The organism is Methylobacterium sp. PvR107, assembly GCF_017833295.1.
Taxonomy (GTDB): Bacteria; Pseudomonadota; Alphaproteobacteria; order Rhizobiales; family Beijerinckiaceae; genus Methylobacterium.
In genome coordinates this window covers 3834986-3945412 of record NZ_JAFIBW010000001.1, presented here as the reverse complement: position 1 = coordinate 3945412, position 110427 = coordinate 3834986, and the positions used below count along the sequence as shown (strand labels likewise).

Below are 110427 nucleotides of genomic sequence, written 5' to 3'. Positions count from 1 at the left end.
GGTCCGGCCAGAGCCGGACCGGCCGGCTGCGCGGAGACGGCTTCGATCCCGTCCGAGACCGGAGCCTCGGGCACGGCCGTCGCGGGGTTCTGCGGCGCGAATTCGCCGGACTGCTCGCTCATGATGGTCTCCTCGAACAGGACTGAAGATGGGATGCTGCACTGCAGCATCAACCGCGCATCAGCGTTGCGGACCGAAGCCCGGCCCGGGCCAGCCTCGCGCGAATCGGCAACAGGTGCCGACGAAAACCTCGCGGGATCCCGGGCAAACTCGACATCGGCGCCCGGATACGACATGACAGCGGCGATGCTGTCATGCGCGATGCTGTCCTGCGCGGCGCCGGCTTGACGCGGCGCCGGGTCGTCCGCAGCTAACCCAAGGCAGCCCCGAAGTCCCGGCGAGGCGCGTCCCCGGACCGGTCTGGCAGCCATCAGGGCTCCCACGGCCCGCGAGACGCGCACGCGAAGGTCCACGATGGAAGTCATGGAAGCCACCCGTTCCGAAATCCCCGCCGACAACCCGCTGGCCGGTGGCGGACCGGAGGTCGCAGGTCCCGCCCCGCGCCACCGCACGGTCGGCGTCACGGTCGGCGAGGGCGACGGCGCGGTCACGGTCGGCGGCGGCGCCCCGATCGTCGTCCAGTCGATGACCAACACCGACACGGCCGATATCGACGCCACCGTGGCGCAGGTCGCCCAGCTCGCCCGGGTCGGCTCGGAGCTGGTCCGCATCACCGTCGATCGCGACGAGGCGGCCGCCGCAGTGCCGAAGATCCGCGAGCGCCTCGACCGGATCGGGGTCCACGTGCCGCTGGTGGGCGACTTCCACTACATCGGCCACAAGCTGCTCGCCGACCATCCGGCCTGCGCCGAGGCGCTGGCCAAGTACCGGATCAACCCCGGCAACGTCGGCTTCAAGGACAAGAAGGACACGCAGTTCTCGGCGATCATCGAGCAGGCGATCAAGCACAACAAGACCGTGCGGATCGGCGCCAACTGGGGCTCCCTCGACGGCGAGCTGCTCACCCACCTGATGGACGAGAACGCCAAGCTGCCGCGCCCGATCGATGCCCGCGCGGTGATGCGCGAGGCGATGGTCCGCTCGGCGATCGGCTCGGCGGACCGGGCCGTGGAGCTCGGCCTGCCGCAGAACAAGATCATCCTCTCGGCCAAGGTCTCGGCCGTTCAGGACCTTATTGCCGTCTACCGCGAGGTGGCGCGCCGCTCGGATTACGCGATCCATCTCGGCCTGACCGAGGCCGGCATGGGCTCGAAGGGCCTGGTCGCCGCCTCGGCCGCCATCGGTGTGCTCCTGCAGGAGGGGATCGGCGACACGATCCGCTATTCCCTTACCCCCGAACCCGGCGGCGACCGGAGCGTCGAGGTGAAGGCCAGCCAGGAACTCCTGCAGACGATGGGGTTCCGCACCTTCGTGCCGATGGTGGCGGCCTGCCCGGGCTGCGGCCGCACGACCTCGACGACGTTCCAGGAACTCGCCCGCGACATCCAGAACTGGATCGTCACGTCGATGCCGGAGTGGAAGAAGACCTATCCGGGCGTCGAGGGGCTGAACGTCGCCGTGATGGGCTGCATCGTGAACGGCCCGGGCGAATCGAAGCACGCCGATATCGGTATCTCGCTGCCCGGGACCGGCGAGACCCCGACCGCACCGGTCTTCATCGACGGCAAGAAGGCGATGACGCTGCGCGGCCCGACCCTGGCCAAGGATTTCGAGACGATCGTGATCGACTACATCCAGCGCCGATTCGGCCAGCAGGGCGGGACGCGAACCGCTGCCGAGTGAGGCGCGGGGCGGGTCTCCTTCGACCGGCGGAGGACCAGTCTCCCGCACCGTCATTCAGGGCGCCGCAGGTGAGCCCGGAAACCAGAACCGCTGGTGGTGCAAAGTCTGAGCGCGTCGGCGGCTCCGGATCCCGGGCTCCCCTCCGCGGCCCCGGGATGACGGGGCGGCGGCCAGGTCTGGGCCTGACGCGCCGAATTAATGTTTATAGCCCGGTCCCCGCGCCGAGACCCAGCCCCGCGCTCTTCGCAGATGCACACGGTTTCCGCCTGCCCGCGACCGTGGTAGCAACGCGCCACGATCCCGTGAAAGGTCGGCCCGGTGGCCGGCCCGCGCGGTTCGGCGGAGTCTTCGCGTTTTCTGCCCGGCCCCGATTGGCCCCTGAGCCGAACCGCGAAGCGCCGGCCACGCCCGAGCTTCCGACATCCGCATGAGCCAAACCTTCGCACCCGGCGTAGCAGCCCAGCCCGCGCCCGCAGCGCCCGACGCCGCGCGCGACCCAGGCCCGGCCTCGAACGGCGCCGACAGCCCGGCGCCGACGCAGGGGCCGGTGCCCTCCGGCTCGCTCGATGCCCCCGAAAAGGCCGAGACGCGCCACGGCCATGCCGGCTTCTGGACGCTGCTGGTCGGCTCCGTCGGGGTCGTCTACGGCGATATCGGCACGAGCCCGCTTTACGCGTTCCGCGAGGCTCTGGTCCCGGCCCGCACCGACGGCATCCTGCTGCCCGAGGAGGTGATCGGCACCGTCTCGCTGATCCTCTGGGCCCTCTTCATGATCGTGACGATCAAGTACGTCACGATCCTGCTGCGCATGGACAACAACGGCGAGGGCGGCATCCTTTCGCTGATGGCGCTGGCCCGCAAGGCGCTCGGCGGCTCGCGCATCGTGTTCATTCTGGGCCTGCTCGGCGCCTCGCTGTTCTACGGCGACGCGGTCATCACCCCGGCGATCTCTGTGCTCTCGGCCGTGGAGGGGCTGAAGCTCGTCACCCCGGCCCTGAACGACTACGTGCTGCCGATCACCGTGACGATCATCGTCGCGCTGTTCCTCGTGCAGAATCGCGGCACCGCCAAGGTCGCGGCCTTCTTCGGGCCAATGACCGTGGTGTGGTTCGTCGCCATGGCGCTCGCGGCCCTGCCGCATATCGGCCTGCACCCGGAGGTGTTCCGAGCGGTCAACCCCTGGTACGCGGTGCATTACCTGCTCGGCCACGGCAGCGGGGCGTTGGTAGCGCTGGGCGCGGTGTTCCTGGCGGTGACCGGCGCCGAAGCCCTGTTCGCCGATCTCGGGCATTTCGGCCGCAAGCCGATCCAGGTCGCCTGGGTCTGCCTCGTCTTCCCGGCCCTCGCCCTCAACTATCTCGGGCAAGCGGCCCTGGTGCTGGAGAAGCCCGACACGGCCGATCCGTTCTTCCAGCTGGTCCCGGTCTGGGGCCTGCTGCCGATGGTGGTGCTGGCCACGCTCGCCACCGTGGTGGCGAGCCAGGCGGTGATTACCGGCGCCTTCTCGCTGTCCCGGCAGGCGATCCAGCTCGGCCTGCTGCCGCGGCTTGAGATCCGCCACACCTCCGAATCGCATGCCGGCCAGATCTACCTGCCGCAGATCAACGGCTTGCTGATGATCGGCGTCGTGCTGCTGGCGGTGCTGTTCAAGACCTCCTCGTCGCTGGCCTCGGCCTACGGCATCGCGGTGACCGGCACGATGCTGCTCACCGCCTCCATGACCTTCCTGGTGATCTGGCGGATGTGGGGCTGGTCACCGGTGGCGGCCGCCGCGGTGATGCTGCCCTTCATCATCCTCGAATTCCTGTTCCTGCTCTCGAACCTGATCAAGGTGGTGGAGGGTGGCTACGTGCCGCTGCTGCTCGCCGGCGGCCTCATCATCCTGATGTGGACCTGGGTGCGCGGGGTCACGATCCTGTTCAACAAGACCCGCAAGACCGACGTGCCGCTCGTGGAGCTGGTGGGCATGCTGGAGAAGAGCCCTCCCCACCACGTCCGCGGCACCGCGGTGTTCCTGACGAGCGACCCCGAGATCGCCCCGGCGGCGCTCCTGCACAACCTCAAGCACAACAAGGTGCTGCACGAGAAGAACGTGATCCTCACCGTCGAGACGGTGGACACGCCGCGGTCCAACGAGGCCGACAAGGTCCGGATCGAGCCGGTGGGCCCGCATTTCTACAAGGTCGTGATGAAGTTCGGCTACATGGAGACGCCGAACATCCCGAAGACGCTGGTGCTGCTGCGCCGCCAGGGCTTCAAGTTCGACATCATGGCGACCTCGTTCTTCCTGTCCCGCCGCTCGATCCGGCCGGCGGCGCATTCGAACATGCCGCTCTGGCAGGACCGGATCTTCATCACGCTCGCCAAGAACGCCAACGACGCGACGGATTTCTTCCAGATCCCGACCGGGCGGGTGGTGGAGGTGGGGACGCAGGTGACGGTATAAAAAATGGATGCGGATTGAGTTGTCACGCTCGAATCAATTCTCAATACTGCAAACCATATCCTCTATTCCGACAGACTATTTATTGCCGATTTAAATGGTGAACACTCGTCTGGGAAAGCTGCCGTCCGCGTGCGATCGTGCATAGTCTTTTTTACTGCTTTTCTGACAAAAAGCCTATATCTGCTTGGGCCATTAGGAGGACGTAATGCGGACCGGCCCTGCTATCGACAGTGTCATTGCTGCATGGCGCGCAGAACTGGACCATCTTCAGTACGTCGTCGATAAACTCAGAATTGCGCTACAGATAAAGGAGTACGACCCCAATCAACCCCGCATTCCCGCTCATCAAACTGGCGCGGGGCGAGGGATAAAAGACGGAAACACTCAAGAAATAGATGTTACAAAAACTGATTTAAGCAACAACTCTACGCTGCGTCAAGGCACTAGAAGAATACGCAGACATGAGTCTGCGCGATTTGATTGTTTGCAAATTTACTAGCCTTCGGCCTTGCTATGCACAAGCAATGGCCCGCCCGGTCGCATGCGAGAACGGCCACCCAATCCCTCCATTGAATTTTTAATGGTGAGATCATCATTATTGCAGAGCGATCACTCTCAATCCAAGCTGGCACGGACACTAAGGAGTGCAAGATATCTATAAGCGCTCCGAAATTTTCCGAAGGCATGTGGATCTGCCGCTACACGATCGGGTGGCCAGATGCCGTACGCGATAGTTTTGGCGCCGGCGTGAATTCTGTGCAAGCTATTCATCTAACACTGCAGAAAATCGGCATTGAACTTTACGGCAGCGCTTATCACAAGGCTGGCATCTTAGTGTTCGAGAAGCCGGGCGATGGATACGGCTTTCCTATCCCGAAGAACGGCCGCTATCTCCTGGTTGGCGCGGATAAGACCTTCGAAGGGTGACGCCGGTAACGGTGTGGCGCCAACCGCTGATGTAGATCGACGCCGGGATTATCTACACGGCGCATCGAAGGCGAACCCGGATGCCGATCAACGTCAACAATCCCGAAGCCGACGCACGGACGCGCCGGCTCGCCGCCCTGGCAGCCGTCGGCATCGCCGAGGCGATCGAGCGCAGGCACCGGGGTGAGACGCCGCGGGAGATCGCGGCCCGGTTGCGCGCACAGCATGGGATCACGCTCGGCGACACCGCCCGGGAGCCTCTGTCGCGGGGGATCTACGATGCGATGCGGGAGAGCCCTTGCGCTCCGTGAATACTTGTGGAGACGGCCACGCACCGTCCCCTTTCCCGGAGAGGTGGCGCGAAGCGGGACCTGATCCGGGATCCAGCACGAGAACGCGCCGCGCAAGCGGCCGAAGTTGATCTGGAAGGACGCTGCGCGCTGTCTTGTGCTGGGTCCCGGGTCGCATTCCGCTGACCCGCCATGCGCCCGGGAAAGGGCTCCGCGCTTCATGAACCCATGCGGTGACGGACCCGGACGAAACGCCGTTACGCGATCAACCTCATGTGCGCCGCCGCACGCGCCATGTCCCAGGCGCGGCCGAGGCAGGATGACCAACCCCATCCCTGCGTTGCGCCCGGCCCGAGGACCGACTTAGAATAGTTATTCTTCTGAGCTTGAGCGTTGGCCCGGTCGCGACATGGCACCGGCCGACGTGAGCCGGCTAAGCCGGCATCGGCCCCCGGCCCGGCTCGGACCCGACTGAACGCCGCTCCGGCGCCGCCAGACAGGACGCATCGATGATCAAACTCACCGTGAACGGGGCTGCGCGCAGCTTCGACGGCGACCCCGACATGCCGCTGCTGTGGTACCTGCGGGACGAGCTCGGGCTCACCGGCACCAAGTTCGGCTGCGGCGTCTCGCTCTGCGGAGCCTGCACGATCCATCTCGGCGGCGCGGCGACCCGCGCCTGCATCACCCCGGTCTCGGCGGCCGCCGGCCAGGAGGTCGTCACCATCGAGGGGCTGTCGCCGGACGGCAACCACCCCGTGCAGGTGGCGTGGCGCGACCAGAACGTCGCCCAGTGCGGCTTCTGCCAGTGCGGCCAGATCATGCAGGCCGCGGCCCTCCTCAAGGACACGCCCAAGCCCACCGACCAGGACATCGACGACACGATGAGCGGCAACATCTGCCGCTGCGGCACCTACCCGCGCATCCGCACCGCGATCCATCAGGCCGCCGGCCAGACGGCACCCGCCAGCAAGGGAGAGCGCCTGTGATTCACGACGCCAAGCTCACCGCCGAGCTCGCCGCCGGCACCAAGCCGGCCCTCGACAATGTCAGCCGCCGCGGCATCCTCGGCGGCGCCGGCGCCCTGGTTCTGGCCCTCTCGCTGCGCCCGGCCCGGGCCGACGAGACCCAGACCGAGGAGCAGAAGCAGCAGAAATTCGGCGCCGACGGCATGCCGCATGGCTGGCGCGACGACCCGAAGGTCTTCGTCGCCATCGCGCCGGACGGCACCGTCACGGTGACCAACCACCGCTCCGACATGGGCCAGGGCATCCGCACCTCGGTGGCCTTCACGGTCGCCGACGAACTGGAGGCCGACTGGTCGAAGGTGAAGGTGGTCCAGGCCTGGGGCGACGAGACCCGCTTCGGCAACCAGGACACCGACGGCTCGCGCTCGACCCGCCACTTCTTCCAGCACTTCCGCCACGCGGGCGCCGCCGCGCGGCTGATGCTGATCCAGGCTGCTGCCAAGCAGTGGGGCGTGCCGGCCACGGAGGTGACGGCCGTCAACCACACGCTGACGCACGCCAAGTCGGGCCGGACCCTCGGCTACGGCGCGGTGGCCCAGGCGGCGGCCGAGCTGCCCGTCCCCACCGACGTGAAGCTGAAGGACCCGAAGGACTTCCGCTACATCGGCACCGGCAAGGTCGGGCTGATCGACAATTTCGACATCACCACCGGCAAGGCGATCTACGGCCTCGACACCAAGCTCGACGGGATGCTGTACGCGGTGGTCGCCCGCCCGGCCGTCTACGGCGGCAAGGTGAAGTCCTTCGACGACGCCGAGGCCAAGAAGGTCCCGGGCGTCGTGAAGATCTTCAAGATCGACGGCGGCGAGATCCCGTCCGAGTTCATGCCGCTCGGCGGCGTGGCGGTGGTCGCCAAGAATACCTGGGCGGCCCTGAAGGCGCGCGACGCGCTCAAGATCACCTGGGATGACGGCCCGAACGCCGGCTACGACACCGACGCGTTCCGCAAGGAGCTGGAGGCCGCAGCCCGCAAGCCCGGCAAGGTCGTGCGGACGCAGGGCGACGTCGACGGCGCCCTGGCCAAGGCCAAGACCAAGGTCCAGGCCGAGTACTTCGTGCCCCACCTCGCCCAGGCGCCGATGGAGCCCCCGGCGGCCGTGGCCCGCGTGAAGGACGGGTATTGCGAGGCCTGGGCCTGCGTCCAGGGTCCGCAGGCGGCCAACGACCGGCTGATGAAGGCGCTCAATCTGCCCGACGACAAGGTCAAGGTGAACGTCACGCTGCTCGGCGGCGGGTTCGGGCGAAAGTCCAAGCCCGACTACGTGGTCGAGGCGGCGCTGTGCTCCCAGGCGGTCGGCGGCGCGCCGGTGAAGCTCGCCTGGACCCGCGAGGACGACCTGCACCACGGCTTCTACCACACCATCTCGGTGGAGCACCTGGAGGCCGGCCTCGACGAGAAGGGCATGCCGGTGGCGTGGCTGCACCGCTCGGTGGCGCCGACGATCGGCTCGATCTTCGCGCCCGACCCGAAGCACGAGCTGCCGTTCGAGCTCGGGATGGGGCTGGTCAACACGCCGCTCAACATCCCGAACATGCGGCTGGAGAACCCCGAGGCCGCCGCCCATGTCCGCGTCGGCTGGTTCCGCTCGGTGTCGAACATCCCGCACGCCTTCGCGATCCAGTCCTTCGTGTCGGAGCTGGCGCACGCCGCCGGCCGCGAGCCGAAGGAGTACCTGCTCGAGCTCATCGGCCCCGATCGCAAGATCGACCCGACCGAGATCGGCGACGTCTGGAATTACGGTGAGGACCCGAAGCGCTACCCGATCGAGACCGGCCGCCTGCGCGGCGTGATCGAGGCGGCCGCCAAGGGCGCGGGCTGGGGTCGCGAGATGCCCAAGGGCACCGGCCTCGGCGTCGCCGGCCACTACAGCTTCGTCACCTACACGGCGGTGGCGGCCGAGGTGGAGGTCGACGACAAGGGTCAGGTGAAGGTGAAGGCGATCGACATCGCGGTCGATTGCGGGCCGCAGGTCAACCCGGAGCGCATCCGTTCGCAGATGGAGGGCGCGGTGGTCATGGGGATGGGGCTCGCCCTCACCTCCGAGATCACCTTCAAGCAGGGTCGGGCGGTGCAGAACAACTTCGACGGCTACGAGGTCCTCCGGATCGACGCCGCTCCGAAAATGGTCCGTGTGCACCTCGTGCCAAGCGGCAACTGGGACGGGCCGCTCGGCGGCGTCGGCGAGCCCGGCGTGCCGCCGGTGGCGCCGGCGATCGCCAACGCGATCTTCGCGGCCACCGGTCGCCGGGTCCGGCAATTGCCCATCCGCGATCAGCTGAGCGCCTGAACCGTCACCCGTCGCGAGACGTTGGGGCCGCGGGGGAACCCGCGGCCCCAAGTTTTTGGAAAGTACCCGATCCGATGATGCGTCCCGCCCTGACAGCCTGCCTGATCCTGACGGCGGCCCCCGCCCTCGCCTCACCGTGCGGCGACCGGATCGACAGCGTCTCGAAGCGCGTCCAGTCCGAGCTGACCCAATCGATCTCCGCCAATACCAGCGGCCAGGGCAACGCCGCCAAGCGCGGTGGCGAAGGCCTGACCGGCACGGAGGGGCAGCGGGCGAACGAATCTCCGGAGGCGCCGCCCGAGAAGTCGGCCCAGGCCGGCCAGGGGGCGGATGCCGCCCAGCAGGCGAAGGTCGCCCTGGAGGAGGCCCGCACGGCGGACTCGAAGGGCGACGCGCAGGGCTGCGAGGCGGCGCTCACCCGTTCCGAGCAGCAGCTGAAGAAGGCGCCATGAGGTCTCGGTAGCCGACCGGGTTTTTCCCTGCGGTAAGGGGCGTAGGCCCGATTTCTCGAGAGAGCCTGCACATCCGCACGTACCTGTTGGAGGAAGCGCGCGGTCGGCAACGTATCCCTCACCCCTCTGCGGGAGAGGGAAGGCGCGTGGCATATCTCCACCGTCTTCTTCGTGAGAGCTAGGACCAGAGCAGTCTCGCCTGCCGCGCAGAAAGTTCGGACACCGCGTCCAAGCCACGTCCACCGAGACGACCCGCGCGGTGGTGACGCTCTCGGACGCCGCGGCGGATCCCTGCCGAACCCGACCGCATCTTCGGCCTCGGCGCTCTCGGAAGGCCCGGCCCTGCGGCCGTCGCGCGTCCGGCAGGCCAGGTTTCGACGTCCTGCGAAACCGGCCTTTCGGGGGGGGGCCACCGCATGGCCCCGCCCGTCGCGCCGACGCGCCATGGATCATCCCGGCTGCGCGTCGGCGAAGTGTCGGTCGGGCGCGAAGCACGGCCCCTGTGAGGACAGCTCGGCTCCGGCGGCGGTGGCCCGCTCATCTCGGAGGCGGCCCGTCCTCCGGCCTCATCCCAGGGCCGGCGGCGGGGCAGCCGGGGACGGCGGCGGCCGCCCCGGAGGGAGGCTCAGGCGGCCGCGGCGGCGAGCGCGTGCGGGTTGCCGTTCAGGCCGGCGCAGAGATCGTCGATCTCGGCCAGGTCCAGCGCATCGCCGGCCCGGCCGGCGATGGTGTCGATCAGGTGATCCTGACGGGGGTCGAACGGATGCCCCTGCATCCGGTAGAACTGGTAATAGCGCAAAGCCGCCAGGACGGTGTCACGCTCGCGGTCGGTTACGGTGAAGTGCTGCATGGGTCGTAGCTTCCCCTTGTGGCTTCAACGAACGCTCGGGAGGGCCGCGACGCCGAGCCCAAGCTTGGCCATTGTAACCGGTGGGCAACTGTCCGAACAGTTCTTGACAGCTCGCACGGACGTGATTCGCAGGCGCCAGGGCCTTGCGGCGCGCCCGCAGCAGCCGATCCCTGGATCAAAAACCCAGTCTTCCCAGGCGCTTGCCGGCGTTTGGCTCGTTACAGACCAAGATCGGCCAGATAGCGCGGCAGCGCCTCGCTCGCCGGTCCGTAGCGCGCCGCGTCGAAGGCATCGGCGTTGTCCGACGGCTCCAAGTTGATTTCGCAGGTCGGGATGCCGAGGGCCCGGGCCTGCCGCACGTAACCTGCGGCCGGGTAGACCGCCCCCGACGTGCCCACCGCCACGAAAAGGTCGGCCTCGGCCAGCGCCGCCTCGATCGCGTCGAGGTGCATCGGCATCTCGCCGAACCAAACCACGTCCGGCCGCATCCGGCCCGGCGTGCCGCAGGCGGGGCAGCTGTCCGCCCGGGTCAGGTCGGTGCGCCACGGGGTGACCACACCGCAGGCGCAGCAGCGGGCCTTGAGCAGCTCGCCGTGCATATGGGTGACGGCGCGCGAGCCCGACCGCTCGTGCAGGTCGTCGACGTTCTGCGTGCACAGGAACAGCCGCCCGCCCTGCGCGGCGAGCCGGGCCTCGGCGCGCGCCAAGGCGACGTGGGCGGCGTTCGGCTCGGCCGCGACCACGCCGCGACGGCGATGGTCGTAGAAGTCGAGCACCGTACCGGGGTCGGCCGCGTAGGCCTCCGGGGTGGCGAGCTTCATCGGGTCGAACCGCGCCCAGATCCCGCCGCGGTCCCGGAACGTGCCGAGCCCGCTCTCGGCCGAGACGCCGGCCCCGGTCAGCACGAAGAGGGTCTTGGGACGTCCCGTCATAGGCTGCTCCTGCGCGCCGGAATTTGGCCGGATATGTCCGCTGGTTGGCGGCGCGGTTTCTTTTCCGCCACGTCTGGCCGGTGGATGCTGCAGCTCGCTTCACCGAGCGGGAGACACGAAATGTCCGATGTTGCGCTGCTGATCATCGATGTCCAGGAATCCTTCCGGCACCGCTCCTTCTGGAACGACGCCGATGTCCCGCCCTTCACCGAGCGCCTGCAGGCGCTCATCGACGGCGCCGCCGCGCGGCAGATCCCGATCCTGCAGGTCTTCCACACGGCCGAGAGCGGCCCGTTCTCCCGCGCCTCCGGCCATGTCCGCACCCTCGAGCCGGTCGTGATCGCGCCGACGGCCACCTTCCACAAGCGCCGGCACAGCGCCCTGGTCGAGACCGGCCTGTCGGACTGGCTGACGCGGCACGGCATCCGCCGGCTGATCGTGTCGGGCATCCGGACCGAGCAGTGCTGCGAGACCACGGCCCGCCACGCCTCCGACAGCGGATGGCAGGTCGACTACGTGACGGAGGCCACCCTGACCTTCGCGATGACCCATCCGGACGGCCGCCGCTTCAGCGCAGACGACATCAAGGCCCGCACCGAGCTCGTTCTGACCGACCGGTTCGCCCGGATCGCCTCGGTGGACCAGGCGCTGGCCGGCCCGGACCTGCCGGTCGCCGCATGAGCGAGGCAGGGCGGCGCATCGCGGTCCTCGTGGTCCTGCCGCCGCGCGCGCTGCTGCTCGACCTCGCCGGCCCGCTGGAGGTGCTGCGGATCGCCGGCACCGTCCAGGACCGCGTCGGCTTCGCGGTGGCCTACGCGGCACCGCGGGGGCTCACCCGCTGCTCGATCGGGCTCGACCTGGGTGGTGCCGGGCCGCTGCCGGAGACGGTGGCCGACGGGACGGTCGTGCTCCTTCCGGGCTCCGCGACGGGGGTGCTCGGCGGCGCGCCGGACTGGGCGGAGGATGCAACCGCCGAAGCCGAGATCGTCGCGTGGCTGCGCGGTGTGATCCGGCCGGGCCATAGCGTGGTGACCGTGTGTGAGGGCGCCCTGCTGGCGGCGCGGGCCGGGCTCCTCGACGGCTACGCCTGCACCACCCACCATGCCAGCTGCGACCGCCTGCGGACGGCGGCGCCCCGCGCCCAGGTCCGGGAGAACCGGCTGTTCGTGCAGGACCGCGACCGGCTCAGCAGCGCCGGAGTCACCGCCGGCATCGACTTGATGCTGCACCTCGTGGCCGAATGGGCCGGTCCGGCGACGGCGGTCGCCGTGGCCCGGACGCTCGTCGTGTATATGCGGCGCGGTCCCGACGATCCCCAGCTCTCGCCCTGGCTCGAAGGGCGCAGCCACCTGCATCCGGTGGTGCACCGGGCCCAGGATGCGATCACCGCCAATCCCGCCCGGGACTGGTCGCCGGCGCTCCTCGGCCGGGTCGCGGGGGCGAGCCCGCGCAACCTCGCGCGGCTGTTCCGGCTCCACGCCGGCATGACGGTGACGGATGCGGTCAACCGGTCCCGCGTCGCGCTAGCCCGGGACCTGATCGCGCAGAGCGATCTCGGCCTGGAGCAGGTCGCCGAGCGGGCCGGCTTCGGCTCCGCCCGGCACATGCGCCGCGTCTGGCGCCAGTTTCACGCGGCGGCACCGTCCGGACTCCGCGCTGCGGCGGCGCGCTAGATTCCGTCGCAGGCCTATGACCTCCTTCCCGTAGCGCGAATCGGCGCGGACCATGCATCCGTCCCCCGAGACGCGCCCGGCAGCGCGGAGGAATGAGCGGCATGCCCCAATTCGATCTCGCGATCCGCGGCGGCACCGTGGTCACGGCGGGCGACACCGTGCGAGCCGATATCGGCGTGCGCGGCGGCCGGATCGTCGCGGTGGCGGAGGGCATCGCCGACGCCGCCCGGGTGATCGACGCCTCCGGCCTGCTGGTCCTGCCCGGCGGCATCGACAGCCACGTCCACATCGCCCAGGATTCCGGCCCCGGCATCGTCATGGCCGACGACTTCGCCAGCGCCACCCGGGCGGCGGCGGCCGGCGGCAACACCTGCGTGATGCCCTTCGCGCTCCAGCCCCGGGGCGCGTCGCTGCGCGGGGCGGTCGACGCCTATCGGGCCAAGGCCGAGGGCCAGTGCCACGTCGACGTGGCGATCCACATGATCATCTCGGACCCGACCGAGGCGGTGCTCGGCCAAGAGCTGCCGGCTTTGGTCGCCGACGGCTATACCTCGTTCAAGGTCTTCATGACCTACGACGACCTCGTGTTGAACGACCGCCAGCTCCTCGACGTGTTCCACGTCGCGCGGCGGCAGGGCGCCCGGGTCATGGTCCACGCCGAGGGCTACGACGCGATCCGCTACCTCAGCGAGCGACTGGAGCGGGCGGGCGAGACCAGACCCTACGGCCACGCCCTGTCGCGGCCCGAGGTGGTCGAACGGGAGGCGGCCCACCGGGCGATCAGCCACGCCGAGCTGATCGACCTGCCGATCGTGATCGTCCACGTCTCGGGCCGCGAGGCCACCGAGCAGATCGCCTGGGGGCAGGCGCGGGGCCTGAAGATCCGGGCCGAGACCTGCCCGCAATACCTGACGCTGACGGCCGAGGACATGAAGGGGCTCGGCCAGGACGACCCCATGGCGGGGTCGAAATACGTCTGCTCGCCGCCGACGCGGGACGTCGAGAGCCAGGAGGCGGTCTGGTCGGGGATCCGGCGCGGGATCTTCGACGTGGTCTCGTCCGACCATTGCCCGTTCCGTTACGACGACCCGCAGGGCAAGCTGAACCCGCGCGGAAAAACCTCCTTCCGCTGGATCCCGAACGGCATCCCCGGCATCGAGACGCGGCTGCCGGTGTTCTTCTCCGAGGGCGTCTCGAAGGGGCGGATCAGCCTCAACCAGTTCGCCGCGCTGACCGCCACGAACCACGCGAAGCTGTACGGGCTGTATCCGCGCAAGGGCTCGATCGCCCCGGGCTTCGACGCCGACCTGACCCTATGGGATCCGAACAGGCGCGAGACCATCCGCCAGGAGATCCTCCACCACGGCTCCGACTACACCCCCTGGGAAGGCTTCGACGTCACCGGCTGGCCGGTGATGACCATCGCGGGGGGCGAGGTGATCGCCGAGGATGGGAAGGTCTTGTCCGAGCCGGGGCGCGGGCGCGTGCTCGACCGGGCGGTCGATCCGGCCGAGCGGCGGGATGCCTGACGGCCGCGCTGGCCCGCCGCTTGCCTGATCCCCGGGGGGAGCCTCACATGGATGTCGAGCTGATCGGCCTGACCAAGCGCTACGGCGCGGCCATTGCGGTCGACGGCATCGACCTGAAGGTGCCGTCCGGAGCCTATTGCTGCCTGCTCGGCCCCTCCGGCTGCGGCAAGACCACGACGCTCCGGATGATCGGCGGCCACGAGCGGGCCAGCGCGGGCGACGTGGTGATCGGCCCGAAGGCGGTGGGCGACGCGGCCCCGGTCGAGCGCGGCACCGCCATGATGTTCCAGAGCTACGCGCTGTTCCCGCATCTCGACGCGCGCGACAACGTCGCCTTCAGCCTCAAGATGCGCGGGATCGGCAAGGCGGAGCGCCGCACCAAGGCGATGGCCATGCTCGACCTCGTGCAGATGGGACACCTCGCCGGGCGCCTGCCGACCCAGCTCTCGGGCGGCCAGCAGCAGCGCGTGGCCCTCGCCCGCGCCCTCGTCACCGGCCCGAAGGTGCTGCTGCTCGACGAGCCGCTCTCCGCCCTCGACCCGTTCCTGCGGGTGCGGATGCGGGTCGAGCTGAAGCGGATCCAGACCGAGCTGGGGCTCACCTTCATCCACGTCACCCACAGCCAGGAGGAGGCGATGGCGCTCTCCGACCTCGTGGTGGTGATGAATGCCGGCCGGATCGAGCAGGCCGCCGACCCGCGCACCGTGTTCGAGCGCCCGGCCACCGCCTTCGTGGCCCGGTTCATCGGCGGCCACAACGTGATCCGGCTGCCCGAGGGGCTCGTCGCCGTGCGGGCCGACCGGATGCGCCTCGGCGCCGAGGCCGGTCCCGCCGCCCTGCCGGCCCGGGTGGTGGCGGTCGAGTACCAGGGCACCAGCGTCCATGTCGGCCTCGACGCCGACGGGCTGGAGCGCGCGCCCGAGAGCCCCGCCGCCCTCACGGCGATCCTCAGCGACGCGGATTTCGCGGCCCGCCCGCTCCACCCCGGCGACACGATCCCGGTCGGCTGGGACGCGGCCGCCGCCCACCGCCTCGACGCCTAACGGAGACGACCATGGACCTCCCCCAGAAGCCGAGCCGGCGCACGCTCCTGAAGGGGGCCGCGGCGCTGGCCGCGACGCCGGTGACCGGCTTCCCGGCCGTGCACGCCGCCGAGCCCGTGACCCTGCGCTACCTCGGCACCGCGGTGAACCAATCCGCCGACATCGCCCGGAAGGTGAAGGAGGATCTCGGCCTCACCATCGAGTACATACCGGTGGTCACCGACGAGGTGACCAAGCGGGCGGTCACCCAGCCGAACTCCTTCGACCTGATCGACACAGAATATTTCAGCCTCAAGAAGATCCTGCCCGCGGGCAACCTGCAGGGCATGGACGCCAAGCGGATCAAACTTGCCGACAAGATCTCTTCCGTTTTCACCAAGGGGGAAGTGGCGGGCAAGAAGATCGGCGACCAGGGCACCGCGCCCCGGAAGGTCTTCTACCTGGAAGGCCAGGACTCAAAGAAATTCGCCGGCGAACAGACCGGTTGGATCTCGCTGATCCCGACCGTCTACAACGCCGACACGCTGGGGATCCGGCCGGACCTGATCAAGATCCCGGTGACGAGCTGGAAGGAGCTGCTGAACCCGGCCTTCAAGGGCAAGGCCTCGATCCTCAACATCCCGTCGATCGGCATCATGGACGCCGCCATGGTGGTGGAGGCGACCGGCGACTACACCTACGGCGACAAGGGCAACATGACCAAGCCCGAGATCGACCGCACCATCAAGGTGCTGATCGAGGCCAAGCGCGCCGGGCAGTTCCGCGCCTTCTGGCAGGACTTCAACGAATCCGTGAACCTGATGGCCTCGGGCGAGACGGTGATCCAGTCGATGTGGTCGCCGGCGGTCACCAAGGTGCGGGCGCAGGGCGTGCCCTGCACCTACCAGCCGCTGAAGGAGGGCTACCGGGCCTGGGCCTCTGGCTTCGGCATCCCCAAGACCCTGAGCGGCCGGAAGCTCGACGCGGCCTACGATTTCATCAACTGGTTCCTGTCCGGCTGGGCCGGGGCCTACCTCAACCGGCAGGGCTACTACTCGGCCGTGCTGGAGACCGCCCAGGCGAACATGCAGCCCTACGAGTGGGCCTTCTGGATGGAGGGGAAGGCCGCCGAGAAGGACATCCTCGGCCCCGACGGCACCCTGATCGAGAAGGCCGGCGCCACCCGCGACGGCGGCTCCTTCGACGCGCGGATGGGCGCGGTCGCCTGCTGGAACGCCGTGATGGACGAGAACACCTACATGGTGCGCAAGTGGAACGAGTTCATCGCGGCGTGAGGGCGGTGGGCGCCGGCTCCCCCCTCCCCCGCAGAGGGCGGAGGGATGCGTCGGCTCGCATGGGGTCTATCCGATGACAGATCTCGCCTTGCCCGCCGCCGCGCCCGCGGCACAGACCGCAAGCCCGGCCGCGTCGCCCCGCCGCCGCCGCCGCGCCCTCGCCTACCTCCAGGCCGCCCCGCTGGCCCTCGTCTTCCTGGTCTTCCTGGTGGTGCCGCTGGTGCTCACCGGGATCGTCTCGCTCTGGGAGTACAACGAGTACGAGATCATCCCGGCGCTGACCCTGCAGAACTACGCCGACGTGTTCGACGGCTGCCTGTCGGCCGACCTCTGCACGACGGTGCGCACCTATCTCTCGACGGTGAAGTTCGTCGTGCTGACGCTGGCGATCACCCTGCCGCTGGGTTTCGCGATCGCCTACTTCCTGGCCTTCCACATCCGCTCCGGCACGGTGCGGATGGGCCTGTTCCTGCTCTGCACGATCCCGTTCTGGACCTCGAACGTGATCCGCATGATCTCGTGGATCCCGCTGCTCGGCCGCAACGGCCTCGTCAACGACACGCTCCGCACCCTCGGGCTGATCCGCGCGCCGATCGACGGACTGCTCTACTCCGACTTCGCGGTGGTCCTGGCCTTCGTGCACCTCGACACGGTGTTCATGATCGTGCCGATCTTCAACAGCCTCGCGCGCATCGACCGGCGGCTGATCGAGGCGGCGCGCGACGGCGGCGCGTCCGGCGCGCAGATCCTCTGGAACGTGATCCTGCCGCTGGCCAAGCCCGGCATCGCCATCGGGACGATCTTCGTGACGACGCTGGTGATGGGCGACTTCGTCACCGTGGGCGTCATGGGCGGCCAGCAGATCGCCAGCGTCGGCAAGGTGATCCAGGTGCAGATGTCCTACCTGCAATTCCCGGCCGCCGCCGCCAACGCCGTGGTGCTGCTCGCCGCCGTGCTGCTGATGATCCTGGGGCTCACCCGGATGATCGATCTCCGGCGGGAGCTGTAGCGATGGACCAGCCCCGCGGCCGCGCCTTCTACCTGCTGGCGGCCATCTTCGCCCTCTACGTCCTGTTCCTCTACGGGCCGACGCTGACGATCCTGGCGCTCAGCTTCCAGGGCCCGTCCGGCGGCCTGACCTTTCCGATGAACGGGGTCTCGACCCACTGGTTCGCCAAGCTGTGGGAAGGCGTCGGCGTGGTCGACATCTGGGCGGCGCTGCGGCGCTCCCTGGCCCTGGGCCTCGTGGTCATGGCGCTCACCGTGGGAATCGCGTTCTACGCCGGCCTCGCCTTCCGGAAGGGCTTTCGCGGGTCCGGCCTCGTCTTCGCCCTGGCGGTGTCCAGCCTGATCGTGCCCTCGATCGTGGTCTCGCTGGGCATCGGCCTGGAGTTCCGGCTCCTCGACGACGCCGTCAAGGCGCTCGCCGCCGCCACCGGCTGGGGGTTCCTGCAGGACCACGGCACGCTGATGGGCCTCTACACCTCGGCGCTGGGAGCCCATCTCACCTGGACGCTGCCCTTCGGCCTGCTGATCATGTTCGCGGTGTTCAACCGGTTCGACCCAGCCTATGAGGAGGCCGCCCGCGACCTCGGCGCCAGCGGCCCGCAGACGCTTCGGCACGTCGTGGTGCCGATCCTCGCGCCGGCCCTCGTCGGCGTCGCGCTGTTCGGCTTCACCCTGTCGTTCGACGAGCTCGCCCGCACCAGCCAGGCGATCGGCGGCCGCAACACCCTGCCGCTGGAGTTGCAGGGCCTCACCACAACGGTGACGACGCCGGAGATCTACGCGCTCGGCACGGTCACCACGGCGGTCTCGGCGCTGGTGATCGGGACGGCGCTCGGTCTGACCCTGTGGTTGCAGAAGCGCCGGGCGCGGCGGGCGCTGACCGGCCTGTGAGAGGATCTGGGCAGCCGGGCCGCGAGGCGGCCATCGCTCCTCGCCGCCGCATTGCCAATCCTTCCCCGCCCGTGTATGCGCACGGCGCGCCCCCGAGACACCCTTGGAGGCAGGGGCGCGCCGGGAAGGATGTGGCCGTCCGCCAGGGGCGGCCTTTTCGTTTTCCGGCTCCAGCATTCGTAAAGGATCACGCCATGAGCGCTGTGAAGACGCTTGAGGCCGTGGCACGCGACCGGGTCGGCAAGGGGGCCGCCCGGGCCGTTCGTCGCCAGGGCCAAGTTCCCGCCGTCGTCTACGGGGGCGGCCAGCCGCCGCAATCCATCGCGATCGACCTCATCCGCACCCGCACCCTGATCTACGCCGGCGGCTTCAAGACCACGCTGTTCGAGATCAACGCCGGCGGCGCGAAGGTCCGCGCGATCCCGCGCGACTTCCAGCTCGACCCGGTCAGCGGCGTGCCGCTGCACGTCGACTTCCTGCGCGTCGTCTCGGGTCAGACCGTCACGGTCGAGGTGCCGGTGCACTTCGTCAACGAGGACGCGGCCCCCGGCATCAAGAAGCTCGGTGGCACCCTCAACATCGTGGCCCACACGCTGAGCCTCGACGTCGCCCCCGACCAGATCCCGGACGCGATCGAGGTCGACCTGACCGGCCGCCAGATCGGCGACGTGATCCACGTCTCCGACCTCAAGATCCCGGCCGGCACCCATACCGGCGCGCCGACCGACCCGGTGGCCAACATCGTGCCGCCGACCGTGCTGGGCGCCGAGGTGGAGGCCGAGGAGGCCGCCATCGCCGAGGCGCAGTCGGCCGAGGCCGCCGAGGACAAGGCCGAAGAGGCCGCCGCCGAGGACGGCGAGAAGAAGGACGGCGAGGAGGCCTGAGCCTCGTCGCCACCTGTCACGCGAGGCGAGAGCCCCGGCCCTGCCGGGGCTCTCTTCGTTTCGGCTGGGGTCAGGGGTAGAGCCGCGCCCGGCTCCAGCTGTCGCCAGTCCGGGTGAACCGCACCCGGTCGTGCAGGCGGAAATCGCCGTTCTGCCAGAACTCGACGCTCACCGGCGCGATGCGGAAGCCGGTCCAGTGCGCCGGGCGCGGGATCGGCCCGTCCCCGTAGCGCTCCGACAAGGCCGCCACGGCGCTCATCAAGGTGTCGCGATCAGCGAGCGGGCGCGATTGCTGGCTGGCGATGGCGCCGAGCCGGCTCTCGCGGCGGCGGCTCTGGAAATATGCGTCCGCCTCCTCCGGCGTCACCGGTGCGACCGGGCCCCGGGCCCGCACCTGCCGACGCAGGCTCTTCCAGTGCAGCACCAGCGCGGCCTGGGGGTTCTCGGCCAGCTCCTCGCCCTTGGTGGACTGGGTGTTGGTGTAGAACACGAAGCCGCGCGCATCGAAGTCCTTCAGCAGCACCATGCGCACGTCCGGCAACCCGTCGGACCCGGCGGTGGCGAGCGCCATCGCGTTCGCATCCTCGGGCTCGGCGGCCTCGGCCTCCTTCATCCAGGCGGCGAACAGCGCGACGGGGTCTTCGCTCAGCGTGAAGTCCGCACGCTTCGGGTCATCGGTCCTTAACTGATCCACGCCAAGACTCCTGCCTGCCGCGTCCAGGGGCCTGAGGGGGCACCGACATCGGCATGTTCGGTCGAGCGGAAAGCCCGTCGTGAGTCAGGTGTAATGCGGCGATGCGCGTGTAAAGAGCCGAGCCGGCGGTCGCATATCGTCGCGTCCCTGTCGGTCCTGTCGTTGACGGTCGCGCTGTGCGGATGCAGCCAGCCGCTGCTCGTGTTCCGCGGTGAGGTCAGCGAGGCGCCGCGGGTGGTCGAGGAGCCCGTCGTCACCGGCAGCATCGAGAAGCGCCCCATGAGCTTCGGGGACGATCTCGTCGAGGAGGATTGGCGCCGCGCCCGCGCGGCCTTGGGGGTCGCGCTGGACCCGCAGGGCAATGGCCGTCCGGTGAAGTGGGACAATCCCGAGACCGGCCTGCACGGGACCGTCAATCCGACCGGACTGCCCTACGTCGCCGAGGACCTGATCTGCCGCAACTTCCTCGCCTCGGTTGTCGCGCCGGGCCGCAGCCGGTTCGTGCGCGGCACCGGCTGCAAGCCGTCGGGAGGACAGTGGACTCTCAAGCGCGTCCGGGCCGCGACGAAGACCGAGCGTTCCTGAGGACCTACGGACGGCGGGTCCTCACGGGAGGACCCGCCGCGATCCGGCGAAGCGCCTCAATACGGGTGGCCGTAATAGGGCCGCATGCGCAGGCGCGGCTGAGCGGCCGGCGGGGCGGCGTAGCGCGCCGCAGCCTCCGGATCGTAGGCGCGGATATACGGGTCGAGGGCGGGATCGCGGTAATTGCCGTTGTTGACCCCCGCCGAGCGGTCATTGCCGCTGAGCGCCGCGTAGGGCGAGAGCCCGCTGCCGCTGTCACCGCCGCCGCCTCCACCCCCGAAGGCGAAAGCCGCACCCGGGACGGCGACCAGGAGCATCGCCGCGAACGGCACCGCCAGCGTCTTGCGCATCATGACCTGTCTCCACATCACGTCTTCGGTAGCGAACGGCCAAGCCGAACGGCGAGTTCCCGGGCGGACACCGGCGACCGCGCGACACGCTATCACGGTGCTGTAACGGCGATTTACCAGAGCGGAGAAAACCCGACTCTTTTCCATGATGTCCGCAGAAATCCGTCCGCGTGGCAGGCTTCTACCGGTAGACAGTCAGCCTCTCTTGCTTGATCGTGCCGGCGAGCAACAGATTTCGAGCCTGCAGCGACCGTATCGGCGGTGTCGGCGGGCGCTTTCAGGATCCTGGACGCCGTGGACGTCGTTACGAAAACCGGTCTGTCGGGGGCGAGGCTTCACTGCTGATGGAGCGGACGATCGGCGGCACGGATCGGCCTTACGTCGGCGGCGGCCGGGCTCCGGCCCATCCGGAGACGCGGATCTCCGAGCCCTGTCCCATCGTCCGGACGGTCACCGTGCGGCTCAACCGCAGATCCCTGCGCGGCTGGCACATCCGCCTCCTCGACCAGCTCGGGCAGCGGCCCGACCGCCGGATCCGGATCGCCTGGAGCGCGGAGGCGGGCGGCCTTCCGCCGAATGCGGAGCTGCTGTTCCGGCTCGAGGCCGCGATCCACGGGTTGCCACGGCCGGGCCTGGCCACCGCGGCCGAGCCGGTCGCCCTGGCGTCCTACGAGGCCGGCCCCGAAGCGGGCGAGAGCGAGATCGTCCTCGATCTCTCGGAAATCCCTGCCGATCCGGCCTGCGCCGCGACATGGCGGCTCGATTTCGATGGCGTTCCGGGTGAGGCGGGCCTTCTCGCCGCCCTGTTCGGCGGGCGGGCGCCCGTGGCGGCCCTGCGCGGGCTGGACGGCGCGCCGGTGGCGGTCGGGCGTCTCGGCGCGGAATCACACACGGTCATGCTGGCGGCCTTCGAGGATTACCTCGCGCGGACCATCACGCTGATCGTGGCCGCCCTCGACGGCGCCCGCGTGACGCGGCTTCCAGACGGGAGCGAGGCGCCACTGCAGCCCGGGAACCCCTTCGACCTCGGCAGCCTCGGAGTCGGACGGCGCGCCGCCGAAGGGCTTGCCCGGCAGATCGCCCGCCGGCTCTACGCCCTCTGCTTCCACCGCCCGCAATGGCGGGTCGGTTGGCGGCGGCTCGCCGGCCCCGACCTCATCGATCTGCGCCATCATCCGGAGGGCGGCTGGATCGACCTGCCCGACGACGGGCGCCGCTTCTACGCCGATCCCTTCGCCATCGCCCGAAACGGGGACGTGACCCTGTTCGTCGAGGAGTTCGATTACCGCCGCGGCAAGGGGGTGATCTCGGCGGTGCGTTTCGCGGCCGACGGCCCGCAGGGGCGACCGGAGCCGGTCCTGGAACTCGAGACCCACCTCTCCTACCCGTTCGTGTTCGAGGCGGACGGGCAGGTCTGGATGATCCCGGAATCCCACGCCTCGGGGACGATCGACCTCTACCGGGCCACCGACTTCCCCCGCGGCTGGGTCCATGAGCGGGTTCTGGTGGACGGGGTCGTGGCGAGCGACGCGACCTTGCTGCAGCACGGCGGCCGCTGGTGGCTGTTCGCCACGGTCCGGGCCGGCGGGGGCAGCTACTCGGACACCCTGCATCTCTGGCACGCGCCGGATTTCCGCGGTCCCTGGATCCCGCACCGGCGCAACCCGGTGCTGATCGATGTCGGCTCGGCCCGCGCGGCCGGCGCAATCGTGGAACGGGACGGCGCCTTGATCCGGCCGGTCCAGGATTGCCGCGGCGGCTACGGCGCGGCCCTCGGCCTTGCCCGGATCCTGCGCCTCGACGAGGGCGGCTACGCGCAGCGGGTCGAAACGCGCCTCGAGCCCGGGGCCGCCTGGCCCGGCTCGCGGCTGCACATGCTGAGCGCGGCCGGCGGCTTCGAGTTCATCGACGGCTCGCGGCGGGCCCGCCCGCGCCTTCTGGTCTGATCGCGCGGCACGCGGAAACCCCGCGGGTGCCGAACGGCACCCGCGCATGGCTCGCATCGCGGCGCCGCGCGCGCTAAGCGGGTGCTCCACGCGCGCGAACCCTAGAAGAACCGCCAGGACGATCTTCATGGCGAGCCCCGTCGAACATGCGAGCTTCCTGCCGCCGGTCCTGACCTTCCTGTCGGCGGCCGTGATCGGCGTGCCGGTCTTCCGGCTGATCGGCCAGAGCGCCGTGCTCGGCTACCTCGTGGCCGGCGTGCTGATCGGGCCGTCCGGCCTGTCGCTGATCGCCGAGCCCGACACCGCCGCCAGCGTCGCCGAGATCGGCGTGGTGCTGCTGCTGTTCATCGTCGGCCTGGAACTGCACCTGTCGCAGCTCGTCTCGATGCGCCGCGACATCTTCGGGCTCGGCGCCGCGCAACTCGTGGTCTGCGCGCTGGTGCTGGGTGGTGCCGGCGTGCTGGCGGGCCTCGCTCTCGGCGCTGCCGCGGTGATCGGCCTCGCCCTCGCGCTCTCGGCTACTGCGGTGGCGCTGCAGCTGCTGGAGGAACGGGGCGACCTCGGCAGCGCCTATGGCGGACGCGCCTTCGCGGTGCTGCTGTTCCAGGATCTGTCGGTGGTGGGCATCCTGGCCCTGATGCCGCTGCTGGCCTCGGCGGGCGGAGCGACAGATGCGTCGTGGCTCGGCGAGGCGGCGATGTCCACCGGCAAGGCGCTCGCCGCGATCCTCACGGTGGTGCTGGTCGGCCGCTACGGCCTGAACCCGTTCTTCCGGCTGCTGGCCGCCAGCGGCGCCCGCGAGGTGATGACCGCCGCGGCTCTGCTGGTGGTGCTCGGCACGGCGCTGCTGATGGAGCAGGTCGGCCTGTCGATGGCCATGGGCGCGTTCCTCGCCGGCATCCTGCTCGCCGAGTCGAACTTTCGCCACCAGCTCGAGGCCGATATCGAGCCGTTCCGCGGCATGCTGCTCGGCCTGTTCTTCATGAGCGTCGGCATGTCGATCGACGGCGCCCTCGTGCGCGAGGTCTGGCCCGCCCTGTTCGGCGCGACGCTGGCGGCGATCCTCGTCAAGGTCGCCTTGGTGGCCGGCCTGTTCCGGCTGTTCGGCTCGGACACGCTCGGTGCGCTGCGCGGCGCCGCCGTCCTGGCGCCCGCGGGCGAGTTCGCCTTCGTGCTTCTGCCGCAGGCCGAGGAACTCGGGCTCACCGGCGCGAAGGCGACGCGCTTCGCGGTGGCGCTGGCCGCGCTGACCATGCTGATCGGGCCGATCGCCGCGAAGGGCCTCGACAAGCTGATCGAGCGGCGCAACGCGCGGACCACGCACGACATGGAGGAGCCCGCCTCCGAACTCGCCGAGAGCGGCGACGCCCGGGTGCTGGTGATCGGTTTCGGGCGGTTCGGGCAGGTGCTGACCCAGGTGCTGCTGGCCGAGGGCATCCCCGTCACGGTGATCGACAAGGACGTGGAGCAGTTGCGCGCCGCCACGCGCTTCGGCTTCCGCATCTATTACGGCGACGGCACGCGTCTCGACGTGCTCAGGGCCGCCGGGATCGGGCGGGTCGAGCTGGTCTGCATCTGCGCCGACGACCGCGAGGGCGCCCTCAAGATCGTCGACATCGTGCATGAGGAATTCTCCAGCGTGCGCACCTTCGTGCGCGCCTACGACCGCCTGCACGCCGTCGAGCTGATGAACCGGGACGTGGATTACCAGATCCGCGAGACCTCCGAATCCGCCCTCGCCTTCGGACGGGCGGCACTCGAGGGTCTCGGGCTGTCGCCGGAGGCGGCCGCGGCGCGGGCCGACGATGTGCGCAAGCGCGACATCGCCCGCCTTGTGCTGCAGCAGGCCGGCGCTCTGCCGGACGGTTCCAGCTGGATGCGCGGGGCTGCGGCCGGCCTCAAGCCCGAGCCGCTGACCGCCCCGGCGCGACCTGCGCGGGCGCTGAGCACCGAGACCCGCGACCTTGTGGGCAGCGATCGGCGCGAGGCAGCCGAGAGGGTGCTGGAGAAGCCCGCCCTCGCCCCGCAGGAGACCGACGGCGCGGACGTCGAGGGCGATCCCGACGCGGAGCTGGAGTCTGAAGGCAGCGCCCGGGATGCGTGACGGCGCGGATGTCTGACGGGTCCCCCGCCGCCGGGACGGGCCGCTTCGTCACGGGCTCGATCCTCCGGCACGTGATCGTGATGGCCGCGACCGGCTCGATCGGGCTGATGGCGATCTTCGTCGTCGACCTGCTGTCGCTGTTCTACGTCTCGCGGCTCGGCGATCCGAACCTGACGGCCGCGGTCGGCTTCGCCAGCATCGTCCAGTTCTTCGCCACGGCGGTGAATATCGGCCTGATGATCGCTGCCGGGGCCCTGGTCGGAAAGGCGGTCGGCGCCTGCGACCCGGTGGCGGCGCGCCGCTTCTCGACTTCCGCGCTGGCCCTCGGCAGCCTCGTCTCGGCCCTGATCGCCGTGCTGATCGCCGCGCTCGCCGACCCGCTTCTAGCCCTGATCGGCGCCCGTGGCGAAGCCCTGAGTGTGGCGCGCCTGTTCCTGCACATCACCTTGCCGTCGAACGTGCTGCTCGCAGCCGGCATGCTGTTTACCGGCCTCCTGCGCGCGGTCGGCGAGGCGCGGCAGGCGATGATGGTCACCCTGGCGGGTGCCGTGATCACGGCCTTCCTCGACCCGTTGCTGATCTTCGGGGCCGGCCTCGGCGTGGAGGGCGCGGCGATCACAGTCTGCGTGGCGCGCGCCACCTTCGTGGCGGTCGGCATCCGCGGCGTTGCCGGCCACGGGCTGCTGGGTCGGCCGCGCCTCGCCGACCTCCCGTCCGACGCCGCCGCCCTGTCGACCGTCGCGGGCCCGGCCATCCTCACCAATCTGGCGCCCTCGGTGGCGAGCGCGTTCCTGGCGCGCCTCTTTGCCGGCTACGGGGCCGATGCGGTCGCGGCCGCCTCGGTGATCGACCGCCTGACGCCGGTGGCCTTCGGCGGCCTGTTCGCGCTCTCGGGCGCGATCGGTCCGATCCTGGCCCAGAACTGGGGCGCGGGCCGGTTCGACCGGATGCGCGGTGTCCTGCGAGAGGCCGTCCGGGTGACGCTCGCCTACGTGACGGTGGTCTGGCTCGTCCTGGCATTCGCCCGCGGCTGGCTGGCGGCCCTGTTCGGCCTGCACGGTGTCGCGGCCGAGCTGTTCGGCTTCTTCTGCCTCGTCGGCGGCGCGATCTGGTTCTTCAACGGGCTTCTGTTCCTCGGCAACGCCGCCTTCAACAATCTCGGCTTTCCCCTCCGTTCGACGCTGCTGAATTGGGGGCGGGCGACGCTCGGCACCGTCCCTCCGGCGATGCTCGGCGCGTCGCTCTACGGCCCCCGGGGCGTGGTGGCCGGGATGGGCCTCGGCTCGCTGGTCTTCGGGGCGCTCGGCATCCTGCTGGCCCGCCGCACGGTCGATCGGCTGGAGGGGGGCGGCCCGCGCCGGCGCGAACTCGAAAGCGCGGCAGAGGCGTCCCAGCGGGCGGCGCAGCTGCCGCCGGGCCACGCCCATCCCGAGCCGTTGAGCTGAGGGCGCGGCGGCCGGACACAGGTTTCGCGGGTCAGAACTGGTATTTCCCTGCGCAAACGGTCACGATGCCCTGTCCCGGCCGGTCCGACCCGGGCAGGATCGAGGCCTCATGTTCAACCCGCTCGAGATGTTCCAGGCGCAGGGTGAAGCCGGGCTTCAGGCCATGGCCCAGCAATTCGGCCTGACGAACGAGCAGACGGCCCGCGCCTTCGAGGCGCTGATGCCAGCCCTGACGCTCGGCCTCCAGCGCAGCGTCGGCATGGACCCGACCAGCTTCACCCGGATGTTCGGCATGCCTGGGGCGGCCCGGCCCGCGGCCCCGCAAGGGCTCGACGCCCTCGGCCAGATGTTCGGTTCGGCCCAGCTCATGCAGGCGGTCCTGCGGCAGGCCTCGGCCACCAGCGGGGTCGGCGCCCAGGTTCTGCGCCAGATGCTGCCGATGATGGCGGGCGCCGTGGTGGCCAGCATCGTCCACGTGATGCTCAACCAGCCGCAGGCCGAACCCGCGCAGGCGCGGCCGAGCGCGCCGCCGCCGCCCGTGCCGTTCCCGTTCGGCCCGGCCTGGACCGAGATGGCCAAGGCCTTCCTGCCCGCGGCAGAGCCGGCGCCGGCGCCGAAGCCCGCTCCCAAGCCCCCGGAGGCGACCATGGGTGAGGCCGGCTCCGACATGATCCACCAGATGCTGCGCACCGGCGCCGAGGTCCAGGGCAACAACATCCGGGCGATGCAGGAGCTGTTCGAGACCTTCTGGCCGTCGACCGGCGCGGCGACGGGCGCGGCGCCCCAAGGCAGCAAGCCCACTTCCCCGCCCCCCGATCCGGGGGCGCCCAAACCCCGGCGCGGGCGGCCGTCCGGCGGGACCGGCTGACGAGGGCACGCGGGTTCAAGTTGCCGGGGACCCGATGGGTCCGGACCACATGTCCTGCCGCGAAGGCGATGCGACGATGACCGACCACCTGACCGCCTGGGCCAATTGCGCGGAGAGCCGCGCCGAGAATGGCGTCGCCAAGCGTGCCATTCCGGGCGCTGGCGCGAGCCTCGTGCGGGTTGTGGTGCCGGCGGGCGTCTCGGCGTCGCGTCACAGCCACGAGCACGAGCAGTTCGTGCAGGTCGTCTCCGGTTCGGGCCTCCTGGAGACCGAGCAGGGCCGCAAGCCGTTTTCAGCCGGCAGCGTGTTCCATTTCCCCGCCGGGGTATGGCATGCCGCCACGTTCGAGACCGAGACGGTGCTGATCGAGACGAACCTCGCCGCTTGAGGCAGAGGAAGGTTTTGACAGGCGCGGTTGCCCTGCCGGCGTCTTTCAGGCGGATCGGTTTCGGAAGGTCGCGTGATCCTGATTCAGGCCTGTCCAGCCCCGAGCCGCACTTCCAGATCCTCGATCCCCGGCACCGTATCGCGGGCGTACTGGACCGCCTGATCAGCGCTCAGCAGGCGGCCGTCCTCCGGATAGTAGGCGAGCCCTCGCACCACGTGCACGCAAGCGGCAATGGCCATCAGGGCGCCGATGGATTCCGAAATGGTGCCGAAGTTGAAGGCATAGGCACAGGACCACGAGCCGCCAAAGTCGATGTCCGGATAGAAGTCTCTCAGTTCTGAGAGTGAAATGTTCGAACACTCGAAGCCCGATTCCCGGCCACGCCGCGTCGCCGGCAGGTGTCCCGACAAAGCTGGTGGGATCTTATCCGAGCGCAATTGCAGATCGAGGCCGAGCGCATCGAGACCGGCCTGCCATTCCGACACGCTGGCGAGCGGCCGCCGACACAGTGCATACGCTTCCATGCTCATGCGATCACGACTCCGATGGTGACGGCGACAGAGACGCGGCTCTTGACGGACATGCCGCGCAACAGATGGATCTCGATCACGGGGACGGTGGCGTCGACACCTGCGCCAGCCCGCAGGGCCCGGATGCGACTTGGCGACAGTCCCTCGTCACCGGTCTTGATGTCCCAGATCGCCTTGATGGGAGCCGCACTGGTCCGGCCATCCCGGAGAAGGACATCCGTGCGAATGCTGCCCGACAGGCCGTGGCGGACGATGTCGCCGGCGGCGAAGCTCTGCTCGACACCGTGCCTGCCGATTCCGGGCAGATCCAGCGCGCGCAGTCGGGCCGCCAGGTTCGCGTGGATCCTAATCCCGTAGAGGAACCCCTCTCCCGGCTCCGTGCTCTCGACGACGTCCGTCAGAATATCGAGGATCTCATCCGTCTTACCGTCGATCCGAGGGTCACCCGTGCGATCCTTGCGAACGACGGTGAGCGAGCCGCCCTCTCCGCACCATCGACCATCGCAGCCTCGAGGCTGGTCCGGTCGGAATCCAGCCCTGCTATCCAGAAGTTCAAAAGCGACGAAAGCTAAGCTCAAGCGAAGTTCCGCAATGGAATACGCCAGGATCAAATCTGGATCATGACTTCGCATCGCGCATCGTTCGCTCGATTCGTTCATGTTTTATTCCATGAATCTTTTCCTTCTATCAAGCGATTGAGGGAACAACTAGGAAAACAGGCCCGACCGGGTCGAAGGGGGGATTACGGCCTGCGGCAAATTATTCTTTGTGCGCGCGCAAAATGCCTGTGCTTGGCCTGATCGCCCCGTGCGTGTAGGAATCCCACCTTCAAAGCCCGCCCGTGCACGCCGACGAAAGGCCGGGCATCGCCCCTACCAGAACAGAGGCAGACCATGAGCGCCGGTACCGCCGCCGACAAGCACTTCTCCAACAGCTTCTTCGCCGCCCCCCTCACGGAAGCCGATCCCGAGATCGCCGAGGCCGTGGCCAAGGAGCTCGGCCGCCAGCAGCACGAGATCGAGCTGATCGCCTCGGAGAACATCGTCTCCCGCGCCGTGCTGGAGGCGCAGGGCTCGGTGCTGACCAACAAGTACGCCGAGGGCTATCCGGGCCGGCGCTATTACGGCGGCTGCCAGTTCGTGGACATCGCCGAGGACCTCGCGATCGAGCGCGCCAAGCGCCTGTTCGATTGCGGCTTCGCCAACGTGCAGCCGAATTCCGGGTCCCAGGCCAACCAGGGCGTGTTCCTGGCGCTGATGCAGCCTGGCGACACCTTCCTGGGCCTCGACCTCGCGGCCGGCGGCCACCTGACGCACGGCGCTCCGCCGAACGTCTCGGGCAAGTGGTTCAAGCCGGTCTCCTACACGGTGCGCCGTGACGACCAGCGGATCGACATGGAGCAGGTCGCCCAGCTCGCGCAGGAGCACAAGCCGAAGGTGATCATCGCCGGCGGCTCGGGCTATCCGCGTCACTGGGACTTCGCCAAGTTCCGCGAGATCGCCGATTCGGTCGGCGCCTACTTCATGGTCGACGCCGCCCACTTCGCCGGGTTGATCGCGGCCGGCGTGCACCCGTCGCCGTTCCCGCACGCCCACGTGGTGACCACCACGACCCACAAGACCCTCCGCGGTCCCCGTGGTGGCATGATCCTGACGAACGACGAGGCGCTGGCCAAGAAGTTCAACTCGGCGATCTTCCCCGGTATCCAGGGCGGCCCGCTGATGCACGTCATCGCCGGCAAGGCCGTGGCCTTCGGCGAGGCGCTGAAGCCCGAGTTCAAGATCTACGCCCGCCAGGTGGTGGAGAACGCCAAGGCGCTCGCCGATACGCTCATGTCGGGCGGCTACGACATCACCTCGGGCGGCACCGACAACCACCTGATGCTGGTCGACCTGCAGCGGAAGGGCCTGACCGGCAAGGCGGCGGAAGCCGCGCTGTCGCGGGCCGACATCACCTGCAACAAGAACGGCGTGCCCTTCGACACGCAGAAGCCGACCATCACCTCAGGCATCCGGCTCGGCACCCCGGCCGGCACGTCGCGCGGCTTCGGCGTCGCCGAGTTCAAGCAGATCGGCGGGTTCATCGTCGAGGTGCTGGACGGTCTCGTCGCCAAGGGCGAGGCGGGTGACAGCGCGGTCGAGGCCGACGTCAAGCGCCGCGTCCATGCGCTGACGGACCGGTTCCCGATCTACGGCTGAAGCCCAAGCGGGGCTGACCTTCCGGCCCGCCCCCCGAGTGGATTAGGAAACGGCCGCGGACCCGACCGGTCCGCGGCCGTTTCCATGCCCGAGCGCGAAACCCATGCGGTGTCCTTATTGCGGCGGCTCCGAGACCCAGGTGAAGGACTCGCGGCCCTCCGAGGACGGCGCCGCGATCCGGCGCCGCCGGGTCTGTCCCGACTGCGCCGGCCGCTTCACCACCTTCGAGCGGGTGCAGCTGCGCGAGGTCGTGGTGCTCAAGCGCTCCGGCAAGCGCGTGCCCTTCGACCGGGACAAGCTCCAGCGCTCCATCGACGTGGCTTTGCGCAAGCGCGCCGTCGATCCCGATCGGATCGAGCGGCTGGTCAACGGCATCACCCGGCAGCTCGAGAGCGCGGGCGAGCCGGAGGTGACCTCCGAGGCGATCGGTGAGCTGGTGATGGCGGGGCTCAAGGGCCTCGACGATGTCGCCTACGTGCGCTTCGCCTCGGTCTACAAGAACTTCCGCGAGGCCAAGGACTTCGAGGACCTGCTCGGCACGCTGAGCGACGGCACCCCGGTGCCGGCGGGCGCGCCCGAACCGGAGGTCGAGCCGGAGCCAGAGACATCGGGACGCCGCCGCGCCGGACGCTCATGAGCGACGACACGCATTTCATGCGCCTCGCCCTGGCGCTGGGTCGGCGCGGGCTCGGGACCACTTGGCCGAACCCGTCGGTCGGCGCCGTCGTGGTCGAGCCCGGAACGGGGCGGATCCTGGGGACGGGGGCGACGGCACCCGGCGGGCGCCCGCACGGCGAGCCGCTGGCGCTCGCCGCCGCGGGCGACGCCGCCCGCGGTGCGACCCTCTACGTCACCCTGGAGCCCTGCTCGCATTACGGCCGCACGCCGCCCTGCACCGACGCGATCCTGGCCTCGGGGATCGCCCGGGTGGTCAGCGCGATCGAGGATCCGGACCCACGGGTGGCGGGCCGCGGCCACGCCCTGCTGCGGACCGGCGGCGTCACGGTCGAGACCGGGCTGCTGCGGGATGCGGCGGCGCGCGACCATGTCGGCCATATCACCCGGGTGACGCGCGGCCGGCCGGCCCTGCACCTGAAGCTCGCCCGGACCCGCGACGGCTTCTGCGCGGCCGCCGGTCCCGAGCGCCTGCGGATCACCGGGCCGGTGGCGGACGGGGCGGTCCATCTCTGGCGGGCGCATGCGGACGGGATCCTGATCGGCATCGGCACCGCCCGGGCCGACGACCCGTCGCTGACCGTACGACTGCCGGGGCTGGCGGCGCGCTCGCCCCTGCGGATCGTCCTCGACACGCATCTGCGGCTCTCCCCGGCCAGCGTGCTCGCCCGGACGGCCCGCGACACGCCGACCCTGGTGCTGACAACCCGCTCCGCCCCGGCCCATGCCAAGCGCGCCCTGGAGGCGCTGGGGGTCGAGGTCGCCACGGTGCCGGCGGACGCGACCGGCGGGATCGACCTGACGGCCGCCCTGGCGCATCTGGGCGAGCGCGGACTGACGCGCCTGTGCAGCGAGGGCGGCCCCCGCCTTGCGGACGCGCTGGCGCGGGCCGATCTGATCGAGGCCTGCACGCTTGTCACCGGACCGGTGGAACTCGGCGCAGCCGGCGGCCTTCCGGCACTGGGCCCGTTCCTGGCGGAGGCCTTGGCAGGCGATCGGTTCCGCGAGGCCGAGCGGCTCAGGCTCGGGCCGGATGCGGCCGTGACCTACGAACGCAACAGGACGTAAGCGATGTTCACGGGGTTGGTCAGCGCCATCGGCACGGTCGTCTCGGTCGCAGGCGAGGGCGACCTGCGCCGGATCGCGATCCGCGCATCCTACGACCCGGCGACGATCGCACTCGGTGCCTCGATCGCCTGCGCGGGCCCATGCCTCACGGCGGTCTCGGTGGAGCCGGAAGAGGGCGGCTGCGTCTTCGCGGTCGACGCCGCCGCCGAGACCCTGGCGCGCACCAGTGTGGGCTCCTGGGTCACGGGCACGCGGATCAACCTCGAACGCTCCCTGAGGATCGGCGACGAACTCGGCGGCCATCTGGTTACCGGCCATGTCGACGGCCTCGCCGAGATCGTGGCGCGCGAGAGCGTCACGGCGGATGCCTGGGGCGCCAGCGAGCGCTTCACCTTGCGGGCGCCGGCGGCTCTGGCGAAGTTCATCGCCGAGAAGGGCTCGGTCTGCCTGGACGGGACCTCGCTCACGGTGAATTCGGTCCAGGGCGACCTGTTCTCGGTGCTGCTGATCCCCCACACCCTTCAGGTCACCACCTGGGGCGAGCGGCGCGAAGGCGACCGGCTCAACCTGGAGGTCGATCTGATCGCCCGCTACGCGGCCCGGCTCAGCGAGGCGCGCGCCGGCTGATCGGACTCCCGTCTTTGCGAGCGAAGCGACGCAACCCAGGGCAGCGCAACATCGGCGAACGTGGCGCTGCTGGATCGCGTCGCTCCGCTCGCAAAGACGACGCGGGATACCGCCTCAGCGGGGCGGGATCGAGTAGGTCCCGGTGGCGTGGCAGACGAGGTCCGGGCTCGCGGCGGCTTTGATCAGCACCTCGCCCACGGCCAAGCGGCGCCCGAGCTTGAGCAACCGGCACTCCGCCACGAGATCCCCCGAGATGGGCTTGCGCAGGAAGTTGAAGCTCAGGCTCGTCGTCACGGCGAGCGCCACCGGGCCGATATTGGCGAGGATCGCCGCGTAGAGGGCGTAGTCGGCGAGTGCCATCATGGCCGGCCCCGATACGGTCGCGCCGGGCCGGAGGAAGCGCTCTTGGGCTTCGAGCCGCATCCGCGCCGAGAGCGGACCAACCGCCTCAAGATGGTAGGCGCGGCCGCCCGCCTGCATCTGCGGGAATTCGCGGTCGAGAAAGGCGATGGTCTCAGCGAGCGTGAGGATCGTGGCGGTCATGGCCCCTTGCAGCATGGGCGTTACCGTGAGGCAATCCGCGGCCCCATCCCTCCGTCTCCCTCGTCCTGAGATGTTCGGATCGGATCAGCCCTGCCGCGGCCCCGGTCAGAAAAAGATCGGCCGCGCGCTGGCGGTGATCTCGCCCAGCACCGTGCCGGTGGCCGGTTCGACCTCCTTGAGCACCACGTCGTAGCCCCAGAGGTCGGCGAGGTGCTGCAGGACCCGCTTGGCGTCGTCCTTCTGCAAGGTGATCTTGTTGATCGCCTTGTGGTGCAGGATCAGGCGCCGGTCGCCCTCCAGGTCCACGTCCACCACCTCGATGTCCGGGTCGAGCCACGCCACATCGTACTGGCGCGCGAAGGCACGGCGCAGCTTGCGGTAGCCGCGCTCGTCGTGGATCGCCTCGACCCGCAATTCCGGCTCCTCGGGATCGTCGACCACGTGGAACAGCCGCAGGTCGCGCATCAGCTTGGGCGACAGGAATTGCTGGATGAAGCTCTCGTCGCGGTAATTCTCCCAGCAGTCGCGCAGGACCGCCATGGCGTCGCCGGTTCCGGCGATGTCGGGGAACCACTCCCGGTCCTCGTCGCTCGGCTGCTCCACGATGCGGGCGATGTCCTGCATCATCGCGAAACCGATCGCGTAGGGGTTGTGGCCGCCGTAGGAGCGGTCGTCGTAGTTCGGCTGCCGGATGACATTGGTGTGCGACTGGAGGAACTCCAGATAGGCCGCCTCGGTGATTTGCCCGGATTCCGACAGGGCGTTCATGATCCGGTAGTGGCAATAGGTGGCGCAGCCCTCGTTCATCACCTTGGTCTGGCGCTGCGGGTAGAAATACTGGGCGACCAGGCGGACGATGCGCAGGATCTCCCGCTGCCAGGGGCGCAGACGCGGCGCGGCCTTCTCCAGGAAGTACAGGATGTTTTCCTGCGGCAGTTCGAGCAGCGCCTTGCGCCGCTCGGCGGCCACGTCCGGACGCGCCGTGCCGATCTTCTGCGGCAGGGTCCGCCAGAGGTCGTTGTAGATCTGCTCGCCGTGCTCGATCCGCTCGCGCTCGCGCCGCTGCTCGGAGGCGAGGTCGGGGCGCTTCTTGCGCGGGTAGCGGTGGACGCCCTGGCTCATCAGCGCGTGCGCGGCGTCGAGCACCTGCTCCACGGCCTGGTGGCCGTAGCGCTCCTCGCAGCGGCTGATGAAGCCCTTGGCGAAGTCGAGATAATCGAGGATGCCCTCGGCATCGGTCCACTGCCGGAACAGATAGTTGTTCTTGAAGAAGTGGTTGTGGCCGAAGGCGGCGTGCGCGATGACCAGCGTCTGCATGGTCGCCGTGTTCTCCTCCATCACGTAGGAGATGCACGGGTCGGAATTGATGACGATCTCGTAGGCCAGCCCCATCAGGCCGCGGCGGTAGCCGGCCTCGTGCTGGGCGAAATGCTTGCCGAACGACCAGTGCTTGTAGAACAGCGGCATGCCGATCGACGCGTAGGCGTCGAGCATCTGCTCGGCCGTGATGATCTCGATCTGGTTCGGGTACCAGGACAGGCCGAGCTGTGGCCCAGCCACGGCCTCGCAGGCGTCGTGGATGCGGCGGATCGTGTCGAAATCCCAGTCGTTGCCGGTGAAGAGGGGTTTTTGGGTGCCCGAAATGATCTGAGGCGTGCGTGCCTTGACGAGCGTCATGCGGCCTCCCGATCAACCAGAGCGTATCCCGTGTCCCCACGGGACGGGAATTCCCTCGCCCCGCAGAGGGGGGAGGAAGAGGCGGCGCGGGTCATCATCACCCCTCCGCCTCCGCCCGGGCATCCTTGCGCCCGAACAGCTCGCGGAAGACCGGGTAGATCTCCCGGCGGTGGTTGACCTTGCGCATGGCGATCGGGCCGCCGGCCTTGGCGATCGCCTCGTAGGTCCGCCACAAGGTGGTGCGGTGCTCCACGAAGCCGGCGCGCGGGCCGTTTTCGTCCCCGACCTCCAGATAGGCGAAGTGCTGGCAGGCCGGCAGAATGTGCGAGCGCAGCAGCTCTGTCGAGGTCGGCGCATCCGAGGAGACGTTGTCGCCATCCGAGGCCTGGGCCGCGTAGATGTTCCAGTCGTTGGGGTCGTAGCGCTCGGCGATGATGCGCTTCATCTCGACCAGCGCGGACGAAACCAGCGTGCCGCCAGTCTCGCGGGAGCCGAAGAACGTCTCCTCGTCCACCTCGGTCGCCCGATCGGTGTGGCGGATGAACACGATCTCGACGTGGCGGTAGCGCCGCGTCAGGAAGATGTGCAGCAGGATGTAGAACCGCTTGGCCAAGTCTTTCATGTGCTCGGTCATCGAGCCGGACACGTCCATCAGGCAGAACATCACGGCCTGAGCGATTGGCCGCGGATAGGGCTCGAACCGGCGAAACCGCAGGTCGATCGGATCGACATAGGGAATGCGCTTCGCGCGCTCGCGCAACTTCAGCAGCGCCTGCTCCAGCTCCGCCCGCTCAGGGTCGCTCTCCGGGAGCGCATCGAGCCGCGCCTCCAGGGCCGCGACCTCCTCGGGCTTCGGGCGCTTGAGGGCGATCCGCCGCGACATCGAGTTGCGTAGGGTCCGGGTGAGCGCAAGGTTCGCCGGCGAGCCGGTCACCGTGTAGCCCGCCCGGCGCAGTCCCTCGGTCTCGACGATGGCGAGGCGCCGCTTGGCGAGGTCCGGCAGTTCCAGATCCTCGAGGAACAGCTCCAGAAACTCCTCGCGGGTGAGCACGAAGCGGAATGCGTCCTCGCTGTTCTCGCCGCCCTCCCCGCCCTCGCCGGAGCCGCGACCGCCGCCGCCACCCGGCGGCCGCTCGATCGTGTCGCCCTCCACGTAGGTCTTGTTGCCGGGCAGGATGTGATCCTGCAGGCCGGTGCCGGGCTGGCGAGAGAAGCGCGGCTCGCGCACGCCGTCCGCCGGCACGCTGACGCGGCCGTCCTTGCCGAGATCCTTGATGTCCTTCTCGCGGGCGGATTCCCGCACGGCGCGCTGGGCCACGTCCTTCACACGGCGCAGGAAGCGCTGGCGGTTGGGGAGGCTCTTGCCGCCCGGGTTCAAACGTCGGTCGACGATGTGCATCCGCTGCGAAAACCCTCGTCCGCGTGTGCCGGCCGGGTCCGGACCCGTATCGTACCATGTTGCGTCCGGAGGAAGGGATCCCTCTTCCGCAACGGGCCTGAGATCCTCACCGGCCGGTCGTCCGAAACTGTGGCAGCGGAGGGTCGATTCTGGCCCGGCCGGATTGGACCCGGCCGGGCGCCCTACGCCTCAGCCGGCCTGCTTCACCCGCATGTACCATTCGACCAGGCGGCGGACCTGCCGCTCGGTATAGCCGCGCGCGACCATGCGATCGACGAATTCGCCGTGCTTCTTCTCGGTCTCGCCGTCCTTCTTGGAGCCGAAGGAGATCACCGGCAGCAGCTCCTCCACCTGGGAGAACATCCGCCGCTCGATCACCTCGCGCAGCTTCTCGTAACTGGTCCAGCTCGGGTTGCGGCCGCCGTGCTGGGCCCGGGAGCGCAGGGCGAACTTCACCACCTCGTTGCGGAAATCCTTCGGGTTGGCGATCCCGGCGGGCTTCTCGATCTTGGTCAGCTCCTGGTTCAGGAGCTCACGGTTCATGAGCTGGCCGGTCTCGGCGTCCTTGAAGTCCTGATCCTCGATCCAGGCATCGGCGTAGTCGATGTACCGGTCGAACAGGTTCTGCCCATAATCGTGGTACGATTCGAGGTAGGCCTTCTGGATCTCGTGGCCGATGAACTCCGCGTAGCGCGGGGCCAGCTCGGTCTTGATGAATTCCAGGTACTTCTTCTCGGTCTCGGGCGGGAGCTGCTCGCGGCGCAGCGACTGCTCCAGCACGTACATCAGGTGCACCGGGTCGGCCGAGACCTCGGTGGTGTCGTGGTTGAAGGTCGCGGCGAGCACCTTGAAGGCGAAGCGGGTCGAGATCCCGTCCATGCCCTCGTCGACGCCGGCCGTATCCTTGTATTCCTGCATCGAGCGGGCGCGGGGATCGACCTCGCGCAGGCTCTCGCCGTCATAGACCCGCATCTTCGAGAAGGCGTTGGAATTGGCGTGTTCCCGCAGGCGCGAGAGCACCGAGAATCGCGCCAGCATCTCCAGCGTGCCGGGCGCGCAGGCCGCGTCCGACAGTTCCGAGCCGGAGATCAGCTTCTCGTAGATGTGCTGCTCTTCGGTGACGCGCAGGCAATACGGGACCTTGATCACGTAGATCCGGTCGATGAAGGCCTCGTTGTTCTTGTTGGTCTTGAACGTCTGCCACTCGGCCTCGTTCGAGTGGGCCAGGATCACCCCGGTGAACGGGATCGCGCCGATATTCTCGGTGCCGACGTAATTGCCCTCCTGCGTCGCGGTGAGCAGCGGGTGCAGCATCTTGATCGGCGCCTTGAACATCTCGACGAACTCCAGGATGCCCTGGTTCGCCCGGTTCAGGCCGCCCGAATACGAGTAGGCGTCGGGATCCGCCTGCGACAACGTCTCCAGCCGGCGGATATCGACCTTGCCGACCAGCGAGGAGATGTCCTGGTTGTTCTCGTCGCCCGGCTCGGTCTTGGCGATGGCGATCTGGCGCAGGCGCGAGGGCCGGACCTTGATCACCTTGAAGCGCGAGATGTCGCCGTTGAACTCGTCGAGGCGCTTCAGCGCCCAGGGGCTCATCAGGCCGGTCAGCCGCCGGCGCGGGACGCCGTAGCGCTTCTGGATCTCCTCGCCCATCGTCTCGGGGTCGAACAGGCCCAGCGGGCTCTCGAAGACCGGCGAGACCTCGTCCCCAGCCTTGAGGACGTAGACGGGGTGAACCTCCATCAGGAGCTTCAGCCGCTCGGCCAGCGACGACTTACCGCCGCCGACAGGCCCGAGCAGGTAGAGGATCTGCTTGCGCTCCTCCAGGCCCTGCGCGGCATGGCGGAAGAACGAGACGATCCGCTCGATCGTCTCCTCCATGCCGTAGAACTCGCGGAAGGCCGGGTAGGTGCGGATCGTCCGGTTCATGAAGATCCGGCCGAGGCGCGAATCCTTGGATGTGTCCACAAATTCGGGTTCGCCGATCGCCGCCAGGATGCGCTCGGCGGCCGAGGCGTACATCAGGGGCTCGTCGCGACAGGCCTCGAGGTACTCGGAGAGCGTCATCTCCGTGTCGCGGCGGGCCTCGTACCCTCGGACGAAGCTCTGGAAAAGGTCGTTCGTCGCATGCATGGGCATTCGATAACCCTCTCAGACCGTGACAGCTTCATCCTGTCTCGGCTTGGATGCAACCGACAGGCCCGCTTTTGTCGCAGTGCGGCGAGCATGGCGCTCGGCATGTCGATTGCTTGCAACACCCACGGGTGCTGAGCGCGACGCGGACGAGTCTCCGCGCCGTCTCGCGCCGCGTGCTGGAAGCGGCAAAACAGGACCCGGCCCGCGAACCGCCGACTCGGCTCACAAATCAGTGCCCTCTTTCTTGGACTCGTCGCCCGATTTGGCGGCGGCTGCTCCGACCGTGATCTTCACGGTCTGCGTCTGGACTTGCCCGTCGGAGCTCTTCACCTCGAACGTCACTTCGTCGGACCCCGTGAACCCGCTGTTGGGCTGGTAGAACAGGGCCTGCACCGCCGCCTCCTTGTTGGGGCAGCGATAGCTCGCCGGCGTCTTCAGCTTGCCGACCTTGGTGATGATCGAGCCGTTCTTCGGCGGCCCGGAAACCTTGAACTCGGGCATCGGCCCAGGAGAACAATCCTTCTTGAGGTTGGGCGCGATCTCAAGCCGCACCGACTTGCCGGGCGCGACCGTCTTGGTTCGGTTCGCCGGGGACTGGGCCAGCGCCGGCCCGGCGAGGGCCAGACTGCCCACGAGGAGCGCAGCGAACGGACGAAGGGCGATCATGGCAGCGTCTCTCCGGTGCCGATCCGGGGCCTGTCTCCGGAAACGCCGCCCGGTGCCCCGTTCATCGGTCGAGACCATGTGGGGACGCCGCGCACGAGCGTCGAGGGCTATCCCGGCGGCTTAATTCTGCAGCGCCGCGGCGACGATCCCCGTGACCCGGGCGATCTGCGCGGCGTCGAGTTCCCCGGCCAGGGCGGTGGCGAGCCGCGCCTCGACCTGGGCGCGCTCGCCGGCATCCGCGATCGGCGTGGCGGGAATCTCGTCCTCGGCGAGACGGCACACGCGGCGGATCGCCTCCGCGGCCGAGAGCAGCTTCTCCCGATCGGTGGGTCCCATCTCCCAGAGCGGGTTGCGCAGGCGGCTGATCACGCGCTTCGCGTCGCGGTAGTGCCGGTCGACGTTGGTGGCGGCCTCGATCTGGCTGACGAGGAACATCAGCTCCAGGACTTCGGACGCCGCTTCCGGACAGGTGCGGACGATCCGCATGATGCGGGCCATCAGCTCTTGGCTGGGCGACAGCTTGGGTTTGGGCGCGGCCATGCGGGCGACAACGCGAGTTGTTGCCGAAAAGTTCGCCTGCCGCGTGTATGATCGGCTCCGAAGCGCCCAGGGGTCTCCGCAGTGTCGGTCAGGCTTCCGCGCCGGGCATCTCACGCAAGCCGTCGAGCAGGGCGCGGCAGACGCGCAGCTCCTCCAGGACGTCCGCGAGGGCGGCGCGGTCGGAGATCCCGATCGGCTCGTTCATGGCGGCCGCCTCGGCCTCGCCCTCCTGGAACAGGGGCTCGGCGGCCACGGCCTCGCCGCGACCCACCGCCTGGACGAAACGGATGCCGTTCTCCTTGATCACCCGCTGCGCCCCCGCGATGGTGTAGCGCCGCACGTGCAGGAGATGGCGGATGCCGGCAACGAGCTCGACATCCTGGGGCCGGTAGTAGCGCCGCCCCCCGGCCCGCTTCACGGGGCGGATCTGTCCGAAGCGGGTTTCCCAGAAACGCAGCACGTGCTGAGGCACGTCGAGTTCCTCGGCGACCTCGCTGATGGTGCGGAACGCGTGTGCGCTCTTCTCGCCGGTCCCGGCCGGCGGTTCGTCGGTCTGTTCGGCGAGGGCTGGCGGCATGGCGGTCTTACGGATCGGCTGGAGGCGGCACGATCTTGCCGGGTCGCGGAGCCGTACTCAAGCCTGACCGGCGCAGGAATCCCACTGCGTTCCGGGACAGCACCGCGTCCACGACCCGCCCTGCGCGGACCCGCTCCGCCTCAATCGTCGTCGTGCTGGTCCGCGCCGTTGAGGCCGTTGATCTTCGCCTTCAGGACGTTCGACGGCTTGAACACCATCACCTGGCGGGGCTCGATCGCGACTTCCACACCGGTCTTGGGATTGCGGCCGACGCGCTTGCCCTTGCTGCGCACCACGAAGGAGCCGAAGGAGGACAGCTTCACCGTCTCGCCGCTCGCCAGGCAGGTGCAGATCTCCGACAGCACGGTCTCGACGAGGGCGGCCGACTCGGTCCGGGACAGGCCCACCTGATGGTAGACGGCCTCGCTCAAGTCGGCGCGCGTCACCGTCTTGCCTGCCATGCCGTGTCCCCTCGCCCGCATCGCTCGCCCCATGGCGCATGGCGCAGCATCTATGGCCGCACCGAACGCTGAAGGCGTATCCCTATGATCCGGCACGCTAATCGGCGCTCCGCCCCCGGTCAACCGCACCGACACACCGAATTGTTTCGGTGTGTCTCCGGACGCGTCACCAGCGGATCAGCGCGGCCCCCCAGCTGAACCCGCCGCCGATCGCCTCGATCATCACCAGGTCACCCGCGCGGATGCGGCCGTCCCGGCGCGCCACGTCGAGGGCCAGCGGGATCGAGGCCGCCGAGGTGTTGCCGTGGCGGTCCACCGTCAGGACGATCTTCTCCCGCGCGATGGCGAGCTTGTCGGCCGAGGCCTCGATGATCCGGCGATTGGCCTGGTGAGGCACGAACCAGTCGAGGTCGTCCGCGGTGACGCCGGCCTGCGCGAAGGCCGCGACGATCACGTCGGTGACCTGCCCGACGGCGAACCGGAACACGTCGCGGCCCTCCATGCGCAGGCGCCCGGTGGTGCCGGTCGAGCCGGGTCCGCCATCGACGTAGAGCTTCTCGCGGTACCGCCCGTCCGAGCGCAGGCTGCTGCTGAGGACCCCGCGGCCATCCGCGTCCTCCCGCGCCTCCAGCACGATCGCCCCGGCCCCGTCGCCGAACAGGACGCAGGTGGTGCGGTCCTCCCAATCGACGATTCGCGAGAAGGTCTCGGCGCCGATCACCAGCGCCCGGCGGGCCGCCCCGGTCACCAGGAACTTGTCGGCGGTCGAGACCGCGAACACGAAGCCGGCGCAGACGGCCTGAAGATCGAAGGCGGCGCCCTGGTGGATGCCGAGCGCGGCCTGGATCTGGGTCGCGGTGGAGGGGAAGGTATGGTCCGGGGTCGAGGTCGCGCAGATGACGAGGTCGATGTCGGCCGCCGTCAGGCCGGCATCGTCGAGGGCGGCTTGGGCAGCCCGGGTGCCGAGCACCGAGGTCGTCTCGTCGGCCGCCGCGATGTGCCGCTGGCGGATGCCGGTCCGCTGGACGATCCACTCGTCCGACGTGTCCACCAGCTCGGCCAGGGCGGCGTTGGTCACGACGCGCGCGGGCAGGCACGATCCGGTTCCGACCACCACCGAGCGCAGGTCCGGGACGCGCCGATTCGGCTCGGGGTCTGTACGGAGGGTCGCCATCATTGTCCTTCCCGGGCAGCGCGGGTTCACACCCGTCAGGTGTGTCGCCGCAGGCGCCCGATTTCCATCCTGTCCGCCCAAGGGGCCTCTAAGGCCGGCACCGGCTGTTCAGGCCGGCACCGGCCCGTTCAGGCTGGCGCCAGGGCCGCCGTCTGGTCGAGTCTCTCGCGGATCGTGCGGATCATGTCGTGACGCGCCATGTCGTGCGCCAGATCGATGGCGGCCGCGAAGCCCTGCGCGTTCTCGGAGCCGTGGCTCTTGATGACGATGCCTTCCAGGCCGAGGAACACACCGCCATTGGCCCGGCTCGGGTTCATCTTGTCGCGGAGCGCCCGGAAGGCCTGCCTTGCGAAGAGGGCGCCGATCTTGGCCGCCAGCGTCCGCGTCATGGCCGCGCGCAGATAGCTGCCGATCTGCTTGGCCGTGCCCTCGGCGGTCTTGAGGGCGATGTTGCCCGTGAAGCCCTCGGTCACGACCACGTCGACCGTGCCCCGGCCGAGATCCGTGCCCTCGACGAAGCCGTGATAGCTGAGCCCGGGGCTCTCCATCTCGCGCAGGATCCGGGCGGCTTCCTTGACGGCCTCGTTGCCCTTCATCTCCTCGGTGCCGACGTTGAGCAGGCCGACAGTCGGCCGGTCGAGGTCGAACACGATGCGGGCCATGGCCGAGCCCATCACGGCCATCTCGACGAGGTGCTCGGCATCCGTGCCGATGGTGGCGCCGACATCCAGCACGACGCTCTCACCGCGCAGGGTCGGCCACAGGCACGCGATGGCAGGGCGCTCGATCCCCGACATGGTCTTCAGGCAGATCTTCGACATCGCCATCAGGGCGCCGGTGTTGCCGGCCGAGACGCAGGCATCCGCCTGACCGTCGCGCACAGCCTGGATCGCCTGCCACATGGACGACTTGCCCCGGCCCTGGCGCACCGCCTGACTCGGCTTGTCATCCATGGCCACGGACACCGTGGTATGGCGGATCTCGACGCAATCCTTGAGCCGGGGCTCCTTGGCGACCAGCGGCGCGATCACCGCCTCGTCGCCGAACATCAGGAAGGTGGTGCCGGGATGGCGCTCGCGGGCGAGGGCCGCGCCGGGCACGACCGTGGAGGGTCCGTGGTCGCCGCCCATGGCGTCGAGCGAGATGCACACGCGTTGAGACATGTCGTTCAGGCGGGTCGCGAAGTCTCGGCGGGAAAAGGGGCGGACAGGGACGAGATAGCCCTGTCGGGCGCGGCGGACCATAGCGATACCGAGCCCGCGGGCAAATGAATTCGGGCGGCACGCGCCGGCTCATCGCAAAGCGGAGGCTTGATCGCTCGGGGCGCGGGACTGCCAGGACGTGCGAAATATCCCCCGTCCTTCCGGGGCCGTGCAGCGGTCAGGCGATCGAAGCCGCGCGGTGCGCAGGCGTCGGCGCTCAGCCCTCGCCGTCGCGAAGCTTACGCAGCCCGGCCAGGGGTCCCGCGTCCTCGCCCACGACCACGGGCTCGAAGCTGATGCCGGGCTTGCGGGGATAGGCGTCCAGCCCCAGCGCCAGGAACTCCGCGGTGAGCGCGCCGAAATCGATGCGGCCGCCGACGAGCGGGTCGGGGATGTCGGCGTCCCCGGCATCGGTGCCGGCGAGCCGGTCGGTATCGGTGAACACGACCTCGACCGGCTCGCGCACCGGCGACTCGAACGGTTCGAGGCTGACGGTGCAGACCTGCGTGACCACGGCCTCCACGCGGCCCGTCACCGTGAGCCGGCTGGTCGACCCCGCGATCTCGAACCGCCCGACCAGGTCGCGGATGGCGGGGATCCCGAAATCGGCCGCGAGGGCCGCGCACTCGGCCGGGCTCGCCTCCACGATGGCGGTGCCGTGCCCCTGGGGCAGGCGCTCGACATTCACCCAGCGCGAGAGCGGGCCGCTGGCCTGGCTGCTGTCCCGGGTCATGCGCGGTGTCATGCTCTGTCCTCAATGGGCGCGAAAGGGGATGCGAAACCGTCCGGCGCCGGTAAGGGCGGCCCATCGCCGAGCAACCCGTCGAGGTCAACCGCCGCCAGGGCCGCGTCGACCGCCTGGACGTAGGCGGCGAGGCCCGTCCCGTCGCCCTCCCCGCCGAGCACGTTGCGGACGAGTGCCGCGCGCAGCGCCGCCGTGTCGCCCGCGTCGAGGGCGGCGTCGTAGCCCGTGGCCCGGCCGTAGAAGGCGGCGCCGAGCTTCTTCATCCGCTTGGACACGCCCATGTCGCCGACGCCCAGTTCGCGCAGGGACGCGTCGAGCTGGGTGAAGACCGAATTGACGAGATCCTGCGCCACCTCGGCGGCCGGCGCCGGCAGCCGGCCCAGCCGGCGCAGGACCAGGATCGCGTGGAGGCACAGGGCCTCGAACCGGCCCTCGACGGTGTCGGGGACGCCGAGGCGTGTGTAGAGGCCCGGCTGGCGCGCGGCCATGCTCAGGGCAAGGTGCAGCCCCTCGACGGCGCGGCGGCGCGCGTTCGCGCGGCGGAACAACCCGGCGATCATGGGCACCCCTGGGTGAAAAATCGGACGGCGCCGCACCCGGCACGGATGTCGGCTGCCTGTGGCCAAGCTTGCCTTGTCAAAGCCATAACCCCGCGGTACGGCAACCCACGCCCAGGGCGCAAGCGCCGTCGGAATCCCGTGCCGGCGGCCTCGGTTGCGTCCCGTCCGTCCACACGCTTTCTGGGGGCCCGATGCGGCGCCGTCTCGTCCAGTCCTTCGCGCGCCTCGCCCTGCTCGGCCTTGCGGGAGCCGGCCTGTCCGGCTGCATCGGCGAGGAGCTGCGCCACGGCTATCAGGTCGATCAGGCCGCACTCGCCACGATCAAGCCCGGCATGAGCCCCGAGCAGGTGCTGCAGATTCTCGGCACGCCGTCGACAGTCTCCACGGTGGGCAACAAGTCCTGGTACTACATCTCCCAGAACACCCGCCGGACGATCATGTTCATGGGCGAGCAGGTCGAGGACCAGAAGGTCACGGCGGTCTACTTCAGCCCCGGCTTCAAGGTCGAGCGCGTGGCGCTCTACGGCCTCCAGGACGGGCGGGTGTTCGACTTCATCGAGCGCACCACGCCGACGAGCGGCGCCGACCGGGCCTTCCTCAGCCAGCTGTTCCGCGGCCTGACCCGCTACGAGCCGTTCGGCAGCGGCAACGGCGCCAGCGTCGTGCCGGGCGCGAACCGCGGCCTGTGACCGGCGGCGCCCGCCGCGAGGCGGGCGATCTCCGCGGGTTCTGAAAACACGTATTCGGGTCCGAGCGCCGCGAGCGCCCGCGGATCGGTGTAGCCCCAGGCCACGGCGCCGAACGGGCAGCCGAGGGCTCGCGCCGCCTCCAGATCCCGGATCTCGTCACCGATGCAGAGCGCCCGGTCCGCCGCGATCCCGGTCCGCGCGAGCAGCGCCCTCAGCCGGCGCGCCTTGCCGAAGATCGAAGCGCCGCAGGCATAGGCGTCGATGCGGGCGGCGTTGTCCGGCCCGAGCACGCGGCGGACGGTCTCCAGGCGGTTCGACGACAGGATCGCCAGCGGCACGCCCGCCTCGGCGATCTCGGCGAGCATCGCCGTGACGCCGGGAAACAGCGCGATCCGCGCGGCGTCGCGCGCGGCCAGGGCATGCATGTGGCGGGCGATGAGCGGCAGCTTCCAGCGGGGGATGCCGAGATGGGCGACGATCGCACGGGCGCCCTGCCGCCGCAGCCCGTCGACCTCGTGCGCCTCGACGCGGCGGAAGCGGTAGCGGTCGGCCACGCCGTTCAGGACCGAGCAGAACCAGTCGAAGCTGTCGGCGAGGGTGCCGTCGAAATCGAGGACGATGAGGCCAGGCCCACGCGCGGGCTCCCGGGCCATCTCAGGTCCGCAGGTTCTCGATCGGGACGCTGAGGCGCAGCTGCAGCCCGCCCGGCGCCCAGTCGTGCTCCAGCACGCCGTCGAGCTGGCCGGCAACGCTGCGCTCGGCCAAGACCGTGCCGAAGCCCTTGCGGGACGGAGCGCCGACGACCGGGGGGCCGCCCGCCTCCTGCCATGTCAGCGTGTAGCGGTCCGCTTCGTGGCGCCCCATCAGCGAGACCCCGCCCTCATTGGTGGAGAGGCCGCCATACTTCATCGCGTTGGTCGCCTGCTCGTGCATGATCAGCGCGAGGGCGGTGGCGGTGCGCTCGCCGATCTCGGCATCGTCGCCGAAGATCGCCACCCGAGCCCGGCCGCCTTCCTCATAGGCGGCCATGATCAGGCGCATGAGCCCCAGGACCGTCTGGCCCGCCACCGCGGGGGCGCTGTCGGGGGAGTGCGGCCGGACATATTCGTGCGCCCGCGCCAGGGCGCCGAGTCGCTCCCGGAAGGCGGCCGCGAAAGGCTTGGCGGCCGGATCGCTGCGCGCGGTCAGCGCGGCCAGCCCGCCGACCACCGCGAAGATGTTCTTGATCCGGTGCGACAGCTCGCGGATCAGCAGGTCGCGGGCCTCCTCGGCGCGCTTGGCCTCGCGCAGGTCGCGGGTGACGGTGGCATAGCCGACCTCGGCCCCGGTCGGATCGCGCACGGGGAAGATGTTGTACAGGACCGCCACCGGCTCGACCGTTCCGAAGTGGCGGAAGGCCAGCTCGCCCTCCCAGAAGCCGTTCCGGCGGACCGCCGGCATCACGGTCTCGGCCAGCACGCGGCGGCTGTCGTCCGTGAAGAGATCCGGAATCCTGTGCCGGCGCGCGGCGGCGAGGTCGGGCAGGCCGACCAGGGCCAGGGCCGCCTCGTTGAGATGGGTGATCTCGCCCTCCAGGGTGCAGAGGCCGATGAAGTCCTTCGAGGTCTCCACGATGGCGGCGAGCTTGCGCGCCTCGGCTTCGGCACGCTTCAGGTCGTCGATGTCGGTGCAGGTCCCGAACCAGCGCTCGATCCGCCCCTCCGCGTCGCGGATCGGCATGGCGCGGCCCAGCGTCCAGCGGTAGTCGCCGCCGCGATGGCGCAGGCGGTACTCGATCTCATAGGGCTCGCCGGTCTCCAGCGAGTGGCGCCACCGGGTCCAGGCCCGCTCCTGATCCTCCGGATGGAACACGTCGTTCCAACCCTCGCCGTCGGTGGAGCCGTAGGGCACGCCGGTGAACTCGTACCAGCGGTCGTTGTAATAGTCGTGGAACCCGTCCGGCAGCGTGGTCCAGACCATCTGGGGCATCGCCGCGGTCATCACCCGGAAGCGACGCTCGCTCGCGGCGATCTCCGCCTCGCGGGCGGCGACCTGCGCCAGCGTCCGGCGGTGCTCCAGCAGGCTCGAGATCTGCCGCGCCAGCGCCAGCAGGGTCGCGGTCTGCTCCGAGTCGAGCCCGTCCGGCCGTGGGGCCCGGTCGAGCACGCACAGGGCGCCGAGCGGAATGCCGTGTTGGCCGCGGATCACCGCGCCTGCGTAGAATCGAAAGGCCGGCCCCCCGGTCACGAGCGGGTTCTCGGTGGTCCGCGGGTCGGCGGTCAGGTCCGGGATGATGAGGACGTCACCGGCCTCGATCGTGTGGGCGCAGACCGAGCAGTTGATCGGCAGCTCGCGCTTGCCGAGACCCACCTCCGACTTGAACCATTGCCGCTCCGCATCCACCAGGCTGACGAGGGCAACCGGCGCGCGGCAGACATAGGCGGCGACGCGCACGAGGTCGTCGTAGAGCGGCTCAGGCTCCGAATCGAGGATGGCGAGGTCGCGCAGCTCCGCGATCCGGGCCGCGGCGCTCCAGCGCCGGTCGGTCGGTTCGGAAGCCGCGAGCGCGTGAGGAGCCGGCACATCCATGATCCAGCTCCCCAAATAGGTGCGCGGACGGCGCCTGCCTAGGCACCGCCGCACATTGCCGCCACGCTTTTTGTGGGCGCGGCAGCGGATCGGGGCCGAAGGCGTCTCAGGCGGCGCGGGCCTCGCTCAGGGTCGGGTAGTCGACATAGCCCTCGGGGCCCTGGCTGTACCACGTCGCGGCGTTGTCCTTGTTGAGCGGCGCACCCTTGGCGATCCGCTCGACGAGGTCCGGATTGGCGATGTAGGTCCGACCGAACGCGATGGCGTCGGCCGCGCCGGCATCCAGCACCTTCTGGCCGCTGATCCCGTCGTAATCGGCGTTGAGGATCATCGGGTTGCGGAACACGCGCCGCATCGCCGGGGCGATCGGCGGATGGTCGGCCTTGCCGAAGGTGCCGTCCGGGCCCGGCTCGCGCATCTCCAGGAAGGCGATGCCGACATCGGCCAGCGCCTGCGCAGCGGCCACGAACAGCGGCTCGGGGTTCGAATCGTTGCAGCCCTGGATCGCGCCGTTCGGCGAGAGGCGCACGCCGGTGCGCTCGGGCCCTGCGACCTTGGCCACAACCTCGGTGACCTCGCGCAGAAGCCGCACCCGGTTCTCGATGGAGCCGCCGTACTGGTCGGTGCGGTGGTTGGTGCCGTCGCGCAGAAATTCGTCGATCAGGTAGCCGTTCGCTGCGTGAATCTGCACGCCGTCAAAGCCGGCGGCCAGCGCGTTGGCGGTGGCGCGCTCGTAATCCGCGAGCAGGCGCGGGATCTCGGCGACCTCCAGGGCGCGGGCCTCACCGTAGGGCTTCTTGCCGGCATAGGTATGGGCCTGGTCGGGCGCCGTGGTGGCGGAGGACGAGACCGGCTTGGCGCCGCCGAGGAAGTCCGGGTGGACCATCCGGCCCATGTGCCAGATCTGGCAGACGATCTTGCCGCCCTTGTCGTGGACCGCCTTCACGATCGGCCGCCACGCATCGACCTGGGCGTCGGACCAGATGCCCGGCGCGAACGGCCAGCCCAGGCCCTCTTGGCTGATGCCGGTGGCCTCGGTGAGGATCAGGCCGGCGCCGGCACGCTGGGCGTAATACTCGGCCATGATCGGGGTCGGCACGTGCTCGCGGGTGCCGCGGCCCCGGGTGAGCGGGGCCATGAAGATCCGGTTCTTCGCCTCGATGGCGCCGATGCGGATCGGGTCGAGCAGGGATGGCATGAATTACCTCGTGCTGGTGCGACGTGGGGGCCGCATCCGGTTCGTTCCGGCGCCGAGGTGGCGCTGCGGCGCGGCGATGCCAAGGTGCGGCGCAACGGAGACGACGGCGGCGTGCGAGGGCGCACATGCCGAGAAAGGGCCGGGCCCCTGCGGAGCCCGGCCCTCGCCATGCGTCAGGGTCTCGCCAGCCCTCAGTGACAATCGACCCTATAATCCGCTTTTATCACTGAGAGGGGCTGGCAGGCCGAACATCAAAGTCACCTGCCCATTTCACCAAAGTTCCGCGCATCGTCTTGGGATCGCACAACCTAACGTGCGATCCTCTGGGTGGTTTGTGGTTTGTGGGTTGCGTCTCGGAACCGGAGAATTCCTCGACTGGCCGGCGCTGTCGCGCATGGCGGGACGAGGCGTCGCCACACGGCCGGGCCCACCTACCGCTTCACGAACCCGATGTCGGCAGCGACGCCCTTGAGGCGCTCGGGCTCGCGCTCCTTCCGCTCTGAGTAGCGGTCAACCAGGTACTCGGCCCGGCCCCGCGTCAGCAGCGTGAACTTCATCAGCTCCTCGCACACGTCCACGACCCGGTCGTACAGCGGCCCCGGCTTCATGCGGCCGGCGTCATCGAACTCCTTATAGGCCATCGGCACCGACGACTGGTTCGGGATGGTGATCATCCGCATCCAGCGCCCGAGGACGCGCAGGCCGTTGACGGCGTTGAAGCTCTGCGAGCCGCCGGAGACTTGCATCACCGCGAGGGTTCGGCCCTGCGTCGGGCGCACCGACCCCTCCGACAGGGGTAGCCAGTCGATCTGGCTCTTGATGACGCCGGTCATGGTGCCGTGGCGCTCGGGGCTGACCCAGACGTGGCCCTCGGACCAGATCGACAGTTGCCGGAGCTCCTGCACCTTCGGGTGGTCGGCGGTGGCGTCGTCGGGCAGGGGCAGCCCGTCCGCGTGGAAGATGCGCACCTCGCCGCCCATCGCCTCCAGCAGGCGCGCCGCCTCGAAGGCGAGGAAGCGGCTGAACGAGCGTTCCCGCAACGAGCCGTAGAGGATCAGGAAGCGCGGCGCATGGGTGAGCGGCGCCGTCGCCGAGACCCGCTCCGCGGTCGGCGCCTCGAACTGCGCCTCGCTCAGGTTCGGCAGGCCGTCTGTGAAGGGCTGTGCGGGCTTGTCCAAGGATCTGCATTCCTGTACGTTCAAACGGTAATTTGATAATTGTAGAGATGATGGACGAGACGCAAGCCCTCGCTGCCTTCCTGGCCCTCGGGCAGGAGCACCGCCTCCGTCTGGTGCGGGCGCTGGTGACCGCCGGGCCCGGGGGGCTGGCCTCCGGCGTCCTGGCCGACGCGGTCGGCGTGTCCGCGGCCACCGTGTCCCATCACCTCAAGGAACTGAGCCACGCGGGGCTGGTCACGTCCCGCCGCGAGGGCCGCTCGATCATCTACAGCGCCGCCTACCCGGCGCTGTCGGACCTCGTCCAGTTCCTCATGCGCGACTGCTGCCAGGGCCATCCGGAGGTCTGCGCCCCGGCGGTCGCCGCGCTCGCTGTTTGCGACTGCACTACCGGAGAGACTGCCCATGCCTGAGCCGTTCGACGTCGTGATCTATCACAACCCGGATTGCGGCACGTCCCGCAACGCCCTGGCGATGATCCGCAACGCCGGCATCGAGCCGCACGTGGTCGAGTATCTCAAGACTCCGCCGAACAGGACGCTCATCGAGCGGATGCTCGCCCGCGCCGGCATCACGGTGCGTGAGGCGTTGCGTGAGAAGGGCACGCCCTTCGCCGAGCTCGGCCTGGGGGATCCGGCGCTGACCGACGGGCAACTCCTCGACGCGGTCGCGGCGGATCCGGTGCTGCTCAACCGTCCGCTCGTGGTCAGCCCGAAGGGCGTGCGCCTGTGCCGGCCCTCGGAGGCGGTGCTGGACCTGCTGCCCGGGCAGCAGGGCGAGCTCGTGAAGGAGGACGGCGAGCGAGTCGTGGACGAGCGCGGCCGCCGCGTCGCCACCGCCTGAGCCTCACACCGATCCATAAGAAGAAAACGCCCGGATGCTCGCGCTCGCCCTGTTCCTCGTCACACTCGTGTTCGTCATCTGGCAGCCCAAGGGCCTCGGGATCGGGTGGAGTGCGCTGGCCGGCGCAGGCGTCGCCCTCGCCACGGGCGTGATCCACCCCGGCGACGTCCCGGTGGTCTGGCATATCGTCTGGGACGCCACCTTCACCTTCGTGGCGCTCATCATCATCTCGTTGCTTCTCGACGAGGCCGGGTTCTTCCATTGGGCGGCCCTGCACATCGCCCGCTGGGGCGGCGGCCGGGGCCGACGGCTCTTCCCACTGGTCGTGCTCCTCGGCACAGCCATCGCGGCCGTGTTCGCCAACGACGGCGCCGCGTTGCTGCTGACCCCAATTGTGCTGGCGATCCTGCGCCGGCTCGACTTCACGCCGGCGGCGGCGCTCGCCTTCATCGTCGCCTGCGGGTTCGTGGCGGACTCGACCTCCCTGCCGCTCGTGATCTCCAACCTCGTCAACATCGTCTCCGCGAACTTCTTCGCCGTCACCTTCGGCCGGTATGCGGCCGTGATGGGGCCGGTGGACCTCGTGTCCCTTGCGGCGACGCTGGTGGTGCTGTGGGCCTACTTCCGGCGCGACGTGCCGGCGACCTATCCGGTGGACGCCTTGGAGCGCCCGGCCGAGGCGATCCGTGACCCACTGGTGTTCCGGGCGGCGTTCCCGCTTCTGGGCGTGCTTCTCCTGGCCTATTTCGTCACCGCGCCCTTCGGGGTGCCGGTGTCGGCCGTGACGTGTGCCGGCGCGGCGGTGCTCCTCCTGCTCGCGAACCAGGGCGGGACCATCCGGATCAGCAAGGTGCTGACCGAGGCGCCCTGGCAGATCGTCCTGTTCAGCCTTGGCATGTACCTGGTGGTCTACGGCCTCCGGAACGCCGGCCTGACCGACGCGCTTGCGAAGGGCCTGGTCTGGCTCGCCGGGCACGGCCCGTGGTTCGCCACGGTCGGCACCGGCTTCGCGGCGGCCATCCTGTCGTCGGCAATGAACAACATGCCGAGCGTCCTGATCGGCGCGCTCTCGATCCAGCAGGCGCCGGACCTGTCGCCGCTGACCCGCGAGCTGATGGTCTACGCCAACGTGATCGGCTGCGACCTCGGGCCCAAGCTCACGCCCATCGGCAGCCTCGCCACGCTGCTCTGGCTGCACGTCCTCGACAGCAAGGGCCAGAGGATCACCTGGGGCCAGTACATGAAGGTCGGCTTGGTCATCACCCCGCCCGTGCTGCTGGTCACGCTGCTGGCGCTGGCGGCGTGGCTGCCACTGCTCGGCCCGCGGTAGCCCGCCCGTGGCCGAGGCCCGTCGATGGCCGGTGATCTCCGCCCTCGGCGTGGTGCAGATCCTCACGTGGGGGTCGTCGTTCTACCTGCCGGCGGTGCTCGCCGGACCGGTCGCCGAGGACACCGGCTGGCCCTTGGCCTGGGTGGTCGGCGGCCTGTCGCTCGGCCTGTTGGTCGCAGCGTTCGCATCGCCGCATGTCGGGGCGGCGATCCACCGGCGGGGCGGACGGCCCGTCCTGGCGCTCGCAGCGCTGTTGCTCGCGGCCGGGCTGATTACGCTGGCCATGGCCCCGGCCTTGCCGGTCTACCTCGCCGGCTGGCTGCTGCTCGGCCTGGGCATGGGCTGCGGGCTGTACGATCCCGCGTTCGCCACCCTCGGCCGCCTCTACGGCGCGGAGGCGCGGCCGGCGATCACGACGTTGACCTTGTGGGGCGGGTTCGCCAGCACCGTGTGCTGGCCGCTCTCTGCGTTCCTAGTCGCCCATGTCGGATGGCGCGGCGCCTGCCTGGCCTATGCCGGCCTGCACATCGGGGTGACGCTGCCGCTGGTGTTGCTGCTGATCCCGAAGGTGTCGGCGGTGCCGATGGCGGCGGAGCGCCAACAGGCCAGCGCCGGACCGCTGTCCGGTGCGGAGCGGCGGGCGTTCCTTCTGTTCGCCGGGGTGCTGATCCTCGGCGGCGCGATCATGTCGCTGGTGTCGGTGCACCTGCTGACACTCCTGCAGGCGCGGGGCGTCGCGCTGGCGTCGGCGGTCTCCTACGGGGCACTGATCGGCCCGGCGCAGGTCGGCGCCCGCATCGTGGAGATGTCGTTCAAGGGCCGCCACCACCCGCTCTGGACCCTGACCGCAGCCCTGGTTCTGGTCGCCCTCGGCTTGATGCTGCTCGCCCTGGGCCTGCCCGGCGTCGGGGTCTGGCTGGTGCTCTACGGCGGCGGCAACGGCATCTATTCGATCGCACGCGGGACGGTGCCCCTGGCCCTGTTCGGTCCCGTGCGCTACCCGCTGGTCGTCGGCCGACTGGCGCGGCCGGGGCTGGTCGCGCAGGCGCTTGCGCCGCCTGCCGGCGCGTTCGTGATGACCCATTCCGGCCCGGACGTACTGTGGTGGTCGCTCATGATCCTGGCGCTGACCAACCTCGCCCTCGTCGCCGGGCTCTGGCGGTCGAGTTGACACTCGGGCCGAACGTCGGAAGTCCCGCCCCGAGGGTGGTGTCGCGCCCCGGCGTTCAGTGCCGCTCGTGCAAGCACTCGCCGTGGTCGGCCAGGACCTCGATGATCCGGCATTCCCGCACGTGCCCGCCCGAGCACTGCTCGACCATGGCCTGGACCTCCTGTCGGAGCCCGGTGAGCCGCGCGATCCGGTCGTCGATGTCAGCGAGGTGCTTGCGGGCGATGGCGTCGGCCTCGCCACAGGGGCGGTCGGGCTGGCCGGCGAGGTCTAGCAGGGCCTGGATGTCCTCGATCTCGAAGCCGAGCGCCCGCGCGTGCCGGATGAAGCGTAGGCGGCGCACGTCGGCCTCGCCGTAGCTGCGTCGGTTGCCGTCCGTGCGCTCCGGCCTCGGGAGCAGCCCTCGCCCCTCGTAGAACCGGATGGTGGGGACCTTCACCGCCGTGCGGCGCGACAGCTCCCCGATGGCGATGGGCCTCATGCCGCTTGCTCCTCTAGTCGCTAGAGGAATTAGGGTCGCCCCAGGCGATACGGAAGGCACCCCTCATGCGCGACGCCGCGACCCTGGAGCGGATCGAAGCGACCCCGACGCGCCTCCGGGTCTCGGGCATGGACTGCGCCTCCTGCGCGGCCAAGGTCGAGACGGCGATCCGGCGGCTCCCCGGCATCGAATCGGTGGACGTGTCGGTGGCGACGGAGACCCTCACGGTCCGGCATGGCTCGGGGACGAGCGCCGGGGCCATCGCCGCGACGCTACGCGGTCTCGGCTACGGCGCGGAGGACCCGGACGCCGCCACACCGGGGAAACAGGCCGTGGATCTCCCCTGGTGGCGAGCGCCAAAGGCGCTGCTGGCATTCGCCTGCGGCGCGGCCCTGGTGCTGGCCTACCTCGTCGGCCAAGTCGCGCCCGCGACCGGGTGCTGGCCCTTCCTCGCCGCCCTGGCGGTCGGGCTGGTGCCGGTCGCCCGGAGGGCCCTGTCGGCGGCCCGTTACGGCACGCTGTTCTCCATCGAGACGCTGATGACGATAGCCGCGGTCGGCGCCACCGCCATCGGGGCGACCGAGGAGGCGGCCACCGTCGTTTTCCTGTTCCTGGTCGGCGAGGTCCTGGAGGGCGTGGCCGCAGGCCGTGCCCGGGCCGGCATCCGCGGGCTCACAGGCCTCGTGCCGGACACCGCCCTGCTGGAGCGGGATGGCGCGACCGCGCGGGTTCCGGCGGCGAGCCTCCGCGTCGGGGCGACCGTGCTGGTTCGCCCCGGCGACCGGGTCCCGGCGGACGGGACGGTCCTCGATGGCGAGACCGCGGTCGACGAGGCGCCCGTGACCGGTGAGAGCGTGCCGAGGCCCAAGGTGGCGGGCGACGCGGTCTTCGCGGGCACGGTGAACGGGGACGGCGTCGTCCGGGTGCGGGTGACCGCGGCCGCGCGCGACAACACCATCGCCCGGGTCGTCCGGCTCGTCGAGGAGGCGCAGGAGGCGAAGGCGCCGACCGAGCGGATGATCGACCGGTTCGCCAAGGTCTACACGCCGGCCGTCGTCGCGGTGGCGGCCCTCGTGGCCGTGGCGCCACCGCTTCTCGCCGGGGCCCCCTGGGGCGAATGGATCTACAAGGGGCTGGCCATCCTGCTGATCGGCTGCCCCTGCGCGCTGGTGATCTCGACGCCGGCCGCCATCGCCGCCGGGCTCTCGGCCGGCGCGCGACGCGGTCTCCTGATCAAGGGCGGCGCCGTCCTGGAGCGCCTCGCCGCCGTGACGACGGTCGCGTTCGACAAGACCGGCACCCTGACCGAGGGCAAGCCGGCCGTGACCGACGTGGTGGCGTGCGGACGGTCCGAGCGGGACGTGCTGTCGCTCGCCGCGGCGCTGGAGGCCGGCTCCTCCCATCCGCTGGCCAAGGCCGTCCTGGCCAAGGCCGCCGAGGTCGGGGCGCCGGTCCCCCCGGCCTTCGAGGCGCAGGCCCTTGGCGGCAAGGGCATCGCCGGCAAGGTCGGCGGCATCGACCTGTTCCTCGGCTCTCCGCGCGAGGTGGCCGCCCGCGCGCCGTTCGCGCCCGGGGAGGCGGCGCGGGTCTCCGTCCTCCAAGGCGAGGGTAAGACGGTGTCCGTGCTCCTTGCGAACGGGGCGGCGGCCGGCCTGATCGCGATGCGGGACGGACCTCGGGCCGATGCGAAGGCGGGCATCGACCGCCTCGCAGCGGAGGGCATCGGCAGCCTCATGCTGACCGGCGACAACGCTCGCACGGCCCGGGCCGTGGCCGACGCCCTCGGCATCGAGGCGCGGGCGGAGCTCCTGCCGGAGGACAAGCAGGGTATCGTGCGCGGGCTCCGGGCCGGCGGTGCGGTCGTGGCGAAGGTCGGCGACGGCATCAACGACGCGCCCGCGCTCGCGGCCGCCGACGTCGGCATCGCGATGGGCGGCGGCACCGACGTGGCGCTGGAGACGGCCGACGCCGCGGTGCTGCACGGGCGCGTCGCCGACGTGGCGCGCATGGTCGAGCTCGCGCGCCGGACGCTGGCCAACATCCGGGCGAACATCGCCATCGCGCTCGGCCTCAAGGTGGTGTTCCTGGTCACCACCATCGCCGGCGTCACCGGCCTTTGGCCGGCCATCCTGGCCGACACGGGCGCCACCGTGCTGGTGACCGGGAATGCCCTACGGCTGCTGCGGCTGAAGCTGGCCTAGGTATGGATGGGCCGCGGATGCACGATCCAGTCGGATGTCCGGCGCCCACCGGGCCCGGTTTCCGCATCGGGACGCTCGAACCGAGCTCGACGACGCCCTTGACCTTCCCACGGTTGGAAGCTCCATCTGATCGGGACGTCATCCAAGAGAGAGCGTCATGGTCCGCTTCAAGGTCGAGAAGATGGGGGGTGGCGGCTGCACCAAGTCCGTGACCCGCGCCGTGCAGGCCATCGAGCCGAACGCAGGCGTCGAGGTCGACCTCGGGTCGAAGCTGGTCACCGTGTCGGGAACCATGGGACCGGCCGACCGGATCGCACGGGCCATTGCAGAGGCCGGCTATCCGGCCGAGGCCGCCTGAGCCAAGCGCAACCAACCGGCGCGTTCGCCGTTCCTGAGACCGTCGTCCGGACTTTCGCGCCGGCCCGGAATTTGGCATCCTGAATTCGTGACGTTCTGGCTCGCCCTCCGGCGACTGTTGCCGCTCCTGGCGGTCCTCAGTCTCGCCCTGACGCCGGTGACCGCTCCTGCGGCCACCGCGGGCATGCACGCCGCGATGCCGGCCGCCGTCCACGACCATCACGGCCACGCCATGCCCGACATGGGCATGGCCGACGACGCCTCCGGTCACGTCGACATGGCGGAAATGGCCATGGACGACATGCCCTGCTGTCCGCACGAGAAGGCGGCCAGGCCGGACTGCGCCAAGGGCTGCCCGCTGATGGCGCTGTGCCTCGCCTCCGTCGCTTCGCTCCTGCCCACGGCGGTCGTCCTCCCGGCGCCCGTCGGAACGCGGGCGGCCGTGGCCTGGCCCGCGCCACCCCCGTTCGCGAGCGTGCACGGGACGCCGCTACCCGAGCCTCCCCGAGCCTGAACCCGATGCCGCCGGCGTGAGCGCCGGCACGATGCCGCGCGCCTGCGCGCCGGCACCCATCGCGTCCAGGAGATGACACCCGTGACCAAGAACACCCTCGCGCGCCCGCTCACGGCGGCGCTGCTCGGTGCCGTGCTGTCGGTGCCGGCCCTCACCGCATCCGCATTCGCGGACACCAAGGACTACCAGTTCCAACTCGTCCAGCAGGAGGCCAAGGTCGGCGATGCCGTCCTCGCCGTCCGGCTGGTGGACAAGCGCAGCGGCAAGCCGGTGACCGACGCCGTGGTCTTCGCCAAGCGGCTCGACATGGCCCCCGACGCCATGGAGGAGATGGCCACCAAGGTCGAGCAGGTGCCCTCGACCGAGCCCGGCATCTATCGCTTCAAGGCCCATCTCGGCATGCAGGGCCGCTGGCGCCTGTCGCTGGCCGCGAAGGTCCAGGGCGAGACCGGCACGGTCGAGGACAAGCTGATCATCCAGGCCGGGAAATGAACCGGTCCGCATGGCTTGCCGGAGCCCTCTCCGCGCTCGCGGCGGGGGCCGCCGGGTATTGGACCGGACACGACGGTCCCGCCGTGTCCGACCTTGCGGGTCGGTTGGCGGGGAGCCTGCCGACCGCGCTCGTGGACAGGGCGCGGGACGGCCTCTCGCGCCTGGTGCCGTCGGCGGCCCGGCCCGCCGCCCCGTCCGGCCCGGTCGTCTACTACCGGGACCCGGACGGGAAGCCGGTCTACTCGCTCGCGCCGATGGTCACGGGGGACGGTCGGGAGTTCCGGGCAGTCCACGCCAGCGAGGACGTGCGCTTCGACGTGGAGGACGCCGAGGCCACGGCCATGCCCGCCGGCTTGGCGGCTCAAGACATGGGCGGCCACGGTATGGCCGGCCACGACATGGGCAAGGGCGGTATGGCGGCCGGGGCGGCCGAGCCCGGCCCGGGCAATCGGCGCGTCCTGTACTACCGCAACCCCATGGGGCTGCCGGACACCTCGCCGGCGCCCAAGAAGGACTCGATGGGGATGGACTATATCCCCGTCTACGAGGGCGAGGACGAGGGCGGCAGCGTCGTGACCGTCGCGCCCGGCAAGATCCAGCGGACCGGCGTGCGGACCGCAACGGTCGATCGCCGCGTCGTCGGGCGCAGCGTGCGCGTGCCCGGCACCGTCACCCTCGACGAGCGGCGCGTCACCGTCGTGGCGACCCGCTCGGACGCCTACGTCGACCACGTCGAGAACGTCACCACCGGCGACCGGGTGCGCAAGGGCGAGGCGCTGGTCCACGTCTACTCGCCCGACATCAACGCAGCCGCCGCCCAGCTTATCGCCAACCCCGGCTTCGACGGGGCCCGGCGCCGGCTGCAGAACCTGAACGTCTCCGAGGCGGTCATCGACGAGATGGAGCGCACCCGGAAGGTGCCGATGGCCATCACGTGGTCGTCGCCGCGGGACGGCGTGATCCTCCAGCGCACGGCCATCGAGGGCATGAAGGCGGCGGCCGGCGACACCCTCTTCCGCGTCGGCGACATCTCGCTGCTGTGGGTGCTCGCCGACGTGCCGGAGCGCGATCTCGGCAGCGTCAAGGTCGGCCAGCCCGTCACGCTGCGGGTGCGGTCCCTCCCGGGCCGGACCTTCTCGGCCAAGGTCGGGGTCATCTACCCGCAGGTAAACCCCGACACCCGGACCACGCGCGTGCGCGTCGAGGTCCCGAACACCGATGGCGCCCTCCTGCCGGAGATGTACGCCGACGTGGAGATCGCCACGGCGTCACCGAAGCCCGTGGTGGCGGTCCCGGACGACGCCGTGATCGATACCGGCGAGCGCCAGGTCGTGCTGCTCGACCGCGGCGAGGGCCGCTTCGAGCCGCGCGCCGTGAAGGTCGGCGCCCGGGGCGAAAGCTACACCGAGATCCGCGAGGGCGTGGCGGCCGGCGACACGGTGGTCACCGCGGCGAACTTCCTCATCGACGCCGAGAGCAACCTGAAGGCCGCGCTGCAGGGCATGGCCGCCCCGAAGCCGAACGAACGGCAAGCCGAGAACGCGGGGGTGACGCCGTGATCGCGCGTCTCATCGGCTGGTCCGCCAGGAATCTGGTGCTGGTCCTCATCGGGACGGTGCTCGCCGTGGCGGCCGGCGTGCTGTCGCTGCGCACGCTGCCGCTCGACGCCATCCCCGACCTCTCGGACGTGCAGGCCATCGTCTACACGGAATACCCCGGGCAGGCGCCGCAGGTGGTCGAGGACCAGGTCACCTATCCGCTCACCACCGCCATGCTGACGGTGCCAAGGGCGAAGGTCGTGCGCGGCTTCTCGTTCTTCGGCGTGTCCTTCGTCTACGTGATCTTCGAGGACGGAACCGACCCGTATTGGGGCCGCTCGCGGGTGCTGGAATACCTCAACGCGGCCGGAAGCAAGCTCCCGGCGGGCGTGACGCCGACGCTCGGCCCCGACGCGACCGGCGTGGGCTGGGTCTACCAATACGTGGTGGTGGCGAAGGAGCGGACCCTCGCGGAGCTGCGCTCGCTCCAGGACTGGGTGGTGCGGTTCGGCGCCTCGCGGGCCGAGGGCGTGGCCGAGGTCGCGGGCGTGGGTGGCTTCGTAAAGCAGTACAACGTGGTGGTCGACCCGAACCGGCTGCGTGCCCAGGGCATCTCGCTGGGCAAGCTTCGCGATGCGATCCGGTCGAGCAACGCCGATGTCGGGGGCCGGACGGTCGAGCTCTCCGAGTTCGAGTTCATGGTGCGCGGCCGCGGCTACATCCGCACCGTCGCCGATATCGAGAACATCGTCCTGAAGACCTCGGGCGGCACCCCGCTGCGGGTCCGGGACGTCGCCCGCGTCGAGCTCGGGCCGGACGAGCGCCGCGGCATCACCGAGATGAACGGCGAGGGCGAGGTCGCCGGCGGCATCGTCCTGCAGCGGTTCGGCGCGAATGCCCTCAGCGTGATCGAGGGGGTGAAGGCGAAGCTCGCCGAGGTCGCCAGGAGCCTACCGAAGGGTACCGAGATCCTGCCGGTCTACGACCGCTCGCAGCTCATCGATTCCGCGATAGAGACCCTTCGCGGGACGCTGGTCGAGGAGAGCGTCGTCGTCTCCCTCGTGTGCGTCGTCTTCCTGCTGCACGTGCGCAGCGCGCTGGTCGCCATCCTGATGCTGCCGGTCGGCATCCTCATGGCCTTCGCCGGCATGCGGGCGATGGGGCTCGGCGCCAACATCATGTCGCTCGGCGGCATCGCCATCGCGGTCGGCGCCATGATCGACGCCGCCATCGTGATGATCGAGAACGCCCACAAGCACCTGGAGCGGGCGCCGCCGGGCAAGCCACGGGTCGAGATCCTGGTCGAGGCGGCCTCGGAGGTGGGGCCGTCGCTGTTCTTCTCGCTCCTGATCATCACCGTCAGCTTCCTGCCGATCTTCACCCTGGAGAGCCAGGAGGGCCGGCTGTTCGGGCCGCTGGCCTTCACCAAGACCTTCGCCATGGCGGCCGCCGCAATCCTGTCGGTGACCCTGGTGCCGGCGCTGATGGTGCTGTTCGTGCGCGGGCGGATCATCCCGGAGCACCGCAACCCGGTGAACCGCCTGCTCATCCGGCTTTACCGGCCGGTCATCGCCGGGGTGCTGCGGGCCCGGGTCCTCACGGTCCTGCTCGCCGTGGGCGTGCTGGTCGCGACCGTGTGGCCGGCCCGGCAGCTCGGCTCCGAATTCATGCCTGACCTCGACGAGGGCACTCTGATGTACATGCCGACGACCCTGCCGGGGATCTCGGTGACCAAGGCGGCCGAGCTCCTGGCCACCCAGGACCGCATCATCAAGACCTTCCCGGAGGTGGCCTCGGTCTACGGCAAGGCCGGCCGCGCCAACACGGCGACGGATCCGGCGCCGATGGAGATGTTCGAGACCATCATCGGCCTCAAGCCGAAATCGGAGTGGCGCCCCGGCGTGACGCTGGCGCGCCTCAAGGCCGACATGGACCGGGCGCTCCAGTTCCCCGGCGTCTCGAATGCCTGGACGCAGCCGATCCGCGCCCGCATCGACATGCTCTCGACCGGCATCCGCACCCCGGTCGGGATCAAAGTGCTCGGCACCGACCTGAAGGAGATGGAGGGCGTCGCCCGCCGGGTCGAGGCGGTCGTCCGCAAGGTGCCGGGCACGTCGAGCGCCTACGCCGAGCGGGTCATCGGCGGATACTTCCTCGACATCGCCCCGGACCGGGAGGCGCTCGGGCGCTACGGCCTGGCGGTGGGCGACGTGCAGGACGTCATCGCGTCGGCGCTCGGCGGGCAGGCCGTCACCACGACGGTCGAGGGCCGCGAGCGCTACACCGTCAACGTACGCTACCCGCGCGCCCTCCGCTCCGACCCGCAATCCATCGCCACAGCGGTGCAGGTGCCGCTCCCGGCCGGCGGCACGGTGCCGCTCGGCGAGGTCGCCAAGGTCTCGTTGACCAGGGGGCCGACCTCGATCCGCACCGAGAACGGCCAGCTCGCGGTCTACATCTTCGTCGACCTGACCGGACGCGACCTCGGCGGCTACGTCGCCGATGCCCGGGCCGCGGTCGCCGACGCGGTCGGGCTCCCCCAGGGCACGACCCTCCAGTGGAGCGGGCAGTACGAGTACCTGGAGCGCGCCGAGGCCCGCCTTAGGATCGTCGTGCCCCTGACGCTGCTCGTCGTGTTCCTGCTCCTCTACCTGAACTTCCGGCGGCTGACCGAGACGCTCATCGTCATGCTCTCGCTGCCCTTCGCCCTGGTGGGCGGGGTCTGGCTGATGTGGTGGATGGGCTTCAACATGTCGGTCGCGGTCGCGGTTGGCTTCATCGCGCTCGCCGGCGTCGCCGCCGAGACCGGCGTGATCATGCTGGTCTACCTCGACCACGCCCTCGACGAGGTCCGGGCCGGGTGCCAGCGGGAGGGGCGCACGCTCACCCGCGCGGACCTGCGCCGGGCCATCATGGTCGGCGCCGTCGAGCGGGTGCGCCCGAAGATGATGACCGTCACCGCCATCATGGCCGGCTTGCTGCCCATCCTATGGAGCACGGGTTCCGGCTCCGAGGTGATGCAGCGCATCGCCGTGCCGATGATCGGCGGCATGGTCTCCTCGACCGTCCTGACCCTGGTCGTCATCCCTGCCGTCTACGCCCTCGTGAAGGGACGGGGCTTGCCCCCCGCCTCTTTCACCGCTGCGGCGACCCGGGACGAGCCCCCGGCCTACTGCGCAGCCGCCGAATAGGTCCCGGCCCCGGTTGAACCGCCCTCAGTTCAGGAAGGAACACCCGATGTCCTCAGCCGCCCGCAAGGCCATACTCTACCGGATGGTCACGCCCGAACACACCTGCCCCTACGGCCTGAAGGCCAAGGACCTCCTCGAACGCCAGGGCTTCGAGGTCGAGGACCACCTCCTGACCGACCGGGCGGCGACCGACCGCTTCAAGGCCGAGCACGGGGTCAAGTCGACGCCGCAGACCTTCATCAACGGCGAGCGCGTCGGCGGCTTCGACGACCTACAGCGCCACTTCGGCAAAGCCGCCAACGGCCCGAACGCCACGACCTACACGCCCGTCATCGCGGTGTTCTCGATGACCGCGCTGATGGCGCTTGCGGCGAGCCACGCGGTGTACGGGACGCCGTTGACGATGCGCGCGGCCGAGTGGTTCATCGCCTTCAGCATGTGCGTGCTCGCCCTCCTGAAGCTGCAGGACGTCGAGAGCTTCTCGTCGATGTTCCTGGGCTACGACCTGCTCGGGCGCCGCTGGGTGCGCTACGCCTACGCCTATCCTGTCCTGGAGGGCATCGCGGGCGTGCTGATGGTGGCGGGCGCCCTGAACTGGATCTCGATCCCGGTGGCCCTGTTCATCGGCACGGTCGGGGCGGTCTCGGTGTTCAAGGCGGTCTACGTCGATAAGCGCGACATCAAGTGCGCCTGCGTCGGTGGGTCGAGCAAAGTGCCGCTCGGCTTCGTCTCGCTGACCGAGAACGTGATGATGGTCGCCATGGCCCTCTGGATGCTGGCGATGCACCACTAAGCGTCGTGCCCATCGTCCGGGGAACCAGCCCGCCCCGCGCGATGGCCGGGGCGCAAACCTCAGGCCGGGTCGAGTTCGTGGACCAGCGTCGAGAGGTAGATTGCGAGCCGCCGGATCCGGGGCAGCGACCGAGAAGCCCACGTCGAGGATGTCGTCGCCATACCGCCGCATCACCGACTCGGCCATCAGCGCCACCGCGCGCTCCGCAGCGCTCTCTCCCGGCGACCTCGCGGTGAACACCGTGTCGGGGGCCTCGCTGGTGTTCCTGGCCGTGCTCGGGGCGCTCGGCGCTCAAGCGGGCGGCGCCCCTATCGCAAGGGCCACGGCTCGGGTGACGTTCTGGGGCGTGCTGGCCATGGCCGTCGCGGCCGGCAACGGGAGCCTGGTCGGCAAGGCCGTCTGACGACGGCTTCGGGTCGTGGCAGTGCATCTTAGGCGGGGTGGTCCCGCAGTCGAGCAAGCTGGTCTGTTCGGGCCGGCAGAACCACTGCAGGACGCCGGTCTTCAGGCAATAGCCGAAGCTGTGCCGGTGGGCCGTGTCCGTCGGCTCGACGAGGGATGCCGGCGCGTCCGGTGCCGCGGCGGATTGCTGGGCGAAGGCTGCGGGCATGACCGCGTGTCGGACCAGGAAGGTCCTACCGCCAACGCCGTCGGCTCGAAAAGCGGCGGGCACGCGCCGCATGGTTGCGCCGACGATGCAATGCCGTAGTCGGGCAAGATACAACAACTGAGGACGCGCAGATAATCGACTAAATTTCATGTCACGAAATATCAGCATCGGCCATGGCGAGCGGCGGCAAGCACTTCGACGCTTATGCCGAAGAAGTGATTGCCTGGCCCAGGGCAAACCGGAACGGCTTTCTGGCGGGTGATGTTTCTGGCGGCGCTTCCGTCCGCGCTTCCTCGGGGGCGGGCCGCACCGTTCAAGGAAGGATCTCGTCGATGGACAAGACAGTCGCTGGCCTGATCGGGGCCGCCACCCTACTCGCGGCGGCCAACCCGGCGCAGGCCGCGATGCCTGCCCCGGCCAACCTCGATGCGGCCATGCAGGCCGAGAGCTACGCCGACCTGCTCAAGCCCATTCCCGACGCGGTGGCGCTCCTCAAGGAGTCCGACGAGGCCGCGGCGAAGGCCGAACTGCTACCGGCCGCCTCCGAGGGCGAGGCCACGGTTCAGCAGGCGCAATATTACTATCATCACCACCATCACCACCATCACGGCTTCTACCCGCCGTTCTACCACCATCATCATCACCACCACCGGTACTACCGGCGGTACCACCACCATCATCACCACCATCACCATCACGGCTACTACGTGCCCTACGGGTACTGAGCCCGCTGCGGCGGGGTGGACGGCTTCCACCCCGCCCGTCCCTAGCGCTGGCTCTTGGCGGCACCCAGGATGCGCCGGTAGGTGCCGTCGAAGACGGTGTGGGTCGCCGAGGTCCACTGGGAATCCGCCGCCAGCGTTTCGCGGCTGGCGTAGATGCGCCGCGACTGCAATTCGCGCTCGGCGGCCTCCTCCTCGGACATCGGTACGAGCTCGAAATCGGCCTCGGCCGGGACGACCGACACCTGCATGAAGGGCTCGTCCTTCCGGAACACGTGGGTCCGGCCCTCGTCCGGGGCCTTGAACACCATGAAGTACATCATGGGCCACCAGTGCCGGATCAGGGCCGGCACCGCGACCGGCACGGTCCCGGTCCGGTCGGTATAGAAGCGCGGGTGGGTCTCGGTCTTGATCGCCCAGCCTTCCTCCACCTTCAGGTCGATGAGGATCTGGTAGGTGTAGTAGGCATCGCCGAAGCTCCGGAACGGGGGCCTTTGCGGTCCTGGCCCGCCGGGCTCGGCGAAGTCGCCCTCGAAAACCAGCTTTCCGTCCCGAGTGCTTATGCGCAACTCGGCGTCGTAGGGGTAGAACAGCTCGATCCCGCCCTTGGCCGCCTCGGAGAACGGGATGCAGTGCCAGGCATATTCCTGCGCGCCGTCCGTGCGGGGCTCGGGATCGCCCGCCCAACCGGGGATTTCCAAACGCGTCCGCCGGGGCCGCAGCCCGGGCTCCATCAGCCTGACCTTCACCTGTCGCATTCTCGACCGTCCCTTCGATGTCGCCCTGGGAGATAGGGGGTCGGCGAAATGGTGCGGCGCAAAGCACCACGATGTGATCGCTTGCTTGCGTCACGGCAGGGTAGTTCGTCCCTGAAGCCCCGGTTGCGAGCTACCTCGATCGCGATGGTGGCGACTTTTGATCCGGCGCGCGCCCCTCGCCGAACGCGAATTCGGGCCTGCACACAGCCTTGCGGAATAGTCACCGCTCGCTGGACCGGTGCAATCGTAACCATGTGCAAACCCGCCTGAAATCGTGTGCCCATTCATCCAAGTCGAAACCGACAGTTTTCGCTTCCCGGGACCATTCCAATAATGAACCGGCATCGGCTTCATGGAAGGGGCGGCAGCGCGCTGGATCGAACAGCGGTCGATTGACGTTTCTTGCTGCCAGCAATGGCCAAACCGGAGGAAAGCCCATGCGTATTCGGTACCTGCTGCCGCTCGTCGGCATGCTCGCGCTCGCAGCCTGCAAGGACGAGAAGAAAGCCGAAAACACTGCGCCTCCGCCTCCCCCGCCTCCTGCTACGACTGCGCCGGCGAACCCTACGCCTCCTCCGGCGACGACCAATCCGGCGCCGGCCAACAAGCCGTAAGGGCCCAACCTTGAACCGGCGGGTCCTGCATGCATTCCATGTTCCGAGGGCCCGCCAATCTCATCCGGAGCCCGTAGTCGACGCTCAAGGCACAGGTGTCATACCCGATACGGACCGCCAAGATCGGCTGCCCGTGCCGCCGACGGTCCATCGCACAGTCGAACCATCCGGCGAGGCCGACTGGCTACGGCTTCAGGTCGTGGCAGTGCGTCTTCGGTGGAGCGGTCGCGCAATCGAGCGAGCAGGTCTGATCGGGCCTGCAGAACCACTGCAGGGCGCCGGTCTTCAGGCATCAGCCGGAGCAGTGCCGGTGGGCGGCGTCCGTCGGCTCGACGAAGGTCGTCGGCGCATCGGGCGAGCGCGCCGTTTGCTGCGCATGGGCGGCGGACAAGCTCGTCGCCAGGGTGAGCGCGCCGAGCACCGTGCGGAACATCGACGTCGGGTCTCCAGGGTCGTCGGCGACGGTAGCGTGCACGGACGCCGGCTGCCAGCCTCCGGCCGTTAACGGTCACCGTTCAGCACCCCGTGAACATCCCCGATGGGCGATGCCTTGTCGATTTGCCTCACGCGCCTTGACGACGAAGCGAACTTCGCCCGGCGCGCTCCACCCGGACACACCGATGCCGATCCCGGGCAAACCCTCCGGCGGTGACGGGCTGGTCGAGCAGCCGTCGGTCCGGCTCCACCGAATTCCAGCATCCAGACGACGCGCCCAACGGCCTCGTCGAGCGTTTGCAAGCCAGTCGTCCACTTTCCCGATTCTATGGAACAGCCTCCCGCGATGGCCATCGACCCCCATGCCGACGCCGACCATGCAGCCCGCGATGCCGCGATCGCCGTGAACACCTACACCACCGTGCTGCGTCGCCCCCAGGTGCCGCACGAGGTGTTCGCGACCTATTGGCGTGACGTGCACGGGCCGCTCTGCTCCCGGGTCCCGGGGCTCGCTTGGTACGTGCAGTATCACCTCGACCGCGAGCAGGACGCGCATCTCTGGCCGCGGCAGGACGAGATCGCGCCGTTCCCCGACTACGTGCTGGACGGCGGGGTGGAGATCGGCTTCGCGAACACGGACGACCAAGCGCTGTTCAACGCATCCTCGTCCATCCTCTTCTCCGACGAGCAGAATATGTTCGCGGCCACGGTGGCGTATGCGCTTCCTTCCGGTTCCCGCACCCTCGTGGACCGGATTCCGAACGCGACCCCCAACGGCGACGACGTGTTCGACCGGATGCACGTCCACTTCGGTCCTGGCGACAAGGACCCCGAAGCCTTCGCCACCTGCGTGACGCGCCTCGCCGAGATGCTGGCGTCCGACCCGGCATTGCTACGCGTCCGGCTGCATCTCCCCGAACCCTACGACAATGCCGATCCGGCCCCGCCCGCGCCGAACGTGATGCACACGGTTCCACTGGAGCGGGAGCGCATCGCCGTCCTGGACCTGACCTTCGCCACGCCGCTATCCCGCCGCGGCTTCTTCCAATCTGCGGGGTTCGCGGACACGGCCGACGACCAGAAGCGGCATATCGGCCATGCGACCGCGTTCGCGGTCAGCGGCATGTACACCTATGTCCGCGACAAGCGGCTGACGCACGCAGGTCTTCGCGGCAGCCGTGCAGCGCAATTGATCGTGCGCCTCGGCGCCGTCAATCAAACGGCGGAAGACGTGCGGCACCTGTTATTCAAAGGCCAGCTCCGACCACCAAGCGAGTGAACCTCCCGGTGGAAGGTCCGTCAGGCGACCGGTCCCGGCCTGGGCAGGGACCGGTCGCCGGAAGTCGTCAGCGCTTCTTGCCTGCCTTGAAGGCTTGGATGGCGCCTTGGCACCCCGGCGAGAGCTTCGACATGTTCTTCTCGAAGCACGCCTGGGTCTCGGGCCCCTCGTCGGGCGGCATGTCCCCGCAGAAGGTCGTGAAGTCGCCCATGCACTGCTGCTGGAGCGCCGACTTGTCGTCGGCCGACATCGGAGCCGCATTGGCGGACGACGCCGCGACGGCCAGGAACATTGCGGTGGTGACCAAGCGTACCGACATCGTGACGCCACTTCCTCTCACGTGAGAACGCTCAGTAAGACCGAGGTTCGCGAAACCGTTGCATGGGCATTGCCGCCAAGGCGCAGCGATGCAGAACGCGAATCACAAGGCTCCGCATCGGGCCCGCGACGAGATGTATCGACGCCAATTTAGCTGCGGGCCATCGATATTCGCCAATGTCTATTTTCGAGCAATATTGCGTTTAATTTAGGCGGAACCGTCAGTCCAGGTACGCCGTTGCTGCGATCATTCGATCCCACCACAAGAGTCAGCGGAGATTTCCATGCGCCAGACCGTCATCATCGGCTTCGTCGCCGCCGCGTTCGTGAGCCTCGCCGCACCTGCGATGGCCGAGGAGACCACCGTCATCCGTCGCGACGGTCCCGCCGTCGTCGACCACCGCGACACCGTCGTGGAGAAGCGCGAGGTCACCACCGGCACCGTCGATTGCGGCTCGAAGACCGTCCACAAGGAGGACGGCATGGGCAACTCCAAGACCGTCCACAAGGAAGGCTGCAACTGAGGCGCCGCCTCCCTCCTTCCTCTGACGTTCCAGGAGACACCCTCATGACGAACAAGATCCTTCTCGCTCTCGCCACGGCCGGCGTGTTCGCCCTTCCGATGGCCGCCCAGGCGCAGGGCACCCTGCGCGGTGCGGCCGAGGGCGCCGCGGTCGGCGCCGATGCGGCGGGCCCGGTCGGCGGCATCGTCGGTGGCGCCGTCGGCGCGGCCACCGGCACGGTGGGCGGCATCCTCGGCGTCGACGACCGTCCCCGCTTCCGCAGCTACGTCCGCGACCGCGGCGTGAGCTCGTACAGCTGGGGCGGGCCGGTCCAGGTCGGCACCGTGCTGCCGGACGACGGCGTGACCTACTACGACATGCCCGCCGAGTACCGGGCGCGGCCTGGCTACCGCTACACCGTCGTGAACAAGCAGCCGGTGCTGGTGGACCGCAGCCGCCGCATCGTCGAGGTCATCGACTGATCGGGTCGTCGGCCTGAACCGCTGACGCTCGCCTGACCCCGCCCGGCCAAAAGCCGGGCGGGGTTTCTTTTGCCGGTGACAGGCGTTGGTGCTGTACGTCGCCGGCCACGCCCTCCGGCCGGGCCCCGCCTAACCCGAACGGTGACGGCGCGACCTGACACCCGGCACATCAGCCGGAATCGGGGCGTGAAGACCTGAACTCCCGCGCGCGACGCAGGTCGCGTTCCCTGGACGAAGCCGAATGGCGCCAAAAGACGGCGCCGCGCCAAGGACCCCACGTCCCATGCCAGCCGACGATGCCGTAGCCACGCGTCTGCCCGCGCAGGTCCCGCCGCCCCTCGTCCCGGGCCTGCGCGGCCTCCTGACCCTCGCGGTCGGCGTCGTCCTGATCGCGGCGCTCTATTTCGGGCGTGAGGTGTTCGTCCCCCTCGTGCTGGCCGTCCTGCTCAGCTTCGTCCTGGCTCCGGTGGTCAACCTGCTGCGCCGGCTGCGCCTCGGCCGCATCCTGTCGGTCATCGTCGCCGTGCTGCTCGCCCTCGGGGTCATCGGCGGCATCGGGACGATCATCGGCACCCAGGTCGCCGGCCTTGCCGGCAACCTGCCCCAGTACCAGGCCACCGTGCAGAAGAAGGTGGCGGGCCTGCAGCAGGGCTGGCTCGGCGACGCGAACCGCATCCTCCAGAAGTTCAACCACCAGGTGCACGACGCGACCCAGAAGGCCGACGCCGCAGGCACGACCGCCGCGACCGGACCGGCGGGCGAGACGCCCAAGGCGCAGCTCGTGCGGGTCGAGGAGCCCGAGCCCTCGCCCCTGGCGCTGGCCGAGAAGGTGCTCGGCCCCATCGTCTCGCCGTTGACCGACGTCGGCATCGTCCTCGTCGTCGTGGTGTTCCTGCTCCTGCAGCGGGAGGACCTGCGCAACCGCATGATCCGCCTGTTCGGGTCGAGCGACCTGCACCGCACGACGGTGGCCATGGACGACGCGGCGGGCCGGCTCGGCACCTACTTCCTGGCCCAGCTCGGCATGAACGCCGCCTTCGGGGTCATCGTCGGGGTCGGCCTCTGGTTCATCGGGGTGCCCAACCCGCTGCTGTGGGGCGTGTTCTCGGCGATCATGCGCTTCATCCCCTATATCGGCGCCGTCGCCTCCGGGGTCCTTCCCGTGGCCCTGGCGGCCGCGGTCGACCCGGGCTGGACGATGGTGATCGCGACCGCGGCGCTGTTCTTGGTCGCCGAGCCGATCTTCGGACAGGTGATCGAGCCGCTGCTCTACGGCCATTCCACCGGCCTCTCGCCTTTCGCGGTGATCGTCTCGACCCTGTTCTGGGGCTTCCTGTGGGGGCCCATCGGCCTGATCCTGGCCACTCCGTTCACCGTCTGCCTCGTGGTGCTCGGCCGGCACGTGGACAGCCTGGAGTTCTTCGATGTCCTGCTCGGCGACCGGCCGCCGCTGACGCCGGTCGAGAACTTCTACCAGCGCATGCTGGCGGGCGACCCGGACGAAGTCCGCGACGTCGCCGAGGCCATGCTGAAGGAGCGCTCCCTGTCCTCGTACTACGATGAGGTGGCGCTGAAAGGTCTGCAACTCGCCGCCAACGACTTTGCCAGAGGGGTCGTGACGCCGGCGCAACTCGACAACATCCGCGCCTCGGCCCGCTCGCTGGTGGATGATTTCGAGGACCATCCCGACGCGGAACCCCAAGGGGACGACAAGAAGGTCAATCCGGGGGAGACGCCGACCCTGGCCGAGCGGACCCATCCCAAGACCGAGGCCGTACCGGGCCAGGCGCCGTCCCGCGACTCCCTGCCCGAGGCGTGGCGCGGGGACGCCCCTGTCCTTTGCGTGGCCGGGCGCGGCCCCCTCGACGAGGCCTCCTCGGCGATGCTGGCCCAGTTGCTGCGCAAGCACGGCCTCGGGGCGCGGATGACCCCTTACCGGACGGTCGCGCGCGATCGCATCCGCGATCTCGACCTCACCGGCGTCGCAATGGTGTGCATCTCCTACCTCGACATCACCGGGAACCCGGCGCACCTTCGCTACCTGTTGGAGCGGATGAGGCGCCGGGCGCCGGGGGTGCCGGTGCTGGTTGGCCTCTGGCCGGCGGGCGAGCGGGTGCTCAGCGACGCCGCACTCGGCCGGGAAGTCGGGGCGAACGCCTACGTCTCCTCGCTCCGCGACGCCGTCGAGGCATGCCTGAGGGAAGCGGACAGTTCAAACCACGGCCCGGCCGTCCGGCCGGCCCTCGCGGTCGCCGGTTGACGGACCAACACGGGTTGGCTCGCAAACGTCACCCTGGTTGCCACCCACCCTACCGATCCGTTGCGAAGGGGTCGCCGGCGCACGGCGGGTTCAGCCTGGGGGAGGCCGGTCTGTATCTTCGAAACGGCGGTCGAGCGCGCTTGCGAGTTGCGACAGCAGATCGCTCACCACGGCCGGCGGCAGGAGGCGTTCCACATCGTCGCCGCCGGCCGTCCGGAGGCTGACCGCGACCGTGTCGCCGCCGTCGACGACCTCGACCAACCGGACCGACGTTGCCGCGAGCACGCGGACGGGTTCGCTTTCACGCAAGACGGCCCCTCCTGTCGGGCAGGACGGATGCCGGCCATTTCGTGGCCTCAGGCCGGCTGCCGGTCGTCCTGCAACCCGAGCTGCGCGACCAGGACCGTTCCACCACGGCCCCGAGCTTCCAAGGGTAGGCGTCCAAGGGCACAGGCCCTGTGTCCGTTCACCGGCCTTCGGGTTGAGCGGGCCCGAGTCCAGTTGAATGCTTGCCGCCGGCTGCCCGCCCCGTAGGACCTCCTGATCACAGGTCATTCAAGCCATGTCGTGCAACGGGGCCGGCTTGCGTCCGTCCGGCAGGATTTCCTGGAAATGGTCGAGCACCATTTCGGCGGTGAACGGCTCGCCGGATGAAGCGCGCCCGCTCAGGCATGTCGCCAGGTCCCGGATGCGCTTGGCCCGAGGCGACGGCGATGGCGATGCGCGGCCACAGCCGCGCTGTCTCGCGGGCTACTGCGAGGCCGTTGCAGGTGCCGGGCATCTGAACGTCGGTGAACAGCAGCACGATCAAGGCGTGCTCCCGCGCCAGGAGCGCCATGGCCTTGCCGCCGTCGCTGGCCTCGAAAGTGTGAAATTCGGCATCCCCCAGGATGTCCATCGCGTCCGTGCACATGAAGCCGTCGTCATCGACGACGAGAGCGTAGGGCACGGAGGGATCGGTCGGGTCGGTCATCGCCACTTGGGTCCCGAACCGTGCAAACGGGTCCGTATTCTCGGGGAGTGGCTATCGATGGGCTCCGGGCGGGGCTTCCTGCGCGGCCACGGCGCAAGGACGTTGACCACGTCAAAGTGGTCGAAGTTGATAAGGGCGACGATCAGCAAAGGTGTCGGCATCGACTGTTCGCGGCCAGCCAACCATCATCCCATTACAAAAGGCCGCCCATTTAACTGGGCGGCCCCATTACTTCAGGCTGCTGCAGTGCGAAACATTGAGGTCCGAAAACGGATCTTCGGGGCGGCTATCACTCAGCTATGCGCCAGCACCGCCAGCAACAGCAGGGCGATGATGTTGGTGATCTTGATCGCCGGGTTCACCGCAGGGCCGGCGGTGTCCTTGTAGGGGTCGCCGACCGTGTCGCCGGTCACGGCCGCCTTGTGGGCGTCCGAGCCCTTGCCGCCGTGATGGCCGTCCTCGATGTACTTCTTGGCGTTGTCCCAGGCGCCGCCGCCGGAGGTCATCGAGATCGCCACGTAGAGGCCGGTGAGGATCACGCCGAGCAGGCTCGCGCCCACCGTGGCGAAGGCCTGGTTCTTGCCCGCGATCAGCTGGATCACGAAGAACAGGACGATCGGCGACAGCACCGGCAGCAGCGACGGGACGATCATCTCCTTGATCGCCGCGCGGGTCAGCATGTCGACTGCCCGGCCGTAATCCGGCCGGTCCGTGCCCTGCATGATCCCGGGCTTCTCCCGGAACTGGCGGCGCACCTCCTCCACGACCGCGCCCGCCGCGCGCCCGACCGCCGTCATGGCAATGCCGGCGAACAGGAACGGGATCAGGCCGCCGAGCAGCAGGCCGACCACGACGTAGGGGTTGGACAGGGAGAAATCGACGCTGACGCCCTGGAAGAAGCGGTACTGCGTCGGACTCGCATTGGCGATGAAGTAGTTCAGGTCCGACGTGTAGGCGGCAAACAGCACCAGCGCGCCGAGGCCGGCCGAGCCGATCGCGTAGCCCTTGGTGACCGCCTTGGTGGTGTTGCCGACCGCGTCGAGGGCATCGGTCGACTTGCGCACGTCCGGGGGCAGGCCCGCCATCTCGGCGATGCCGCCGGCATTGTCGGTGACCGGCCCGAAGGCGTCGAGCGCCACGATGAAGCCCGCCAGCGCCAGCATCGCGGTCACCGCGATGGCGATGCCGAACAGACCGGCCAACGCATAGGTGCTGATGATGCCGCCCACGATTACCAGGGCCGGCAGGGCCGTGGATTCGAGGGAGATCGCCAGCCCCTGGATAACGTTGGTGCCGTGGCCGGTCACCGACGCGTCGGCGATCGACTTCACCGGGCGGTAGTTGGTGCCGGTGTAGTACTCGGTGATCACCACGATCAGCGCCGTGATGGCCAGCCCGATGACTGCGCAGCCGAACAGGCCCGCCGAGGTGAAGGTGACGCCCGTCGAGGTCGTGAAGGACGTGGCGAAGCCGCCGAGCAGCGTCATGTTGACGAGGGCGATGGCCGCGACCGAGAGCACGCCGGCCGTGACCAGACCCTTGTAGAGGGCGCCCATGATCGACTGGTTGGCGCCGAGCCGCACCGCGAAGGTGCCGGCGATCGACGTGACGATGCAGGCCGCGCCGATGGCCAGCGGATAGAGCATCATCGGCTCCAGCACGTCTCGGCCGCTGCCGGTGGGGCCGGAGAAGAAGATCGCGGCCAGCACCATGGTGGCGACGATCGTGACCGCGTAGGTCTCGAACAGGTCGGCCGCCATGCCGGCGCAGTCGCCGACATTGTCGCCGACATTGTCGGCGATGGTGGCGGGGTTGCGCGGATCGTCCTCCGGGATCCCGGCCTCGACCTTGCCGACGAGATCGCCGCCGACATCCGCTCCCTTGGTGAAGATGCCGCCGCCGAGACGCGCGAAGATCGAGATCAGCGAGGCGCCGAAGCCCAGAGCCACCAGCGCGTCGATCACCTCGCGGCTCGACGGGTCGAGATGGGCGCCGCGGGTGAGGTAGAGGTAGTAGAGGGCGACGCCGAGCAGCGCGAGGCCGGCGACCAGCATGCCGGTCACCGCACCGGACTTGAAAGCCATGTCGAGGCCCCCGCCGAGCGAGGTCGAGGCGGCCTGGGCGGTGCGAACGTTGGCCCGGACCGAGACGTTCATGCCGATGAAGCCCGCCGCGCCCGAGAGAACGGCACCGATCAGGAAGCCGATGGCGACCTTGATCCCGAGGAACACGGCGAGCAGCACGAACAGCACCACGCCGACGAGGCCGATGGTCATGTATTGCCGCCGCAGATAGGCCTGCGCACCCTCCGCGATGGCCGCGGCGATCTCCTGCATGCGCTGGGTTCCGGCGTCGCGCCGCATCAAGTCGAGGATCGTGACGATGCCGTAGGCGACGGCGCAGAGCCCGCCCAAGATGATCAGAACCAAGGGAATCATTCGACCGTCCTTGTTATTATCGTGCCTGGCGTGGGCTTGTGCTTGTCGAGCTTGACCGCCGGAGGACGGCCATGGGACGCGGTGCTCGGATCCAGGGCTTTCCTTCCCAGAACAATGCCTTGATTGCCAAACTTCGCTGGAGAGCGCAAACGCCGAGTTTGGCGTTGCTTGCAGTGCAGCGCGCGAATGCTGCATCGCGAAACCGCTGAGCCGGCGCATTATTGTGCATCATCGGATCGGCCAGCCGCGCGCTGAGACGATCACGGGCACTGAAGCGGGACCGGAATTTTCGGCCGTCGGCGGGTGACGCCGTCTCTCCGTCATCACGAGCGCAGCGAAGCAAGGACGGGGATGCCGAAGCGACGGACCGGAAACCGTCTCAGAAGTGGCTGAAGGATCCCGCGGCGAACACACGCGCCGCGCCCGCGCCCATCGCGAATTGGGGCGGGCCGTCGCCGGGCACGACGCTGCCGATGGCCGTGAACGGGACGCCGGCCTCAGCCATCTCGGCTTGAAAAGCCTCGAGCTGTTCCGGCGCCACCGTGCAGAGGATCTCGTAATCGTCACCGCCGGTCAGGACCGCCTCGATCAGACCGGGCTCGGCCGTGATCGCGCGCCGGGCCGGTTCAGAGAGCGGCACGGCGGACCCGTCGATCCGGGCGCTCCGGCCCGCTCCGAGCATCTTGGCGAGATCGCCCGCGAGCCCATCCGAAACGTCCATCGCCGCGGAGGCGTGGCGGCGGATCGCCGATGCCGCCGCAAGGCGCGGCCGTGGATGCAGGTAGCGGTCGGCCAAGTGGGCCCGCAGCGCCGGATCGAGCCCCGCCGACCAGGGCGCCTCCGGCTCCAGGCGCAGCCGCAGGCCGAGCGCCGAATCGCCGATCGTGCCGCTGACGCAGATCCGGTCGCCGATCCGCGCCGTATGGCGCCGGACGATCCCGCCGGCCGGCACCTCGCCGATCAGGGTCACGCTGATCAGCGCCGGCCCGCCCGAGCGCACCGTGTCGCCGCCGAGGAGCGGGCAGCCGGCCTCCGCCGCCGCCGTGCCGAGCCCGGCCGCGAAGCCGGCGAGCCAATCCTCCGTCCAGTCGTCGGGCAGGGCCAGCGTCAGCAGGAAGCCGCGCGGGACCGCGCCCTTGGCGGCGATGTCCGACAGGTTCACGCCGAGCGCCTTATGGGCGATGGAGGCCGGCGGATCGTCCGGGAAGTAGTGGATCCCCGCCACCACCGCGTCGGCGGTGAGGACGAGGTCGTGGCCGGAGGCCGGTGTCAGGGTGGCGGCGTCGTCCCGGAGCCCGTCGGCGCCCGGCCCGGCCAGCGGCGCGAAGTAGCGGGCGATCAGCCCGTCCTCGGAGATTCGGGCCGGGCCGGCCACGGTTCAGGCCTTCTTGGCGGAAGGATTATTGGCGGAAGGCTTCGCGGGAACGGACTGACCGGACAGCGGCTTCGAGGAGCCCGGCTTGCCCGACGCCTTGGCGGCTGTGACCTCGCCCGGCCGGACTTCCCGGGCGAGCCGGTCGAGCACGGCGTTCACGAGGCCCGGCTCGTCGGCCGTGTAGAAGCTGTGGGCGACGTCGACATAGGCCGAGATCGCCGCTCCGACAGGCACGTCGGGGCGGAACATCAGCTCGTAGGCGCCGGCCCGCAGGATCGCGCGGAGCACGATCTCGATGCGCCGCAGCGGCCAGCCCTGGGCGAGCGCCTGATCGAGCTTCGGGTCGATCGCCCGCTGCTCGTCGACGGTGCCGCGCAGGAGGTCGCGGAAGAAGGCGATCTCGGCCTGCGGGTGGGCGATCCCGTCGACCTCCTGGCCGATCCAGAAGGCCTCGAACTCCGCGAGCGCGTCGAGGACTCCCTTGCCGGAGATGTCCATCTCGTAGAGCGCCTGCACCACGGCGAGGCGGGCGCCGCTGCGCAGGCTGATCTTGGCGGTGCCGGCGGTGTTCTCGGGTGTCCCGGTCATTGGCGTATCCGTCATCGCGGGCGGGCGGGCTCGGCCGCGCGCTTCAGGGCGAGCACGCCGAGCGCCGCCTCGGCCGCGCCGCCGCCCTTGTTCATCTCGGCGACCCGGGCGCGGGCGAGCGCCTGCGCCTCGGTCTCGACGGTGAGGATGCCGTTGCCCAGCGGCACGCGGCGGTCGACCGACAGGTCCATCAGCGCGCGGGCGCTCTCGCCGGCGACGATGTCGTAATGGCCGGTCTCGCCGCGGATCACGCAGCCGAGCGCCACCACGGCATCGTAGGATCCCGTGTCGAGCAGGATCGCCACCGTGGCGGGGATCTCAAGGGCGCCCGGCACCGTCACCACGGTGGCCTGCGCGCCGGCCGCTTCGATCGCCGCCAGGGCGCCGGCCAGGAGCTCGTCGGCGATCGCGTCGTAGTAGCGCGCCTCGACGACGAGGATCCGGGCGCCGGCCAGCGCCGGATCGGTGAGCTTGGGCGCCGAATCGGCGCGGGTATGGGCGACCATGGCTCTCGTCCGGCCGGGTTTTCGGAGGCTGGCGGATCGCACGACGGGCGCCCGCATGGGGGGAGGACGGTTAGACTGAAGCGGCCGGCGCCACAAGCGGCGCGCGTGCGGGTGGGGAATGCGGCCCGCAGGAGCGCCGCTTGTGGCGCCTCCCGGCACTACCCCACCAGCGGCGGCAGCGGCGCGGATGCCCCGTCGGGCAAGGCCGTGCGGGCGACGTTCATGGACATGGCGAGAAGGGCATAATAGCCGTTGATGCCGGTGAGATCGATCGCCCCCTGCTCGCCGAAGCGCGCCACCACGGCCGCGTAGGTCGGATCGCTGACCGCGCGGTTGCGCATCAGCTCGGTCGAGAACGCGTAGGCCAGGGCCTCGTCGGTGCTCATCGTGTCGGGGCGGCGCCCTTCGGCCAGGGCCTGCGCGGTCTCGGGCGCGACGCCGGCCGTCACGGCGATCGGATGGTGGATCGCCCATTCCACCGGCTGGCTCCACTCCCGGGCCACGATCAGGATCGCGAACTCGCTGATGCGCAGCGGCAAGGCACTGCCGTAGCGCAGGTAGAGCCCCATCCGGCTCGCGCAGAGCATCAGCTCGGGGCTGCGCAGCAGCGGCACGAACGGCCCGAAGACCGGAACGCCGCGCTCGGCCTCGAACGCTGCCGCGGCCGCGGCCTGCGCCTCCGTGAGGCTGTCCACCGGGATCGCCGGCATGCGCTCCGTGCTGGTCTGGTCGCTGGCCATGCGTTTCCACTCCCCTGCCGCGTCCGCGGTACGCGGCGTGCTCTGGATTTCCGGTCCCCGTGCGCCTAGACCGTTGAGGCTCAGCGGCACGACCCGCGCGCCCGGAAGCGGGCTGCGATCCTATAGAACGCCAGCGAGGCTTACGGCTTTGGCCCTCCCCGTCAACGAACGCCGGCGCATCATGCTGCTCACGGGAGCGAGCCGGGGCATCGGCCACGCCACCGTCAAGCGGTTCTCGGCCGCGGGCTGGCGCGTGATCACCTGCTCGCGCCATGCCTTCCCGGAGAACTGCCCCTGGGAGATGGGTCCGGAGGACCATCTCCAGGTCGATCTCTCGGACGCGCAGGACACGATCCGCGCCGTCGAGGAGGTCCGGGGCCGGCTCGCCAGCGAGGGCGGCGTGCTGCACGCGCTGGTCAACAATGCCGGCATCTCGCCCAAGGGACCGGATGGCGAGCGCCTCGGCGCCCTGGCGACCGAGTTCGACGCGTGGCAGCGGGTGTTCCAGGTCAACCTCTTCGCCACGATCCTGCTGGCCCGCGGCCTGCGCGACGAGCTCGCCCGGGCCAGGGGCTCGATCGTCAACGTGACCTCGATCGCGGGCTCGCGCGTCCACCCCTTCGCGGGCGCCGCCTACGGCACGTCCAAGGCGGCGCTGGCCGGCCTGACCCGCGAGATGGCCGCCGATTTCGGGCCGCTGGGCGTGCGGGTGAACGCGATCTCGCCGGGCGAGATCGATACGTCGATCCTGTCGCCCGGCACCGAGAAGCTCGTCGAGCAGATCCCGCAGCGCCGGCTCGGCACGCCGGACGAGGTCGCCAAGGCGATCTACTTCCTGTGCACCGAGGCCTCGTCCTACGTGAACGGCGCCGAGCTCCACATCAACGGCGGCCAGCACGTTTGACCAGGGCGCGCATCGCCGAAGCGGGGCGCGGTCCGGCCCCGATGGGCCTGCGCCGGGCGCTCGTTCTCGGCCTGCTGCTCTGCGGGGCGCCGGTGGCCGCCGCGCGGGCGGAGCCCGGGATCCGGATCCTCGACCTGCCGTTCAAGGTGCGCGCCCTGCGCGGCCCGCGCAGCGAGGCCGCCGTCTCGGTGGCGACCTCCGGGCTGCTGCCGATCGCCGGCGCGAAGGTGAGCCAGCAGGCCGGCGACGAGGAGAGCGCGCCGATCGCCGTGGTCTGGGGCGAGGACGGCGGTGCCGTGCTGTCCCTTTCCGAGGGAACCGTGAGCGTCCGCCCGATCGGCCGCGACGCGGTCGAGGGGCTGACCGCCGCCGAGACGCCGCGCGGCGCCCTGCCGGGCTCGCGCCGGGCGCTGTCCGGCCCCTTGAGCGCCTATCTCACCGGGCGCACCCGCGGGCCGGACGGCGGCGAGGCGGCGGCCGTCCTGACCATCCGCGAGCGCCAGCCGATGGCGGTCAGCACCGATCCGAAGCCCGTCCCGGTGACCACCGCGACGGTTCCGGCGGGGGGCGACGCGGTGTTCGCGCCGCTGCGGCCGCGCCTGCTCCGCCTCGCGGATCGTCCGGCGCTGCTGGCCTCCACCCGCTCGGGCGCGGAGACCGGCGGGCTCGCGCTGATCGAGCGCCCGGCCGGTGAGGCGGGCGTGGCCTGGGCGGTCGCGGCACGCACGCCGCCGCAACCCGGACCGCCCCTGAAGATCGCCGGCATCGCCGACTTCTCCGGTTCGGGCGCCCTCCAGGCCGCGACGGTCAACGCCCGCGGCCGGCTCCAGCTCTGGACGCTGCTGCCCGACCGGATCGAGGCCTCCGGCGCGGCCGAGGGCTACGCGGCCGGGGACGGCGATTCCGATCTCGGCCTGACAGCACCGGCCGGCGGCGCGCCCGAGCTGGTCCTGCCCGTGGCGGGCCGCGCCGAGATCGCCCTGGTCTCGGCGAAGGGGTCCCTGCACGAGCGCCTGCGCGTGCCGCTCCCGGCCCCCGCCGAGACCGGTATCGTGGTCCTGGGCGAGGGCGCGGCGGCGCGGCTGCTGGTCGGCCTCGCCGACGGCCGGGTGGCGGTCGTCGCGCCCGATGGGGGAAAACCATGACGGCGGACGTCCAGGCCGACAGCCGCCTGTTCCCGGCGCGTCCCTTCGTGGGCGCCTCGATCGCGGTGATCCGCGACGCGCGCGTCCTGCTGGCGGCCCGCGCCAACGAGCCGATGCGCGGCGTCTGGACGCTGCCGGGCGGCCTCGTGGAGGCGGGCGAGGCGCTGGCCGAGGCGGCGCTGCGTGAATTGTCCGAGGAAGTCGGCCTGACCGCCGAGGTGGTCGGCGTGCTCTCGCCCACCGAGATCATCATCCGGGACGAGGCCGGCCGCGCCCGGCACCACTACGTCGTGCACCCGCACGCCGCCGTGTGGCGCGGCGGCGAGCCGGTGGCCGGACCCGAAGCCCTCGGCACCCGGTGGGCGACGCTCGCCGAGGTCGCCACCCTGCCGACGACGCCGGGCCTGGTCGAGACCCTGCAGGAGGCGTTCGCGCGGGTCCGGGACCGCGATCCGGCCCGCGACGGAACGGTGACGGCGTGAGGCGCGCCGCCACGATCCTGTGCCTGCTGGCGGCGCTCGCCGCCGATGCCGCGCCGGCGCTGGCGCAGCAGCGCTCCGGCCGCCCGGCGGCGTCCGCCACCAAGGACGCCAAGGATGCGCCCAAGGAGGCGAACGCCCCCGCCGATACGCCGGCCCCCTACGACCGCGACCTGATGCGCCTGTCCGAGATCATCGGGGCGCTGGCCTTCCTGCGTGGCCTCTGCAGCGCTCCGGATGCCGCGGATTGGCCGGCCCGCATGAAGGCGCTGATCGAATCCGAGGGCGTGACCCCCGCCCGCCGCGACCGTCTGGCCGGCGCCTACAACCGCGGCTACCGCGGCTACGCGCTGACCTACCGGGTCTGCACGCCGGCCGCCCACGAGGCGGCCGCCCGCTACGTCGCCGAGGGCGACCGGCTGTCGCATGCATTGGCGGGCCGTTTCGGGGGGTGATGCAGGCGCAACACACTGCTCGGGGATGCCGGCGAAGCGTCGGATTTGAGCCCTCGCGTTAACCGATTCGAAATTCCCGGCTGGCCGAGCCGCAGGGACCTGCTTATCATCCATTGTGTCCGCCGGGTCTTGTGCCCGGCGCAATGGAAGTATCGGGCCATGCAGCATATCGCTCACACCGCTCCTCTCGAGGTCGATGTCGAGGAGAAACGTGTCGCGCTGAGTTACGTCTCGGAAGCGTTCGCGGAAGGCTGCCTCGACGGGCTCGACGGTGATTGCATGGCCCAGGCCGCCCTGTTCGCCGCCTTCCAGGAACTGGTCATGACCTACGGTGAGGAAGCCACGGCGCGTTACGCGGAAGGATTCCCGGAGCGCATCCGCGGCGGCGCCTTCACCACGACCCTCCAGCACTGAGGGCCGACATCGCGGACGGTTGAGGCGCGGCGGGCAGCGCCTACCTCCCGCTTCCGCGGTCCGGCATGCCGGACCGCCCCCGCCGTGTGAGGATCAGCCTGCCATGCCCGTCGCCCTGCTGCCGGACCGCGCCCTCGTCGCCGTGACCGGCCCGGACGCCGCCGCGCTCCTTCAGGGCGTGCTGACCTGCAATGTCGAGACTCTGCAGGCCGGCGAGGCGCGCCTCGGCGCCCTGCTGACGCCCCAGGGCAAGATCCTGTTCGACTTCCTCGTGTCGCGGCTGCCGGACGGGTTCCGGTTCGACGTGCAGGCGGACCGGGCGGCCGATCTCGCCAAGCGGCTGTCGCTCTACCGGCTGCGCGCCCAGGTCGCGATCGCCGCCGACCCGACCGTGGCTGTCGCGGCCGCCTGGGACGGGCCCGCACCGGCCGCCGCCGAGGCGGTCGCCGATTCCCGCCACGCCGATCTCGGGGCCCGGCTCTACGCGGCCGAAGGCGCCTTCTCGGCCGACGCCGCGGAGACCGACTACCACGCGCACCGGATCGCGCTGGGCATCCCGGAGGGCGGGCGCGACTACGCGTTCGGCGACGCGTTCCCGCACGAGGCGCTGATGGACCAGCTCGGCGGGATCGACTTCACGAAGGGCTGCTATGTCGGCCAGGAGGTGGTCTCGCGGATGCAGCATCGGGGCACCGCCCGGACCCGCATCCTGACGGCCGCCTACCCGGATGGCGCGCCCGCGCCCGGCGCCGCGATCACGGCCGGCGGCAAGGTTCTGGGCACCACGGGCAGTTCTGCCGGCGGGCACGGCCTCGCCCTGGTCCGGATCGACCGGCTGGTCGACGCGCTCGCCGCCGGGGAGACCCCGCTTGCCGGCGACCGCCCGGCGACGCTGGAGCGGCCCGCCTACGCGACCTTCCCGATGCCGGAGGCCGCCGCCAGCCCGACCGGCTGAGCTGCGATCACGCCGCGGATGCGGCTCCGATCAGGAAAGCCGGCCGCTGAAACCCCGCGACGCCGCCTCCGCTTGAATCCGCCGCCGGTTCCGGCGACACCCGTCCTGGAATAGCTACAAACAGGACCGGGGCGGAAACGATGGGCGTCTACGAGCCCGGCACCGAGGCGGAGGCCGGCGAGATCGTGCGGGCGGCTGCCGGGCGCGGCGAGCGCCTGCGGCTGGTCGGCGGCGGCACCGCCGCCGGGCTCGGCCGGCCCGCGCAGGACAGCGCGACGCTCTCGGCAAAGGCGCTCACCGGCGTGACGCTTTACGAGCCTGCCGAGATGGTGGTGGCGGCCCGGGCCGGCACGCCGCTCGCCGAGGTCGAAGCCTTGCTCGCCTCCCGGGGGCAGATGCTGCCTTTCGAGCCGATGGACCTGCGCGGGCTCTACGGCACCAGCGGCGCGCCGACCCTCGGGGCCGTGGCGGCGATCAACAATGCCGGCCCGCGGCGGATCAATGCCGGGGCGGCCCGGGACAGCCTGATCGGCGTGCGCTTCGTCAACGGGCGGGGCGAGGCGATCAAGTCGGGCGGCCGGGTGATGAAGAACGTCACCGGCCTCGACCTGGTGAAGCTCATGGCCGGCGCCCACGGTACGCTCGGGCTTCTCACCGAGGTGACATTCAAGGTGCTGCCGTCCTGCGAGCGCGTCGCCACGCTGGTCTTCCCGGGTCTCGACGACGCGCGCGGGATCGCGGCCCTGTCGGAGGCCCTGGGCTCGCCCTTCGAGCTGACCGGCGCGGCCCACCTGCCCGCGGGGATCGGCGCACCGCAGGCGCGGACCCTGATGCGCCTCGAAGGTTTTTCGGACTCGATCGACTACCGGACGGGCGAGTTGCGCCGCCTGCTCAAGCGCTACGGGCCGGCGGAGATCCTGGACGGCGAGGCCGGCGCCGCCCTCTGGCGGTCCGTGCGCGATGCCGTGCCGCTGGCCGAACCGCGCGAGGCCGCGCTCTGGCGGATCTCCACCGCGCCGACCCACGGGCCGGCCCTGGCGGCGGCGGTCGCGGCGGAGCGCGACGCGCGCTGGTTCTTCGACTGGGGCGGCGGCCTGATCTGGCTAGCCACCGGCTCCGAGAACGATGCCGGCGCCGCGACCGTGCGCCGGGCGGTGCAGGCCCAGGGCGGCCACGCCACGCTGGTGCGCGCGCCCGATGCCGTGCGTGCCGCCGTTCCGGTGTTCCAGCCCCTGGCCGAGCCGCTGATGCGGCTCACCGCCGGCATCAAGGCGGCGCACGATCCTGCCGGATTGCTCAATCCCGGCCGGATGTACGCGCAGGTTTGAGTTTCATCCCCTCCCCTGGCGATCCCGGTATCGCCATGGGAGGGGACAGGGGTGGGGGTGGCTCAGGATCGAGCGCCACGGTGCCTCTTGCACCACCCCCACCCTCCACTCCTCCCCGCAAGGGGGAGGAGAGCAGGCAGGATGTGACCCGTGCAGACCAACTTCGCCCCCGCCCAGCTCGCCGATCCCGCCATGGCGGCCTCGGAAAAGATCCTGCGGACCTGCGTGCATTGCGGCTTCTGCACGGCGACCTGCCCGACCTACCTGCTGCTCGGCGACGAGCTCGACTCTCCCCGGGGCCGGATCTACCTGATCAAGGACATGCTGGAGGGCGGCAAGCCGGCCTCGCAGGAGGTGGTCAAGCATGTCGACCGCTGCCTGTCCTGCCTGTCCTGCATGACCACCTGCCCGTCGGGCGTGCATTACATGCACCTCGTCGACCACGCCCGGGCGCATATCGAGAAGACCTACGCGCGGCCGACGGGCGACCGGTTCCTGCGCGCCCTGCTCGCCCAGGTCCTGCCCTACCCGAACCGCTTCCGCCTCGCGCTCGTCGCCGCCAAGCTCGGCGCGCCGTTCCGTGGGCTGGTGGGCCGCCTGCCGCGCGTGGGCAACCGCCTCGCCGCCATGCTCGACCTCGCCCCGGCCGGGATGCCGCCCCGCGAGCCGACCAACCGGCCCGGCCGGTTCGCGCCGGCGAACGGACAGGCCGCGAAGCGCGTCGCGCTGCTGCGCGGCTGCGCCCAGAGCGTGCTGCGGCCGGACTTCAACGCGGCGGCGATCCGGCTGCTCAACCGCCACGGGATCGAGGTGGTGCACGCCAACGAAGGCTGCTGCGGGGCGCTGACCCACCACATGGGCAAGGAGCATTCGGCGCACGCCCACGCCAAGCAGACGATCGACGCCTGGGATACCGAGATCGCCAAGGGGCTCGACGCGATCCTGGTGACGGCGTCGGGCTGCGGCACGACGATCAAGGATTACGGCTTCATGTTCCGCGACGACCCGGCCTATGCCGAGAAGGCGCGGCGGGTCTCAGCCTTGGCCAAGGACGTCACCGAGTACGTGGCGCAGCTCGACCTGAAGACGGTCACGGACGCGAGCGACCTCGTGGTGGCTTATCATTCGGCCTGCTCGATGCAGCACGGCCAGGGTATCCGGACCGAGCCGAAAGCTCTCCTCAAGCGCGCCGGCTTCACCGTGAAGGACGTGCCGGAGGGCCATATCTGCTGCGGCTCGGCCGGGACCTACAACATCCTCCAGCCCGAGCTGGCCCTGAAGCTGCGCGCCCGGAAGGTCGCCAATATCGAGCGCGTGCGCCCCGACGTGATCGCCACCGGCAATATCGGCTGCGCGACGCAGATCGGGAAGGGCACCGGCATCCCGATCGTCCACACGGTCGAGCTGCTCGACTGGGCGACCGGCGGCCCGAAGCCGGCGGCCCTGACCGGGGTGGCGCCGCAGCTCGCGGCGGCGGAGTAGAGGCACGACGACGCTTGCACCCGCGCCGGCATTCCGGGGTGCCGAAGGCGAGCCCGGAATCCAGAACCGCTGCCGGTGCCAAACCTGACTGCGTCGGCGCCGCTGGATCCCGGGCCCGGCTGCGCGGTCCCGGGATGACGGGCCGTATGGTATCTCAGCCGTGACAGCCCCGTGACATCTCTTCACGCTTGACCCTTGCCAAATCCGCGCAGCGGTCTGTAATGATACCGACCACTTTCCGGTCCCGCCGGCCGCCGCAACGGCCCGCGGACGTGGCCGAATTCATCGCGAAAACGGTTGCGGTATCGCGGCGGATCCTGTCGGTCCGTCCGGCGGCGACGGGTGTCGCCCGCGATCGGGCAGGTGTCGCACGACGCGGCGGAGATCCTCCGTCGCACCCCAGGAATTCACGGCCGGTTCCCTCCGGCCGAGATCGTTTCGCGAGGTCGGAACCACGATGGACGGACGCACGGCCCAGCATAACGCTGCGCGTGCCCCGGAGGCGCGAGAGGTGCGTCGGTCCGGTCCGTCCCTCGATCCGGCCTGTTTCAACCCCAGGCGCCCAGGGCGCCGAACGGCGGTTGACGGCAATTTCCCCTCGAACCCATCCGCCTCGGCAACGAGGCCGGCACCACGCCCGACAGGTTTGACGTCGGGCGAGGCGCCGCCGGGACCACGGGCACGGAGAACGACGTCGGCCGCCATGCCGAGAGTCCGACATGGCCAACAAAATGCTGATCGACGCGATGCACTCGGAGGAGACCCGAGTCGTCACGGTCCACGGGTCTAGGGTCGAGGAATTCGACTTCGAAGCCGCCAACCGGCGTCAGCTGCGCGGCAACATCTATCTCGCCAAGGTCACCCGGGTGGAGCCGTCGCTCCAGGCGGCCTTCGTCGAGTACGGCGGCAACCGCCACGGCTTCCTGGCCTTCAACGAGATCCACCCCGACTACTACCAGATCCCGCTCGCCGACCGGCAGGCGCTCCTCGAGGAGGAGGCCCGCGATGCCGAGGAGCACCGGGACCGCGAGGAGCGCCGCCGCCGGTCGCCCCGCCGCTCGCGCGGTCGCCGCGCCGAGGCCCGCGCCCGCGGCGCCGACGAGACGGTGAGCGCCGAGGATGCGCAGGAGGACGTGCGCACGGCCGCGCAGTTCGAGGGCGAAGAGGGTGAGGTCGAGGATCGCGCCGAGACGCCCACGGAGGCCGGGATCGCGCCGGCCGGCATGCCCGACACGCTCGCCGAGAACCCCGAGGCGGTGCAGGAGGCGCTCGCCTCCGAGACCGCGGCGGGGGATATCGCCGCGCCGCAGGTCGAGCCGGCGCAAGGCGCCGAGGTCGCCGCCGAAGCCGTCGACCCCGCCCCGATCGCCGCGCAGGCCGACGAATCCGCGACCGACCAGGACAGCCCGGTCGAGCCCGAGGCCCGGATCGCCGTCGCGGAAGCGCTGACCGTGGCCGAGGCGCCGGCCGAGATCGTCGCGGAGGACGCGTCCGAGCCGGTCGCCGACGACGAGGCCGACGAGCCCGCCGACGAGGAGGATGTGGAGGACGACGATTCCGACGACGACGAGGATGAGGACGACGAGGACGAGTCCGACGAGGATGACGACTCGGACGAAGATTCCGACGATCCCGACGCCGAGCCCCGGATCGCCCAGATCGGCGGCAACGGCGACGCGCTGGCCGAGATCCCTGAGCGGCCCCGTCACTACCGCCGCCAGTACAAGATCCAGGAGGTGATCAAGCGCCGCCAGATCATCCTGGTGCAGGTGGTCAAGGAGGAGCGCGGCACGAAGGGTGCGGCGCTCACCACCTACCTGTCGCTGGCCGGCCGCTACTCGGTGCTGATGCCCAACACCGGCCGCGGCGGCGGCATCTCCCGCAAGATCACCTCGGCGGCCGACCGCAAGCGCCTCAAGGAGGTCGTGCAGGATCTGGAGGTGCCCGAGGGGATGGGCGTCATCCTGCGCACGGCCGGCGCCTCGCGCTCCAAGCCCGAGATCGCCCGCGACTTCGAATACCTGATGCGGCTCTGGGAGTCGGTCCGCGAGCTGACGCTGACCTCGATGGCCCCCGCTCTGGTCTACGAGGAGGGCTCGCTGATCAAGCGCGCCATCCGTGACCTGTACAACAAGGATCTGGACGAGGTTCTGGTCGCCGGCGAGGACGCCTACCGCGAGGCCAAGGACTTCATGCGGATGCTGATGCCCGGCCAGTCCAAGGTCGTGAAGCCCTACCGCGACCCGACGCCGATCTTCGCCCGCTTCGGCGTCGAGCAGCAGCTCGACGCGATGTTCTCCACCCACGTCTCGCTGAAGTCCGGCGGCTACCTCGTGATCAACCCGACCGAGGCCCTGGTCTCGATCGACGTGAATTCCGGCCGCGCCACCCGCGAGCACGACATCGAGGACACCGCCCTCAAGACCAACATGGAGGCCGCCGAAGAGGTCGCCCGGCAGCTGCGCCTGCGCGACCTCGCGGGCCTGATCGTGATCGACTTCATCGACATGGAGGAGAAGCGGAACAACCGCGCCGTCGAGAAGAAGCTCAACGAGTGCCTGAAGAACGACCGCGCCCGCATCCAGGTGGGCCGGATCTCGCCCTTCGGCCTCATGGAGATGAGCCGCCAGCGCATCCGCACCGGCGTGCTGGAATCCTCCTCGATCCCCTGCGCCCATTGCGGCGGCTCGGGCTTCGTGCGCGCCACCGCCTCGGTGGCCTTGCACATCCTGCGCTCGATCGAGGAGGCGCTGCTCAAATCGGCCTCCCACAACCTCGTCCTGCGCACCCGCACCGAGGTCGCCCTCTACATCCTCAACCAGAAGCGCGGGCACCTGCGCGAGCTGGAGGTGCGCTTCGGCGTCACCATCACGATCGCGGCCGACGAGCGCCTGGCGGCCACCGCCGCCTTCCAGCTCGACCGCGGCGAGCCGGCCCAGCGGGCGGAGGGTCCGGTGACGGGCGTGCGCGCCCAGGCGATCTCGCCCACCACCGAGTTCGAGGATGAGGACGAGGAGGCCGACGAGGTCGAGGCCGAGGCTGAATCCGAGGGCGAGGCCGAGGACGGTCAGGCCGAGACCCGTGAGGACGCGGCGCGCGAGGAAGGCGACGGCCGGCGTCGCCGTCGGCGGCGGCGGCGGCGCGGCGGTCGCCAGGATGGCCGCACCGATGACGGCCGCTCCGAGGAGGATCGCCAGACCGGCGAGCGCTCGGAGGACGACGGGCCGGACGAGGAGTGGGACGGCGAGGAGCCGGTTGCCGACGAGCGGTCCGAGCCGGCCGTTTCCGCTGTCGCGGCCGAGGCTGGCGATGCCGAGGAGGCCGTCGCCGGACCGGACGAGGCGGCCCGCGCGGACGACGAGGGCGGACGCCGCCGTCGCCGGGGGCGCCGCGGTGGACGTGGACGCGGCGAGGGCCGCGGCCGCGAAGCCGCCGAGCAGGATGAGGCTCCGGAGGCGGCCGGCGAAGCGGTCCCGCTGCTCACCGAGGAGCCGGTGAGCGCGCAGGCCGTCGCCGAGGCGGTCGAGGCCGTGCCGGCGGCGAACCGCCACGAGCCTGCGGTGGACCTGCCGGTGGCGTCCGCGCCCGAAATCGCCACACCGGAGGCGGAGGAGGCCGCCGAGGTTGCGGCCGAATCGGCCCCGGAGCGTGCGCCTGAACCCGTCGCGGTCGTGCTGACGCCCCCGTCTGATCCGGACCGGCCCAAGCGCGCCGGCTGGTGGTCCCGCACCAAGGCGGCGCTGACGGGCGAGTAATCTCAGGTGCCCCTGGACTAGATCAGTTCGGGGGCACCATAATCGTGCCCGGCAACGTGAGCGTTCTGCTGCATCCGCCATTCTGGTCATGCGCGGAGATTCGCCTCATCTTTCACCATTGGTTGAAGATTCCGTGCGAGTGTTCCGCCGATTAGAGTGTCGGAGGAAACCGCATGTTCAGTTTGCGCCGGCAGCGTCACAGCCAGGACGCGGCCATATCCCCGGTGAAGGCGATCGCCGCGACCGAGGTGCCGGCGGCTGCCCCTGCCGAAACCAGCCCTCGCCCCGTGGCCGCCCCGGCCGTCGATCGCGAATGGCTGACCCTTCTGGCCCGTCTGTCCGCTTCGGCCTCGGATGCCGGGACCTCGATCGGCTGGATGACGCACGACGCCTCCGGCACCGCCGAGCAGGCTCGGCTGATCGCCGCCGCCAGCGAGGAACTCGCCGCGACCACGGGTGAGATCGCGGCCCGCTCCTCGTCAGCAGCCGAGACCGCCGAGGCGGCCCGGGCCGGAATCGCCACCTGCGTCGGCGACCTTCATCGCGCCACCGACGGCATGCGCGGGATCGAGGAAGGCACCGAGGAGATCGGCGGCCGGCTCGACAGCTTCTCGGCTGCGGCCCTGCGGATCGAGGAGATGGCCGGCACCATCGCGGCGATCTCGGCGCAGACCAACCTGCTGGCGCTGAATGCCACGATCGAGGCCGCCCGGGCCGGCGAGGCGGGCCGCGGCTTCGCGGTCGTCGCCGCCGAGGTCAAAACGCTGTCGGCGCAGACCGCCAAGGCGACGGACGAGATCCGCGCGCGCGTGAACGGCCTGCGCGAGGAGATGGCCGCGATGCAGGCGGCCGTCACGCGCAGCCGCAACGCGGTCGAGGCCGGCGCCGCCGCCATGGTGCGGGCCAATGCCCGCGTCGAGACGGAGAGCGGCGCCGTGGCGAATGTCGCCGCGCAGATGCGCGAGGCCTCGGAGATCCTGGGCCAGCAGATCCTGGCGACGGGCGACATCGCCCGCAATGTCGGCCGGATCGCCGAGGGCACCGACAAGGCGCGGCGGGAAATCGGCGACGCTCTGGCTCAGCTCGAGCAGATCGAGGATCTCGGCCGGACCCTGCTCGACCGGCAGAAGGCGGAGGCCGTGGACGATCGCGTGGCCCGCATCCCGGCCGATTGCGCCGCCTGGCGCCGCGCCATCGCGGCGACCCTGGTGGGGATGCGCTCGGCGGACAACCCGCCGGCGGGCGTCGCTGCCGACCCGACGCGGCCGGCCGCCCTGGAAGCGCCCCTGACGCGAGCCCGCGAGCAGGCGGCAGCCCTGATCCGCCACGTGCGCGCACATGCCTGGAACGAAGCCACCACGGCCTTCGTCGCCTTCGAGGCGGCGATCAAGGACGCCCGCGCGGCCGTGGCTTAGCCCGTTTCATAGGGTTCACGTTCGAACGCTTCGGTTGCGGTATGCCTTCCGTCATCGTGAGCGCAGCGAAGACGGCGGGGCCGCCTCGACCGAAGGCTTAGAACGTCGTCATTTCACGCCTCGATCAGACGATCGAGGCGCATGCGGGTGATCTGCGCGACCTCGTCCAGCGCAGTCGCCGCCTCGGCCGCCGGATCCCGCCCGAGCCGCGCTTCGAACACCGACAGGATCTCGGCCCGGCTCCGGCCGCGCACCGCGATGATGAACGGGAAGCCGAACCGCGCGCGATAGGCGGCGTTCAGCCGGTCGAAGGCCGCCGCCTCGGCGTCGGTCATGCGGTCGAGCCCGGCGCCGCCCTGCTCGTTCGCCGAATCCGCCGTCAGGCTGCGCGCCCGCGCCTCAGGCCCGGCGAGCTCCGGATGGCCGTTGAGGAAGGCGCGCTGCGTCTCCGCGGGGACCGCGCGGACCGCCCGCATCATCGATGCGTGCAGGGCCGCGACGCTGGCGAAGGGCCGCTCGTGCCAGGCGGCCCATGCCACCCAGGCGGCATGCTCGAACACGCCCCCGAGGAGGCCCACGAAGGCGTCCTGGTCCATCCGGTTGACGGCGGCGAGATCGGGCACCGGCCTCAGCTGCCGCGATAGGTGGTGAAGCTGCCGGGCGCACAGAGCATCGGCACGTGATAATGCTGCTTCGGGTCGAAGATCGCGAAGCGCACCACGGGATTGTCGATGAAGATATCGGCCTCGTCGGTGCCGGGGCGGCCCCGGAAATAGTCGTCGACGTGGAAGGCCAACTCGTACTGGCCGGCCCTGGCCTCGCTCGCCGCCAGGATCGGCGCGTCGGTCCGGCCGTCCACGTTGGTCGTCACGGTCTTCACCAGCCGCCACGTCTCGCCCTCCAGCACGGAGAAGTCGATCCGGACCCCGGCGGCGGGGCGCCCGCGATCGGTGTCGAGGACGTGGGTCGAGATGCCGGCCATGGCGACGTTGTCCTGAGAAGCGGGAATCGGGACGGGGTCAGCTGCCGCGATAGTAGGAATAGCCCCAGGGCGTGAACAGCACCGGCAGGTGGTAGCGCTGGCCGGCGTCGCGGATCCGGAAGCGGATCGGCACGCGGCTCAGGAAGTTGGGGCTCGGCAGGGTGACGCCCAGCGCCGCGAAATATGCCTCCACGTGCATCAGCAGCTCATACTGGCCGGCCTTGAGGGCGTCGTCCACGAGGAGCGGCTCGGGCGGCCGGCCATTGGCGGCGGTGGTGACGGTCTTGATCGGCCGGTAGGTGTCGCCGTCGCGCACAGACAGGTCGCAGACCATCCCGGCACCCGGCGTACCGTGGAAATTGTCGATGGCGTGCAGCGTCAGGCGCGGGCCGAGGCCCGCCTGCGAGACCGGGCCGGCGGTGAGCGTCCCGGGCTTGCCCGGCACCGCCTGCGCCTGGGCGTGCGCGACGCTCCCGGACGCGGCGGCCGCGACGCCGCCAAGGCCGAGTGCCGCGAGGCTTCGACGGGTCAGGACAAGGGGCTCCGCGTCTGGCGCCTGCCGCTCCGAGGGCGGCGGGCGATGGATCAGCGATGGTACAGGTGACATGGGACTGCGCTCAACCGCGCGCCGCAGCGGCGGCCGGAGGGCCCTGCACCGGAAGCTCCCGACAGATCGGCCCCATCCCGCACGCTCCCCCGTTCACCAGACCGGGGATGACGCAAGGGTCGCGCCAGGGCCGGCGCGCTCAACCGGCGCGCGCCCGGCGCCGCGGCCTCACCAGCGGCCTTCCGCTTGGCGCCTGCGGAGCGCGCGCTCCTCCTCGCTCGGGGGCTTGGTGGCGAAGCTGCCGGTCTGAACCGCACCACCCTGCGCGAACGCCGCGAAGTGGACGCCGTTCGGCGCGTGCGCCTGCTCGATCGGCGTCCACGAGCGGGCTGTCGCCGGATCGTCCGCGTACCAGCGCTTGCCGCGGCCGAGCATGACCGGGAAGGTGATCAGCACGATCTGATCGATGAGCCCGGCCGGGAGCAGGGCCGGGTACAGCAGGCTGCTGCCCTGGATGAGGAGATCGGGACCGTCGCTGTCCTTGAGGCCCGCGACCGCCGCGACCGGATCGCCGACGAGACGGTGGCTGTTGTTCCAGTCCAGCGCCCGGTCGGACGACGTCACGACATGCTTGCGCACGGCATTGAAGGTCGCCCCGATCGGCTGGTCGCCGTTGTGCGGCCAGTAGGCGGCGAAGATCTCGTAGGTCCGCCGTCCGAGCAGCAATTCATATTCGCCTCCGAGCAGCCGTCCCATCGGGCCGTCGAGGGCGCCGTCGAAGTACGGGAAGGTCCAGCCGCCGTGCCGGAACCCGGTCTGATCCTCCTCCGGCCCACCCGGTGCCTGGATCACGCCGTCGAGCGACTGGAACAGCGAGCCGGTGATCCTACGCATCGGCGGCACCTCCGCGGAGCGCCGCTTCGATCCGGGCGATGTCGATCTTGCGCATGGTCATCATCGCCTCGAACGCGCGCCGCGCCGCTTCCCTGTCGGGATCGCTGTTGGCGCGCAGGAGCGCGCGCGGCGTGATCTGCCAGGAGAAGCCCCAGCGGTCCCGGCACCAGCCGCACTGGCTCTCTTCCCCGCCGTTGCCCACGATGGCGTCCCAGTAGCGGTCGGTCTCCGCCTGATCCTCGGTCAGCACCATGAAGCTGACTGCCTGGTTGGGCTTGAAGGCGGGTCCGCCGTTCAGGCCGACGAACGGACGGCCGAGCACGGTGAACGAGACCGTGAGTTCGGCGCCCGCCGACCCGCTCGGGTAATCCGACGGGGCGTTCATGGGGGCGCCGACATGGCTGTCCGGGAAGGTGTCGGCGTAGAATTGCGCGGCCCTGCGGGCCTCGCCGTGGTCGAACCACAGGCAGGTCGTCAGCTTCACGCTCGTCATCACGGGTTCCCCTCACGCTGCCTTGCGCGGGCCGGCGAGGCCGAGCCTGTTGCCCGCCGGATCGGCGATGTTGGCCGAGTAGCTGCCGCCGGGGATCGGGTCGGGCCCCTGGAGCACCGAGCCGCCCGACTCCCGGACCGTCGCGAGTGCGGCGTCGATGTCGGCGACGTGGATATACCAGTTCCACCGTGCCGGGGCGCCGGTCGCCGCGCTCGACATCACCGCGCCGGGGCGCAGGTCGCCCCGGCCGATGAAGGCGTACTCGCCCATCGCGCCCATCGGCAGGGAACCGAGCTTCTCCCAGCCGAACAGCGCGCCGTAGAACGCGAAGGCGCCGGCGGGATCGGGGGTCGCGAGCTCAATCCACACGCCGTGGCCGACGGTCGGCTCGGTCCCGAGCGGCACCGGCCCGAAGGCCCGGCTCTCCGCAGGGCTCGACGCCGCCATGAGGGCGAAGACCACGTCCTGCGGATCGCTCACCATCGCGAAGCGGCCGACATGGGGGATGTCGACGGGCCCGAACCGGATCCGGCCGCCGAGTTCCACGACCCTCGCGGCAGCGGCGTCGACGTCGCGGGTCGCCAGATAGACCGCCCATCCGGGGAACCCCGGTGCCTCCGGCATCGTCCGCCGGATCCCCGCCACGGGCCGCCCGTCCGCCTCGCCGATCCGGTAGCCGCCGTGCTCGGGCCTGGGCGACGGCACGACACGCCAGCCCGCGACCGCCTCGTAGAAAGCCTGAGCCGCATCCGGCTCGCCGGCGCTCAATTCGAACCAGACGGGTGTTCCCTCGGCAACGGGCATCGGGCGTATTCCTCCGTGTGGGCGAGCCTGTCGGCCGCATCGCGGCGACTCTACCGGCCCCGCTTTGCGCAGGCTGGCAGTCTCGGTTAGACAAAGCAACTATGAAGTTAGAAAAAATAACTGCCGCCGGATCGACCCCGCGGGAGCGCCGCCATGACGACAGCTGCGGCACCGCCCTCGCGCTGGAATTCATCGGCGAGCGCTGGTCGCTCCTGATCATGCGCGAGCTCGTGTTCGGCCCGCGCCGCTTCGGCGAGATCCGGGTGAACCTGCCCGGCATCAGCGCCAACGTGCTGACGCAGCGCCTGGAGAGCCTGGAGGAGGCCGGCATCGTCCTGCGCGACCGGCTGCCGTCGCCCGCCAGCATCCAGGTCTACGACCTCTCGGACTGGGGTCGTGACGCTGCCCCGCTGATGCGCGCCATGGGACGCTGGGCGGCGCGCTCTCCGCGGCACGACCGGGGCCTGTTCATGTCGGCGGCGTCGGCCATGATGTCGCTCCAGGCCCTGGTCGATCCGGAGCGGGCCGCGTCGCTGGCCGTGTCGGCCGGATTTCACTTCCCCGGCGAGGACTTCGTCGGGACGGTAGCGGGCGGTGCGGTCCGCGTGCGTCGCGGCGTCATGGAGGCCCCAGACCTCGCCTTCACGGGCGATACCCTGGCGCTGCGCCGGACGATCTACGGCAAGGCGCCCCTCGTCCGGGACGGCGCCGGCGGCACGCTCGCCTTCGCGGGCGAGGCCGGTCTGGCGTGCGCCTTCGTCGACCTGTTCGCGCTGCCGGCCCGGACAGGCTGAACGGCGGCCTCACCGGTCGCGTCGGCGGCGCGATCGGCCCACCTTGCCGCGACCGGCTCCGCCCCGCCGGACGGCGCTCTAGCTCGGCGGCGTGTCGGTGGCCTTCTGACGCTCGCGCTCCTTGCGCAGCTCCCGTTCGGCCAGGAGCCAGAACTCGATCTCGAATCCTTCGGGCCGGTGATTGCGCTCCCACAATTCGTAGGCGCGCTCGCGGATCTGCTCGAAGGTGATGGAATCCGGCGCCCGGGGCGGCGGAGGCGCGCCCGTGGGGACGGGCACGGGCGATGACCCGGGAGGCTGAGGCGGGCGCCCCGGGGCCGAAGCCCCCGGGGACGGATGAAGGTCGGGCTTCACGTCGTCGCCGCCGTCGGCGATCAGTGGGCCGGCCTGTCGAGATAGGCGGCCACGCTGGTGATCCGGCTGCCCACCATGGTGACGGCCTTGCGAAGCCGCTCCTCGCTCACCCCGAAGCGCTGGGCCCAGGCCTCGCGCACGGTCCGATCGTAGATGTCGATATGGGTCTTGCCTCGCGATTCGGTGGACATGCTGGGCCCGCTCCGGTCTGTCGGTGCGCCGCGGCTGTGCCGGGCTGTCTGCCGAGACAACCGGACGTCCCCGAATTCGGTTGCCGCCCCGGCGCGCGGCCGCGGCGGGTCCGTTGCGGGGCTCAGTGGGCCGTGGTCGCGGGCTGCGGGACCGGCTCCAGCAGAGGCTCGGTCTGGTCCGCGTCCTGCCGGACCCGGGCGGCCACGAAGGCGGTCAGCAGCGGCACCAGCAGGGCGGTGACCACGACGCTCGCAGCAACCAGCACCGTCGCGGGCCCGGCGGCGTCCGCGTAGGCCGGGTTGGCGGCCGCGATGATCGCCGGCACGGCGGCGGCATTGCCGGCCGTCGAGGCGGCGGCGACGCCCGCCACACCGTTGCCGCCGGTGAGACGGTCGGCGACGAACAGCACCGCCCCCGTCACGACGACGACGGCCACGCCCAGCCCGATGCCGAGCAGGCCCGCCTGCCAGATCTTGGCGAGGTCGAGCCCGAAGCCGAGGGCGAAGGCGAAGAACGGGATCATCACCGGCGCGGCGCGCGATAGGAAGGCGCGCATGTCGCGGTCGAGGTTGCCCAGCACCATGCCGATGAGCAGCGGCAGGATGCTGCCCACCAGCGTCGGCCACGGGAAGGCGGAGAGGCCCGCCAGACCCAGCGTCACCATGGTCAGGAACGGGCCGGATTCGAGGCTCATGATCGCGTAGGCGCCCGCATCCTTCGGGCGGCCGAACTGGCCCATCAGGGCGAGATAGAGCCCGCCATTGGTGTCGTTCATGGCGGCCACGATCGCCAGCGTCGAGATGCCCGCGAAAGCGCCGCTCAGGACCGGGGCCTCGCCGAGAAAATGCCCGACGACCACGCCCATGAGCGCCGCCACGCCGACCTTGGAAGCCAGCAGCACCCCGCCCTTGCGGGCGATCGCCGGGGCGGCGCGGAAGTCGATGCCCGCGCCCATGCAGACGAAGAACACCGCGAGGATCGGGAGCGCCCCGTTGAACAGGGCGCCGGTAAACGAGCCGAAGAAGGTCGCGATGTTCGGGAACAGCGTGTGGAGGATCGCCCCGAGGAACAGCGGCACGACCATCAAGCCGCCGGGGACGCGCTCCAGCGAGCGCTTGATCGGAATCTGCATGGGTCGTCCTCCGGTGCGGCCTCTGTCCCGGGCCTGACACCCGCACGTCCCCCGGCCGCCTGCTACAACCTTTCGACAAGTGCCTGCAACACACCGCTTCGCATAGATCCAGGCATGCGTCCGGCCGTGTGTGTTGGTCGACAGATCGTTGACAAGCACGCGGCTTCCACGCTGATTTGGCAGAGCGCGGACGGAGGTGCTTCCGGATGTCGTCAGCCCTGACCGGCCGAGCGGAGGCCTCCGATCCGGCATTACGTCCCGTGTCCGCGCCGGTGCGGCCGATCGCCCCGGCCGACGGCATCTACCGCGCGATCCGCGCGGGCATCGCCGACGGCACCTACGCGGACAATACCCGCCTGCCGGGCGAGCACGATCTCGCCCGCCACTTCCAGGTGTCCCGGCCGGTGGTGCGGGCGGCCCTCGACCGGCTGCGCCGCGAGGGTGCGATCGTCTCGCGACAGGGGGCGGGCAGCTTCGTCCGGCCGCGCGGGCCGAGCCCGGCACCGGGATTCGCGCCGGTGGAGAGCATCGCCGACATCCAGCGCTGCTACGAGTTCCGCCTGACGATCGAGCCCGCCGCCGCCGGCCACGCCGCGGCACGCCGCGACGCGGCCGCGCTGGCCCGGATCGAGGCCGCCCTCGACCGCCTCGCCGTCGCCACCCGCCAGGAGCAGCATCGGGAGGACGCCGATTTCGCCTTCCACCACGCGATCGCGGCAGCGGCCAACAACCATTATTTCGCGGCGTCCCTGCAGGCGCTGCAATCGCACATTGCGGTCGGCATGAAGATCCACGGTCTCGCGCTGCTCGGCCCGAATTCCGGCTTGCGCGGGGTGCTGGAGGAGCATCGCGGGATCTTCGCGGCGATCCGCGACGGCGATGCCGAGGCCGCCCGCGCCCGCATGGAGGCCCATATCCGCCGCTCGCGCGACCGCCTGTTCGAGGGGCGGCTCCTCGACCTGTCGATGTCGCCGCCTTGAGTGTCCCGCAGCGCGCCGGCGACCAGGCGGGCAGCTTCCGACAGATCACCCCGTCATTCCGGGACCGCGAAGCAGGGCCCGGATCCGTAGGGACACGCGGGAGGCGGGCAATCCTGAACTGCTGCCGGTGCCAGGACGGCCACGTCGGCGGCGCTGGATTCCGGGCGCCGCTGTGCGGCCCCGGAATGACGGTGCGAGTTGATCGCCATCGTCCCGGCGGACGCCTCAGCACGCCAGGCCCTGGGCGCCGTTCCTTGACCGGCCGCGCGAGTCGGGCGTATCCGGCCGACAGCTTCACAACAAGTCAGGGCTGTGCCCACCGCGAGGATCCCCAGGATGCGTGCCGAAGCCGGCGCTGCTGCCATCGGACCGGTCGGCGATCCGGCCGCCGGCCGCAAGGACCCGCACAGGCGCGGCTCCGGCCATGCCGCCGTGATCCGCTCGCGCGCGGCATGACCCGCCTGCGCCTCATCGCCGACGACCTGACCGGCACCCTCGACACGGCGGCCGGCTTCACCGGCCTGTGCGGGCCGATCCCGGTGGCGTGGCCGGAGATCCTGCCCGCCGAGGCGCCCGGCTGCCTGGCGATCGATTCCGGCACCCGCGAGTTGTCGGAGGAGGCTGCCGCCGGGATCGTCGGCGGCCTCGCGCCCCGGCTGCGCGACGCCGACATCGCCTTCAAGAAGGTTGACAGCCTGCTGCGCGGACCCTGGGCGGCGGAACTCGCCGCCGTGATGCGCCTCGGCGCCTGGGATCGCTGCATCGTCGCGCCCGCCTTCCCGTATCAGGGCCGCCGCACCGAGAGCGGGCGGCAGCTCGCGCGGCGAGACGGTGGCTGGGCGCCGGTCTCCGGCGACATCGCCGAGGCGCTGCGGGCGGTTGGGCTTCCGGCGCGCCGGGCCTCCGTCGCCGACGGGCCGGTTCCGGGCGTCGCGGTCTACGACGCGGACAGCGACGCCGATCTGGCGCGGGTGGCGGCGCTCGGCCGGGACGGTGCGGTGCTGTGGTGCGGCAGCGGCGGCCTCGCGGCGGCCCTGGCGCGCGGCGTCGCGGCCCCGAGCGACGCACGTCTCGCCGGCCCGGTACTCGGCCTGTTCGGCTCCGACCGGACCGAGACCGCCACGCAGCTCGCGGCCTGCGGCGGCCATCACCTCGTCCTGTCGCCGGACCACCCGGACCATGCCGGCGCCGTGCGGACGCGTCTCGACCGGGACGGCGTCGTCCTGGCGAGCCTCGCGCTGCCCGCCGGTACGGCCCGGGCGGATGCGGCGGCGCGGATCGCCCAAACCTTCGCGGGCGTGATCGACCGGATCCCGAAGCCCGGCACGCTGCTGGTCGCCGGCGGCGAGACCCTGAAGGCGCTGTGCCTCGCGCTTCGGGTCGGGCGCCTCGACGTCACCGGCCAGATCACCCCCGGCCTGCCGCGCTCGACCCTGCGGGGCGGTCGCTGGGACGGGCTCGCGGTGGTGTCGAAATCGGGCGCCTTCGGAACGGAGTGCGTCTGGCGCGATCTACTTCACCAGAACGGCCTCAGGCCGGACTGACGCCCGACAGGAGCGACCCATGACCCAACATCTGGCCATCACCATGGGCGATCCGGCCGGCATCGGCCCGGAGATCATCGTCAAGGCCGCGGCCCGCCTGAAGGACCGCATCGCCGCGGGCGACCTGCGCCTGATGATCATCGGCAGCGCCCCGGCCCTGCGCCGCGCCGAGGCGGCCCTGAAGCTCCTGCCCGAGCAAATCCCCGAGGTCGCCGAGGACGGCGACTGGCCGGCCCTGTGCTGCCTCCAGGCCGATGCCGAGGGCGCGCCGATCGAGCCGGGCCGGCTCTCGGCCGATGGCGGGCGCTTCGCCTACAAGGCGATCGAGGCCGGGGTCCGCCTCGCCATGGCCGGCAAGATCGGCGGCATCGTCACGGCGCCGTTGAACAAGGAGGCGCTCAACAAGGCGGGGTATCATTATGCCGGCCACACCGAGATGCTTGCCGAGCTGACCGGCGTGCGCGGCTCGGTGATGATGCTGGCCCACGGCAACATGCGGGTGTCCCACGTCACCACCCACGTCGCCCTGGAGGACGTGCCGAAGCGCGTGACCCCGGAGCGCCTGCGCCTCGTCATCGACCTCACCGACAAGACCCTGAAGGGGCTGGGCCTCGCCAAGCCCAAGATCGCGGTGGCGGCGCTCAACCCCCATGCCGGCGAAGGCGGCCTGTTCGGGCGCCAGGACATCGACGTCAGCACCCCGGTGATCGAGGCCGCCAATGCCGACGGGCTCGACATCCACGGGCCGGTGCCGGGCGACACGGTATTCGTGAAGCTACGCGCCGGCCAGTACGACGCGGTGGTCGCGATGTATCACGACCAGGGGCACATTCCGGTGAAGCTGCTCGGCTTCGAGATCGACCCGGCCACGGGGAAGTGGATGGACCTGTCGGGCGTGAACATCACGCTCGGTCTGCCGATCATCCGCACCTCGGTCGATCACGGCACCGCCTTCGACATCGCCGGCAAGGGGATCGCCAACGAGCGCAGCCTGATCGAGGCGATCGAGTTCGCGGAACGGCTCGCCGCCAACCGAGCGGCGTGACAGAGCCGACCCGTCATCCCGAGGCCGCGGAGCGGGGTCCGGGATCCAGACCCGCCGACGCGGCCAGGTTTGTCGCCGACTGCGGTTCTGGATTCCTGTATCTCGAGGCGGCTGCTGCAAGGCGGCTGAGCAGGCGCAGCGCGGTAAATTCCGGGCTCGGCGACGCGACCCCGCGCTGCCTGGCCGCCGAACGCTCAAGGCCCGCCTCCGCAGATGCGCGGAGGCGGGCCCTCGTCGGCGACGATGACGGATCCGCGAACGCTCAGGCGGCGCGCACGGTGGCAAGGAAGCGCGCGACCTCCGCGCCGAGGTGCTCGGACTGGCGCGACAATTCCGAGGCTGCTCCCAGAACTTGGCTGGCGGCCGCCCCCGTCTCCTCGGCCGCATTGGCCACACCGGAGATGTTGCTCGTCACCTCGCCGGTGCCCATGGCGGCCTGAGCGACGTTGCGCACGATCTCCTGGGTGGCCGCCCCCTGCTGCTCGACGGCCGCGGCGATCGAGGTCGCCACGCCGCTGATCTCGCGGATCCGCCCGGTGATGCCGCCGATCGACGTCACCGCCTGCCCGGTCGAGGCCTGGATCTGCGCGATCTGGCCGGAGATCTCGTTCGTCGCCTTGGCGGTCTGCTCGGCCAGCGCCTTCACCTCGGAGGCGACGACGGCAAAGCCCTTGCCCGCCGCACCCGCGCGCGCCGCCTCGATGGTGGCGTTGAGGGCCAGCAGGTTGGTCTGCCCGGCGATGTTCGAGATCAAGCCGACCACATCGCCGATCCGCGAGACGGCGGCACTCAGCTCCTGCACCAGGGTGCCGGTCTGGTCGGCCTCGTGCACGGCGCGCTGCGCCAGCTCGGCCGAGCCCGCGACCTGGCGGCCGATCTCCTGGACCGACGAGCCCAGCTCCTCCGCCGCCGCCGCGACGGTGTTGACGTTGGAGGCGGCCTCCTCGGCGGCAGCCGCCACGGTGGTCGACTGGCTGGCGGTCTCGGTTGCCGTGGCCGTCATGGTCTGAGCGGTGGCCTGCAATTCGGTCGCCGACGACGAGACCATGCCGATGATGCCGCCGACGGCAGCCTCGAAGCCGTCGGCCATCTGGCGCATCCCGGTCTTGCGCTGCTCCTCGGCTTCCAGACGCGCCACCGCGGTCTCTTCTTCCAGCGCCTTCATGCGGAGCAGGCCATTCTTGAACACCTGCACGGCATTCGCGATCGTTCCGATCTCCGTCTTCTGGCCCTGATGCGGGATGGCGACGGAGAGGTCGCCGTCGGCGAGCGCCTGCATCGGTTGCACCACCGAGTTGATGCCGCGCGCGATGCTCAAGATGATCATGGCAGCCAACCCGATCGACAGAGCCACGGCGAAAAGGCCGACGCCGATGAGCATGGCGCGCGTCTGAGCGTATGTGGCCTGGCTTTCGCTCGCGGCCTGCTCGGCGCCATCCTGGTTGAGCTTGATGATCTTATCCAGCGCCACCGAGGCGTTCCGACGCGGCCCGACCACCTTGGCCTCGTATTGGCTGAGCGCTTGCGCCTTCTCGCCCTTGCGGGACAGCGCGAGGATCGGCTCGACGACACTTGAGAGCGTCCCCCAATCCCGGGCGAACGCTTCGTAGAGCGCGCGTTCCTCAGCAGAACTGATCAGCTTTTCGTAGCTTTTCGTGGCCGCATCGATTTTCTGACCCCGTTCGGCAAGATCCTTGTCGACGCTAGCCAGCATCTGCGGCTCCTCCGTCAAGATATGACGGAGCAGGCTGGTGGTATACCGCCCGGTCAGGGCATCGATCTGACTTGCGGCGCGCACGCTCGGCAGCCAGTTCGTCTCGACATCGAGGAGAAGCCCGTTGAGCGTTGAGGCGCTTCGAAGGCCTACGAGGCTCAGGCCGCCGAGAAGCAGGAGCAGAACGGCGAAGGCAGCAATCAGTTTGCTGCGGATGGACAGGGACTTGAGCGGCACGACTGACCTCGAAGGCAGCCGTTGAGCCCAGGGTCTATGAGGCTGCCAAGCAAGGTCCTACAGAGAAATAGTTAATTCTATATCCAATATGAGGTATAGGCATGGATCTGCACGGTATTTCCATCGCTTGACCAAGCCGTTAGCCAATTGCCCAAACAAGAGGCAGGGCGCCGGTCAAGAACAACGCGGACGAGACGAGCACGGCGAGGCGCTCGCGATGGTGAAGGACAAAGGCGCGCGGGCTGGCGAACATGGGGCGAGGCCGGATCGGAGGAGGCACCTCACGCTCGCTCCCGAACCTTGACCAATCCGAGGCATCCGACGCCGTCCACAGGCGGTCTGCAACGCGTGTTACCGCCGCGCCACAGATGGCTGGATGTGCTCCGGCGCACCGCGCGGACACCGCGCCGGGTCTATCGCATTCCTGCGGCTGCTTTCGCCCCCTCAGCAGCCCGATCCAACGGCGCAGTGACCTCACCGGTTGCTGCGCCGTTGTCGTTGGAGGCGACCCGCCGGGTCGATCGCGCTCCGTGCGGGCTGCCTTCCTCTGCCGGTTGATGCAGCCGGCCAAGTTCCGTAGGCCGACGGCGTTCGAACCCGTTGAACGAGTCTCAAGGCGCGCGTTGGCGGGGCGCTTCTGGGGCCGGGGACACCGCTCCGCCATCGCGCCTGGCGCCTTTCCCAAGCGCGTTGAGACGGCTGACACACGATCACGGGTCGTTGCGTCGGGCGGGTTCATCCCACCCTCGCCCTCATCCTGAGGCGCCGATGCGCAGGGCAGGCCTCGCGGGAATCCTCCGGAAGCCGCTGAGATCGCTGGAGACCTCCTTCGAGGCCCGCTGCCGCAGGCACCTCAGGATGAGGGCAGGGACGGGATAGTCGCCCGTCGTCGCGGCGCGCCCGCGCGCGCGCCGCTCGCGAAGCGCGCCGCAACCCGGACAGTCGTGGCTCTAGCCGCCGATGCGGCGCGGGGCAGAAGCGGGAGCGCTTCGCGCGCGCTCTGCCTCTTCGGCCGCGACCGCCTCGACCGCGGCGATGACGTTCTCCAGCTCGGCGACCTGACGCAACGCGCTCCCGGCCGGCAAGCCATCGTATTCGGCCATGGCCAGGATGAGCGTGCGCTGATGCGCCTTGAGGCGCTCGAGGAGGGCATTGAGCTTGTCGGGCATACGCGCGCTGTAGCCTTGAGCGGGGGAGCGGACAAGCTGGTGATCGGCACAAGCGTGTTGCGAACCTGGATGATCGCCGCAGATCGGCCGCTCATCCCCCCCGGTCTCATGCTGAGCCCGCGACAGATCTTCCAACGACGAGCGCAGGTCGCGATCGAATCATCGGCAGAAGGCTTCCTGACGCAGGACCTGCGGTGATCCAGAGTTTTGAGGCGCCGCTGTATTGCAGCGCTCAGAGTAAGAGCCGTCCACGACGTGCGTGCCGCCCTGCGAACGGAGAGACTATTCCCTCGATCGAAGGCCTTCTCGCAGAACGAGAAGGAAATTCCGGAATTCGGAATGTCGGTGCTGGACAGTGCTCGCGCCAGACCGGCAGACTGAGTTCAACGAACAAGGCCATAGGGAGAACCGATGCTGCTCGACACAGCCGCGTCGATCGAGGGAGCGTCCCGGTCGTCGCTCTCCAAAGCCCTGTCGTTACTTGTGGTTGTCGCAGAGCGAAGCCAGAAAGGCGTCAGCCTCAGCTCCGCTGCGGCCCGCACCGGACTTCATGTCGCGACCGCCCATCGCCTGCTCGGCGCGCTCGTCGACGAGAACTTCCTGAACTTCGATCCCTATACGAAACGGTACTTCCTCGGGCTGATGCCCTACGAACTGGTCAACCGGGCCGGCCCAGACCTCGAGTTCCTGCATCTCCGCAAGACGCTGCGCCCGTTCCTCGACGTCGCGCAGAGAAGGCTCGGCGGCCTGGTCAACCTGTCCGTGCCGTCGCGCGGAGAGGCCCTGTGCATCGACGTGATCGAGGGGCGCGCGGCGATCCTGGTCAGCACCCTGAAGATCGGGGCGCGCCGGCCCCTGGGGGTCGGGGCGGCCAGTCTCGCCCTGCTGGCGACGCAGCCTGCCGTCGAGCGGGCCGCCGTCATCGCGCGCGAGGCGGAGCGCTACCTCAAATACGGGCGGCTGACGGCGGATCTCGTCGCGGAGGCCTGCGCGCGTCTTCCGGTCGACGGCTACGTCGTGAACGAGGCGCTGATCATCCCGGATATCGGCGCCCTGGCGCTCCCGGTCTTCCGGGACGGCGCGGTCGTCTGCGCCGTCTCGGTCACCAACACGATCTCGCATCTGGATCGCGACGCCCGGGCCGGCATCGCCGCAATACTCCGCCGCGCCGTGACCGATGCCGGCTTCCAGGTCGAGGCAGCCTGACCGATGTATCCGATCGACCTCTTCCATCGTCAGGCCGCCCGGACGCCCGAGCGCGTCGCCCTGGAGTTCCGGGATGAGCGGCTGACCTATGCGGATCTCGCCGCGCGGGTCGGGGCGCTCGCGGCCGGCCTGCAGGCGCTCGACCCGGAGCCGCAATCGCGGGTCGGCCTCTGCTGCTTCAACCACGTCGAGCACGTCGTGGCGTGGCTGGCGGTGGTGGCGGCCGGAAAGGTCTGGGTTCCGCTCTATCCGAAGAACAAGGCGGCCGAGATCGGGCTCGGCATCGCCTTTACGGAAGCCTCGATCGTGATCGCCGACGCGGCGGCACGCCCCCTCGTCGAAGGGGCCGGCGCCCGGATCCTGGTGGCGGACCGGGACGGGCGCGCGGGGACGACGGGCGGTCTCGTGCGGGATCACGCCGGGGCGGCGCCGCGCTTCCACGCCCACCCGCTCCACGCGACGCAGGCCATCAAGTTCACCGGCGGGACGACCGGCAAGCCGAAGGGCGTGATGCAGCCCTATCGGGCCTGGAACACCAACATCGCCACGCAGGTCGCCGCCTGGGACCTCAAGCCGGGCGACCGCCTGCTGGCGGCGGCGCCGATCACGCACGGCACCTCGACCTACATCCTGCCGACGCTGGGCACCGGCGGCACGCTCGTCCTGCTCGACCAGCCGCGTCCGGACGAGATCCTGCGCTGCTTCGCCGAGGAGCGCATCGCCACGACCTTCCTGCCGCCAACGCTGATCTACATGATGATGGAGCTGCCGGCGGCGCGGCGCGGCGCGTATCCGCACCTGCGCAACCTCGTCTACGGCTCGGCGGCGATGCGGCCGGACGCGATCGCCGAGGCGCAATCCGTGTTCGGCCCCTGCATCGCCTCGACCTACGGCCAGACCGAGGCGCCGCAGATCGCCACTATGATCTCGGCCGAGGAACTCACGCGCCCGGAGAAGCGCGCGACCGTCGGCCGGGAAACGATGCTGACTCGGGTCGCCATTCTGGATCCCGAGGGCAACATCCGCCCGACCGGCGCCGACGGCGAGATCGCCATCCGCGGCGACCTGGTCATGACGGGCTACTGGAAGCAGCCGGACAAGACGGCCGAGACGATCCGGGACGGCTGGCTGCTCACCGGCGATCTCGGGAGCTTCGACGAAGAGGGCTTCCTGTCCATCAAGGGGCGGGCGAAGGACCTGATCATCACGGGCGGCTTCAATGTCTACCCGGTCGATGTCGAGCCGGTGCTCGGCCAGCACGCGGCCGTCGCCGATTGCGCGATCTACGGCGTGCCGGACGACAAGTGGGGCGAGGCGGTCCACGGCGCCGTCGAGTTGCGCAACGGCATGGCGGCAGATCCCGAGGCGATCATCCGCTTCGTCAAGGATCGGCTGGGCTCGGTGAAGGCGCCGAAGTCGATCACGATCTACGATTCCCTGCCCCGGAACAATTACGGGAAGCTGCAGAAGCAGATCCTGGTCGAGGACCACATCGCGCGCGAAGCTCGGGAAAGGCAGGAGCCATGAGCACGAAGCCACCGACCACGGCCCTGAGCCACCACACCTCGGACGCGATCTACTATCGCGAGAAGAACCTCGTCACCGACATCCTGAAGCCCGGCGCGGCCCCCGACTTCGTCGCGGAGGCCGCCGCCCACATCCTGGGGCGGGACGTCTCGGACGGCGAGCGCCGCGTCCTCAACGCGATCATGATCACCATGATGGAGCACGGCTTCACGCCGAGCGCCATCGCGACCCGCTCGATCTACATGAGCGCGCCGGAGAACATGCAGGGGGCGGTGGCCGCCGGCCTCCTCGCGGTCGGCAGCCAGTTCGTCGGCACGGTCGAGAACAACGCCCGGATCCTGAACCAGCTCGTCGCCCTCGAGGACGATGCGCAGCGCGCCCTCGCGGAGCGCATCGTGGACAACCACAAGGCCCGCAAGGTGCACATGCCGGGCTTCGGCCACCACCTGCACCGGCCGGAGGATCCGCGCGCCGTCCGCCTCCTGGAGATCGGGTCGGAGAACGGCCTCGCCGGCCGCCACGTCGCCGCCCTCCGCCTCCTGTCGGAGGTGATCGACCAGAGGGCCGGGCGGCACATCACCATCAACGCCACGGGCGCCACCGCCGCCCTCCTCGGCGAGATGGGCGTGCCGGTCGAGCTGATGCGCGGCTTCTCGCTGATCGGCCGCACGGCCGGCCTCGTGGCCCACATCGCCGAGGAGCAGCAGCGCCCGAGCGGCCGCTTCATCTGGGACCTCGTCGACAAATCCATCCCGTACGAGGCCTGACGATGCCCGACTACGCCCTCGTCACCGGCGGCAGCCGCAACATCGGCGGGGCGATCGCGCGGCGCCTCACCGCGGACGGCTTCAAGGTCATCGTCCTCGACATCGTGAAGCCGGAGCACGACGCCCTGGACAGCTTCGTCGCGGCCGACCTGTCCGATGCGGCCGCGCTGCCGCGGACGCTCGCGAACGCCATCGCGGGCCGGACCGTGACGCGTCTCGTCAACAATGCCGGCATCGTGGCGCCCGCCGCCCTCGCAGACACCGATCCCGCGACCCTCGACGCCGTCGCGGCCGTGAACCTCAAGGCGCCGATCCTCTGCGCGCAGGCGCTCCTGCCGGGCATGAAGGCGGCCGGCCGGGGGCGCATCGTCAACATCTCCAGCCGGGTCGCGCTGGGCAAGGAACTGCGCACCGTCTACGCGGCGACCAAGGCCGGCTTGCACGGCATGACCAAGACCTGGGCCCTGGAACTCGGGCGCTACGGCATCACGGTGAACGCCGTCGGGCCGGGCCCGATCCGGACGAGCCTGTTCGACGCGGTGAATCCGCCGGGCGATCCGCGCACGGACGCGATTATCGGCGCCGTGCCGGTGGCCCGCCTCGGCACGCCGGAGGACGTCGCCGACGCCGTCAGCTTCTTCCTGTCCGATCGCGCGGGCTTCGTGACCGGACAGGTTCTCTACGTATGCGGCGGGATGACGATCGGCTCCGTCTGACGCCCACCAAGACCGACACGACACAAGAAACGCGGCACGAAGCACGCGATCCAACCGGGAGGACACCGTGGCATCCAGAACTCAGCGCGGCCTGAGAACGCTGCTCGGAGCGATCCTGGCGCTCGGATGCGCGGTGCAGGCGCCGGATGCCGCGCGGGCGCAACCGGCCTGGCCCGCCCGGACGGTGTCGATCATCGTGCCCTACTCGGCGGGCGGGGCCACCGACATCCTGGCCCGCAAGGTCGCGGAGGGGCTGTCCGGCGCCCTGGGCAAGACCGTGGTGGTCGACAATCGGCCGGGGGCCGGCGGTACCCTCGGCACCGCGCTCGCGGCCAACGCGAAGCCCGACGGCTACACCCTGTTCCTCGGACAGGTCTCCTCCCACGGGATCGCGCCGAACCTCTACACGGAACTGCGCTACGACCCGGTCAAGAGCTTCGTGCCGATCGTGTCGATCGAGACGATCCCCAACATCGTGGTCGTCAACAAGGCGCTGCCGGTGAACTCGATCGACGAGCTCATCGCCTATGCCAAGGCCCATCCCGACGCGCTCAACTTCGCCTCCTCCGGGACGGGCGCCTCGACACACCTGTCCGGCGAGATGTTCAAGGCGATGACCGGGGTCACCATGACCCACGTGCCGTTCCACGGCAGCGCCCAGGCGCTCGTGTCGGTAATGGGCGGCCAGACCCAGATGATCTTCGACAACATGCCGTCCGCCTATCCCTACGTGACGGCGGGCAATCTGAAGGCGCTGGCGGTCACCACGCTGAAGCGCTCGCCGCAGGCGCCCGACGTCCCCACCCTCGCCGAAGCCGCCAAGAGCGCCGACCTGTCGCGCTACGACGTCAGCGCCTGGTTCGGGCTGTTCGCGCCGGCCAACACCCCGCGGCCGATCGTCGATCGCGTCAACGCGGCCGTGAACGCGATGCTCAAGGAGCCCGGCTTCGCGACCTTCATCGTCGAGAACGGCGGCGTGCCCGAGGGCGGGACGCCGGAGGATCTGGGCCGGCGCGTCGATACCGAGTTGCAGAAGTGGAAGACCGTGATCGAGCAGGCCGGCGTGCCGAAACAGTAATCCGTTGCGTCGGCGCGACGCCGATGCCGGTTCGCCCAATCGCGACAGGAGGTGCGCGTGGACCTCGCCCCACAGGCCATCATTGACCGCTCCGCGGGAGGACCAGCGCGATGAGCGCGGCTGCGACCGCACCCGTCCCTGCCCGCGACCTCGAGGGGCGCGTCGCGGTGGTGCTGGGCGCCGGCTCGATCGGGGCCGGCTGGGGCATCGGCCGGGCCATCGGCCTGCTCTATGCCCGGGCCGGCGCGCATGTCGTGGCCGCCGACCGCGACCGGTCGTCGGCCGAGGAGACCCGGGACCTGATCCTGGGCGATGGCGGCAGCGCCGAGGCGGTCGGGGTCGACGTCGCGGACGATGCCGGCCTCGCAGCCTGTCTCACGGCGGCGGGCGCGGCGCGCGGCGGGATCGACATCCTCTACTTCAACGTCGGCATCGGAAAGGCTGGTCCGTCGACCGAGACCTCGGCCGCCGACTGGCGCCGCATCGCCGACGCGAACCTCACCGCGCTCCATGTCGCGGCGACGACCGTCCTCCCGGGCATGCGCGCGCGCCGGCGCGGCGTGATCCTCGCCACGTCGTCGATCGCGGGCCTCCGGGAAGTCGGCTATCCGCATCTCGCCTACGGGGCCACCAAGGCGGCGCTCATCCAGTACCTGCGCCTGCTGGCGGTCGAGAACGCGCCCCACGGCATCCGGGCCAACACGATCGTCCCGGGCCTGATCGACACGCCCCGCATCGAGCAGACCGTCGCGAACGCCTATGCGGGCGGCCTGGCGCGGATGAAGGCGCTCCGCGCATCCCAGTGCCCCCTCGGCCGGATGGGCACCGCCTTCGACGTCGCGGAGGCCGCCCTGTTCCTCGCCTCGGACCGCGCGGCCTACGTGACCGGCACCGAGTTGCTGGTCGATGGCGGGCTCGCCGCGACGGCGCGCGGCCCGTCCCTCGGCTGACATGCATCCCCGGTCACCGGGCCGGCCCGGCACCCCTCCCGCCCACATTTTCGGCGCCAGCACCGCCGTCCCGTCCGGAGCACCGACATGGCCAACCAGAATGCCGTCCGCGGTGCGGTCCTCAGCGCGATCGCCCTCTGCTTCGGGGTGACGGCCCTGCGCTACCCGATCGGCAGCTTCGCCCATGCCGGCGCGGGCCTGTTCCCGCTGCTGGTCAGCGCCCTGCTGCTGCTCCTCGGCCTCATCACCCTGGTCAAGGCCCGGTTCGAGCCGGCCAAGCCCATCCACTTCGCGTGGCGGAACATCGGCATCATCCTGCTCGGCCTCGTGGCCTTCGTGGTGGCCGCCAAGGTCGCCAGCATCGTGCTCGGCATCGTGCTCCTCGTCATCGTGTCGTCCCTGGCGGCCACGTCGTTCTCGTGGAAGCGGGTGCTGGCCATCTCGGTCGCGCTCATCGCCGTCGCGCTCGCCTTCCAGAAGCTGCTCGGCCTCAACCTGCAGGTGATCTGATGGATGTGATCACGAACCTCGCCTTCGGGTTCGAGCACGCGCTCACCTGGAGCAACCTGCTCTACTGCGCGATCGGCTGCGTCATCGGCACCCTGATCGGGCTGCTGCCCGGGCTGGGCCCGCTCGCGACGATCAGCCTGCTGCTGCCCCTGACCTATTCCATCCCGGTCGACGGCGCGCTGATCATGCTGGCGGGGATCTATTACGGCGCCCAGTACGGCGACAGCGTCAGCGCGATCACGATGAAGATCCCGCACGCGTCGAGCATCGTCGCCTGCATCGACGGCTACCAGATGACGCTGAAGGGGCGCACCGGTCTCGCGCTGTTCACCGCCGGCCTGTCGAGCTTCATCGGCGGGACGGTCGCCATCGTCGTCCTGGCGTTCCTGGCGCCGCTCCTCGGGCAGGTCGCCTTCCTGTTCGGGCCGGCCGACTACTTCGCGCTCATGCTGCTCGGGTTCGTCTGCGTCAGCCTCGTGACGACCGGCAACCTGCTGAACGGCCTCGCCATGTGCCTGCTCGGCGTGCTTCTCGGCCAGATCGGGACCGACCTCGAATCGGGAACGCTGCGCTTCACCCTCGGCCTGACGCCGCTCGCCGACGGCGTCAGCGTCGTGAGCGTCGCGCTCGGCTGCTTCGGCATCGCCGAGATCTGCCGGAATCTGGACGCCCGCGAGGAGCGGACGCCGTTCAACGGCAAGATCCGCCTGATGCCGAGCTGGCCGGAATTCAAGCGCATCATCCCGAGCGCGCTGCGCGGCAGCGTGGTCGGCTCGATCCTCGGGATCCTGCCGGGGGGCGGCCCCACCATCGCGCAGTTCGCCGCCTACGCGATCGACAAG

General features: G+C 70.2%; 109 protein-coding genes and 1 pseudogene (2 of these 110 only partly in view). 65 read left to right on the top strand and 45 right to left on the bottom strand.

All coding sequences use genetic code 11. The features are described 5' to 3' along the window. On the bottom strand, positions 1-122 hold the 5' portion of the coding sequence (locus JOE48_RS18545; protein WP_210032002.1) for a patatin-like phospholipase family protein. Its footprint begins 1006 nt before the window's first position; 122 of the gene's 1128 nt are visible here — the first part of the coding sequence; it begins with the start codon at positions 120-122; its stop codon lies off the left edge, out of view. Between the two features lie 352 nt (positions 123-474). Here JOE48_RS18545 and ispG point away from each other — a divergent pair, with 352 nt between their 5' ends. The 7 genes from ispG (at position 475) to JOE48_RS18510 (ending at position 9234) form a co-directional block, all read left to right on the top strand. Then, positions 475-1803: a flavodoxin-dependent (E)-4-hydroxy-3-methylbut-2-enyl-diphosphate synthase gene (ispG, locus tag JOE48_RS18540; protein ID WP_210032000.1), complete on the top strand. Its 1329-nt coding sequence runs from the start codon at positions 475-477 to the stop codon at positions 1801-1803. Between the two features lie 427 nt (positions 1804-2230). Next, positions 2231-4249, top strand: a complete 2019-nt coding sequence (locus tag JOE48_RS18535; RefSeq protein ID WP_210031999.1) for a potassium transporter Kup — start codon at positions 2231-2233, stop codon at positions 4247-4249. A gap of 573 nt (positions 4250-4822) precedes the next feature. Further along, entirely contained in the window at positions 4823-5176 is a 354-nt protein-coding gene (locus tag JOE48_RS18530; protein ID WP_409518640.1) for a DUF6968 family protein, read from the top strand. 80 nt (positions 5177-5256) lie between these two features. Continuing rightward, entirely contained in the window at positions 5257-5487 is a 231-nt protein-coding gene (locus JOE48_RS18525; RefSeq protein WP_210031997.1) for a hypothetical protein, read from the top strand. Positions 5488-5975: 488 nt separating this feature from the next. Then, positions 5976-6455, top strand: coding sequence for a (2Fe-2S)-binding protein (locus JOE48_RS18520; protein WP_149311330.1), 480 nt, complete (start codon positions 5976-5978; stop codon positions 6453-6455). Further along, positions 6452-8782: a xanthine dehydrogenase family protein molybdopterin-binding subunit gene (locus JOE48_RS18515; RefSeq protein WP_210031996.1), complete on the top strand. Its 2331-nt coding sequence runs from the start codon at positions 6452-6454 to the stop codon at positions 8780-8782. The genes JOE48_RS18520 and JOE48_RS18515 overlap by 4 nt, the downstream gene beginning before the upstream one ends. Before the next feature lie 74 nt (positions 8783-8856). Beyond that, on the top strand, positions 8857-9234 hold the full coding sequence (locus JOE48_RS18510; protein WP_210031995.1) for a hypothetical protein: 378 nt from the start codon (positions 8857-8859) through the stop codon (positions 9232-9234). A gap of 625 nt (positions 9235-9859) precedes the next feature. Here JOE48_RS18510 and JOE48_RS18505 read toward each other — a convergent pair. After that, on the bottom strand, positions 9860-10084 hold the full coding sequence (locus tag JOE48_RS18505) for a hypothetical protein (RefSeq protein WP_147854742.1): 225 nt from the start codon (positions 10082-10084) through the stop codon (positions 9860-9862). 218 nt (positions 10085-10302) lie between these two features. Further along, on the bottom strand, positions 10303-11016 hold the full coding sequence (locus tag JOE48_RS18500) for an SIR2 family NAD-dependent protein deacylase (RefSeq protein WP_210031994.1): 714 nt from the start codon (positions 11014-11016) through the stop codon (positions 10303-10305). 120 nt (positions 11017-11136) lie between these two features. Here JOE48_RS18500 and JOE48_RS18495 point away from each other — a divergent pair, with 120 nt between their 5' ends. The 8 genes from JOE48_RS18495 to JOE48_RS18460 all read left to right on the top strand — a co-directional run bounded on the left by JOE48_RS18495 (position 11137) and on the right by JOE48_RS18460 (position 19318). After that, positions 11137-11697: an isochorismatase family protein gene (locus JOE48_RS18495; protein ID WP_210031993.1), complete on the top strand. Its 561-nt coding sequence runs from the start codon at positions 11137-11139 to the stop codon at positions 11695-11697. Then, entirely contained in the window at positions 11694-12689 is a 996-nt protein-coding gene (locus JOE48_RS18490) for a GlxA family transcriptional regulator (protein WP_210031991.1), read from the top strand. The genes JOE48_RS18495 and JOE48_RS18490 overlap by 4 nt, the downstream gene beginning before the upstream one ends. Before the next feature lie 101 nt (positions 12690-12790). Then, complete coding sequence (hydA, locus tag JOE48_RS18485) at positions 12791-14218, top strand: dihydropyrimidinase (protein ID WP_210031989.1); 1428 nt, start codon at positions 12791-12793, stop codon at positions 14216-14218. A 47-nt stretch (positions 14219-14265) separates the two neighbouring features. Continuing rightward, positions 14266-15261, top strand: coding sequence for an ABC transporter ATP-binding protein (locus JOE48_RS18480; protein WP_210031987.1), 996 nt, complete (start codon positions 14266-14268; stop codon positions 15259-15261). Between the two features lie 11 nt (positions 15262-15272). Then, positions 15273-16535 carry a PotD/PotF family extracellular solute-binding protein gene (locus JOE48_RS18475; protein WP_210031985.1) on the top strand — a complete coding sequence of 421 codons (1263 nt, stop codon included), beginning with the start codon at positions 15273-15275 and terminating at the stop codon, positions 16533-16535. Positions 16536-16608: 73 nt separating this feature from the next. Further along, a complete protein-coding gene (locus JOE48_RS18470; protein WP_210031983.1) occupies positions 16609-17544 on the top strand; it encodes an ABC transporter permease in 936 nt (311 codons plus the stop codon). Positions 17545-17546: 2 nt separating this feature from the next. Further along, entirely contained in the window at positions 17547-18434 is an 888-nt protein-coding gene (locus tag JOE48_RS18465) for an ABC transporter permease (protein ID WP_210031981.1), read from the top strand. Between the two features lie 194 nt (positions 18435-18628). Then, the gene (locus JOE48_RS18460; RefSeq protein WP_210031979.1) at positions 18629-19318 is read left to right on the top strand and encodes a 50S ribosomal protein L25/general stress protein Ctc; all 690 of its coding nucleotides are present in this window, start codon (positions 18629-18631) and stop codon (positions 19316-19318) included. A 70-nt stretch (positions 19319-19388) separates the two neighbouring features. On the opposite strand, the gene pdxH is transcribed toward JOE48_RS18460, so the two are convergent. Then, entirely contained in the window at positions 19389-20012 is a 624-nt protein-coding gene (gene pdxH / locus JOE48_RS18455; RefSeq protein WP_210031978.1) for a pyridoxamine 5'-phosphate oxidase, read from the bottom strand. Between the two features lie 93 nt (positions 20013-20105). Here pdxH and JOE48_RS18450 point away from each other — a divergent pair, with 93 nt between their 5' ends. Continuing rightward, positions 20106-20597 carry an RT0821/Lpp0805 family surface protein gene (locus JOE48_RS18450; protein ID WP_210031977.1) on the top strand — a complete coding sequence of 164 codons (492 nt, stop codon included), beginning with the start codon at positions 20106-20108 and terminating at the stop codon, positions 20595-20597. A gap of 56 nt (positions 20598-20653) precedes the next feature. On the opposite strand, the gene JOE48_RS18445 is transcribed toward JOE48_RS18450, so the two are convergent. Continuing rightward, positions 20654-20950, bottom strand: coding sequence for a hypothetical protein (locus JOE48_RS18445; RefSeq protein ID WP_210031976.1), 297 nt, complete (start codon positions 20948-20950; stop codon positions 20654-20656). Between the two features lie 341 nt (positions 20951-21291). Between JOE48_RS18445 and JOE48_RS18440 the strand changes: the two genes are divergently transcribed. The 5 genes from JOE48_RS18440 to JOE48_RS18420 all read left to right on the top strand — a co-directional run bounded on the left by JOE48_RS18440 (position 21292) and on the right by JOE48_RS18420 (position 27698). Beyond that, a complete protein-coding gene (locus JOE48_RS18440; protein ID WP_210031975.1) occupies positions 21292-22893 on the top strand; it encodes a formyl transferase in 1602 nt (533 codons plus the stop codon). 127 nt (positions 22894-23020) lie between these two features. Then, the gene (locus tag JOE48_RS18435; protein WP_210031974.1) at positions 23021-24997 is read left to right on the top strand and encodes a monovalent cation:proton antiporter-2 (CPA2) family protein; all 1977 of its coding nucleotides are present in this window, start codon (positions 23021-23023) and stop codon (positions 24995-24997) included. An 8-nt stretch (positions 24998-25005) separates the two neighbouring features. Next, the gene (locus tag JOE48_RS18430) at positions 25006-26442 is read left to right on the top strand and encodes an MATE family efflux transporter (protein ID WP_210031972.1); all 1437 of its coding nucleotides are present in this window, start codon (positions 25006-25008) and stop codon (positions 26440-26442) included. A 109-nt stretch (positions 26443-26551) separates the two neighbouring features. Beyond that, positions 26552-27310, top strand: coding sequence for a DUF937 domain-containing protein (locus JOE48_RS18425; protein WP_210031970.1), 759 nt, complete (start codon positions 26552-26554; stop codon positions 27308-27310). Between the two features lie 76 nt (positions 27311-27386). Then, positions 27387-27698: a cupin domain-containing protein gene (locus JOE48_RS18420; RefSeq protein ID WP_210031968.1), complete on the top strand. Its 312-nt coding sequence runs from the start codon at positions 27387-27389 to the stop codon at positions 27696-27698. Between the two features lie 83 nt (positions 27699-27781). On the opposite strand, the gene JOE48_RS18415 is transcribed toward JOE48_RS18420, so the two are convergent. Further along, positions 27782-28228, bottom strand: coding sequence for a hypothetical protein (locus tag JOE48_RS18415; RefSeq protein ID WP_210031966.1), 447 nt, complete (start codon positions 28226-28228; stop codon positions 27782-27784). Further along, the gene (locus tag JOE48_RS18410; protein ID WP_210031964.1) at positions 28225-28887 is read right to left on the bottom strand and encodes a hypothetical protein; all 663 of its coding nucleotides are present in this window, start codon (positions 28885-28887) and stop codon (positions 28225-28227) included. The genes JOE48_RS18415 and JOE48_RS18410 overlap by 4 nt, the downstream gene beginning before the upstream one ends. A gap of 234 nt (positions 28888-29121) precedes the next feature. Between JOE48_RS18410 and glyA the strand changes: the two genes are divergently transcribed. From glyA to JOE48_RS18390, 4 genes are all read left to right on the top strand, one after another. After that, a complete protein-coding gene (gene glyA / locus JOE48_RS18405) occupies positions 29122-30426 on the top strand; it encodes a serine hydroxymethyltransferase (protein WP_210031961.1) in 1305 nt (434 codons plus the stop codon). Between the two features lie 103 nt (positions 30427-30529). Then, positions 30530-31063 carry a transcriptional regulator NrdR gene (gene nrdR / locus JOE48_RS18400; protein ID WP_210031959.1) on the top strand — a complete coding sequence of 178 codons (534 nt, stop codon included), beginning with the start codon at positions 30530-30532 and terminating at the stop codon, positions 31061-31063. After that, entirely contained in the window at positions 31060-32169 is a 1110-nt protein-coding gene (gene ribD / locus JOE48_RS18395) for a bifunctional diaminohydroxyphosphoribosylaminopyrimidine deaminase/5-amino-6-(5-phosphoribosylamino)uracil reductase RibD (RefSeq protein WP_210031957.1), read from the top strand. The genes nrdR and ribD overlap by 4 nt, the downstream gene beginning before the upstream one ends. 3 nt (positions 32170-32172) lie before the next feature. After that, the gene (locus JOE48_RS18390; protein WP_210031955.1) at positions 32173-32796 is read left to right on the top strand and encodes a riboflavin synthase; all 624 of its coding nucleotides are present in this window, start codon (positions 32173-32175) and stop codon (positions 32794-32796) included. Between the two features lie 114 nt (positions 32797-32910). On the opposite strand, the gene JOE48_RS18385 is transcribed toward JOE48_RS18390, so the two are convergent. The 12 genes from JOE48_RS18385 to JOE48_RS18330 all read right to left on the bottom strand — a co-directional run bounded on the left by JOE48_RS18385 (position 32911) and on the right by JOE48_RS18330 (position 44479). Further along, positions 32911-33339 carry a PaaI family thioesterase gene (locus JOE48_RS18385; RefSeq protein ID WP_210035885.1) on the bottom strand — a complete coding sequence of 143 codons (429 nt, stop codon included), beginning with the start codon at positions 33337-33339 and terminating at the stop codon, positions 32911-32913. Between the two features lie 105 nt (positions 33340-33444). Next, entirely contained in the window at positions 33445-35016 is a 1572-nt protein-coding gene (locus tag JOE48_RS18380) for a SpoVR family protein (RefSeq protein WP_210031953.1), read from the bottom strand. A 97-nt stretch (positions 35017-35113) separates the two neighbouring features. Beyond that, complete coding sequence (locus tag JOE48_RS18375) at positions 35114-36415, bottom strand: YeaH/YhbH family protein (RefSeq protein ID WP_210031952.1); 1302 nt, start codon at positions 36413-36415, stop codon at positions 35114-35116. 189 nt (positions 36416-36604) lie between these two features. Further along, entirely contained in the window at positions 36605-38557 is a 1953-nt protein-coding gene (locus JOE48_RS18370) for a PrkA family serine protein kinase (protein ID WP_210031950.1), read from the bottom strand. Positions 38558-38776: 219 nt separating this feature from the next. Next, complete coding sequence (locus tag JOE48_RS18365; RefSeq protein WP_210031948.1) at positions 38777-39220, bottom strand: Ig-like domain-containing protein; 444 nt, start codon at positions 39218-39220, stop codon at positions 38777-38779. Between the two features lie 120 nt (positions 39221-39340). Next, positions 39341-39760, bottom strand: coding sequence for a hypothetical protein (locus tag JOE48_RS18360; RefSeq protein WP_210031946.1), 420 nt, complete (start codon positions 39758-39760; stop codon positions 39341-39343). Between the two features lie 88 nt (positions 39761-39848). After that, entirely contained in the window at positions 39849-40337 is a 489-nt protein-coding gene (locus tag JOE48_RS18355) for a MerR family transcriptional regulator (RefSeq protein WP_210031944.1), read from the bottom strand. 140 nt (positions 40338-40477) lie between these two features. Then, a complete protein-coding gene (locus JOE48_RS18350; RefSeq protein WP_192706122.1) occupies positions 40478-40798 on the bottom strand; it encodes an integration host factor subunit alpha in 321 nt (106 codons plus the stop codon). Positions 40799-40964: 166 nt separating this feature from the next. Next, positions 40965-41972, bottom strand: coding sequence for a beta-ketoacyl-ACP synthase III (locus JOE48_RS18345; protein WP_210035883.1), 1008 nt, complete (start codon positions 41970-41972; stop codon positions 40965-40967). Positions 41973-42100: 128 nt separating this feature from the next. Next, positions 42101-43135: a phosphate acyltransferase PlsX gene (plsX, locus tag JOE48_RS18340; RefSeq protein WP_210031942.1), complete on the bottom strand. Its 1035-nt coding sequence runs from the start codon at positions 43133-43135 to the stop codon at positions 42101-42103. A 256-nt stretch (positions 43136-43391) separates the two neighbouring features. Beyond that, entirely contained in the window at positions 43392-43919 is a 528-nt protein-coding gene (locus tag JOE48_RS18335) for a DUF177 domain-containing protein (RefSeq protein ID WP_245252873.1), read from the bottom strand. Then, positions 43916-44479, bottom strand: a complete 564-nt coding sequence (locus JOE48_RS18330) for a ubiquinol-cytochrome C chaperone family protein (RefSeq protein ID WP_210031940.1) — start codon at positions 44477-44479, stop codon at positions 43916-43918. The genes JOE48_RS18335 and JOE48_RS18330 overlap by 4 nt, the downstream gene beginning before the upstream one ends. Before the next feature lie 191 nt (positions 44480-44670). Here JOE48_RS18330 and JOE48_RS18325 point away from each other — a divergent pair, with 191 nt between their 5' ends. Then, positions 44671-45168: an outer membrane protein assembly factor BamE gene (locus JOE48_RS18325; RefSeq protein WP_192706118.1), complete on the top strand. Its 498-nt coding sequence runs from the start codon at positions 44671-44673 to the stop codon at positions 45166-45168. Here JOE48_RS18325 and JOE48_RS18320 read toward each other — a convergent pair. The 4 genes from JOE48_RS18320 to arsH form a co-directional block, all read right to left on the bottom strand. After that, complete coding sequence (locus JOE48_RS18320; RefSeq protein WP_210031938.1) at positions 45105-45821, bottom strand: HAD hydrolase-like protein; 717 nt, start codon at positions 45819-45821, stop codon at positions 45105-45107. The two genes, JOE48_RS18325 and JOE48_RS18320, sit on opposite strands and share 64 nt — an antisense overlap. 1 nt (position 45822) lies before the next feature. After that, positions 45823-47736 carry a PAS domain S-box protein gene (locus JOE48_RS18315; RefSeq protein ID WP_210031936.1) on the bottom strand — a complete coding sequence of 638 codons (1914 nt, stop codon included), beginning with the start codon at positions 47734-47736 and terminating at the stop codon, positions 45823-45825. Positions 47737-47842: 106 nt separating this feature from the next. After that, positions 47843-48934: an alkene reductase gene (locus JOE48_RS18310; RefSeq protein WP_210031934.1), complete on the bottom strand. Its 1092-nt coding sequence runs from the start codon at positions 48932-48934 to the stop codon at positions 47843-47845. 431 nt (positions 48935-49365) lie between these two features. After that, positions 49366-50112 (bottom strand): arsenical resistance protein ArsH, encoded by a 747-nt coding sequence (gene arsH / locus JOE48_RS18305; protein ID WP_210031932.1) that lies wholly within the window; start codon positions 50110-50112, stop codon positions 49366-49368. A 50-nt stretch (positions 50113-50162) separates the two neighbouring features. Between arsH and JOE48_RS18300 the strand changes: the two genes are divergently transcribed. The 4 genes from JOE48_RS18300 to JOE48_RS18285 are packed head-to-tail and all read left to right on the top strand — an operon-like array spanning position 50163 to position 53453. After that, positions 50163-50522: a helix-turn-helix transcriptional regulator gene (locus JOE48_RS18300; protein ID WP_210035879.1), complete on the top strand. Its 360-nt coding sequence runs from the start codon at positions 50163-50165 to the stop codon at positions 50520-50522. Then, entirely contained in the window at positions 50515-50952 is a 438-nt protein-coding gene (gene arsC / locus JOE48_RS18295; RefSeq protein ID WP_210031930.1) for an arsenate reductase (glutaredoxin), read from the top strand. The genes JOE48_RS18300 and arsC overlap by 8 nt, the downstream gene beginning before the upstream one ends. Positions 50953-50986: 34 nt before the next feature. After that, on the top strand, positions 50987-52282 hold the full coding sequence (locus JOE48_RS18290; RefSeq protein WP_210031929.1) for an arsenic transporter: 1296 nt from the start codon (positions 50987-50989) through the stop codon (positions 52280-52282). A 7-nt stretch (positions 52283-52289) separates the two neighbouring features. Next, positions 52290-53453, top strand: coding sequence for an MFS transporter (locus tag JOE48_RS18285; RefSeq protein WP_210031928.1), 1164 nt, complete (start codon positions 52290-52292; stop codon positions 53451-53453). 55 nt (positions 53454-53508) lie between these two features. Here JOE48_RS18285 and JOE48_RS18280 read toward each other — a convergent pair whose 3' ends face one another. After that, entirely contained in the window at positions 53509-53931 is a 423-nt protein-coding gene (locus JOE48_RS18280; protein WP_210031927.1) for a MerR family transcriptional regulator, read from the bottom strand. Between the two features lie 65 nt (positions 53932-53996). Between JOE48_RS18280 and JOE48_RS18275 the strand changes: the two genes are divergently transcribed. From JOE48_RS18275 to JOE48_RS18235, 9 genes and pseudogenes are all read left to right on the top strand, one after another. Further along, on the top strand, positions 53997-56132 hold the full coding sequence (locus JOE48_RS18275) for a heavy metal translocating P-type ATPase (RefSeq protein WP_210031926.1): 2136 nt from the start codon (positions 53997-53999) through the stop codon (positions 56130-56132). A gap of 157 nt (positions 56133-56289) precedes the next feature. Beyond that, complete coding sequence (locus JOE48_RS18270; RefSeq protein ID WP_210031925.1) at positions 56290-56490, top strand: heavy-metal-associated domain-containing protein; 201 nt, start codon at positions 56290-56292, stop codon at positions 56488-56490. 87 nt (positions 56491-56577) lie between these two features. Next, positions 56578-57003 carry a hypothetical protein gene (locus JOE48_RS18265; protein ID WP_210031924.1) on the top strand — a complete coding sequence of 142 codons (426 nt, stop codon included), beginning with the start codon at positions 56578-56580 and terminating at the stop codon, positions 57001-57003. A gap of 81 nt (positions 57004-57084) precedes the next feature. After that, entirely contained in the window at positions 57085-57495 is a 411-nt protein-coding gene (locus tag JOE48_RS18260; protein ID WP_210031923.1) for a FixH family protein, read from the top strand. Continuing rightward, positions 57492-59054: an efflux RND transporter periplasmic adaptor subunit gene (locus JOE48_RS18255; protein WP_210031921.1), complete on the top strand. Its 1563-nt coding sequence runs from the start codon at positions 57492-57494 to the stop codon at positions 59052-59054. The genes JOE48_RS18260 and JOE48_RS18255 overlap by 4 nt, the downstream gene beginning before the upstream one ends. After that, positions 59051-62224, top strand: a complete 3174-nt coding sequence (locus JOE48_RS18250; protein ID WP_210031919.1) for an efflux RND transporter permease subunit — start codon at positions 59051-59053, stop codon at positions 62222-62224. Before JOE48_RS18255 ends, JOE48_RS18250 begins: the two co-directional genes overlap by 4 nt. A 46-nt stretch (positions 62225-62270) precedes the next feature. Next, positions 62271-63017, top strand: coding sequence for a glutaredoxin family protein (locus JOE48_RS18245; protein ID WP_210031917.1), 747 nt, complete (start codon positions 62271-62273; stop codon positions 63015-63017). A gap of 202 nt (positions 63018-63219) precedes the next feature. Next, positions 63220-63420, top strand: a pseudogene (locus JOE48_RS18240) (VIT1/CCC1 transporter family protein); the annotation flags it as partial. A gap of 539 nt (positions 63421-63959) precedes the next feature. After that, on the top strand, positions 63960-64352 hold the full coding sequence (locus tag JOE48_RS18235) for a hypothetical protein (protein WP_210031915.1): 393 nt from the start codon (positions 63960-63962) through the stop codon (positions 64350-64352). Positions 64353-64393: 41 nt separating this feature from the next. Here JOE48_RS18235 and JOE48_RS18230 read toward each other — a convergent pair whose 3' ends face one another. After that, positions 64394-65107, bottom strand: a complete 714-nt coding sequence (locus JOE48_RS18230) for a DUF6065 family protein (protein WP_210031913.1) — start codon at positions 65105-65107, stop codon at positions 64394-64396. Between the two features lie 906 nt (positions 65108-66013). After that, positions 66014-66154, bottom strand: a complete 141-nt coding sequence (locus JOE48_RS31260) for a hypothetical protein (RefSeq protein WP_409518592.1) — start codon at positions 66152-66154, stop codon at positions 66014-66016. A gap of 348 nt (positions 66155-66502) precedes the next feature. On the opposite strand from JOE48_RS31260, the gene JOE48_RS18220 reads away from it, so the two are divergent. After that, the gene (locus JOE48_RS18220; protein WP_210031912.1) at positions 66503-67435 is read left to right on the top strand and encodes a hypothetical protein; all 933 of its coding nucleotides are present in this window, start codon (positions 66503-66505) and stop codon (positions 67433-67435) included. A 67-nt stretch (positions 67436-67502) separates the two neighbouring features. Here the strand turns inward: JOE48_RS18220 and JOE48_RS18215 are convergent, their stop codons facing one another. Next, the gene (locus tag JOE48_RS18215; protein WP_210031911.1) at positions 67503-67754 is read right to left on the bottom strand and encodes a hypothetical protein; all 252 of its coding nucleotides are present in this window, start codon (positions 67752-67754) and stop codon (positions 67503-67505) included. A 283-nt stretch (positions 67755-68037) separates the two neighbouring features. Between JOE48_RS18215 and JOE48_RS18210 the strand changes: the two genes are divergently transcribed. From JOE48_RS18210 to JOE48_RS18200, 3 genes are all read left to right on the top strand, one after another. Continuing rightward, a complete protein-coding gene (locus JOE48_RS18210; protein WP_210031910.1) occupies positions 68038-68277 on the top strand; it encodes a hypothetical protein in 240 nt (79 codons plus the stop codon). Positions 68278-68321: 44 nt separating this feature from the next. Then, positions 68322-68738, top strand: a complete 417-nt coding sequence (locus JOE48_RS18205; protein WP_210031909.1) for a DUF1236 domain-containing protein — start codon at positions 68322-68324, stop codon at positions 68736-68738. Positions 68739-69021: 283 nt separating this feature from the next. After that, positions 69022-70998 carry an AI-2E family transporter gene (locus JOE48_RS18200; RefSeq protein ID WP_210031908.1) on the top strand — a complete coding sequence of 659 codons (1977 nt, stop codon included), beginning with the start codon at positions 69022-69024 and terminating at the stop codon, positions 70996-70998. Between the two features lie 90 nt (positions 70999-71088). On the opposite strand, the gene JOE48_RS18195 is transcribed toward JOE48_RS18200, so the two are convergent. From JOE48_RS18195 to JOE48_RS18165, 7 genes are all read right to left on the bottom strand, one after another. Continuing rightward, positions 71089-71307, bottom strand: a complete 219-nt coding sequence (locus tag JOE48_RS18195; RefSeq protein ID WP_210031907.1) for a hypothetical protein — start codon at positions 71305-71307, stop codon at positions 71089-71091. Positions 71308-71542: 235 nt separating this feature from the next. Then, positions 71543-71971: a response regulator gene (locus JOE48_RS18190; RefSeq protein WP_245253384.1), complete on the bottom strand. Its 429-nt coding sequence runs from the start codon at positions 71969-71971 to the stop codon at positions 71543-71545. Between the two features lie 293 nt (positions 71972-72264). Next, positions 72265-74409 carry a sodium-translocating pyrophosphatase gene (locus JOE48_RS18185; protein ID WP_210031906.1) on the bottom strand — a complete coding sequence of 715 codons (2145 nt, stop codon included), beginning with the start codon at positions 74407-74409 and terminating at the stop codon, positions 72265-72267. A 379-nt stretch (positions 74410-74788) separates the two neighbouring features. Then, complete coding sequence (gene thiL / locus JOE48_RS18180) at positions 74789-75784, bottom strand: thiamine-phosphate kinase (RefSeq protein ID WP_210031905.1); 996 nt, start codon at positions 75782-75784, stop codon at positions 74789-74791. A 3-nt stretch (positions 75785-75787) separates the two neighbouring features. Continuing rightward, entirely contained in the window at positions 75788-76372 is a 585-nt protein-coding gene (nusB, locus tag JOE48_RS18175) for a transcription antitermination factor NusB (protein ID WP_210031904.1), read from the bottom strand. 11 nt (positions 76373-76383) lie between these two features. Further along, positions 76384-76878: a 6,7-dimethyl-8-ribityllumazine synthase gene (ribH, locus tag JOE48_RS18170; protein ID WP_210031903.1), complete on the bottom strand. Its 495-nt coding sequence runs from the start codon at positions 76876-76878 to the stop codon at positions 76384-76386. A gap of 158 nt (positions 76879-77036) precedes the next feature. Next, positions 77037-77618: a carboxymuconolactone decarboxylase family protein gene (locus JOE48_RS18165; RefSeq protein ID WP_210031902.1), complete on the bottom strand. Its 582-nt coding sequence runs from the start codon at positions 77616-77618 to the stop codon at positions 77037-77039. 181 nt (positions 77619-77799) lie between these two features. Between JOE48_RS18165 and JOE48_RS18160 the strand changes: the two genes are divergently transcribed. The 10 genes from JOE48_RS18160 (at position 77800) to JOE48_RS18115 (ending at position 89950) form a co-directional block, all read left to right on the top strand. Then, positions 77800-78522 carry an SDR family NAD(P)-dependent oxidoreductase gene (locus JOE48_RS18160; protein WP_210031901.1) on the top strand — a complete coding sequence of 241 codons (723 nt, stop codon included), beginning with the start codon at positions 77800-77802 and terminating at the stop codon, positions 78520-78522. A gap of 41 nt (positions 78523-78563) precedes the next feature. After that, complete coding sequence (locus JOE48_RS18155; RefSeq protein ID WP_210035878.1) at positions 78564-79667, top strand: hypothetical protein; 1104 nt, start codon at positions 78564-78566, stop codon at positions 79665-79667. Next, positions 79664-80149: an NUDIX hydrolase gene (locus JOE48_RS18150; protein ID WP_210031899.1), complete on the top strand. Its 486-nt coding sequence runs from the start codon at positions 79664-79666 to the stop codon at positions 80147-80149. The genes JOE48_RS18155 and JOE48_RS18150 overlap by 4 nt, the downstream gene beginning before the upstream one ends. Further along, positions 80146-80601 (top strand): TIGR02301 family protein, encoded by a 456-nt coding sequence (locus tag JOE48_RS18145; protein ID WP_210031897.1) that lies wholly within the window; start codon positions 80146-80148, stop codon positions 80599-80601. Before JOE48_RS18150 ends, JOE48_RS18145 begins: the two co-directional genes overlap by 4 nt. Before the next feature lie 159 nt (positions 80602-80760). Continuing rightward, a complete protein-coding gene (locus tag JOE48_RS18140; RefSeq protein ID WP_210031895.1) occupies positions 80761-81015 on the top strand; it encodes a hypothetical protein in 255 nt (84 codons plus the stop codon). Between the two features lie 103 nt (positions 81016-81118). Next, positions 81119-81970: a folate-binding protein YgfZ gene (locus JOE48_RS18135; protein ID WP_210031894.1), complete on the top strand. Its 852-nt coding sequence runs from the start codon at positions 81119-81121 to the stop codon at positions 81968-81970. 140 nt (positions 81971-82110) lie between these two features. Then, positions 82111-83298, top strand: coding sequence for an FAD-binding protein (locus JOE48_RS18130; protein WP_210031893.1), 1188 nt, complete (start codon positions 82111-82113; stop codon positions 83296-83298). Between the two features lie 150 nt (positions 83299-83448). Further along, a complete protein-coding gene (gene glcF / locus JOE48_RS18125) occupies positions 83449-84780 on the top strand; it encodes a glycolate oxidase subunit GlcF (protein ID WP_210031892.1) in 1332 nt (443 codons plus the stop codon). Positions 84781-85499: 719 nt separating this feature from the next. After that, entirely contained in the window at positions 85500-88535 is a 3036-nt protein-coding gene (locus tag JOE48_RS18120) for a ribonuclease E/G (RefSeq protein WP_210031891.1), read from the top strand. Positions 88536-88708: 173 nt separating this feature from the next. Then, positions 88709-89950 carry a methyl-accepting chemotaxis protein gene (locus JOE48_RS18115; RefSeq protein ID WP_210031890.1) on the top strand — a complete coding sequence of 414 codons (1242 nt, stop codon included), beginning with the start codon at positions 88709-88711 and terminating at the stop codon, positions 89948-89950. A 113-nt stretch (positions 89951-90063) separates the two neighbouring features. On the opposite strand, the gene uraD is transcribed toward JOE48_RS18115, so the two are convergent. The 6 genes from uraD to JOE48_RS18085 form a co-directional block, all read right to left on the bottom strand. Continuing rightward, positions 90064-90573: a 2-oxo-4-hydroxy-4-carboxy-5-ureidoimidazoline decarboxylase gene (gene uraD / locus JOE48_RS18110; RefSeq protein WP_210031889.1), complete on the bottom strand. Its 510-nt coding sequence runs from the start codon at positions 90571-90573 to the stop codon at positions 90064-90066. Positions 90574-90578: 5 nt separating this feature from the next. After that, the gene (gene uraH, locus JOE48_RS18105) at positions 90579-90932 is read right to left on the bottom strand and encodes a hydroxyisourate hydrolase (protein ID WP_210031888.1); all 354 of its coding nucleotides are present in this window, start codon (positions 90930-90932) and stop codon (positions 90579-90581) included. A gap of 37 nt (positions 90933-90969) precedes the next feature. After that, positions 90970-91539: a hydroxyisourate hydrolase gene (uraH, locus tag JOE48_RS18100; protein ID WP_210031886.1), complete on the bottom strand. Its 570-nt coding sequence runs from the start codon at positions 91537-91539 to the stop codon at positions 90970-90972. Positions 91540-91707: 168 nt separating this feature from the next. After that, positions 91708-92373 (bottom strand): dihydrofolate reductase family protein, encoded by a 666-nt coding sequence (locus tag JOE48_RS18095; RefSeq protein WP_210031885.1) that lies wholly within the window; start codon positions 92371-92373, stop codon positions 91708-91710. Next, complete coding sequence (locus JOE48_RS18090; protein WP_210031883.1) at positions 92366-92866, bottom strand: VOC family protein; 501 nt, start codon at positions 92864-92866, stop codon at positions 92366-92368. Before JOE48_RS18090 ends, JOE48_RS18095 begins: the two co-directional genes overlap by 8 nt. A gap of 12 nt (positions 92867-92878) precedes the next feature. Continuing rightward, positions 92879-93670, bottom strand: a complete 792-nt coding sequence (locus tag JOE48_RS18085) for a VOC family protein (protein ID WP_210031882.1) — start codon at positions 93668-93670, stop codon at positions 92879-92881. A gap of 101 nt (positions 93671-93771) precedes the next feature. Here JOE48_RS18085 and JOE48_RS18080 point away from each other — a divergent pair, with 101 nt between their 5' ends. Further along, positions 93772-94464, top strand: coding sequence for a winged helix-turn-helix transcriptional regulator (locus JOE48_RS18080; protein WP_210031881.1), 693 nt, complete (start codon positions 93772-93774; stop codon positions 94462-94464). 78 nt (positions 94465-94542) lie between these two features. Here the strand turns inward: JOE48_RS18080 and JOE48_RS30850 are convergent, their stop codons facing one another. From JOE48_RS30850 to JOE48_RS18065, 3 genes are all read right to left on the bottom strand, one after another. Beyond that, a complete protein-coding gene (locus JOE48_RS30850; RefSeq protein ID WP_210031880.1) occupies positions 94543-94743 on the bottom strand; it encodes a DUF2934 domain-containing protein in 201 nt (66 codons plus the stop codon). A 95-nt stretch (positions 94744-94838) separates the two neighbouring features. Beyond that, positions 94839-95009, bottom strand: coding sequence for a DUF3606 domain-containing protein (locus tag JOE48_RS18070; RefSeq protein ID WP_210031879.1), 171 nt, complete (start codon positions 95007-95009; stop codon positions 94839-94841). Positions 95010-95131: 122 nt separating this feature from the next. Then, positions 95132-96142 carry a 2-keto-3-deoxygluconate permease gene (locus JOE48_RS18065; protein ID WP_210031878.1) on the bottom strand — a complete coding sequence of 337 codons (1011 nt, stop codon included), beginning with the start codon at positions 96140-96142 and terminating at the stop codon, positions 95132-95134. A gap of 206 nt (positions 96143-96348) precedes the next feature. Here JOE48_RS18065 and JOE48_RS18060 point away from each other — a divergent pair, with 206 nt between their 5' ends. From JOE48_RS18060 to pdxA, 3 genes are all read left to right on the top strand, one after another. Then, on the top strand, positions 96349-97122 hold the full coding sequence (locus JOE48_RS18060; protein WP_210031877.1) for a FadR/GntR family transcriptional regulator: 774 nt from the start codon (positions 96349-96351) through the stop codon (positions 97120-97122). Between the two features lie 452 nt (positions 97123-97574). Next, positions 97575-98666, top strand: coding sequence for a four-carbon acid sugar kinase family protein (locus JOE48_RS18055; RefSeq protein WP_210031875.1), 1092 nt, complete (start codon positions 97575-97577; stop codon positions 98664-98666). 19 nt (positions 98667-98685) lie between these two features. Then, the gene (gene pdxA, locus JOE48_RS18050) at positions 98686-99711 is read left to right on the top strand and encodes a 4-hydroxythreonine-4-phosphate dehydrogenase PdxA (RefSeq protein ID WP_210031873.1); all 1026 of its coding nucleotides are present in this window, start codon (positions 98686-98688) and stop codon (positions 99709-99711) included. Between the two features lie 262 nt (positions 99712-99973). Here pdxA and JOE48_RS18045 read toward each other — a convergent pair whose 3' ends face one another. Both JOE48_RS18045 and JOE48_RS18040 read right to left on the bottom strand, forming a co-directional pair. After that, positions 99974-101662, bottom strand: coding sequence for an MCP four helix bundle domain-containing protein (locus tag JOE48_RS18045; RefSeq protein ID WP_210031871.1), 1689 nt, complete (start codon positions 101660-101662; stop codon positions 99974-99976). Between the two features lie 950 nt (positions 101663-102612). Continuing rightward, positions 102613-102831, bottom strand: a complete 219-nt coding sequence (locus JOE48_RS18040; RefSeq protein ID WP_210031868.1) for a hypothetical protein — start codon at positions 102829-102831, stop codon at positions 102613-102615. 411 nt (positions 102832-103242) lie between these two features. On the opposite strand from JOE48_RS18040, the gene JOE48_RS18035 reads away from it, so the two are divergent. The 8 genes from JOE48_RS18035 to JOE48_RS18000 form a co-directional block, all read left to right on the top strand. Continuing rightward, positions 103243-104037 carry an IclR family transcriptional regulator gene (locus JOE48_RS18035; protein WP_210031866.1) on the top strand — a complete coding sequence of 265 codons (795 nt, stop codon included), beginning with the start codon at positions 103243-103245 and terminating at the stop codon, positions 104035-104037. Between the two features lie 3 nt (positions 104038-104040). After that, a complete protein-coding gene (locus JOE48_RS18030) occupies positions 104041-105564 on the top strand; it encodes a class I adenylate-forming enzyme family protein (protein WP_210031864.1) in 1524 nt (507 codons plus the stop codon). Further along, the gene (locus tag JOE48_RS18025) at positions 105561-106331 is read left to right on the top strand and encodes a citryl-CoA lyase (RefSeq protein WP_210031862.1); all 771 of its coding nucleotides are present in this window, start codon (positions 105561-105563) and stop codon (positions 106329-106331) included. The genes JOE48_RS18030 and JOE48_RS18025 overlap by 4 nt, the downstream gene beginning before the upstream one ends. A gap of 2 nt (positions 106332-106333) precedes the next feature. Then, positions 106334-107047, top strand: coding sequence for an SDR family NAD(P)-dependent oxidoreductase (locus JOE48_RS18020; RefSeq protein ID WP_210031860.1), 714 nt, complete (start codon positions 106334-106336; stop codon positions 107045-107047). A gap of 67 nt (positions 107048-107114) precedes the next feature. Continuing rightward, positions 107115-108125, top strand: coding sequence for a tripartite tricarboxylate transporter substrate binding protein (locus JOE48_RS18015; RefSeq protein WP_312893284.1), 1011 nt, complete (start codon positions 107115-107117; stop codon positions 108123-108125). 110 nt (positions 108126-108235) lie between these two features. Next, positions 108236-109075, top strand: a complete 840-nt coding sequence (locus JOE48_RS18010; RefSeq protein WP_210031858.1) for an SDR family NAD(P)-dependent oxidoreductase — start codon at positions 108236-108238, stop codon at positions 109073-109075. Positions 109076-109162: 87 nt separating this feature from the next. Then, positions 109163-109585, top strand: a complete 423-nt coding sequence (locus JOE48_RS18005) for a tripartite tricarboxylate transporter TctB family protein (protein ID WP_210031855.1) — start codon at positions 109163-109165, stop codon at positions 109583-109585. After that, positions 109585-110427: the 5' portion of a tripartite tricarboxylate transporter permease gene (locus tag JOE48_RS18000; protein WP_210031853.1), read on the top strand. The gene runs 714 nt beyond the window's last position; the window shows 843 of its 1557 coding nt (coding positions 1-843); it begins with the start codon at positions 109585-109587; the stop codon falls past the right edge of the window. The genes JOE48_RS18005 and JOE48_RS18000 overlap by 1 nt, the downstream gene beginning before the upstream one ends.

What these genes read in the sequence shown, in the direction of transcription:
- ispG (WP_210032000.1), top strand. Translation starts at nt 475, where the DNA reads ATGGAAGTCATGGAAGCCACCCGTTCCGAAATCCCCGCCGACAACCCG.
- JOE48_RS18535 (WP_210031999.1), top strand. Translation starts at nt 2,231, where the DNA reads ATGAGCCAAACCTTCGCACCCGGCGTAGCAGCCCAGCCCGCGCCCGCA.
- JOE48_RS18525 (WP_210031997.1), top strand. Translation starts at nt 5,257, where the DNA reads ATGCCGATCAACGTCAACAATCCCGAAGCCGACGCACGGACGCGCCGG.
- JOE48_RS18520 (WP_149311330.1), top strand. Translation starts at nt 5,976, where the DNA reads ATGATCAAACTCACCGTGAACGGGGCTGCGCGCAGCTTCGACGGCGAC.
- JOE48_RS18510 (WP_210031995.1), top strand. Translation starts at nt 8,857, where the DNA reads ATGATGCGTCCCGCCCTGACAGCCTGCCTGATCCTGACGGCGGCCCCC.
- JOE48_RS18505 (WP_147854742.1), bottom strand. Translation starts at nt 10,084, where the DNA reads ATGCAGCACTTCACCGTAACCGACCGCGAGCGTGACACCGTCCTGGCG.
- JOE48_RS18500 (WP_210031994.1), bottom strand. Translation starts at nt 11,016, where the DNA reads ATGACGGGACGTCCCAAGACCCTCTTCGTGCTGACCGGGGCCGGCGTC.
- JOE48_RS18495 (WP_210031993.1), top strand. Translation starts at nt 11,137, where the DNA reads ATGTCCGATGTTGCGCTGCTGATCATCGATGTCCAGGAATCCTTCCGG.
- JOE48_RS18490 (WP_210031991.1), top strand. Translation starts at nt 11,694, where the DNA reads ATGAGCGAGGCAGGGCGGCGCATCGCGGTCCTCGTGGTCCTGCCGCCG.
- hydA (WP_210031989.1), top strand. Translation starts at nt 12,791, where the DNA reads ATGCCCCAATTCGATCTCGCGATCCGCGGCGGCACCGTGGTCACGGCG.
- JOE48_RS18480 (WP_210031987.1), top strand. Translation starts at nt 14,266, where the DNA reads ATGGATGTCGAGCTGATCGGCCTGACCAAGCGCTACGGCGCGGCCATT.
- JOE48_RS18475 (WP_210031985.1), top strand. Translation starts at nt 15,273, where the DNA reads ATGGACCTCCCCCAGAAGCCGAGCCGGCGCACGCTCCTGAAGGGGGCC.
- JOE48_RS18470 (WP_210031983.1), top strand. Translation starts at nt 16,609, where the DNA reads ATGACAGATCTCGCCTTGCCCGCCGCCGCGCCCGCGGCACAGACCGCA.
- JOE48_RS18465 (WP_210031981.1), top strand. Translation starts at nt 17,547, where the DNA reads ATGGACCAGCCCCGCGGCCGCGCCTTCTACCTGCTGGCGGCCATCTTC.
- JOE48_RS18460 (WP_210031979.1), top strand. Translation starts at nt 18,629, where the DNA reads ATGAGCGCTGTGAAGACGCTTGAGGCCGTGGCACGCGACCGGGTCGGC.
- JOE48_RS18450 (WP_210031977.1), top strand. Translation starts at nt 20,106, where the DNA reads ATGCGGCGATGCGCGTGTAAAGAGCCGAGCCGGCGGTCGCATATCGTC.
- JOE48_RS18445 (WP_210031976.1), bottom strand. Translation starts at nt 20,950, where the DNA reads ATGATGCGCAAGACGCTGGCGGTGCCGTTCGCGGCGATGCTCCTGGTC.
- JOE48_RS18440 (WP_210031975.1), top strand. Translation starts at nt 21,292, where the DNA reads ATGGAGCGGACGATCGGCGGCACGGATCGGCCTTACGTCGGCGGCGGC.
- JOE48_RS18435 (WP_210031974.1), top strand. Translation starts at nt 23,021, where the DNA reads ATGGCGAGCCCCGTCGAACATGCGAGCTTCCTGCCGCCGGTCCTGACC.
- JOE48_RS18430 (WP_210031972.1), top strand. Translation starts at nt 25,006, where the DNA reads ATGTCTGACGGGTCCCCCGCCGCCGGGACGGGCCGCTTCGTCACGGGC.
- JOE48_RS18425 (WP_210031970.1), top strand. Translation starts at nt 26,552, where the DNA reads ATGTTCAACCCGCTCGAGATGTTCCAGGCGCAGGGTGAAGCCGGGCTT.
- JOE48_RS18420 (WP_210031968.1), top strand. Translation starts at nt 27,387, where the DNA reads ATGACCGACCACCTGACCGCCTGGGCCAATTGCGCGGAGAGCCGCGCC.
- JOE48_RS18415 (WP_210031966.1), bottom strand. Translation starts at nt 28,228, where the DNA reads ATGAGCATGGAAGCGTATGCACTGTGTCGGCGGCCGCTCGCCAGCGTG.
- JOE48_RS18410 (WP_210031964.1), bottom strand. Translation starts at nt 28,887, where the DNA reads ATGAACGAATCGAGCGAACGATGCGCGATGCGAAGTCATGATCCAGAT.
- glyA (WP_210031961.1), top strand. Translation starts at nt 29,122, where the DNA reads ATGAGCGCCGGTACCGCCGCCGACAAGCACTTCTCCAACAGCTTCTTC.
- nrdR (WP_210031959.1), top strand. Translation starts at nt 30,530, where the DNA reads ATGCGGTGTCCTTATTGCGGCGGCTCCGAGACCCAGGTGAAGGACTCG.
- ribD (WP_210031957.1), top strand. Translation starts at nt 31,060, where the DNA reads ATGAGCGACGACACGCATTTCATGCGCCTCGCCCTGGCGCTGGGTCGG.
- JOE48_RS18390 (WP_210031955.1), top strand. Translation starts at nt 32,173, where the DNA reads ATGTTCACGGGGTTGGTCAGCGCCATCGGCACGGTCGTCTCGGTCGCA.
- JOE48_RS18385 (WP_210035885.1), bottom strand. Translation starts at nt 33,339, where the DNA reads ATGACCGCCACGATCCTCACGCTCGCTGAGACCATCGCCTTTCTCGAC.
- JOE48_RS18380 (WP_210031953.1), bottom strand. Translation starts at nt 35,016, where the DNA reads ATGACGCTCGTCAAGGCACGCACGCCTCAGATCATTTCGGGCACCCAA.
- JOE48_RS18375 (WP_210031952.1), bottom strand. Translation starts at nt 36,415, where the DNA reads ATGCACATCGTCGACCGACGTTTGAACCCGGGCGGCAAGAGCCTCCCC.
- JOE48_RS18370 (WP_210031950.1), bottom strand. Translation starts at nt 38,557, where the DNA reads ATGCCCATGCATGCGACGAACGACCTTTTCCAGAGCTTCGTCCGAGGG.
- JOE48_RS18365 (WP_210031948.1), bottom strand. Translation starts at nt 39,220, where the DNA reads ATGATCGCCCTTCGTCCGTTCGCTGCGCTCCTCGTGGGCAGTCTGGCC.
- JOE48_RS18360 (WP_210031946.1), bottom strand. Translation starts at nt 39,760, where the DNA reads ATGGCCGCGCCCAAACCCAAGCTGTCGCCCAGCCAAGAGCTGATGGCC.
- JOE48_RS18355 (WP_210031944.1), bottom strand. Translation starts at nt 40,337, where the DNA reads ATGCCGCCAGCCCTCGCCGAACAGACCGACGAACCGCCGGCCGGGACC.
- JOE48_RS18350 (WP_192706122.1), bottom strand. Translation starts at nt 40,798, where the DNA reads ATGGCAGGCAAGACGGTGACGCGCGCCGACTTGAGCGAGGCCGTCTAC.
- JOE48_RS18345 (WP_210035883.1), bottom strand. Translation starts at nt 41,972, where the DNA reads ATGGCGACCCTCCGTACAGACCCCGAGCCGAATCGGCGCGTCCCGGAC.
- plsX (WP_210031942.1), bottom strand. Translation starts at nt 43,135, where the DNA reads ATGTCTCAACGCGTGTGCATCTCGCTCGACGCCATGGGCGGCGACCAC.
- JOE48_RS18335 (WP_245252873.1), bottom strand. Translation starts at nt 43,919, where the DNA reads ATGACACCGCGCATGACCCGGGACAGCAGCCAGGCCAGCGGCCCGCTC.
- JOE48_RS18330 (WP_210031940.1), bottom strand. Translation starts at nt 44,479, where the DNA reads ATGATCGCCGGGTTGTTCCGCCGCGCGAACGCGCGCCGCCGCGCCGTC.
- JOE48_RS18325 (WP_192706118.1), top strand. Translation starts at nt 44,671, where the DNA reads ATGCGGCGCCGTCTCGTCCAGTCCTTCGCGCGCCTCGCCCTGCTCGGC.
- JOE48_RS18320 (WP_210031938.1), bottom strand. Translation starts at nt 45,821, where the DNA reads ATGGCCCGGGAGCCCGCGCGTGGGCCTGGCCTCATCGTCCTCGATTTC.
- JOE48_RS18315 (WP_210031936.1), bottom strand. Translation starts at nt 47,736, where the DNA reads ATGGATGTGCCGGCTCCTCACGCGCTCGCGGCTTCCGAACCGACCGAC.
- JOE48_RS18310 (WP_210031934.1), bottom strand. Translation starts at nt 48,934, where the DNA reads ATGCCATCCCTGCTCGACCCGATCCGCATCGGCGCCATCGAGGCGAAG.
- JOE48_RS18300 (WP_210035879.1), top strand. Translation starts at nt 50,163, where the DNA reads ATGGACGAGACGCAAGCCCTCGCTGCCTTCCTGGCCCTCGGGCAGGAG.
- arsC (WP_210031930.1), top strand. Translation starts at nt 50,515, where the DNA reads ATGCCTGAGCCGTTCGACGTCGTGATCTATCACAACCCGGATTGCGGC.
- JOE48_RS18290 (WP_210031929.1), top strand. Translation starts at nt 50,987, where the DNA reads ATGCTCGCGCTCGCCCTGTTCCTCGTCACACTCGTGTTCGTCATCTGG.
- JOE48_RS18280 (WP_210031927.1), bottom strand. Translation starts at nt 53,931, where the DNA reads ATGAGGCCCATCGCCATCGGGGAGCTGTCGCGCCGCACGGCGGTGAAG.
- JOE48_RS18275 (WP_210031926.1), top strand. Translation starts at nt 53,997, where the DNA reads ATGCGCGACGCCGCGACCCTGGAGCGGATCGAAGCGACCCCGACGCGC.
- JOE48_RS18270 (WP_210031925.1), top strand. Translation starts at nt 56,290, where the DNA reads ATGGTCCGCTTCAAGGTCGAGAAGATGGGGGGTGGCGGCTGCACCAAG.
- JOE48_RS18255 (WP_210031921.1), top strand. Translation starts at nt 57,492, where the DNA reads ATGAACCGGTCCGCATGGCTTGCCGGAGCCCTCTCCGCGCTCGCGGCG.
- JOE48_RS18245 (WP_210031917.1), top strand. Translation starts at nt 62,271, where the DNA reads ATGTCCTCAGCCGCCCGCAAGGCCATACTCTACCGGATGGTCACGCCC.
- JOE48_RS18235 (WP_210031915.1), top strand. Translation starts at nt 63,960, where the DNA reads ATGGACAAGACAGTCGCTGGCCTGATCGGGGCCGCCACCCTACTCGCG.
- JOE48_RS18230 (WP_210031913.1), bottom strand. Translation starts at nt 65,107, where the DNA reads ATGCGACAGGTGAAGGTCAGGCTGATGGAGCCCGGGCTGCGGCCCCGG.
- JOE48_RS31260 (WP_409518592.1), bottom strand. Translation starts at nt 66,154, where the DNA reads ATGTTCCGCACGGTGCTCGGCGCGCTCACCCTGGCGACGAGCTTGTCC.
- JOE48_RS18220 (WP_210031912.1), top strand. Translation starts at nt 66,503, where the DNA reads ATGGCCATCGACCCCCATGCCGACGCCGACCATGCAGCCCGCGATGCC.
- JOE48_RS18215 (WP_210031911.1), bottom strand. Translation starts at nt 67,754, where the DNA reads ATGTCGGTACGCTTGGTCACCACCGCAATGTTCCTGGCCGTCGCGGCG.
- JOE48_RS18210 (WP_210031910.1), top strand. Translation starts at nt 68,038, where the DNA reads ATGCGCCAGACCGTCATCATCGGCTTCGTCGCCGCCGCGTTCGTGAGC.
- JOE48_RS18205 (WP_210031909.1), top strand. Translation starts at nt 68,322, where the DNA reads ATGACGAACAAGATCCTTCTCGCTCTCGCCACGGCCGGCGTGTTCGCC.
- JOE48_RS18200 (WP_210031908.1), top strand. Translation starts at nt 69,022, where the DNA reads ATGCCAGCCGACGATGCCGTAGCCACGCGTCTGCCCGCGCAGGTCCCG.
- JOE48_RS18190 (WP_245253384.1), bottom strand. Translation starts at nt 71,971, where the DNA reads ATGACCGACCCGACCGATCCCTCCGTGCCCTACGCTCTCGTCGTCGAT.
- JOE48_RS18185 (WP_210031906.1), bottom strand. Translation starts at nt 74,409, where the DNA reads ATGATTCCCTTGGTTCTGATCATCTTGGGCGGGCTCTGCGCCGTCGCC.
- nusB (WP_210031904.1), bottom strand. Translation starts at nt 76,372, where the DNA reads ATGACCGGGACACCCGAGAACACCGCCGGCACCGCCAAGATCAGCCTG.
- ribH (WP_210031903.1), bottom strand. Translation starts at nt 76,878, where the DNA reads ATGGTCGCCCATACCCGCGCCGATTCGGCGCCCAAGCTCACCGATCCG.
- JOE48_RS18165 (WP_210031902.1), bottom strand. Translation starts at nt 77,618, where the DNA reads ATGGCCAGCGACCAGACCAGCACGGAGCGCATGCCGGCGATCCCGGTG.
- JOE48_RS18160 (WP_210031901.1), top strand. Translation starts at nt 77,800, where the DNA reads ATGCTGCTCACGGGAGCGAGCCGGGGCATCGGCCACGCCACCGTCAAG.
- JOE48_RS18155 (WP_210035878.1), top strand. Translation starts at nt 78,564, where the DNA reads ATGGGCCTGCGCCGGGCGCTCGTTCTCGGCCTGCTGCTCTGCGGGGCG.
- JOE48_RS18150 (WP_210031899.1), top strand. Translation starts at nt 79,664, where the DNA reads ATGACGGCGGACGTCCAGGCCGACAGCCGCCTGTTCCCGGCGCGTCCC.
- JOE48_RS18140 (WP_210031895.1), top strand. Translation starts at nt 80,761, where the DNA reads ATGCAGCATATCGCTCACACCGCTCCTCTCGAGGTCGATGTCGAGGAG.
- JOE48_RS18135 (WP_210031894.1), top strand. Translation starts at nt 81,119, where the DNA reads ATGCCCGTCGCCCTGCTGCCGGACCGCGCCCTCGTCGCCGTGACCGGC.
- JOE48_RS18130 (WP_210031893.1), top strand. Translation starts at nt 82,111, where the DNA reads ATGGGCGTCTACGAGCCCGGCACCGAGGCGGAGGCCGGCGAGATCGTG.
- JOE48_RS18120 (WP_210031891.1), top strand. Translation starts at nt 85,500, where the DNA reads ATGGCCAACAAAATGCTGATCGACGCGATGCACTCGGAGGAGACCCGA.
- JOE48_RS18115 (WP_210031890.1), top strand. Translation starts at nt 88,709, where the DNA reads ATGTTCAGTTTGCGCCGGCAGCGTCACAGCCAGGACGCGGCCATATCC.
- uraH (WP_210031888.1), bottom strand. Translation starts at nt 90,932, where the DNA reads ATGGCCGGCATCTCGACCCACGTCCTCGACACCGATCGCGGGCGCCCC.
- uraH (WP_210031886.1), bottom strand. Translation starts at nt 91,539, where the DNA reads ATGTCACCTGTACCATCGCTGATCCATCGCCCGCCGCCCTCGGAGCGG.
- JOE48_RS18095 (WP_210031885.1), bottom strand. Translation starts at nt 92,373, where the DNA reads ATGCGTAGGATCACCGGCTCGCTGTTCCAGTCGCTCGACGGCGTGATC.
- JOE48_RS18090 (WP_210031883.1), bottom strand. Translation starts at nt 92,866, where the DNA reads ATGACGAGCGTGAAGCTGACGACCTGCCTGTGGTTCGACCACGGCGAG.
- JOE48_RS18085 (WP_210031882.1), bottom strand. Translation starts at nt 93,670, where the DNA reads ATGCCCGTTGCCGAGGGAACACCCGTCTGGTTCGAATTGAGCGCCGGC.
- JOE48_RS18080 (WP_210031881.1), top strand. Translation starts at nt 93,772, where the DNA reads ATGAAGTTAGAAAAAATAACTGCCGCCGGATCGACCCCGCGGGAGCGC.
- JOE48_RS18070 (WP_210031879.1), bottom strand. Translation starts at nt 95,009, where the DNA reads ATGTCCACCGAATCGCGAGGCAAGACCCATATCGACATCTACGATCGG.
- JOE48_RS18065 (WP_210031878.1), bottom strand. Translation starts at nt 96,142, where the DNA reads ATGCAGATTCCGATCAAGCGCTCGCTGGAGCGCGTCCCCGGCGGCTTG.
- JOE48_RS18060 (WP_210031877.1), top strand. Translation starts at nt 96,349, where the DNA reads ATGTCGTCAGCCCTGACCGGCCGAGCGGAGGCCTCCGATCCGGCATTA.
- JOE48_RS18055 (WP_210031875.1), top strand. Translation starts at nt 97,575, where the DNA reads ATGACCCGCCTGCGCCTCATCGCCGACGACCTGACCGGCACCCTCGAC.
- pdxA (WP_210031873.1), top strand. Translation starts at nt 98,686, where the DNA reads ATGACCCAACATCTGGCCATCACCATGGGCGATCCGGCCGGCATCGGC.
- JOE48_RS18040 (WP_210031868.1), bottom strand. Translation starts at nt 102,831, where the DNA reads ATGCCCGACAAGCTCAATGCCCTCCTCGAGCGCCTCAAGGCGCATCAG.
- JOE48_RS18035 (WP_210031866.1), top strand. Translation starts at nt 103,243, where the DNA reads ATGCTGCTCGACACAGCCGCGTCGATCGAGGGAGCGTCCCGGTCGTCG.
- JOE48_RS18030 (WP_210031864.1), top strand. Translation starts at nt 104,041, where the DNA reads ATGTATCCGATCGACCTCTTCCATCGTCAGGCCGCCCGGACGCCCGAG.
- JOE48_RS18025 (WP_210031862.1), top strand. Translation starts at nt 105,561, where the DNA reads ATGAGCACGAAGCCACCGACCACGGCCCTGAGCCACCACACCTCGGAC.
- JOE48_RS18020 (WP_210031860.1), top strand. Translation starts at nt 106,334, where the DNA reads ATGCCCGACTACGCCCTCGTCACCGGCGGCAGCCGCAACATCGGCGGG.
- JOE48_RS18010 (WP_210031858.1), top strand. Translation starts at nt 108,236, where the DNA reads ATGAGCGCGGCTGCGACCGCACCCGTCCCTGCCCGCGACCTCGAGGGG.
- JOE48_RS18005 (WP_210031855.1), top strand. Translation starts at nt 109,163, where the DNA reads ATGGCCAACCAGAATGCCGTCCGCGGTGCGGTCCTCAGCGCGATCGCC.